The organism is Stenotrophomonas sp. 2619 (assembly GCF_040548725.1).
Classification (GTDB): Bacteria; Pseudomonadota; Gammaproteobacteria; order Xanthomonadales; family Xanthomonadaceae; genus Stenotrophomonas; species Stenotrophomonas maltophilia_AP.
The window spans coordinates 453,398-568,740 of record NZ_JBEPSF010000001.1 but is presented as its reverse complement, the minus strand read 5'-3'; the positions used below and the strand labels follow the sequence as shown (position 1 = coordinate 568,740).

General features: G+C 66.2%; 99 protein-coding genes and 1 tRNA gene (2 of these 100 running past the window's edge). 29 read left to right on the top strand and 71 right to left on the bottom strand.

What is annotated here, in order from left to right:
* From ABIA71_RS02635 to ABIA71_RS02620, 4 genes are all read right to left on the bottom strand, one after another.
* Window positions 1-37: the 5' portion of a carbohydrate kinase family protein gene (locus tag ABIA71_RS02635; protein ID WP_354282868.1), read on the bottom strand. The gene continues 959 nt to the left of window position 1, outside the view; only the first 37 of its 996 coding nucleotides appear in the window; the start codon lies at window positions 35-37; its stop codon lies beyond the left edge, outside the window.
* Between the two features lie 7 nt (window positions 38-44).
* Window positions 45-1,355: an L-fucose:H+ symporter permease gene (gene fucP / locus ABIA71_RS02630; protein ID WP_502960716.1), complete on the bottom strand. Its 1,311-nt coding sequence runs from the start codon at window positions 1,353-1,355 to the stop codon at window positions 45-47.
* A 44-nt stretch (window positions 1,356-1,399) separates the two neighbouring features.
* Window positions 1,400-2,446 (bottom strand): LacI family DNA-binding transcriptional regulator, encoded by a 1,047-nt coding sequence (locus ABIA71_RS02625; RefSeq protein ID WP_038692249.1) that lies wholly within the window; start codon window positions 2,444-2,446, stop codon window positions 1,400-1,402.
* 105 nt (window positions 2,447-2,551) lie between these two features.
* A complete protein-coding gene (locus ABIA71_RS02620) occupies window positions 2,552-5,017 on the bottom strand; it encodes a GH92 family glycosyl hydrolase (protein ID WP_354282866.1) in 2,466 nt (821 codons plus the stop codon).
* Between the two features lie 671 nt (window positions 5,018-5,688).
* Between ABIA71_RS02620 and ABIA71_RS02615 the strand changes: the two genes are divergently transcribed.
* On the top strand, window positions 5,689-8,778 hold the full coding sequence (locus ABIA71_RS02615) for a TonB-dependent receptor (RefSeq protein ID WP_354282864.1): 3,090 nt from the start codon (window positions 5,689-5,691) through the stop codon (window positions 8,776-8,778).
* A 272-nt stretch (window positions 8,779-9,050) separates the two neighbouring features.
* Here ABIA71_RS02615 and ABIA71_RS02610 read toward each other — a convergent pair whose 3' ends face one another.
* The 15 genes from ABIA71_RS02610 to hisS form a co-directional block, all read right to left on the bottom strand.
* A complete protein-coding gene (locus ABIA71_RS02610; protein WP_354282862.1) occupies window positions 9,051-9,782 on the bottom strand; it encodes a copper homeostasis protein CutC in 732 nt (243 codons plus the stop codon).
* A gap of 2 nt (window positions 9,783-9,784) precedes the next feature.
* On the bottom strand, window positions 9,785-10,783 hold the full coding sequence (locus tag ABIA71_RS02605) for a glycosylasparaginase (RefSeq protein WP_354282860.1): 999 nt from the start codon (window positions 10,781-10,783) through the stop codon (window positions 9,785-9,787).
* Window positions 10,784-10,839: 56 nt separating this feature from the next.
* On the bottom strand, window positions 10,840-11,844 hold the full coding sequence (locus tag ABIA71_RS02600) for a glucokinase (protein ID WP_354282858.1): 1,005 nt from the start codon (window positions 11,842-11,844) through the stop codon (window positions 10,840-10,842).
* A gap of 172 nt (window positions 11,845-12,016) precedes the next feature.
* Window positions 12,017-13,615: a calcineurin-like phosphoesterase C-terminal domain-containing protein gene (locus ABIA71_RS02595; RefSeq protein WP_354282856.1), complete on the bottom strand. Its 1,599-nt coding sequence runs from the start codon at window positions 13,613-13,615 to the stop codon at window positions 12,017-12,019.
* Window positions 13,616-13,703: 88 nt separating this feature from the next.
* Window positions 13,704-14,327: a bifunctional phosphoribosyl-AMP cyclohydrolase/phosphoribosyl-ATP diphosphatase HisIE gene (gene hisIE, locus ABIA71_RS02590; protein ID WP_354282854.1), complete on the bottom strand. Its 624-nt coding sequence runs from the start codon at window positions 14,325-14,327 to the stop codon at window positions 13,704-13,706.
* Window positions 14,317-15,093 (bottom strand): imidazole glycerol phosphate synthase subunit HisF, encoded by a 777-nt coding sequence (gene hisF, locus ABIA71_RS02585; protein ID WP_354282852.1) that lies wholly within the window; start codon window positions 15,091-15,093, stop codon window positions 14,317-14,319. Before hisF ends, hisIE begins: the two co-directional genes overlap by 11 nt.
* Window positions 15,087-15,821: a 1-(5-phosphoribosyl)-5-[(5-phosphoribosylamino)methylideneamino]imidazole-4-carboxamide isomerase gene (gene hisA, locus ABIA71_RS02580; protein WP_354282851.1), complete on the bottom strand. Its 735-nt coding sequence runs from the start codon at window positions 15,819-15,821 to the stop codon at window positions 15,087-15,089. Before hisA ends, hisF begins: the two co-directional genes overlap by 7 nt.
* A complete protein-coding gene (hisH, locus tag ABIA71_RS02575; protein WP_354282850.1) occupies window positions 15,818-16,420 on the bottom strand; it encodes an imidazole glycerol phosphate synthase subunit HisH in 603 nt (200 codons plus the stop codon). The genes hisA and hisH overlap by 4 nt, the downstream gene beginning before the upstream one ends.
* A complete protein-coding gene (gene hisB, locus ABIA71_RS02570; protein ID WP_137189355.1) occupies window positions 16,417-17,490 on the bottom strand; it encodes a bifunctional histidinol-phosphatase/imidazoleglycerol-phosphate dehydratase HisB in 1,074 nt (357 codons plus the stop codon). Before hisB ends, hisH begins: the two co-directional genes overlap by 4 nt.
* The gene (hisC, locus tag ABIA71_RS02565) at window positions 17,487-18,578 is read right to left on the bottom strand and encodes a histidinol-phosphate transaminase (protein WP_354282848.1); all 1,092 of its coding nucleotides are present in this window, start codon (window positions 18,576-18,578) and stop codon (window positions 17,487-17,489) included. The genes hisB and hisC overlap by 4 nt, the downstream gene beginning before the upstream one ends.
* The gene (gene hisD, locus ABIA71_RS02560; protein ID WP_354282923.1) at window positions 18,575-19,870 is read right to left on the bottom strand and encodes a histidinol dehydrogenase; all 1,296 of its coding nucleotides are present in this window, start codon (window positions 19,868-19,870) and stop codon (window positions 18,575-18,577) included. The genes hisC and hisD overlap by 4 nt, the downstream gene beginning before the upstream one ends.
* 11 nt (window positions 19,871-19,881) lie before the next feature.
* The gene (gene hisG, locus ABIA71_RS02555) at window positions 19,882-20,793 is read right to left on the bottom strand and encodes an ATP phosphoribosyltransferase (RefSeq protein ID WP_354282846.1); all 912 of its coding nucleotides are present in this window, start codon (window positions 20,791-20,793) and stop codon (window positions 19,882-19,884) included.
* A 13-nt stretch (window positions 20,794-20,806) separates the two neighbouring features.
* The gene (locus ABIA71_RS02550; protein ID WP_354282844.1) at window positions 20,807-21,133 is read right to left on the bottom strand and encodes a YerC/YecD family TrpR-related protein; all 327 of its coding nucleotides are present in this window, start codon (window positions 21,131-21,133) and stop codon (window positions 20,807-20,809) included.
* A gap of 172 nt (window positions 21,134-21,305) precedes the next feature.
* Window positions 21,306-21,599, bottom strand: coding sequence for a hypothetical protein (locus ABIA71_RS02545; RefSeq protein WP_354282842.1), 294 nt, complete (start codon window positions 21,597-21,599; stop codon window positions 21,306-21,308).
* Entirely contained in the window at window positions 21,596-22,993 is a 1,398-nt protein-coding gene (hisS, locus tag ABIA71_RS02540; RefSeq protein ID WP_128097285.1) for a histidine--tRNA ligase, read from the bottom strand. Before hisS ends, ABIA71_RS02545 begins: the two co-directional genes overlap by 4 nt.
* Window positions 22,994-23,132: 139 nt before the next feature.
* Between hisS and ABIA71_RS02535 the strand changes: the two genes are divergently transcribed.
* The gene (locus ABIA71_RS02535; protein ID WP_354282840.1) at window positions 23,133-23,885 is read left to right on the top strand and encodes a Crp/Fnr family transcriptional regulator; all 753 of its coding nucleotides are present in this window, start codon (window positions 23,133-23,135) and stop codon (window positions 23,883-23,885) included.
* Window positions 23,886-24,688: 803 nt separating this feature from the next.
* On the opposite strand, the gene thrC is transcribed toward ABIA71_RS02535, so the two are convergent.
* From thrC to ABIA71_RS02510, 5 genes are all read right to left on the bottom strand, one after another.
* Entirely contained in the window at window positions 24,689-25,978 is a 1,290-nt protein-coding gene (gene thrC, locus ABIA71_RS02530; RefSeq protein ID WP_354282838.1) for a threonine synthase, read from the bottom strand.
* Between the two features lie 34 nt (window positions 25,979-26,012).
* On the bottom strand, window positions 26,013-26,945 hold the full coding sequence (locus tag ABIA71_RS02525) for a homoserine kinase (protein ID WP_354282836.1): 933 nt from the start codon (window positions 26,943-26,945) through the stop codon (window positions 26,013-26,015).
* Entirely contained in the window at window positions 26,942-29,458 is a 2,517-nt protein-coding gene (thrA, locus tag ABIA71_RS02520) for a bifunctional aspartate kinase/homoserine dehydrogenase I (protein WP_354282834.1), read from the bottom strand. Before thrA ends, ABIA71_RS02525 begins: the two co-directional genes overlap by 4 nt.
* Before the next feature lie 353 nt (window positions 29,459-29,811).
* Entirely contained in the window at window positions 29,812-30,759 is a 948-nt protein-coding gene (locus tag ABIA71_RS02515; protein ID WP_354282832.1) for a DMT family transporter, read from the bottom strand.
* A gap of 72 nt (window positions 30,760-30,831) precedes the next feature.
* Window positions 30,832-31,554: a helix-turn-helix transcriptional regulator gene (locus tag ABIA71_RS02510; RefSeq protein WP_354282830.1), complete on the bottom strand. Its 723-nt coding sequence runs from the start codon at window positions 31,552-31,554 to the stop codon at window positions 30,832-30,834.
* Between the two features lie 203 nt (window positions 31,555-31,757).
* On the opposite strand from ABIA71_RS02510, the gene ABIA71_RS02505 reads away from it, so the two are divergent.
* Window positions 31,758-32,498, top strand: a complete 741-nt coding sequence (locus tag ABIA71_RS02505) for a hypothetical protein (protein ID WP_354282828.1) — start codon at window positions 31,758-31,760, stop codon at window positions 32,496-32,498.
* Window positions 32,495-32,977 carry a GNAT family N-acetyltransferase gene (locus tag ABIA71_RS02500; RefSeq protein WP_354282826.1) on the top strand — a complete coding sequence of 161 codons (483 nt, stop codon included), beginning with the start codon at window positions 32,495-32,497 and terminating at the stop codon, window positions 32,975-32,977. The genes ABIA71_RS02505 and ABIA71_RS02500 overlap by 4 nt, the downstream gene beginning before the upstream one ends.
* Here ABIA71_RS02500 and ABIA71_RS02495 read toward each other — a convergent pair whose 3' ends face one another.
* From ABIA71_RS02495 to ABIA71_RS02460, 8 genes are all read right to left on the bottom strand, one after another.
* Entirely contained in the window at window positions 32,978-33,265 is a 288-nt protein-coding gene (locus ABIA71_RS02495; RefSeq protein WP_038688668.1) for a hypothetical protein, read from the bottom strand.
* A 166-nt stretch (window positions 33,266-33,431) separates the two neighbouring features.
* Window positions 33,432-33,881, bottom strand: coding sequence for a PA2169 family four-helix-bundle protein (locus ABIA71_RS02490; RefSeq protein ID WP_128097293.1), 450 nt, complete (start codon window positions 33,879-33,881; stop codon window positions 33,432-33,434).
* A gap of 176 nt (window positions 33,882-34,057) precedes the next feature.
* Window positions 34,058-34,327: a PQ-loop domain-containing transporter gene (locus tag ABIA71_RS02485; protein WP_354282921.1), complete on the bottom strand. Its 270-nt coding sequence runs from the start codon at window positions 34,325-34,327 to the stop codon at window positions 34,058-34,060.
* The gene (locus tag ABIA71_RS02480) at window positions 34,327-35,049 is read right to left on the bottom strand and encodes a glycosyltransferase family 2 protein (RefSeq protein WP_354282823.1); all 723 of its coding nucleotides are present in this window, start codon (window positions 35,047-35,049) and stop codon (window positions 34,327-34,329) included. The genes ABIA71_RS02485 and ABIA71_RS02480 overlap by 1 nt, the downstream gene beginning before the upstream one ends.
* On the bottom strand, window positions 35,046-35,633 hold the full coding sequence (locus tag ABIA71_RS02475; RefSeq protein WP_354282821.1) for a methyltransferase domain-containing protein: 588 nt from the start codon (window positions 35,631-35,633) through the stop codon (window positions 35,046-35,048). The genes ABIA71_RS02480 and ABIA71_RS02475 overlap by 4 nt, the downstream gene beginning before the upstream one ends.
* Complete coding sequence (locus ABIA71_RS02470; protein WP_354282819.1) at window positions 35,630-36,388, bottom strand: PIG-L deacetylase family protein; 759 nt, start codon at window positions 36,386-36,388, stop codon at window positions 35,630-35,632. Before ABIA71_RS02470 ends, ABIA71_RS02475 begins: the two co-directional genes overlap by 4 nt.
* Window positions 36,376-37,341, bottom strand: coding sequence for an acyl-CoA dehydrogenase family protein (locus ABIA71_RS02465; protein ID WP_354282817.1), 966 nt, complete (start codon window positions 37,339-37,341; stop codon window positions 36,376-36,378). The genes ABIA71_RS02470 and ABIA71_RS02465 overlap by 13 nt, the downstream gene beginning before the upstream one ends.
* A 13-nt stretch (window positions 37,342-37,354) precedes the next feature.
* Complete coding sequence (locus tag ABIA71_RS02460) at window positions 37,355-38,518, bottom strand: zinc-dependent alcohol dehydrogenase (RefSeq protein WP_354282815.1); 1,164 nt, start codon at window positions 38,516-38,518, stop codon at window positions 37,355-37,357.
* Window positions 38,519-38,666: 148 nt separating this feature from the next.
* Here ABIA71_RS02460 and ABIA71_RS02455 point away from each other — a divergent pair, with 148 nt between their 5' ends.
* Window positions 38,667-38,837 carry a hypothetical protein gene (locus ABIA71_RS02455; protein WP_354282813.1) on the top strand — a complete coding sequence of 57 codons (171 nt, stop codon included), beginning with the start codon at window positions 38,667-38,669 and terminating at the stop codon, window positions 38,835-38,837.
* Between the two features lie 18 nt (window positions 38,838-38,855).
* On the opposite strand, the gene ABIA71_RS02450 is transcribed toward ABIA71_RS02455, so the two are convergent.
* Window positions 38,856-39,110, bottom strand: coding sequence for a hypothetical protein (locus tag ABIA71_RS02450; protein WP_354282811.1), 255 nt, complete (start codon window positions 39,108-39,110; stop codon window positions 38,856-38,858).
* Window positions 39,111-39,280: 170 nt separating this feature from the next.
* Between ABIA71_RS02450 and ABIA71_RS02445 the strand changes: the two genes are divergently transcribed.
* On the top strand, window positions 39,281-40,384 hold the full coding sequence (locus tag ABIA71_RS02445) for an alpha/beta hydrolase fold domain-containing protein (RefSeq protein ID WP_354282919.1): 1,104 nt from the start codon (window positions 39,281-39,283) through the stop codon (window positions 40,382-40,384).
* Window positions 40,385-41,265: 881 nt separating this feature from the next.
* Here ABIA71_RS02445 and ABIA71_RS02440 read toward each other — a convergent pair.
* Together ABIA71_RS02440 and ABIA71_RS02435 are read right to left on the bottom strand one after the other, a co-directional pair.
* Window positions 41,266-41,748, bottom strand: coding sequence for a hypothetical protein (locus tag ABIA71_RS02440; protein ID WP_354282809.1), 483 nt, complete (start codon window positions 41,746-41,748; stop codon window positions 41,266-41,268).
* Window positions 41,749-42,089: 341 nt separating this feature from the next.
* Window positions 42,090-42,166 (bottom strand) — tRNA-Arg (locus tag ABIA71_RS02435).
* Between the two features lie 6 nt (window positions 42,167-42,172).
* On the opposite strand from ABIA71_RS02435, the gene ABIA71_RS02430 reads away from it, so the two are divergent.
* The 6 genes from ABIA71_RS02430 (at window position 42,173) to ABIA71_RS02405 (ending at window position 48,133) form a co-directional block, all read left to right on the top strand.
* Window positions 42,173-42,853 carry a phosphatase PAP2 family protein gene (locus ABIA71_RS02430; RefSeq protein WP_354282807.1) on the top strand — a complete coding sequence of 227 codons (681 nt, stop codon included), beginning with the start codon at window positions 42,173-42,175 and terminating at the stop codon, window positions 42,851-42,853.
* Window positions 42,854-42,954: 101 nt separating this feature from the next.
* Window positions 42,955-43,299, top strand: a complete 345-nt coding sequence (locus tag ABIA71_RS02425; RefSeq protein ID WP_354282805.1) for a hypothetical protein — start codon at window positions 42,955-42,957, stop codon at window positions 43,297-43,299.
* 82 nt (window positions 43,300-43,381) lie between these two features.
* Window positions 43,382-44,491 (top strand): polysaccharide biosynthesis/export family protein, encoded by a 1,110-nt coding sequence (locus ABIA71_RS02420; protein ID WP_354282803.1) that lies wholly within the window; start codon window positions 43,382-43,384, stop codon window positions 44,489-44,491.
* 1 nt (window position 44,492) lies between these two features.
* Window positions 44,493-45,170 (top strand): YjbF family lipoprotein, encoded by a 678-nt coding sequence (locus ABIA71_RS02415; protein ID WP_354282801.1) that lies wholly within the window; start codon window positions 44,493-44,495, stop codon window positions 45,168-45,170.
* A gap of 3 nt (window positions 45,171-45,173) precedes the next feature.
* Window positions 45,174-45,941 (top strand): capsule biosynthesis GfcC family protein, encoded by a 768-nt coding sequence (locus ABIA71_RS02410; RefSeq protein WP_354282798.1) that lies wholly within the window; start codon window positions 45,174-45,176, stop codon window positions 45,939-45,941.
* Window positions 45,938-48,133 (top strand): YjbH domain-containing protein, encoded by a 2,196-nt coding sequence (locus ABIA71_RS02405; RefSeq protein WP_354282796.1) that lies wholly within the window; start codon window positions 45,938-45,940, stop codon window positions 48,131-48,133. Before ABIA71_RS02410 ends, ABIA71_RS02405 begins: the two co-directional genes overlap by 4 nt.
* 519 nt (window positions 48,134-48,652) lie before the next feature.
* On the opposite strand, the gene ABIA71_RS02400 is transcribed toward ABIA71_RS02405, so the two are convergent.
* The 10 genes from ABIA71_RS02400 to ABIA71_RS02355 form a co-directional block, all read right to left on the bottom strand.
* The gene (locus tag ABIA71_RS02400) at window positions 48,653-49,900 is read right to left on the bottom strand and encodes an O-antigen ligase family protein (protein WP_354282794.1); all 1,248 of its coding nucleotides are present in this window, start codon (window positions 49,898-49,900) and stop codon (window positions 48,653-48,655) included.
* The gene (locus ABIA71_RS02395; protein WP_354282792.1) at window positions 49,897-50,910 is read right to left on the bottom strand and encodes a glycosyltransferase family 2 protein; all 1,014 of its coding nucleotides are present in this window, start codon (window positions 50,908-50,910) and stop codon (window positions 49,897-49,899) included. Before ABIA71_RS02395 ends, ABIA71_RS02400 begins: the two co-directional genes overlap by 4 nt.
* Complete coding sequence (locus tag ABIA71_RS02390) at window positions 50,907-51,680, bottom strand: WecB/TagA/CpsF family glycosyltransferase (protein WP_354282789.1); 774 nt, start codon at window positions 51,678-51,680, stop codon at window positions 50,907-50,909. The genes ABIA71_RS02395 and ABIA71_RS02390 overlap by 4 nt, the downstream gene beginning before the upstream one ends.
* On the bottom strand, window positions 51,680-52,324 hold the full coding sequence (locus ABIA71_RS02385; protein ID WP_354282787.1) for a glycosyltransferase family 32 protein: 645 nt from the start codon (window positions 52,322-52,324) through the stop codon (window positions 51,680-51,682). Before ABIA71_RS02385 ends, ABIA71_RS02390 begins: the two co-directional genes overlap by 1 nt.
* Window positions 52,321-53,436 carry a polysaccharide pyruvyl transferase family protein gene (locus ABIA71_RS02380; RefSeq protein ID WP_354282785.1) on the bottom strand — a complete coding sequence of 372 codons (1,116 nt, stop codon included), beginning with the start codon at window positions 53,434-53,436 and terminating at the stop codon, window positions 52,321-52,323. Before ABIA71_RS02380 ends, ABIA71_RS02385 begins: the two co-directional genes overlap by 4 nt.
* Window positions 53,433-54,821, bottom strand: coding sequence for a Coenzyme F420 hydrogenase/dehydrogenase, beta subunit C-terminal domain (locus ABIA71_RS02375; protein WP_354282783.1), 1,389 nt, complete (start codon window positions 54,819-54,821; stop codon window positions 53,433-53,435). The genes ABIA71_RS02380 and ABIA71_RS02375 overlap by 4 nt, the downstream gene beginning before the upstream one ends.
* On the bottom strand, window positions 54,818-56,098 hold the full coding sequence (locus ABIA71_RS02370; RefSeq protein WP_354282781.1) for an oligosaccharide flippase family protein: 1,281 nt from the start codon (window positions 56,096-56,098) through the stop codon (window positions 54,818-54,820). Before ABIA71_RS02370 ends, ABIA71_RS02375 begins: the two co-directional genes overlap by 4 nt.
* Window positions 56,099-56,290: 192 nt before the next feature.
* Window positions 56,291-58,504, bottom strand: coding sequence for a polysaccharide biosynthesis tyrosine autokinase (locus tag ABIA71_RS02365; RefSeq protein WP_354282779.1), 2,214 nt, complete (start codon window positions 58,502-58,504; stop codon window positions 56,291-56,293).
* A 59-nt stretch (window positions 58,505-58,563) separates the two neighbouring features.
* Window positions 58,564-59,040, bottom strand: a complete 477-nt coding sequence (locus ABIA71_RS02360) for a low molecular weight protein-tyrosine-phosphatase (protein WP_354282777.1) — start codon at window positions 59,038-59,040, stop codon at window positions 58,564-58,566.
* A gap of 99 nt (window positions 59,041-59,139) precedes the next feature.
* The gene (locus tag ABIA71_RS02355) at window positions 59,140-60,624 is read right to left on the bottom strand and encodes an undecaprenyl-phosphate glucose phosphotransferase (protein ID WP_354282775.1); all 1,485 of its coding nucleotides are present in this window, start codon (window positions 60,622-60,624) and stop codon (window positions 59,140-59,142) included.
* Window positions 60,625-60,943: 319 nt separating this feature from the next.
* Here ABIA71_RS02355 and galE point away from each other — a divergent pair, with 319 nt between their 5' ends.
* Window positions 60,944-61,975 (top strand): UDP-glucose 4-epimerase GalE, encoded by a 1,032-nt coding sequence (gene galE, locus ABIA71_RS02350; protein WP_354282773.1) that lies wholly within the window; start codon window positions 60,944-60,946, stop codon window positions 61,973-61,975.
* A 28-nt stretch (window positions 61,976-62,003) separates the two neighbouring features.
* On the opposite strand, the gene kdsA is transcribed toward galE, so the two are convergent.
* Window positions 62,004-62,849, bottom strand: a complete 846-nt coding sequence (gene kdsA, locus ABIA71_RS02345; protein WP_354282771.1) for a 3-deoxy-8-phosphooctulonate synthase — start codon at window positions 62,847-62,849, stop codon at window positions 62,004-62,006.
* A gap of 185 nt (window positions 62,850-63,034) precedes the next feature.
* Here kdsA and amaB point away from each other — a divergent pair, with 185 nt between their 5' ends.
* The 7 genes from amaB to ABIA71_RS02310 all read left to right on the top strand — a co-directional run bounded on the left by amaB (window position 63,035) and on the right by ABIA71_RS02310 (window position 69,521).
* The gene (gene amaB, locus ABIA71_RS02340) at window positions 63,035-64,567 is read left to right on the top strand and encodes an L-piperidine-6-carboxylate dehydrogenase (RefSeq protein ID WP_354282769.1); all 1,533 of its coding nucleotides are present in this window, start codon (window positions 63,035-63,037) and stop codon (window positions 64,565-64,567) included.
* A complete protein-coding gene (locus ABIA71_RS02335; RefSeq protein WP_354282767.1) occupies window positions 64,567-65,340 on the top strand; it encodes an SDR family NAD(P)-dependent oxidoreductase in 774 nt (257 codons plus the stop codon). Before amaB ends, ABIA71_RS02335 begins: the two co-directional genes overlap by 1 nt.
* Window positions 65,341-65,427: 87 nt before the next feature.
* Window positions 65,428-65,712 (top strand): DUF4190 domain-containing protein, encoded by a 285-nt coding sequence (locus ABIA71_RS02330; RefSeq protein WP_354282765.1) that lies wholly within the window; start codon window positions 65,428-65,430, stop codon window positions 65,710-65,712.
* A 7-nt stretch (window positions 65,713-65,719) separates the two neighbouring features.
* On the top strand, window positions 65,720-66,490 hold the full coding sequence (locus ABIA71_RS02325; protein WP_354282763.1) for a class I SAM-dependent methyltransferase: 771 nt from the start codon (window positions 65,720-65,722) through the stop codon (window positions 66,488-66,490).
* Window positions 66,491-66,499: 9 nt separating this feature from the next.
* Window positions 66,500-67,555 carry a quinone-dependent dihydroorotate dehydrogenase gene (locus ABIA71_RS02320; RefSeq protein WP_354282761.1) on the top strand — a complete coding sequence of 352 codons (1,056 nt, stop codon included), beginning with the start codon at window positions 66,500-66,502 and terminating at the stop codon, window positions 67,553-67,555.
* Window positions 67,552-68,601: a UDP-N-acetylmuramate dehydrogenase gene (gene murB, locus ABIA71_RS02315; protein WP_354282759.1), complete on the top strand. Its 1,050-nt coding sequence runs from the start codon at window positions 67,552-67,554 to the stop codon at window positions 68,599-68,601. Before ABIA71_RS02320 ends, murB begins: the two co-directional genes overlap by 4 nt.
* 32 nt (window positions 68,602-68,633) lie before the next feature.
* The gene (locus ABIA71_RS02310; protein ID WP_354282917.1) at window positions 68,634-69,521 is read left to right on the top strand and encodes a DMT family transporter; all 888 of its coding nucleotides are present in this window, start codon (window positions 68,634-68,636) and stop codon (window positions 69,519-69,521) included.
* Between the two features lie 246 nt (window positions 69,522-69,767).
* Here ABIA71_RS02310 and ABIA71_RS02305 read toward each other — a convergent pair whose 3' ends face one another.
* Together ABIA71_RS02305 and ABIA71_RS02300 are read right to left on the bottom strand one after the other, a co-directional pair.
* Window positions 69,768-70,787, bottom strand: a complete 1,020-nt coding sequence (locus ABIA71_RS02305) for a phosphotransferase enzyme family protein (RefSeq protein WP_354282757.1) — start codon at window positions 70,785-70,787, stop codon at window positions 69,768-69,770.
* 137 nt (window positions 70,788-70,924) lie between these two features.
* Window positions 70,925-77,884, bottom strand: a complete 6,960-nt coding sequence (locus tag ABIA71_RS02300) for a putative Ig domain-containing protein (RefSeq protein ID WP_354282755.1) — start codon at window positions 77,882-77,884, stop codon at window positions 70,925-70,927.
* Window positions 77,885-78,049: 165 nt separating this feature from the next.
* Between ABIA71_RS02300 and ABIA71_RS02295 the strand changes: the two genes are divergently transcribed.
* The 4 genes from ABIA71_RS02295 to ABIA71_RS02280 are packed head-to-tail and all read left to right on the top strand — an operon-like array spanning window position 78,050 to window position 80,236.
* Entirely contained in the window at window positions 78,050-78,553 is a 504-nt protein-coding gene (locus ABIA71_RS02295; RefSeq protein WP_354282753.1) for a phage tail protein, read from the top strand.
* Window positions 78,554-78,566: 13 nt separating this feature from the next.
* Window positions 78,567-79,100 (top strand): phage tail protein, encoded by a 534-nt coding sequence (locus ABIA71_RS02290; protein ID WP_354282751.1) that lies wholly within the window; start codon window positions 78,567-78,569, stop codon window positions 79,098-79,100.
* A 51-nt stretch (window positions 79,101-79,151) separates the two neighbouring features.
* The gene (locus tag ABIA71_RS02285) at window positions 79,152-79,685 is read left to right on the top strand and encodes a phage tail protein (RefSeq protein ID WP_354282749.1); all 534 of its coding nucleotides are present in this window, start codon (window positions 79,152-79,154) and stop codon (window positions 79,683-79,685) included.
* Window positions 79,682-80,236, top strand: a complete 555-nt coding sequence (locus tag ABIA71_RS02280) for a GNAT family N-acetyltransferase (RefSeq protein ID WP_502960685.1) — start codon at window positions 79,682-79,684, stop codon at window positions 80,234-80,236. Before ABIA71_RS02285 ends, ABIA71_RS02280 begins: the two co-directional genes overlap by 4 nt.
* On the opposite strand, the gene ABIA71_RS02275 is transcribed toward ABIA71_RS02280, so the two are convergent.
* From ABIA71_RS02275 to ABIA71_RS02250, 6 genes are all read right to left on the bottom strand, one after another.
* Entirely contained in the window at window positions 80,229-80,528 is a 300-nt protein-coding gene (locus tag ABIA71_RS02275) for a DUF6916 family protein (protein WP_354282745.1), read from the bottom strand. The genes ABIA71_RS02280 and ABIA71_RS02275 overlap by 8 nt on opposite strands.
* 115 nt (window positions 80,529-80,643) lie before the next feature.
* Entirely contained in the window at window positions 80,644-82,851 is a 2,208-nt protein-coding gene (locus ABIA71_RS02270) for a hypothetical protein (RefSeq protein ID WP_354282743.1), read from the bottom strand.
* A complete protein-coding gene (locus ABIA71_RS02265) occupies window positions 82,848-84,059 on the bottom strand; it encodes a hypothetical protein (protein WP_354282741.1) in 1,212 nt (403 codons plus the stop codon). The genes ABIA71_RS02270 and ABIA71_RS02265 overlap by 4 nt, the downstream gene beginning before the upstream one ends.
* Before the next feature lie 55 nt (window positions 84,060-84,114).
* The gene (locus tag ABIA71_RS02260; RefSeq protein WP_354282739.1) at window positions 84,115-84,666 is read right to left on the bottom strand and encodes a DUF3592 domain-containing protein; all 552 of its coding nucleotides are present in this window, start codon (window positions 84,664-84,666) and stop codon (window positions 84,115-84,117) included.
* 139 nt (window positions 84,667-84,805) lie between these two features.
* On the bottom strand, window positions 84,806-85,618 hold the full coding sequence (locus ABIA71_RS02255) for an APH(3')-II family aminoglycoside O-phosphotransferase (RefSeq protein ID WP_354282737.1): 813 nt from the start codon (window positions 85,616-85,618) through the stop codon (window positions 84,806-84,808).
* A gap of 58 nt (window positions 85,619-85,676) precedes the next feature.
* Entirely contained in the window at window positions 85,677-86,456 is a 780-nt protein-coding gene (locus ABIA71_RS02250; protein ID WP_354282735.1) for an NAD(P)H-dependent oxidoreductase, read from the bottom strand.
* Between the two features lie 83 nt (window positions 86,457-86,539).
* Between ABIA71_RS02250 and ABIA71_RS02245 the strand changes: the two genes are divergently transcribed.
* Complete coding sequence (locus tag ABIA71_RS02245) at window positions 86,540-87,439, top strand: LysR family transcriptional regulator (protein WP_128096341.1); 900 nt, start codon at window positions 86,540-86,542, stop codon at window positions 87,437-87,439.
* 115 nt (window positions 87,440-87,554) lie between these two features.
* On the top strand, window positions 87,555-90,671 hold the full coding sequence (locus tag ABIA71_RS02240; protein ID WP_354282733.1) for a discoidin domain-containing protein: 3,117 nt from the start codon (window positions 87,555-87,557) through the stop codon (window positions 90,669-90,671).
* A gap of 107 nt (window positions 90,672-90,778) precedes the next feature.
* Here the strand turns inward: ABIA71_RS02240 and ABIA71_RS02235 are convergent, their stop codons facing one another.
* The 10 genes from ABIA71_RS02235 to ABIA71_RS02190 all read right to left on the bottom strand — a co-directional run bounded on the left by ABIA71_RS02235 (window position 90,779) and on the right by ABIA71_RS02190 (window position 102,413).
* Window positions 90,779-91,753 carry an ABC transporter substrate-binding protein gene (locus tag ABIA71_RS02235; RefSeq protein WP_354282731.1) on the bottom strand — a complete coding sequence of 325 codons (975 nt, stop codon included), beginning with the start codon at window positions 91,751-91,753 and terminating at the stop codon, window positions 90,779-90,781.
* 31 nt (window positions 91,754-91,784) lie between these two features.
* Entirely contained in the window at window positions 91,785-93,524 is a 1,740-nt protein-coding gene (locus tag ABIA71_RS02230; protein WP_354282729.1) for an amino acid ABC transporter permease/ATP-binding protein, read from the bottom strand.
* Entirely contained in the window at window positions 93,521-94,066 is a 546-nt protein-coding gene (locus tag ABIA71_RS02225; protein ID WP_354282727.1) for a GNAT family N-acetyltransferase, read from the bottom strand. The genes ABIA71_RS02230 and ABIA71_RS02225 overlap by 4 nt, the downstream gene beginning before the upstream one ends.
* Complete coding sequence (locus ABIA71_RS02220; RefSeq protein ID WP_354282725.1) at window positions 94,063-95,274, bottom strand: M20 aminoacylase family protein; 1,212 nt, start codon at window positions 95,272-95,274, stop codon at window positions 94,063-94,065. Before ABIA71_RS02220 ends, ABIA71_RS02225 begins: the two co-directional genes overlap by 4 nt.
* A 12-nt stretch (window positions 95,275-95,286) precedes the next feature.
* On the bottom strand, window positions 95,287-96,630 hold the full coding sequence (locus ABIA71_RS02215; protein ID WP_354282723.1) for an LLM class flavin-dependent oxidoreductase: 1,344 nt from the start codon (window positions 96,628-96,630) through the stop codon (window positions 95,287-95,289).
* A 16-nt stretch (window positions 96,631-96,646) separates the two neighbouring features.
* On the bottom strand, window positions 96,647-97,642 hold the full coding sequence (locus tag ABIA71_RS02210) for an MsnO8 family LLM class oxidoreductase (protein ID WP_354282721.1): 996 nt from the start codon (window positions 97,640-97,642) through the stop codon (window positions 96,647-96,649).
* Window positions 97,643-97,656: 14 nt separating this feature from the next.
* Window positions 97,657-98,019 (bottom strand): DUF3088 family protein, encoded by a 363-nt coding sequence (locus ABIA71_RS02205; RefSeq protein WP_354282719.1) that lies wholly within the window; start codon window positions 98,017-98,019, stop codon window positions 97,657-97,659.
* A 149-nt stretch (window positions 98,020-98,168) separates the two neighbouring features.
* Entirely contained in the window at window positions 98,169-99,206 is a 1,038-nt protein-coding gene (locus ABIA71_RS02200) for an LLM class flavin-dependent oxidoreductase (protein ID WP_354282717.1), read from the bottom strand.
* A 10-nt stretch (window positions 99,207-99,216) separates the two neighbouring features.
* Window positions 99,217-99,792 (bottom strand): FMN reductase, encoded by a 576-nt coding sequence (msuE, locus tag ABIA71_RS02195; protein WP_354282715.1) that lies wholly within the window; start codon window positions 99,790-99,792, stop codon window positions 99,217-99,219.
* A gap of 44 nt (window positions 99,793-99,836) precedes the next feature.
* Entirely contained in the window at window positions 99,837-102,413 is a 2,577-nt protein-coding gene (locus ABIA71_RS02190; protein ID WP_354282915.1) for a TonB-dependent receptor plug domain-containing protein, read from the bottom strand.
* Window positions 102,414-102,809: 396 nt separating this feature from the next.
* Here ABIA71_RS02190 and ftrA point away from each other — a divergent pair, with 396 nt between their 5' ends.
* Window positions 102,810-103,808: a transcriptional regulator FtrA gene (gene ftrA / locus ABIA71_RS02185; protein ID WP_128095290.1), complete on the top strand. Its 999-nt coding sequence runs from the start codon at window positions 102,810-102,812 to the stop codon at window positions 103,806-103,808.
* 12 nt (window positions 103,809-103,820) lie between these two features.
* Here ftrA and ABIA71_RS02180 read toward each other — a convergent pair whose 3' ends face one another.
* The 5 genes from ABIA71_RS02180 to ABIA71_RS02160 form a co-directional block, all read right to left on the bottom strand.
* Window positions 103,821-104,336 carry a hypothetical protein gene (locus ABIA71_RS02180; protein ID WP_354282913.1) on the bottom strand — a complete coding sequence of 172 codons (516 nt, stop codon included), beginning with the start codon at window positions 104,334-104,336 and terminating at the stop codon, window positions 103,821-103,823.
* Window positions 104,337-104,472: 136 nt separating this feature from the next.
* The gene (locus ABIA71_RS02175) at window positions 104,473-105,060 is read right to left on the bottom strand and encodes a TetR/AcrR family transcriptional regulator (RefSeq protein ID WP_354282713.1); all 588 of its coding nucleotides are present in this window, start codon (window positions 105,058-105,060) and stop codon (window positions 104,473-104,475) included.
* 244 nt (window positions 105,061-105,304) lie between these two features.
* Window positions 105,305-106,012 (bottom strand): hypothetical protein, encoded by a 708-nt coding sequence (locus tag ABIA71_RS02170; RefSeq protein WP_354282711.1) that lies wholly within the window; start codon window positions 106,010-106,012, stop codon window positions 105,305-105,307.
* Between the two features lie 120 nt (window positions 106,013-106,132).
* Window positions 106,133-106,771 carry a hypothetical protein gene (locus tag ABIA71_RS02165; protein WP_354282709.1) on the bottom strand — a complete coding sequence of 213 codons (639 nt, stop codon included), beginning with the start codon at window positions 106,769-106,771 and terminating at the stop codon, window positions 106,133-106,135.
* Window positions 106,772-106,965: 194 nt separating this feature from the next.
* Entirely contained in the window at window positions 106,966-107,748 is a 783-nt protein-coding gene (locus tag ABIA71_RS02160; protein WP_354282707.1) for a 3-hydroxybutyrate dehydrogenase, read from the bottom strand.
* A 410-nt stretch (window positions 107,749-108,158) separates the two neighbouring features.
* Here ABIA71_RS02160 and ABIA71_RS02155 point away from each other — a divergent pair, with 410 nt between their 5' ends.
* Together ABIA71_RS02155 and ABIA71_RS02150 are read left to right on the top strand one after the other, a co-directional pair.
* Window positions 108,159-108,860: an oxidoreductase dimerization domain-containing protein gene (locus ABIA71_RS02155; protein WP_354282705.1), complete on the top strand. Its 702-nt coding sequence runs from the start codon at window positions 108,159-108,161 to the stop codon at window positions 108,858-108,860.
* Window positions 108,861-109,484: 624 nt separating this feature from the next.
* Entirely contained in the window at window positions 109,485-109,673 is a 189-nt protein-coding gene (locus ABIA71_RS02150; protein ID WP_354282703.1) for a hypothetical protein, read from the top strand.
* 508 nt (window positions 109,674-110,181) lie between these two features.
* Here ABIA71_RS02150 and ABIA71_RS02145 read toward each other — a convergent pair.
* Window positions 110,182-113,424, bottom strand: coding sequence for a hypothetical protein (locus ABIA71_RS02145; protein WP_354282701.1), 3,243 nt, complete (start codon window positions 113,422-113,424; stop codon window positions 110,182-110,184).
* On the bottom strand, window positions 113,405-115,343 hold the 3' portion of the coding sequence (locus ABIA71_RS02140) for an N-6 DNA methylase (RefSeq protein ID WP_354282699.1). It continues 146 nt past the right edge of the window; only the last 1,939 of its 2,085 coding nucleotides appear in the window; its start codon lies beyond the right edge, outside the window; its stop codon occupies window positions 113,405-113,407. The genes ABIA71_RS02145 and ABIA71_RS02140 overlap by 20 nt, the downstream gene beginning before the upstream one ends.

Sequence of the window (115,343 nt, the reverse complement as noted above, 5' to 3'; positions counted from 1 at the left end):
CGATCAAAATCTCGCCGAAACAGACAATCTTGCTCATTCGGGCCTCAGGCTCCCTGGCGGAATGCGGCGCTCGGGCGCGAACCCGACAAGCCATAGAAAATGATGTAGCCGTAGCAGACCAGCGGCAGGATGAAGGACGGCTGCAGCCCGATATGGTCGGCCAGCACGCCCTGCAGGTACGGCACCACCGCGCCGCCCACGATGGCCATGATCAACAGGCTGGAGGCCTTGTTGGTCAGCGGACCCAGGCGCTCGATGCTGAGCGCGAAGATGGTCGGGAACATGATCGAGTTGAACAGGCCCACCGCCACCACCGAATACAGCGACACGTGGCCCGCGCCGAGCATGGTCAGCGCCAGCAGCACCACGTTGACCACCGCGAACAGGGTCAGCAGCAGGCGCGGCGAGAACCGGGTCATGATCGCCGAGCCGGCAAAACGTCCGATCATCGCCAGCGTCCAGTACGCCGACACGTAATGGGTGGCCTGCTGCTCGGTGAAGCCCCCGATGGACGGCATCGACAGGTAGTTCACCAGGAAACTGCCGATCGACACTTCGGCGCCCACGTAGAAGAAGATCGCCAGCACGCCGAACAACACGTGCTTGTGGCGCAGCGCATCCATCAGGGTATGCGTGCCGCTGTCGGCCTGTTCGGTGGTTTCGGTCAGCGCCGGCAGGCGGAACAGGTAAACGAAGATGGCCAGCAGCGCCAGCGCGATCGCCAAGCCCACGTACGGGCCCTGCACCGACTGCGCTTCCTGCACGCGGTAAGCGATCTGCTCGGCCGAGGGCAGCGCGGCGATCTCATCGGCGCTCTTGACCGTGTTGCCGAGGATCAGCAGCCCGCCGAAGATCGGCGCGATCGCCGTGCCCAGCGAATTCAACGCCTGGGCCAGGGTCAACCGGCTCGAAGCGGTCTGTTCCGGCCCCAGTAGCGCCACGTACGGGTTGGCGGCCACCTGCAGCACGGTGATGCCGGTGGCCAGCACGAACAGTGCGCCGAGGAAGGCTTCATACACCCGCAGTTCGGCGGCCGGCCAGAAACCGAGTGCGCCGACGGCCGCGATGGCCAGGCCGGCCACGATGCCCTTCTTGTAGCCCAGGTGCGCCACCAGCCGCCCGGCCGGCAGCGACATCAGGAAGTAGGTGCCGAAGAAGGTGAACTGCACCAGCATCGCCTTGGCGTAGTTCAGTTCGAACACCGCCTTCAGGTGCGGGATCAGGATGTCGTTGAGGCAGGTCAGAAAGCCCCACATGAAAAAGATGGTGGTGGCCACGGCCAAAGCCATGCGCGTGTTGACCACGGGCGCGGACGATGACGAGGCAGGCAGTCGGGGCGTTGGAGAAATGGGCATTCAGGTACGCGCCTCGTTGCGCGGGCAGGTAAAGGGAAACGCCATCACGCGGCCACCGGGCCGCTGCTGGCGCGGATGCGCAGTTGCACGGGCGCCACGGTGCGTTGTGGCGCGGCGTCGGGATGGTCCAGGCGCTGCAGCAGCAGTTCGGCCGCCTGGCGGCCGCGCTCGCGCGGGTTCACTGTGAGCGTGGTCAGCGGCGGCAAGGCGACCGCTGCTTCGGAGATATCGTCGAAACCGGTGACGGCGAAGTCCACGCCGGGGCGCACCCCGCGCGAGGCCAGGCCCAGCATCAGCCCCAGTGCAACGCTGTCGTTGTAGCAGACCGCTGCCGTCGGTGCCGGCACGCGCGCGAACAGTTCTTCGCTGCGCGCCGCGGCTTCCAGGCGGCTGGGGGCCGACTCGATCAGCCAGTCCGGGTGCAGCTCCCTGCCCGCTTCGGCCAATGCCTGCGCGTAGCCCAACCGGCGCTGGTGGCAGGAGCTGGAATCGGCATGGCCACCGAAGAAGGCGATGCGCTCGTGCCCGCGTTCGATCAGGTGGCGGGTGGCCAGGTAGGCCCCCTGCTGGTTGTCCAGGGTGAGGAAATCCCAATCGGCACCCGGCGGCTCGCGGTTGAACAGCAACACGTTGGCGTTGAAGCCCAGCACCTGGCGCAGTTCGGCCGCATCGCTGCCTTCGGCCGGCGACAGGATCAACCCGGCCGGGGTGTGTTCCATCAACGTGGTCAGCACCGCCTGCTGCCGCTGTGGCGATTCGCCGGTGCTGCCCAGCAGGGTCACGAAACCCTTCGCACCCAGCGCTTCGTCCACCCCGGAGGCGAATTCGGCGAAGAACGGGTTGGACAGGTCGTTGATCACCAGGGCCACGCTGGACGAGGTGCGGCGGCGCAGGTTGGCCGCGCCGCGGTTGTAGACATAGCGCTGGCGGCGAAGCTCGGCCTCGACCTTGGCGCGGGTGTCGACATTGACCAACGGGCTGCCACGCAGCACCAGCGACACGGTCGCCCGCGACACGCCGATGGCTTCGGCGATATCGGTCACGGTGACGGCGCGCGTGCCCTTGCCCGCTGGTTTGACCTTGTCGTTCATGGTGTCTGCCCGGTCCTTGTCATCCGGCAAGCGTAAACGATCGCATCGGCCAGCGGACCCCGCCCCTGCAGGCAGCCGGATCGCGGCCGCAGCCGATGCAACGCCTCATTCCAGCACCGCCCCCGGGGTGGCGCAGAACGAGCGCGGCAGCGCCTCGACCTGGGTGCCCCAGCCGCGAGTGGGGGCCTGCGCAGCCAATGCGAAGTCGATGCGACCGCCCTGCTGCAGCCGGGCCCAGTCCAGCCACACCGGGGCATGGTCCTTGCCGTCCACGCGCACGCCCTGCACATACTGCAGCGTGCGCCCATCGGCACCGTCGGCGGCCAGGGTCAGCGTGCGGCCGGTGCCCAGGTCCACCTCCACCTGGGTGAAGCGCGGGGTGTGCAGCAGGAACTGGCCACTGCCCGGCACCGCCGGGTACAGACCGATCGCGCTGAACAGGTACCACGCCGACATCGTGCCCAGGTCATCGTTGCCGGTGACGCCGTTGGGGGCGTTGGTGAACAGCTGCTGCGCGGCGCGCACCACGGTGGCGGTCTTCCACGGCTGGCCGATCAGCGTGTACATCCACGGCGCGTGCAGGTCCGGCTCGTTGTTGGGGTTGTAGCGGTACTGGTTGTAGTAGCTGTACGGGCCCACCACCCATTCCTTGCGCGCGGCGGTCAGCGGCGACTGCACCAGCGCGTCGTAGGCGAAGAACGCATCCAGTCGCTTGCCGGCCTGTTCGCGGCCGTGCATGGCCTGCACCAGCCCCGGCACGTCCTGCTGCGCCAGCCACTGGTACTGCCACGCGGTGCCTTCATGGAAGCCATGGTGCGAGCGCGGGCTGTAGTGGCCATCGGACGGCACGTACCACTTGCCGTCGTCCATGCGCGGACGCGGGAAGCCGCTCATGCCGGTCTCCGCATCGCGTACCTGCGGGTCCCACACTTTGTGCCAGTTGCCGCCGCGCGCGCGCAGCGTGCTGGCATCGTCGGCATGGCCCAGGCCATCGGCCATCTGCGCCAGCGCGCAGTCGGCCAGGGCGTATTCCAGCGTGGCCGAGCCGCCGTGGTGCGGGTCCACGTCCATGCCCTTGGAGGGGAACGCGCGGTCGTAGGCAACGTAGCCGTTGTCCACGTACCCGGGGTTGCCCGACCGGCCGGCATGACGCGAGTTCAGCGGCGGCTGCTCGAAGGCGTTGCGACGCAGCGCGGTGTAGGCCTCGCCCTCGCGCCCGGCCAGCGCACCGAAGCGCCACAGGTCGACCAGGAACGGGGTGACCGGGTCGCCGGTCATGATGTTGGTTTCAAAATTGGCGTAACCCCAGCGCGGCAGCCAGCCCCCTTGTTCGTTGATGGCCAGCAGGCTGCGGCCGATGTCGCGCGCCACCTGCGGGCGGGTCAGGGCCAGCCACTGGTTCTGTGCGCGATAGGTATCCCACAGCGAGAAGTACTCGTAGTAGGTCCAGCCGTCGGCGCGATGGATCGCATCGTCGTAGCCACGGTAGCGGCCGTCGGCGTCGCTGCCGGTCAGCGGCTGCAGCAGCGCGTGGTACAGCGCCGAGTAGAACACGGTGCGGTCGTCACGGGCGCCGCCCTGCACGCGCGTCGTGGCCAGCTCGCGGCGCCACTGCTGCTGCGACTGGCTGCGCATCTGCTCGAAGCCGAGCAGCTTGCCGCCCTGCATGCCCTCGCTGCGCAGGTTGTTGCGCGCGCCTTCTGCGTCCACGTGCGAGATGGCGCTGATCGCGGTGACCGCGCGGTTCTTGCCGGTATCGAAACTCAACCAGGCGCCGCTGGGCTTCTGTTCGCCCTCCATGCGGTGGCGCGCGCCGGCCAGGCCGCCTTCTTCGCCCCAGGTGCCGAACGCCTTGAACGGGCGGTCGAACTCGAGGCGGAACCAGGTGGTGTACTGGTGGCCGCCGCAGAAGCTCTTGGTAACCAGCTTGCCTTCCACCACGCGATCGCCCACCACGTCGATCACGCTGCCGATCACCGAATGGCGCTCGTTGGCCTGGCCCACGTTGACCAGCACATGACCGGTGCCGGCGTCGACCGGGAAGGTGTAGCGCTCGGCGGCGGCACGGGTGCGCGCGGTGGCCTCGGCATCGATGCCGCCGTAGCCGGTCAGGCGCACCTTGTAGTAGCCGGCCTGGCCGATCTCGCCGTCGTGGGTGTACGGGGACGCGTAGCGCTTGTGGTCGAAGCTCTTGGCATCGTCGGTGTTGAAGTCGCCGCCCTTGCCGATGCTGCCGGTGACCGGCAGCACCGACACCTGGCCGCCCTGCTCCCAGCACCCGGCCCCGGACAGGAACGAATGGCCGAACCCGCGGATCTTGGGGTCGTCGTAGCGCCAGCCGGCGTAGTGCTCGCCGATCGGGCTGACCTGGATCAGGCCGAACGGGGCCGACGCCCCCGGGAAGGTATTGCCGTCATCCTTGCTGCCGATGAAGGTGTTGACCTCGCGCTCCAGCGCGACCGGGGCGGCGGCCTGCAGGACCGGCGCGAAAGCCAGCGCGAGCAGGCAGGCCAGGCGCGGCAGCGGGCGGCGCAACGGGGTAACGGCGATGACGGACGGCAGTCGGCGCATGCGTGGATCCTGTGGGTCGATGTCGGTACGGCAGACGAAAAAAGGCACGGCGGATGTCCGCCATGGCGTGCCAGCCATTCCCCCGCTGGCACCGGTCCAGATCCACGTTGCCGTGAATTTAGATCGATTCAAGTAAAGCACGGAGATTTCGGCGGATGCATTCTGCGGCGCAACATGGCGGGGCTTTTTTCGTCCGGACAGGCAGTGAGAGCCACGGTGGCCGCGCCTGCAGCCTCGATCCGCGCGTTGTTGGATGCCCTCTTCCCTCCAGGCAAGGTTCGGACCCATCAGGACAGGTGTCGTGATCCACGCCGCGGGTCGGCGCGCCGGGCTATCGGGACCGCCGGTTGCGCAGGCCCGCACCCGGCGCGCTCCCGTCCGCGCAAGAAAACGTTTTCATCGAAGTGACGCTACCGGCGCGGTTCCCGGCCCTTCCTGACCATATTGCGAAGCAGCATGCGTCCCCGCTCCGCCCGTGCTAAAAATTCCCCGCCAATCGTTTAGATCGATCCAACTTCAAACGGTCACGATTGCCGGAGCGGTGGGTGGGGGCCCACCAGGCTGCATGCGGGACGCACGGGAGTTCAGCGCTGGCAACAGCCCTCCCAAAACATTAGATCGATTCAACAACGTATCGCCACCGTTTCAATCCAGGAGAGGGAGAGAGTGGAATGAACAAGATGTCCCGCATGCGCAACCGCGACACGCTGTCGGCCGCCATCACCGCCGCGCTGTTCGCCGCCGCGATGGTGCCCGCCAGTGTGTTCGCACAGCAGGCCAGCCCCGCTTCGTCGCCGGAGGCCACCACGCTCGATAGCGTGAACGTCACCGGCTATCGCTACGCCATCGAAAAAAGCCTGCAGCAGAAGCGCGACGCCAACGCCGTGGTCGAAGTGATCACCGCCGAAGACGTCGGCAAGTTCCCCGACAAGAACGTGGCCGACGCGCTGCAGCGCGTGCCGGGCGTGATCATCGAGCGCAGCGGTGGCGAAGGCAAGAGCGTGAGCGTGCGCGGCCTGGATCCGGACCTGACGCTGACCCAGTTGAACGGCAACTACGTGGCCACGTCGGAGACCAACGACGAAGCCAGCCGTTCGTTCAACTACACCCTGCTGCCGGCGAACATGCTGTCCAGCGCCGAGCTGTTCAAATCGCCCGAGGCGCGCCTGGACGAAGGCGGCATCGGCGGCACGGTGATCCTGCACACGCGGCGGCCGCTGGACATGGAAGCCAACTCGGGCTACGTGAACCTGGAAGGCACGTCCTCGGACACCAGCCACGACGTGGATCCCCAGGCCTCGGCGCTGTACTCCTGGCACAGCCAGGACGAGCGTTTCGGCGTGCTGGTCGGCGCGACCAAGCAGAAGCGCACCAGCCGCACCATGCAGGCCAGTACCGAAGACTACCAGTGGTACGGCAACGGCACCGATGCGGTGAATGCGTATGGCACCCCGCAGCTGCAGGACGGCATCCACTACTGGTGGGGCCAGTCGGGCTTCAATGACCAGAGCGGGCGCAACTACAGTGAATTCTTCATGCCCACCTCGGTGAACTTCGCGGTGAAGGAGGAAGACCGCCAGCGTACCGGCGGGCAGTTCACCTTCCAGTTCAAGCCGGTCGACAACCTCACCCTGACCGCGAACTACTTCCGCTTCGAGCTGGAGGGCAACTACACCCAGAACATGCTCAAGGTGCCGGAGTGGAACCTGGCGCGCTACAACCAGGATGGCAACTGGGACGGTGGCCGGTTGCTCAACGGTCTGACCTTCGACCCCAGCGGCAGCATCGTCACCGGTGCACAGTACGAAAAGCTGGCCGGCAAGACCTACTACTGCAGCGAAGCCGAGGCCGCTGCGGCCGGCATGAAGCCCGGCGGCTGGGGCCCGGATGACTGCACCATCCCCACCCCGCAGCTGACCGGTACCTACAGCAAGGAAAAAGCGCTCTCCCAGACCGCCGACCTCAGCGTCGAGTGGGACATCAGCCCGCTGTGGAAGGCTTCCTTCACCGGCGGTCGCACCTGGTCCGAAGGCGGCCCGTCGATGAACTTCGGCATGTCGGCCAAGCCGCGCCGCCAGGTGGATGGCGTGTGGCAGTCCGGCAACCAGTACACCGCGTGGGATGTCAACGGCACCCCGTCGGTGACCTTCTCGCCGGACCTGCAGCAGCAGCTGATGGCCGGCGTGGCCGAGATCGATACCGGGTCCACCGGTTCGTCGTGGATGCAGACCGAGGTCAAGCAGAACTACTTCCAGGCCGATGTGACCAAGATGTTTGAAAGCGGCTGGCTGGACTCCATCCAGTTCGGCGCCAAGTACCGCGATGGCGACGTGCACCGCAACACCGGCAACACCTACTGGGTGTGCCAAGGCAAGGACCCGGCCGACTACGACAACAACCGGTACCAGGCCGGCTGCGATGCCACCGCCGGTGTCGCCCAGCCGGGCTTCTTCCTGTCCAACCCGATCAGCAACATTACCGGCGGCTTCAATGCCAACGTGTTCCCGGGCATCAACTACCCGGCGTACATCGATTACCTCAACGACAAGTACGGCGGCTCATACAGCCGCAAGGAAGACGACTTCGTCTACAACGTCAACGAGAAGGTCTTTGCCGGTTACTTCCAGGCCAACTTCCGCACCGAGCGCGTGCGCGGCAATGTCGGCGTGCGCGTGGTCCGGACCAAGCAGTTCGCGGAATCCAGCGATTCGGTGGAAAAGTTCAACGACTACTTCCAGGACAACGCAGCCGGCGCGCCGATGGACTGCAATGACCCGGCGGCCGCTGCGCTGATCGGCTCCAATACCGGGTATGTGTGCCAGAGCGGTTTCGTGCGCCTGCCCGATGGCCTGGCGCGCGAGAAGACCTACGCGTTCACCTCGCTGGAGAAGACCTACACCGACATCCTGCCGAGCTTCAACATCGCCTGGGACATCACCGACAACCTGGTGCTGCGTGGCGCGGCCTCCAAGGTGATCGCCCGCCCCAGCTACACCAGCATCGCGGCACCGGGTGCGCTGAACTACATCAGCGAGGAGTACAGCAATGACCGCCGCGTGGCCGGCGGCACCGACACCCCCGGCTGGTACGGCCATGGCAGCAACAAGAACCTGGAACCGTTCGAGGCCACCCAGGTCGACATCGGCCTGGAGTGGTACTTCAAGCCCGGCGCGGTGGCTGGCATCGGTCTGTTCCGCAAGAACGTCGACAACTTCACCGTGCCGGTGATCCGCGACCAGCAGATGACCGTGGGCGGCGAAACGGTCACCGTGCAGAAGTACGAAACGCAGGCCAATGGCCGCGACGGCGTCTCGCAGGGCGTGGAACTGTATGGCCAGTACACCTTCGACATGGGCTTCGGCATCCAGGCCAACTACACCTACAACGACACCAACCTCGCCGCGATCGTGCTGGACGGCGAGAATATCGGCGAGTCGCCGCTGGTGGGCAGCGCCAAGAACCAGGCCAATATCACCGTGTTCTACGAGAACGAGACGTTCCTGGCACGCGCCTCCTACAACCGGCGTGGCGAAGTGGTGGGCGGTCCAGTCAACGGCATGAGTCAGTACTCCGAACCCTACGACCAGCTTGATCTCAACGTGGCCTACAACTTCACCGAGGCGCTGACCTTCACCGCTTCGGTGCTCAATGCCACCAAGTCCGAGCAACGCATCAACCTGGGCAACGACACCAACGCGCGCCTGATCTCCAACACCTACACCGGCCGCCAGCTGTACTTCGGCGTGAACTACAAGTTCTAAGCGTCACCCGCCCCCGCCTACCGGCGGGGCAACGGTCCTCCACGGCAGCCGCGCTGGTACAGGTGGCTGCCGTTTTTTGTGGTGGCGCGTAATGCCGTCGCGGTCATGCCTGACGCGCTCACGAAGCAGCCACCCATGGGGTGGCTCTACCGGCGTGCAGCGCGCACGAAAGGGGCCCGCGCGGTCAAATCGGGTAGAGCCACCCCATGGGTGGCTGGACGCATCCGAACCCCGGTAGAGCCACCCCATGGGTGGCTGCATCCGCCACCTCGTCAGATCCCATCCATCGCGGCGCGCAACGCGGCGACTTCGCCGGCATCGGTAACGGTCCAATCCGGCGACAGACCCACCAGGGCCGGGTTGTGGTGGCGCATCGCTGAACGTTGCACGGCCTTGGCCGATGCGTGCAGTTCGACGCAACCCGTGCGTGCGGCCACGGCGGCGATGTTGCGTGCATTGAGCCCTGCGCCGGCCATCACGCGGATGCGCGCGTTCGACTGCGCCACCAGCGCGGCCAGCGTGTCCGCGCCCGCTTCCGCGCTGGCCTGGCCACCCGAGGTCAGCACCCGCTGGCAGCCCAGCGCGATCACCTGTTCCAACGCGGCGGGCAGGTCGCGCGCGGCATCGAAGGCGCGATGGAACGTCACCTGCATCGGCCCGGCGGCCGACACCAGCATGCGGCACAACGCCGTGTCGACGTTGCCCTCAGCATCCAGCGCGCCTATCACCACGCCATCGCAACCCAGCTGCCGACAGTGGGCGATATCGCGCAGCATGATTTCCGCCTCGAGCGCGCCGTAGTGGAAGTCACCGGGCCGCGCGCGGATCAACACGAACAACGGAATGCGCAGGCGCTCGCGGGCCACGGCGATGCTGCCGTACGACGGCGTGGTGCCGCCCTCGGCGAGGTTGTCGAACAACTCGATGCGATCGGCCCCACCGGCCTGCGCGGCCAACGCGGAGGCAACCGAATTGGAGGCGACTTCCAGCAGCCGGCGCACCATGCTCAGGTCTGCTCGCTGGTGTAGACCGAGGCGGAATCACGCAGGTCGTCCTGGCGATCGGTGTCGCAGACCGCATAGACGAAGCCACGGTGCAGCGCATACGCGCCGACCTGGCCCTGCTTGTCCAGCGCCAGGAAGCACACCTGCAGGGTCTTGCTGGCCTCGGGGCGTTTGCGTACCAGCCGGGCAATCGCTTCGCGGCAGGCCTCGGCCGGCGAGCGTCCTTGGCGCATCAGCTCCACGACCAGGAACGAGGCAGCGTTGCGCATCATCTCTTCGCCTACCCCCGACGCCGTCGCCCCGCCCACCTCGTTGTCCACGTACAGGCCGGCGCCGATGATCGGGCTGTCGCCCACCCGGCCGTGCAGCTTCCAGGCCATGCCACTGGTGGTGCAGGCACCGGCCAGACGGCCGTTGGCGTCGATGGCCAGCATGCCCAGGGTGTCGTGGTTGCTGCTGTCGCCCGGACGCCCGCGGCGCTCGACGTTGATCTCCGGCGTGTACTGCGCGGTCTTCAACCATTCGCGCCATGCCTTCTCGGCGGCGGGCGTGAGCAGCTTCTGGCGCTCGAAACCCTGCGCCACCGCAAACTGCTGCGCGCCCTCCCCGACCAGCATCACGTGCGGGGTGTTTTCCATCACTTTGCGTGCCACAGAAACGGGGTGCAGGATGTCGGTCAGCGCCGCCACCGATCCACAGCGGCCATCGCCGTCCATGATGCTGGCATCGAGGCTGAGCACGCCGTCACGATCAGGATTGCCGCAGCGGCCCACGGTGGGGTTGCACAACTCGCTCTCGGCCCAGCGCGCGCCAGCTTCCACCGCGTCCAGTGCGCTGCCGCCGCCCGCCAACACTTTCCACGCCGCCTGGTTGGCGCCCACGCCAAAGTCCCAGGTGGACACCACCCGTGCGCCACTGGCTGCCCGCGCACCGGCGCGCGGCAAGGCCAGCGCGCCTGCGGCCAGCACACCGGCCTGGAGGAACTGCCTGCGATCGGTCATCCCACCCACTCCCTGCAAGATCGGTCATCGAGCCGCCCGCCAACCGGGCGGAAGCGTCATGCCACGGCGCGTTCGTGGCGCGCGGCGTGCCATACCGCCGCACCCAGCATGCCCAGTTCGCCGTGTTCCACCCGCCACACCGGCACCTGGGCCAGCACCCGGCCCATCACGCCCTTGGCCAGGAACCGCGCCTGGAAGCCGCCCGCGTGCAGGAAGTGCGCGATGCGCGGCGGAATGCCGCCCACCAGGTACACCGAACGCGCACCGAAGGTAATGGCCAGGTCCCCGGCGAGGCTGCCCAGCCACGCGCTGAACACCTCCAGCGTTTCCACCGCCACCGGGTCGTCGCCAACATGCGCGGCGGCGATCAGCTGCTCGGGGGTGTCCCACTGCGGTGCCACGCTACGGAGGCCGCACAGGCACGGATACAGATTCATCAGGCCGCTGCCGGACAGGATGCGCTCCTGGTCCACGTGCGCCCAACGCTGCTGCATCTGCCGCAGGATCTCCAGTTCCAGTTCCGTGCCGGCGGTAAGCGCGGCATGGCCGGCTTCGCTGGCCAGCACCGGTTGGTGCCCGCCCTGGAAACGCAGTGCCGCGCCCAGCCCGGTACCCGGGCCGAGCACCAGCGCCGGCCAACGCGAACCGCCCTCGGGCTCGCCGTTGAGCGGCACCAGGGTATCGGCCTGCACATGCGGGATCGCGTAGGCGACCGCTTCGAAATCATTGATCAGGGCCAGCGAACGCAGGCCGGCCTGGGTGCGCGTGTCGGCCACCGACACCGGCCACGGCAGGTTGGTATTGACCAGGTGGTCGCCTTCCAGCAGCCCAGCGATCGCTACGACGGCGCTGTCCAGCGGCTGCGCGGCGCTGGCGATGAAATCGGCCAGGATCGCGGCCAAGCTGGCAAACGCGGCGCAGCTGTAACGGCGCAGACCAACCAGCTGTGGCGGCTGACCGGCACGCAGTTCGGCCACGGCCAGGCGCGCGAACGTACCGCCAACGTCGGCGACAAGCAGCGTTTCAACAGACGATGCCCGACCGGGTGTCAGCAGGGACACATCGGACGGGGCCGGAGGATGCTCCGGAAACGGTACCGCAACGCTCACTCGCAGGCCTTGGCTGGGGTCGAATAACCCGGTGCGATTTTCGGCGATCGCCCGGGGTTTGCAAAGCACGTAGCGCCGTACAGCAGCGTATGTAGCGGCTGCGCGTTGCGCGGCAGGCGCCTCATCAAGGCTTGCCGACCTGCAGGCGGTAGCTGGTGCTGGCCGAGGCGGTGGGGCCATCGGCGTGCACCGCGCGCACTTCCACCTTGTGCTCGCCGGCCGTCAGGTTGGTGGGCAGCGCGCCGCGCCACAGGTGCGGCGACGGCGTCGCCTCGGGAGAGCGATCGAAACCGCGCAGGCGCTCGGCCTGGTCGTCGGCCACGTTCTCCACCAGCAGGCGCGGATCGGGCTGCTCCACCCGCTTCATGCTCTGCCAGGCACCACTGTCCACGCGGTACTCCACCAGCGTATCGGCCTGGCCCATGAACACATTGGCGTACACACCCCACGCCGGGTAGGCATCCTTGCGCAGCACCTTGGGCGCGTGCAGGGCGATCTGGTAGTCGTCCGGCGCGCGTGCCACGTAATAGCGCAGGCCGTAGTCGCCGCCGGGCTTGACCGACAACACCGCATAGCCGTTCGGCGTGCCGTCGCTCATGGTGGCATCGGGAATGCCGTTGCTGTCCTTCACGCCCGACCAGAACGCGCCGCAGGCGGCGCCCACGTTGTACTCATGCAGCGGCTTGCTGCCCTGCCAGCCCTCGGCGGCGCCATGGTAGTAGTGCTGCTGGGTGTGGCTGTGGCCGCTGAGCACCAGCACGTTGGGGAAATCCTTGAGCAGCGCGAACAGGCGCGCGCGGTCGGCGTGGCGGAAGGTCTCGCGGCCGGGCGCGGCGTCGAACAGCGGGATGTGCATGCCCAGCACCACCAGCCGGTCGCGCGGCAGGCCCTTCAGGTAATTGCCCAGGAAGGTGAACTGGTCCGGACGCAGCCCGCCCACGTAGGTCGGCTTGGCCGCCGGGTCGTAGACCACGTCGTCGAGGAACACGAAGCTGGCGCCGCCCTCTTCCACCGCGTAGGTATCGGGCCCGTACACCGCGCGCCAGCTGTCCAGCGAGTGGCGGTCATCGCCGGCGTCGACGTCCAGATCATGGTTGCCCGGCACGTGGAACCACGGCACCTGCAGCAGCGCGGTGGCCTTGTTGATGGTCGGGTACAGGTCCAGGTCGTCGTTGACGATATCGCCCAGGGTGGTGCCCAGCCGTGCCGGATGCTTGCCGATGATGGGTTCGACGATGGCGCGCTGGTAGTAGTCGATGTCCTGCCGGCTGGCCGTCTGCGAATCGGTGAACACCAGCATCTCGAACCCGGCGCGGGCGGCATCGCTGCCCTTGGCCGGTTCCAGCGCGAAGTCCCAGTTGCGCACGTTGCTGCCGGTGGCGCGGATGCCGTCGTACTTCAGCCGTGGCGAGCCCTGCGGCGCGTAGTGGCGCCAGTACGAGGGCAGCCCGTTGCTGGCGGCCGGGAAGCGGTATTCGTCCGGCTTGATCACGAACACGGTCTGCCCATCGCGCACCGGCAGGCTGTAACTGCCGTCGGCGGCGGTACGCACGATCACCTCGCCGTTGGACACCTGCACCCCGGCCATGCCCGGGTCGGTCGGTCCGCGCCCGGGCTTTCCGTCGCGTTCCTGGTAGACCTTGCCGGTCACGGTGACCTCGGCGGCCAGGGCGGGTGCGGTAGTCAACAGCAGGCAAGCCAGCCAGGCAGCAGTGCGGGTCATCGGGACGGTCCGTTCGGGGTGGGTGATTGTAAAGCGGCACATCATCGCTTGTGCCGCGTTTCACCGACGTTAAACGCGATTCATGCGCTCACCCTGCGTGGCGCGCCGCCAGCACCGCCACCGCATCGGCCAGCGACAAGCCGCGCGCCCGCAGCAGCACGATCAGATGGAACAGCAGGTCGGCCGACTCGCCCAGCAGCGCCGCATCGTCCTGGACCACCCCGGCCAGCGCGGTTTCAACGCCCTCCTCGCCCACCTTCTGCGCGATCCGGCGGATCTCGCCGTCAAACAGCGCGGTGGTGTAACTGCCTGCCGGGCGCTGCTGCTCGCGCTGGCGCACGAACGCATCCAGCCGGCCCAGGAAGTTGCCGGGCGCCCGCTCGAAGCAGCTTTCGCTGCCGGTGTGGCAGGTCGGACCGGCCGGGCGCGCACTCACCAGCAGGGTGTCGTTGTCGCAGTCCACGCGCACCGCTACCACCGCCAGCACGTTGCCCGACGACTCGCCCTTGGTCCACAGGCGCTGCTTGCTGCGGCTGTAGAAGGTCATATGGCCGGTGGCCAGGGTCAGCTCCAGCGATTCGGCGTTGGCGTAGCCGAGCATCAGCACGGCCAGACTGTCGGCATCCTGCACCACCACCGGCAGCAGGCCATCGCCCTTGCTCCACTCCAGTCCGTCCAGCGCCTCGCGCGACGGCAGTACCTCAATAGACATCTCGAACCTCGATCTGCTGCTCGCGCAGGAACTGCTTGAGCGCGGGAATGGCAATGGCGCCACTGTGGAAAACGCTGGCGGCCAACGCACCGTCGACATCGGCCTGGTCGAACACGTCGGCGAAGTGCTGCATCTCACCGGCACCGCCGGAGGCGATCAGTGGCACGTGGCACAGCGCGCGCGCCTGGCGCAGCTGGGTCACGTCGTAGCCCCGGCGCACACCGTCGCTGTCCATGCAGTTCAGCACGATCTCGCCGGCACCGCGGCGCTGCGCTTCGACCAGCCAGTCCAGCGTGCGCACCGGCACGGCCTGGGTCTTGTCCGGGTCGCCACTGAAGCGTCGCACCCGCCATTCGCCGTCGGCCTCGCGTACCGAATCGACGCCGACCACCACGCACTGCACGCCGAACGCGTCGGCCAGTTCCTCGATCAGCGCCGGGCGCCCCAGCGCCGGAGAGTTGATCGAAATCTTGTCGGCACCCGCGTACAGCACGCGGCGCGCGGTCTCCACGTCGGAAATACCGCCGGCCACGCAGAACGGAATGTCGATCAGGCGTGCGATGCGCTCGATCCAGCCCACGTCCACCGCACGGCCTTCGGGGCTGGCGCCGATGTCGTAGAACACCAGCTCGTCGGCCCCCTGGTCGCGGTACCGCAGCGCCAGCTCGACGATGTCGCCCATGTCGACGTGGTCGCGGAAGCGCACGCCCTTGACCACGCGGCCATCGCGCACGTCCAGGCAGGGAATCAGCCGGCGGCTCAGCATGCCAGCGCCTCCGCCAGGGTCATGCGGCCTTCCAGCAGCGCCTTGCCCAGGATCGCGCCGCCACAGCCCACCGCCTTGGCCTCGGCCACGTCGGCAGCGCTGCGCACGCCACCGGACGCCTGTACCGCCACGCCCGGCAGCAGCGTGGCCAGGTGCTGGTACAGGCCGATGTTGGGGCCGGACAACATGCCGTCGCGGGCGATGTCGGTACACAGCAGGTGGGTCATGCCGGCCTGCGCATAGCGCGTTGCCAGCACGTCCAGAGTGTCTTCGGCGGTTTCTGTCCAGCCGTGCACGGGCAGCAGCCAACGGCCGTCATCGGCCTGGCGGGCATCCAGCGCGATGGTCAGCCGCTCCGGGCCGAACTCGGCAAGCCAGCCGATCACCGTCTCCGGCGCGCGTACCGACACCGAGCCCACCACCACACGGGTGGCGCCGGCATCGAGAATGCGCGCCACGTCGTCGCGCGAGCGTACGCCGCCGCCGGTCTGCACCTTCAAGCCGGTCTGATCGGCGATCGCCGACAGCAGCGGGGCCAGCGTGTAACCGCCGGCGCGTGCGGCATCCAGGTCGACCAGGTGCATCCAGCTGGCGCCGGCATCGGCGAAGGCCTGTGCGCGCGGCAACGGGTCGTCGCCATAGGTGGTCTGCTGCGCGTAATCGCCCTGCAGCAGGCGCACCACGCGGCCTTCGCGGATGTCCAGGGCGGGATAGACGGTGAAACTCATGACGGTTCGTTCTCGATGAAGTTGCGCAGGATCCGGGCACCTGTGGCGGCCGAACGCTCCGGGTGGAACTGGGCGCCGCTGTGCAGGCCGCGCTGTACCACCGCGGCGAACAGGCCGCCGTGGTCGCAGGCCGCCACGGTGTGCTCGCCCAGCGGTGCCGCATAGCTGTGCACGAAATAGGCGCTGGCGCGCTCGGGCACGCCGTCCAGCAGCATCGATTCGCGCAGCGGCCGCAGCCGGTTCCAGCCCATGTGCGGCACGCGGATGCCGGTGGCCGGGTGCAGGTGGCGGACCACCCCGGGCATCAGCCCCAGGCATTCCACGTGCCCCTCTTCGGAGCCCTCGAACAACAGCTGCATGCCCAGGCAGATGCCCAGCAGCGGTACCTGCAGCTCGCGCAGCGGTTGCACCAGGTCCTGCGCGTGCAGGCGCGCCATGCCGTGCGGGGCTGCGCCCACGCCGGGCAGGATCACCCGCGACACGCCCTGCAGGCCCTTCGCGTCGCGTACCAGCCGCACCTGCACGCCCAGGCGTTCCAGTGCATAGCGCACCGAGCCCAGGTTGGCGCCGCCGGCATCGATCAGGGCAACCTCGGTCACAGCGCCCCCTTGGTGCTGGGCAGTGCGGTGCCCTGGCGCGGCAGCGCCTGGCGCAGGGCGCGGGCCAGTGCCTTGAAGCACGCTTCGACCTTGTGGTGGTCGTTGTCGCCGCGCACGCTCAGGTGCAGATTCAGCCCGGCGGCGTCGCACAGCGACCGGAAGAAGTGCGGCACCAGCTCGGTGGGCATGTCGCCCACGCGCTCGCGCTTGAACTCACCTTCGAACACGAAGTACGGCCGGCCGCTGAAATCCAGCGCCGCGCTGGCCAGGGTTTCATCCATCGGCAGGGTGAAGCCGTAGCGGCCGATGCCGCGCTTGTCGCCCAGCGCTTCACGCAGCGCCTGGCCCAACGCCAGGCCGGTGTCTTCGATGGTGTGGTGTTCGTCGATGTGCAGGTCGCCCTCGGCCTGCACGCTCAGCGCGAAGCCGCCGTGCTTGCCGATCTGCTCCAGCATGTGGTCGAAGAACGGCAACCCGGTGTGGGTCTGTGGTTCGGCGGTGCGGTCCAGGTCGACCTCGACGCGGATCCGGGTTTCCTTGGTATTGCGCTGCACGGTGGCGCGGCGCGGCGCATCGGCCAGTTCATGGGCGATGCCGTTCCAGTCCCACTGCCCGCCGAACTGTTCGGTGCGCAGCTGGAAGCCGCGGATCTTCATGTTCTCGGCGAACTGGATGTCGGTGGGCCGGTCGCCGACCATGCCCGAGCGGGCCCAGTCGATACTGCGGTCCTGCAGGTAGGGCAGCATCATGCCGATGCCCGGCTTGCGGGTGGGAGCGTTGTCGTGCGGCCAGGTACCGTCGATCAGCACGTCACGGAACACGATGCCCTGGCTGGCGAAGATCTGCAGCATCAGGTCATTGGGGCCGTCGAAACTGGCCTGGGGGTAGCCTTCGCTGCCCAGGCCGTCCTGGTTGCTGACGATCACGAACTGGTACCCGGCATCGCGCAGCTTGAGCATCGCCGGGATCACATCGCGCACGAAGCGGATCTTTTCGTAGGCGTCGATCTGGAAATCGGCCGGCTCTTCGATCAGCGTGCCGTCGCGGTCCACGAACAGGATGGGGGTCATGCCGCTACCCTCCGCGCGGCCAGCGCACTGAGCACACGGTCGTTCTCCAGGGTGCTGCCGATGGTGATGCGCAGCGCGTCGTGCAGCTGTGGCGCGGCGCGCTGGTCGCGTACCACCACGCCGGCCGCCAACAACGCATCGAAGGCCTGCTGCGCATCACTGAAGCGCACCAGCAGGTAATTGCCCTGCGAGGGGTACACGCGCAGCACGCCGGGCAACACCGCCAAGGCCTGTTGCAGGCGGTCGCGCTCGGCCTTGATGCGCTCCACGCGCGAGGCGGTGAGCTGCAGGTTGCTGTCGCTCAAGCCGGCCAGGGCCAGCTCGGCGCAGGGGCCGGGAATCGGGTACGGCGCCTGGCAGCGGCGCAGCAGCGCGATCAGCGCCGGCGCGGCAATCAGGCTGCCGATGCGTGCGGCGGCCAGCGCGTGCGCCTTGGACAACGTACGCAGCACGGCCACGTTGTCGTAACGCGGCAGCAGCGTGACCGCCGACGGCAGCGCGGCGTACTCGGCATAGGCCTCGTCCACCACCACCAGCGCCCTGCCCTGCAGCGCCGTCGCCACCCGTTCCACCTGCTCCAGCGCGATCGCGCTACCGGCCGGGTTCGAGGGCGAACACAGGAACACCAGCTTGGCGTTGCCGGCCAGCGCGGTGGCGATCACCGCGTCGATATCGGCGTTGAGCGCATCGCCGTCGTCGCGCAGCGGCACCTCCAGCAGCGGTGCGTTCTGCAGCCGCGCGCACACCGCATACATCCCGAACACCGGCGGGGTCACCAGCACCGCGTCGCGGCCGGGCTCGCACAGCGCGCGCACCAGCAGATCGATCGCCTCGTCGCTGCCGCGACCGATCAGCAGCTGTTCCGGCGCGCAGTCATAGAGCTGCGCCAACCGCTCCCGCAGTGCGGCCGGCTGCGGATCCGGGTAGCGGCGCGCCCGGCCTTCGCCGTCGGCCGGATTGGCCCAGGCCGACTCGTTGGCGTTCAGCCATACATCGCCGACCAGCGCGCTGCTGCGCGCCGACGAATAGCCGGCAAAGGCCTGCAGGTCCGCACGGACCAGCGACATCACCGAAGCGGGCGCGCTCATGCGGCCTCCTCCATGCGCAACGCCACCGCATTCTCGTGCGCGTCCAGGCCCTCGGCGCGGGCCAGCGTGCGTGCGCAGCCGCCGATCGCGGCTATGCCCTGCGCGGTGGCCGCCTGCACGCTGATCATGTTCTGGAAGCTGGCCACGCTGACGCCGCTGTAGGCACGTGCGGCACCGGCAGTGGGCAGCACATGGTTGGTGCCGCTGCAGTAATCGCCCAGCGCCTCCGGCGTGTAGTCGCCGAGGAACACCGAGCCTGCCGCCTCGACCTGTTCCAGCCACGCGCGGGGGTCGCGCAGGGCCAGGATCAGGTGTTCGGGTGCGTAGCGGTTGCTGATCTGGAAGGCCTGCGCCAGCGAATCGACCCGGATCAACTTGGAGGCCTGCAGCGCCTGGGTGGCGATGTCCCTGCGCGACAGACGCGCCAGCTGTGCCTGCACTTCGGCGTCGACCCGCGCCAGCAGGGCGTCGTCGTCGGTGAGCAGCAACACCTGCGAATCGGGGCCGTGCTCGGCCTGGGACAACAGGTCGGCGGCGACGAACGCGGGATTGGCGCCGGCATCGGCGATTACCAGGACTTCAGACGGACCGGCGGGCATGTCGATCGCCGCTGCACCGTCCTGGGCCACCTGCTGCTTGGCTTCGGTGACGAAGCTGTTGCCGGGGCCGAACAGCTTGTCGCAGGCCGGTACGCTGTCGGTGCCATAGGCCATCGCCGCGATCGCCTGCGCGCCGCCCAGCTTGAATACCCGGTGCACGCCGGTCAGGCGCGCGGCCACCAGCACTGCGGGGTCGGCGCTGCCGTCCTTGCGCGGCGGCGTGCACAGCACCACTTCGCGGCACCCGGCCAGTTGCGCGGGCACGCCCAGCATCAACGCGGTGGACGGCAGCGGTGCGCTGCCGGCCGGCACGTACAGGCCCACCCGGCCAATCGGCCGCACCATGCGCTCGCAGCGCACGCCCGGGGCGGTGTCCACTGCATAGCCCTGGCTCATGCCGGCCTTGTGGAACACGCCGATGCGCGCGGCCGCCTCGACCATCGCCTGGCGCAGGTCGGCCGGGACGGCCTGTTCGGCCGCGGCGAACTCGGCCTCGGTGACTTCAAACGATTCGGGGGCCACGCCATCGAAGCGCAGGCTGATCTCGCGCAGCGCGGTGTCGCCGTCGGCGCGCACGGCGGCGATCAACCCGGCCACCGCATCACGGGTCTGCGCGGCCACGGCCTGCACCGGGCGCTGCAACGCCTGCGCCTGGCCGCTGGCGTCCAGGGTGGACCACTGCACTACATTCATCGAAAGACGGTTCATGCCAGCGAACGCTCCACGCTCAATACCATCAGGCCCTGGGCGCCTGCGCGCTCCAGGTCTTCCAGCCGCTGCCAGGTCAACGCGCCGTGGCACATGGTCTGCAGGCGCAGGTGGCCGCCGTCGTCGGGCAGCTGCACCAGCGGGTCGGCATCGGGCAGCAGCCGGGTCAGTTCGGACACGCGGTCCTGCGCGGCGCGGAACATCAGCAGCTTGCTGTCCTGCACCTTGACCACGCCATCCAGCCGCCGCAGCAGCATCGCCATCAGGCCGGCGCGGGCGTCGTCGGGGGTCTTCACCGGGCCGGCGAGCACCGCTTCGCTTTCCAGCAGCGTTTCCACCGGCTTGAGCTGGTTGGCGGCCAGGGTGGCGCCGCTGGAGACCAGATCGCAGATCAGGTCGGCGGTGCCCAGGCGCGGCGCAATTTCCACCGACCCGGACAGTTCCACCACCTGCGCGTCCACGCCGCGCGCGGCCAGCCAGTCGGCCAGGATCGCCGGGTAGCTGGTGGCGATGCGCTTGCCGGCCAGCTGCTCAACGCCGGTCCACTCCCATTCGTCGGGCACGGCCAGCATCAACCGGCACTGCCCGAAGTTCAGGCCGCGCAGCGCCTGGTAGGCGTCCGGCAGGCCGATCCGGCGGCGCGCGGCGCCCTGTTCGTCCAGCTCGTTGCGGCCGACGATGCCGAAATCGCAGACCCCGTCGGCAATCAGGCCGGGGATGTCGTCGTCACGGACCAGCAGCAGGTCCACCGGCAGCGATTCGCCGTAGCAGAACAGCTTGTCGCGGCTCTGCCGCCAGCTCAGCCCGCAGGCGGTGAGCAGGCTGCGCGCCGGCTCGGCCAGCCGCCCGTTCTTCTGGATGGCGATCCGCAGCCGGTCACGGGCCGGGGCGTTCTGGGTTGCACTCATGGGGGAGGCTCTCTTACTCGGATTCGGGGGGCGTAGGCGTGGCGGTCACGGCGATGGCGGCGGCATAACCGCCGTGGCCATGCTCCAGCGAACGCGCCACGCGCCCGGTGGTGGTCACGCTGACACCGGTCAGTTCGTGGATTTCGCGATACGGCACGCCCTGCTGCAGCAGCGGCACCACCTTCCAGCGGTCCGACATCGCCTCCAGCTCGGCCGGGGTGCACAGGTCGCGCAGGAACGCGGTGACCTGCTCAGGGCTGGACAGTGCGGCGAACGCCGCAGCCAGGCAGGCCAGATCGGCCTGGGCGTCTTTTTCTCGGGGGGCGGGACGTAGTTTCATCGTATCAATGTAATAGCGTGCTATTACATTAGCGCAAACGAGGCGGCAGGGTCAAACCGTGTCGCTGCACGGACCGGGTTGGTTCAGGGGGCGGAAACGAAAAACGCCCGCTGGGCGGGCGTTTTTCGTAGATCTCGGGGCCATTGGCGGCGTGCCGACCAACGGCTGGTACCTACCGGCAGTGCACCTCGGCGCGGAGGGCGCCATGACGCAGGCACTCGCCGAACAGGCTGCCCTGGCGGCTCGGGATGGACCGGATGGCCTCCAGCGCCCCAGCCCCGCCCGGACAGGTCTGCCCGGCCAACCCGCGCAGGTCACGCTCCAGCTGCTCCCGATCGATCACGTGGCAGCGGTCGACCGTCAGCCGGTACTGGCCCGGACCGATCCGCTGGCTGTGCAGCGCAGGATCGGTCCGGCACGCGGTCAGCAGGAGCAGCAGCGTTGCCGCCGCCCCCAGCCGGCTCACGGCATGACCTTGGCCTGCTCCAGCTCCACCTGCAGGGTGCTGGCAAGCTCCTCGCGCGACACCTCGAACTGCTGTTCGCGCAGCAGGTCCTTCACCGCCACCACGCCGCGGGCCAGCTCATCGTCACCGGCCAGCACCACGAAGCGGATCCCGGCCTTGGCCGCGTACTGGAACTGCTTGCCGATCTTCTTCGGCTCCATCTGCACTTCGGCGTTGATGCCACCGGCGCGCAGGCGTCGGGCGATGTCCAGCGACTGCGGCAGGCTGGCGTCGTCCATCAGCGCCACCAGCGCGTGCACGCTGCTGTCTTCGATCCCGGCGATCAGGCCGGCTTCGCGCAGCTGCCAGAACAGGCGGGTCAGGCCGATGGAAATGCCCACGCCCGGCAGCTTGGACTTGCTGTAGTGGCTGGCCAGGTCTTCGTAACGGCCACCGGAGCAGATCGAGCCGATCTGCGGGTGGTCGGTCAGCGTGGTCTCGTACACGGTGCCGGTGTAGTAATCCAGGCCGCGCGCGATGGAGAAGTTCAGGCAGTACGCGGTTTCCGGCACGCCCAGCGCCTTGACCAGCTCCAGCACTTCGCGCAGTTCGGCCACGCCCACCTTCAGCGTTTCGCTGGCGGCCGGATCGGCCAGCAGCGCGTCCAGCTGCGCCAACGCGTCGGCGTGGCTGCTGGAACGTACCGCCACGAAGGCCAGGATCCGCTCGACCTGCTCGGCCGGAATCGCAAAGCCCTCGCCGACCAGCGTCTCGCGCACGTAGTCGGGACCGCGCTTGTCCAGCTTGTCCACTTCGCGCAGCACCGCCAGCTGGCGCTCGCCATCGGCGACGCCCAGGCTTTCAAAGAAGCCGCGCAGCAGCTTGCGGTTGTTCAGCTGAATGCTGAAGGCGCCGATGCTGAGTTCGGCAAACACCGCATGGATCACCGCCAGGACTTCGGCGTCATAGCGGGTGCTCAGGGTGTCCTTGCCGATCACGTCGATGTCGCACTGGTAGAACTCGCGGAAGCGGCCGCGCTGGGCACGTTCACCGCGGTACACGCGCTGCATCTGGTAACGACGGAACGGGAAGGTCAGGTCGTGTTCGTGTTCGGCCACGTAGCGGGCCAGCGGCACGGTGAGGTCGAAGCGCAGGGCCAGCTCGGGCAGCGCCTTGTCGCCGGCTTCGGCGGCGTTGGCCAATGCGCCGGTGGACTGCACGAAATACACCTGGCGCTCGGTTTCACCGCCGGACTTGGTCAGCAGCACATCGGACAGCTCGAACACCGGGGTTTCCACCGGCAGGAACCCGAACCGCTCGTAGTTGCGGCGGATGACGTCCAGCATGCGCTGGAACGCGATCTGCTCGCGCGGCAGCAATTCCATGATGCCGGGCGGCGTACGGGGCTTGATCACTTGCGGGACTCCTGCGAATCGGGGGATGAGCGTGGTGCATATTCTAGCCGCAGCCGACGCGCCGGGCTGCGCTGATCGCGCCGGTCCGGGCCAATGGCCGCATGAAGTATCATAAGCAGGCCCCGCTCCCTGGTTCGACATGACCCGGCCCCACTCCGGTACCGCCCTCTCCGCCGTTGAAGATCCCGCCAGCCCGGGCTGCTCGCCGCTGCGCGACTGCCTGCACTGCTCGGTGCGTCATCTGGCCGTGTGCTCGGCGTTGTCGCCTGACGAAGTGCTGGCGCTGGAACGGGTGACCGTGTCGCAGCCGCTGGCGCTGGGCGCCACCCTGGCCCGCAGCGGTGAACCGCGCCTGCATGTCTATACCTTGACCGCCGGCGCACTGCGCCTGGTGCGGACACTGCCCGACGGCCGCCGCCAGATCAGCGGTTTCGTGCTGCCTGGCGATTACCTGGGGCTGAGCGGCAACGACCACCACCGCTACGACATCGAAGCCATCGCCGACAGCCGCGTCTGCCGGGTGGCGCTGCCGCAGATGAAGGAGCTGCGCGCCCGGTTCCCGCACCTGGAGCGCAAGCTGCTGCAGCGCGCCTGCCAGGAACTGGACGCTGCGCAGGACGCAGCCATGTCGCTGGCCCGCCTGCAGCCGGCGGAAAAGCTGGCCGATTTCCTGCTGCGCCTGGCCGCCCGCGAAGCCCGCCTGGGCGGCAACGGCCTGCGCGTGACCTTGCCCATGGGCCGCGGCGACATCGCCGACCACCTTGGCCTGACCATGGAAACGGTGAGCCGCACGTTCACCAAGCTGCGCCAGCAGGGCCTGATCGCCCTGCCCCACCTGAACACCGTCGAGATCCTCGACGAAGCCGCGCTGCACACGCTCTCCGGCGAGTAAAACGAACAGCAGCCGGGCAGAGCCCGGCGCTACGAGCAGGTTTCCGGCGAACGACCGGTAGCGCCGGGCTCTGCCCGGCTTGCATCAGCCACCATGACGGCGGAACGAACGGCCCCCCGTAGCGCCGGGCTCTGCCCGGCTCGAATCAGGCACCACGACGCCGGAACGAACGAAACGCCGTAGCGCCGGGCTCTGCCCGGCTCGAATCAGGCACCACGACGCCGGAACGAACGGAACCCCGTAGCGCCGGGCTCTGCCCGGCTAGCATCAGGCACCGTGACGCCGGAACGAATGGAACGCCGTAGCGCCGGGCTCTGCCCGGCTCGCATCAGGCACCATGACGCCGGAACGAACGGAACCCCGTAGCGCCGGGCTCTGCCCGGCTCGCATCAGGCACCACGCCGCCGGAACGAACGGAACCTCGTAGCGCCGGGCTCTGCCCGGCTTTCATCAGGCACCGTGACGTCGGAACGAACGGAACCCCGTAGCGCCGGGCTCTGCCCGGCTTGCATCAGGCACCATGACGTCGGAACGAATGGAACCCCGTAGCGCCGGGCTCTGCCCGGCTTTCATCAAGCACCGTGACGCCGGAACGAACGGAACGCCGTAGCGCCGGGCTCTGCCCGGCTTTCATCAGGCACCGTGACGCCGGAACGAACGAAACGCCGTAGCGCCGGGCTCTGCCCGGCTCGCATCAGGCACCACGACGCCGGAACGAACGGAACCCCGTAGCGCCGGGCTCTGCCCGGCTTGCACCAGGCACCATGACGCCGGAACGAACAGCAGCCGGGCAGAGCCCGGCGCTACGCGAGCAGCCGTTCGCGTAGCGCTGCGTATTCCGGCGCGCATGGCTGCGCATGCGCAGGCCGGTCCAGCAGCGCCGACAGCGACGGCGGCACGCCCAGCGTCTGGCCGATCAGCGGTTCCACCACCGACTCGAACTTGGCCGGGTGCGCCGTCGCCGCGACCGCCCAGTCGCCCTGCATGCCCTTGGCACGCAGCGCCTCCAGCACCGCTACGGCGGTGGCGGTATGCGGGCAGAACACTTCGCCGGCCTGTGCCCAGCGCCGCGCGATCACCTCACGGATAGCCGCATCGTCCACCGCCTCCACGTGCAGGTCCGCGCGCAACGCCGCATCGTCGTCGGCATACAGCCAGCGCAACCGTTCGAAGTTGCTCGGTGCGCCCACGTCCATCGCATTGGCCAGGGTGGCCACGCTGGTCGCCGGCTGGTACGCGCCGCCGTGGAAGAAGCGCGGCAGCACGTCGTTCGCATTGGTGGCCAGTGCGACCTGCCCCAGTGGCAGGCCCATCGCACGGGCCAGCAGCGCGGCCATGGCGTTGCCCAGGTTGCCGGTGGGAACCACCAGGTTCAGTACGTTGCCGGTGCGGGCGTGGTGTTCCAGCGCGGCGTGCGCGTAGTAACTCATCTGCGGCAACCAGCGCCCCAGGCTGATGCTGTTGGCCGAACTCAGCGGCACCCGGGCCTGCAACGCCCGGTCGCCCAGGGCCTGCTTCACCATCGCCTGGCAGTCATCAAACGAACCAGCCACGCGCAGCGTGTGGATGTTGTCGCCAAAGCACCCCAGCTGGTGCGCCTGGCGGGGCGACACACGCCCATCCGGGTACAGCACCACCACGCGGATGCCCGGTTGCCGGTGGAAGGCCGCCGCCACGGCCGCACCGGTATCCCCGGAGGTGGCCACCACGATCGTCAGCGGGTACTCGCGACCCTGCTGCAGCCGGGCCAGACTGGCGGCCAGGAAGCGCGCGCCGAAATCCTTGAACGCCGCGGTGGGGCCATGAAACAGCTCCAGCACATGGTCGCCGGGGGTGCTCAATGCCCGCAGCGGCGCGGGGAAATCAAAGGCATCCGCGCATAGCTGCGGCAGGTGCGGTGCCAGCGCATCGCCCTCGAAGTACGGGGCCAGCACCGCGGCGGCATCGCGCGCCAGCGAGCCCTGCGGCTGCCATGCCGACGCCTGCGGGCGCTGCGCGGGCACGTACAGGCCGCCGTCGGGGGCCAGCCCGGCGGCAATGGCCTGGCTGAGCGTGGCGGGCGGTGCGGTGTGACGGGTGGAAACAAAATTCATCGGTCATCCTGGAAGAAAGTAAGAAACACCGCACTCACAGCAACTGCGCGCCCGGCGCGTTCACCGGCGAGACCCAGCCCTGGCTGTCGAACCCGGCGGCGGCGAACGCCTGCTGCACCGCCTCCTGCGCAGCCAGCGCGGCGTCGCGCCGCTCGAACCAGGCGAATACGCTAGGCCCGGCACCGGAAATGCTGGCGCCCATCGCACCGGCCGCCAGCGCCGCTTCCCGCGCGGCATGAAAGCCGCCGATCAACCCCGCGCGGCGCGGCTCCACCAGCACGTCGCGCAGGCCGGCGCGCACCAGCGACGCATCGGCAGTGAAGCACCCGCTCAGCACCAGCGCCAGGTTGGCGCTCTGTTCGACGAATTCCCCCAGCGCGTAGCTGCCCTGCAGCGCCGCGCGCGCACGGCGGGTTTCCAGCACGGCCTCCGGATGCACCAGCAGGCTGTGCCAGTCGTCCGGCACGGGAATCGGCACCAGCCGCTCGGCCGTGCTCAAGACCAGCCCGCCCAGCAGCATCGGGCCCAGGTTGTCGCCGTGCCGTCCACCGCTGGCCACCGCCTCGCCTTCCAGCGCGAAGGGATAGAGCACCGCGCGCGGCAAGGGAGCGTCCAGTAGCGCATTGGCGGCCACCAGCGCGGCCACGCAGGACGCCGCCGACCCGCCCATGCCCGAGCCCAGCGCGATGCCCTTGTCGATCTCCACCTCGAACCCGAACGGCAAGGCCAGTGCATCGCGCAGCGCGATCAACGCCGCACCCGCAGTGTTGTCCGGCGCGTGCAGCGGCAGCGCGAACGGCGTCCCCCGTATGGCCGCGATGCGCACCTCCGGTGCCTCGATGCGGCGCACGGTGACCGTATCGCCGACGCCGGCGATGGCATGGCCGAGGATGTCGAAGCCCACCGCGACGTTGCCCACCGAGGCCGGCGAAAACGCACGCGCCGCGTTGCTGTCGCCACCGCTCACAGGCGCGCTCCTTCGCCCACCGCCACCCGCAGCACATCGGCGAACACGCCGGCGGCGGTCACTTCCGGACCCGCACCCGGGCCTTGCACCACCAACGGGTTGTCGCAGTAGCGGCGCGTGGTGAACTGCACCACGTTGTCGGTCAGGCGCAGGTTCGCGAACGCGTGCCCTGCCGGGAGCTCCACCAGCCCCACCTGCGCACCGTCCGGCGACAGCCGCGCCACGTAACGCAACACCGCGCCACGTGCCCGTGCCGCTGCCAGGCGCTCGGCGAAGGCGGCATCCACCGCATCCAGCCCGGCCATGAACTCTTCCACGCCGGCTTGGCGCAGTGCCTCGGGCACCAGGCTCTCCACCTGCACCTGCTCCAGGCTCAGTTCGCGCCCGGCCTCGCGCGCCAGGATCACCAGTTTGCGCGCCACATCCACGCCCGACAGGTCATCGCGCGGGTCCGGCTCGGTGTAGCCCATGCCACGGGCCTGCGCCACCAGCTGCGAGAATGGCACCTGGCCGTCGTACTTGTTGAACAGCCATGCCAGCGTGCCGGAGAAGATGCCGTCGATGGCCAGCACCTCATCACCGGTGTCGACCAGGTCGCGCAGCGTGGTGATCACCGGCAGGCCCGCCCCTACCGTGGCTTCGTAGCGGAAACGTGCGCCACTGGCGGCGGCCGCGTCGCGGATCGCCTGGTAGCGCGGCAGTGGGCCGGCGCCGGCCTGTTTGTTCGGGGTCACCACGTGGATGCCCGCCGCGAGCCACCCGGCGTAGCGGTCGGCCACATCGGCGCTGCCGCTGCAGTCGATGACCAGCGCATGTGGCAGGTGGGCCGACAGCAGGTGCTCGGTGAAAGCGTCCAGATCGGTGGGCTCGGACGACGCTGCCAGTGCGCCGCGCCAGTCGCCGTGCAGGCCGCGCTGATCACGCACCATGCGGCTGCGCGAGGCCACCGCACGCAGCCGCAGGTCGACGTTGGCCCGTCCCAGCAGCTGCGACTGCGCCGCCTGCAACTGGTCCAGCAGCGCCGCGCCGACGTTGCCCGGCCCGATCACGCCCACCGAGAAGGTCTGCGGTGACAGCCAGAACCCGGCATGGGCGGCGCGCAGCGCCTTGGTGGCATGCCGGCTGTCGACGGCGACCGAGATGTTGCGCTCGGACGAACCCTGCGCGATCGCCAGGATGTTGACCTGCGCCCGCCCCAGCGATTCGAACAGGCGCGCGGCCACGCCCGGCTGCCCGGCCATGCCATCCCCCACTGCTGCCAGCACGCTGACGTTGTCGGTGAGCTGCACGCGCTGCACCTGGCCCAGGCTGAGTTCATGGGCGAAGGCCTGCAGCAGTGCGTCGCGCGCACGCACCGCCTCGGCCTGTTTGACCACGCAGCAGATCGAATGCTCCGACGACCCCTGCGAGATCATCACCACCGACACGTGCGCGTTGCGCAGCGACGCGAACACCCGCTCGGCCGTACCCGGTACGCCGATCAGACCGGTGCCCTCCAGGTTCAGCACCGCCAGGTCCGGGCTCAGGGTCAGGCCCTTGATCGGCCCGGCAACGGTCCGTTCGGCGGTGATGCGCGTGCCCGGGTGCAGGGGGTTGAAGGTGTTGCGGATGATGATCGGCAGCCCGCGCTCGATCGCCGGCGACATCGTCTGCGGATGTACGACCTTCGCCCCGAAGTACGCCAGCTCGCAGGCCTCGTCGTAGCTGAGGGCATCCAGCTGCACGGCTTCCGGGACCACGCGCGGGTCTGCCGAGAGCACGCCATCGACGTCGGTCCAGATATGCAGTTCGTCGGCGTTGAACAGCGCCGCGAAGATCGCACCGGAATAGTCGCTGCCATTGCGGCCCAAGGTGGTGATGCGGTCGCGGCGGTCGCGGGCCACGAAGCCGGTGGCGACCACGCGCGACGACGGGTTCGCCTCACGCCAGCGTGCCAGACGCTGTGCGCTCTGCACCCAGTCCACGTCCACGCCCAGCTCGCCGCGATCCACCACCAGCACATCCCGTGCGTCCAGCACGGCGCATGCCTCACCCAGGCTCTGCAGGTACTGGCCCAGCAGCTGCGCCGAGTACACCTCGCCCAGCCCCTGCACCCGCTCCAGCACTTCCACGGGCAACTCGCCGATCACCGCCAGCGCGCCGAGCACTTCGGCAAGGTGGTCGAACCGGGCATCGAGCCACTCCACCGTCTGGCCGGCGTGTTCGCCCAGCAACGCCACTGCGGCACCGCGATGACGCGCACGCAGCGCGTGCCACGCGTCGCGCCAGTGGGGCGCATTGTCGGCGGCCAGACCGGCCACATCGATCAGCGCATCGGTGACGCCCTTCATGGCCGACACCACGGTCACCTGCACGGCTTCCCCGCGCGCCAGCAGCAGTTGGGCCACATGGCGGTAGCGCTCGGCATCGGCCACCGAGGTGCCGCCGAATTTATGCACGATGGTGGAGGTGGCGGCCCGCAGTTCGGGGGCAGCGGATTCAGCGGCAGCAGGCAGGACGGCGACGGATGACATGAAGACCTCGATTCGAGGCCCCGCATCGGGTCAGGTTGAAGGCGCTCCCCCGCAACCTGTTCCGGGTGCGGGGCCGTTGTTTTCGGAAATTACGCGAAGACGACGGGCCGCACCAGGCGAGTGGTGACGGTGGTAATGGTGGTGGTACCGGTGGTCTGCGCAGGCACGGCCCGACCGGCCGCGAGGGCGGCGGTGCAACGCTGGACGGTGGCGGCGGTAGAGACCATGGACCAAGAAAACTACGCCGGCGGGGGGCTTGTCAAGTGTTGCAGTGCAAAATGAAGCGGGCCGCGATCGGCCGGCATCGTCGGCAAAAAGGTTGCGAATGAGACCATGCAGCCCCACCAACGCGATCAGCCCACATGTTCGGCGATGGCACGCGGGGGTCGATGTGCATGGGCGCACATCAGCACCCCGGATACCAGGCATGCGATCGCCACCGTTTCCATCGCGGTCGGCCAGCGTTGCTGCCAGGCGAACCCATACAGCAGCGCGAACAGGGTCTCGAACACGATCATCTGGCCGGTCAGGGTGAGCGGCAGATTGCGGCTGGCCCGGTTCCAGCACGCGTTGCCCAGCACCGAGGCCACCACCGCCACCCCGGCACTGATCAGCCAGAACCAGCCCCAGTCCATCACAGTGTGGGATGCACTCGGCAACAGGAAGGCACTGGGCACCAGCAACAGCGACAGCGCGCCGGTCGCCACACCGGTCAGCAGCGACCAGTCGTGGCCGGACAGGTCCGGCCGGCGCGCCAGCCAGCGGCTGTTGCCGATGGAATACACCGCCCACGAAAACAGCGCGCCCACGGCGCACAGCAGGCCCAGCAGGCGACGCCCGGTGGAACCCTGCGCATGCTCGGCCTGCAACGCCTCGTAGCCCACCAACGCTACCCCGGCCAGACACAGCAGCAGCGCGGGGGCCAGCTTGCGCAAGGGCACGGCCCCCTTTTCGCGCACGCCCGCCAGCGTCACCACCACCGGAATCAGGCCCACGATCAGCGACGCCGCCGCGCCACCGGCCCACTGCACGGCATTGGCCAGCAGCACGAAATACACCAGGTTGCCGGCCAGGCTCAGCCACAGCAGGCCGCGCCATTCGGCCATGCCGATGCGCGTGCGCAGGTCGCGCCAACGCGGAGCCAGCAACACCACGGCGATCAGCCCGTAGACCAGATAACGACCGGCCGACAGCTGCACCGCACCGAACTGGCTCAGCATCGCCGGCGCCAGGAACACCACGCCCCACAGTGCGCCAGCGGCAATGCCGTTGGCGATGCCCACTCCCATCGATCGATTCATCTGCGCGCGTGCACCGCTGCCGGAAAGAGGGCGCCAGTGTAGGCATCGGCACGGCGTGGGTCTTGACCCAGGCTACTGCCGCTGTCGGCGCCGGTACTCGGCGGGGCTCATGCCCCATTCGCGGCGCAGTGCCCGGGTCAACGCACTCTGTTCGGAGTAGCCCGCGTGCTGGGCGATCTGCGCGATGGCCACGTCGGTGCTGGCCAACTGCCCACGTGCCCAGCGCAGACGGCAGCTGCTCAACCAGGCCTGCGGGCTGAGGCCGAACGCATGCCGGAACAACGCGTGCACCCGGCTGCCGCTGACCCCCACCTCCGCCGCGATACGCTCCACCGGCCAAGCCTCACCGGGCTGGCGTTCAATGCGCGCACATACCGCCTGCAGGCGCGTGGCACTGCCCGCCAGCGAAAAGGCCTGCAGCAGCAGCGGCATTTCACGCACAACCACCGCAGCGTCTATATTTTCCGACGTGGCCGCGCAGACCCGGCGCGCCATCGTGCGTACCGGCGTGGGCAGCGCCAGCACCGGATGCCGCGCCAGGCGCTCCAAGGTGTCGTCGTCCAGCAGCGCTGCCGGGCAATCCACGATCAGGAAGCGATCGTCCTGCAGCGCGCATTGCGCGTGCCCTGCCGACGGCGCCACGAAGGCACCCTGCCACACGTCCAGACGGGCACCGCGCCCCTCCAGCTCGAACACCAGCTCGCCCTGCAACGGCACCACCCATTGCGCGAAATCATGCCGGTCCACGCTGGACGTGCGGCCGTAGCGACGCAGGTTGAAGGCAGCGGTGGACATGGCCGAAGACATCGCGGAACCGGGGGAAGAAGCAGTCTGCGCGCCCCATCTGCCCTGTGCAACAAGGGCTGCGCGGGCCGGTGCTATAGTCGGGACCGTCCAGTCAGCAAGGAGTGCATGCCGTGACGTCCCCGTACCTTCCGCCTCTGCGGCCGCGCAGCCGGTTTCCGGCGCTGCTTGCCATCCTGGTTGCGGGTCTTCCCTTGACCACTGCCCACGCCGAATCCCCTGCCCCGTTGTCCGCCGCGCGCACTGCGCCCGGCCCGCACTGCATGGACGCCAAGGGCCTGCTGGAAATGAACCAGAGCAGCCCAGACAGCATCACCTTGCTCGACCGCACCCAGTCACCGTGGCGGCTGCGTTTCAGCGCTGCCTGCCCGGGACTGCTCGCCGCCGAGGACCCGCGTGTGGCCGCCGTCGACAGCTGGGTCTGCGGCACCGGCGATGAGCGGGTCATGACCGACGACAAAACCTGCACCATTTCCGCGGTGGAGCGCATCAGCCGCCGCGAATTCGCACAGCAGGCCAAGCAGAACGACGTAGCGCTTCCGGTCACGCTGGACGCGGTGAATGTGACCGAGCATCGGCGCTCCTTCCGCGGTTCACCGTCGTACTGCTTCAGCACCCGCCATGTGCGCGGCTGGAGCGACAGCGCGCAGGGCGTCACCGTGGAAACCAACCCGCGCTACTCCGGCGGCTACCGCCACTACGTCATCGAAGTGGCGCCGTCCTGCCGCGGGTTGGTGCATTCGCCGCAGCTGCGGTTCCATTCCGGGTTCAAGACCGGCGTGATCTGCGGCCACCCGGGCGACATGCTGGAAATAATTCCGACGGTGGACCCCATCCTGGACGCCATCGCCGAACGCGGCTACCTGCCCGAGCCGCCCATCAACCGTACCCAGGCCCGCTGCGAAATCCTTGCCGTGTACCCGGCTGCGCCGTGACCGGCCTGCTTCGGGTCACGTTGAGCGAACGGCCCTGGCTGCTGCCTCAGGTTGCGGCCTGGTACTTCCAGCAGTGGGGACACCACGTGCCCGGCAGGACGTTGGCAGACGAGTGCGAACGGCTGGAGGTGTTCCTGCAGCCTGACGCCCTGCCCATGCTGCTGGTTGCGATGCAGGATGATCACCCCGTCGCGGCGGCGCAGCTGAAGTTCCATGAACGCGCGGAGCGACCGGAACGTCTTCACTGGCTGGGGGGCGTCTACGTGGATGCGGCGCAACGCGGCAAAGGCATCGCCGAAGCACTGATCAACGACCTGATGGCACGTGCCGCCGCCGAAGGCGTGCGCGAGGTCTACCTGCAGACCGAAGCCGATGATGGCGGCCTGTACCGCCGGCTCGGTTGGGCGCCGCTGGAATCGATCCTGCATGCCGGCGGGTTTCCGGTGCGCATCATGGTCCGGCGGCTTGACCCGCCGTGATCAGCGCACGCGAAGGGGCTGCGGGGCTGGGCGATCGGCCAGCGACCCCAGCGTGAACGTGTAACCCGCCTCCTCCAGCAGCTTGCGCATACGCAGCTCGGCGCGCTTCGGGTATGCCAGCGACAGCGGGGCATGCAGCGCATAGGACGTGGATTTACCCGGCATCGTGTCGCGGGTCACCGACGACTGGTTTGTCTCACAGGCATTGGACCACAGGTCCGACAGCACCTTCGGTCCGATGGATTGATTGTTGCCAAGCCGAAGTGTCAGCCAACGCATGTGTTCCATAACAGATCCAGTCAGCCCTTTCGATCGAGTATGCACCAATTCCCTACCCCCCGTACGGCGGCGTTCGGCCGCCAGACGCAGACAGCCCCGGGCACGCCGGGGCTGTCTGCGCGGTGCACCGCGCGTGTTCATCCGGCACCGATCAAGGCGCCGTCATGCCCAGCGGTCAGTGCTTCATCGCATGCTTGCGGTCGCGCATCACCGCATGGCATTCCTGCACCTGCGGCAGCAGGCGCTGCACTTCCTGGCGCGCTGCCGGCGTGGTGTCGCTGTCGGTGAGGGTGTCCTTGAACGCCTTCAGCAGGCGATCCTCGGATTCTTCCAGTTCAGCCACATAACCGTACTGGGTATCGCCGAGGGTGGCGCGGACCTTGCCGTAGAACTGCTGCATCGACCCCACCACCGTGCCGTGGTCGGCCGGCTTGCCACCGGCGGCCAGAACGGTCGCGCTGAGCGAGCGGACGAGTTCGTCCTTCACCCCGGCGATGCGGGTGAACAGTGCAGACAGTTCGGCATCCTTCACCTTGCCCGCAGCTTCGGTGTAGAAGTCCTTGCCGTCGCGGGCGATTTCGATCAGGTCGTTCAAGGTGTGGGTGGTCTTGGTTTCGGTAGTCACTGGTGGTGCTCCTGTAATGTCGGGATGCCCGTTTTTGCGGGGTGCCCGTGCTTGGGTGGGTCCACTTTTCCGCATCGTAAATGAAGTCGGCGTGACACTGAAAACACGCGGTTCAGCGACGTATGCAACGCGAAATGCAGGTGTTGCCGTGGCGTGTTCAACGCGCGAGTGCGCCGTCACGACGACGCGCGGCGGCGCTTCACCCAGGCCATGCACTGCCCTGCAATCGCGGTGGCAAGCACCAGGCTGTTGGTCACGACGAAAACCCAGGAATGCAGAACGACGCTGTACGCGATGAACAGCACAGACGCGGTCATCTGGCCAATGAACAGCCACGTGGATACCGCCTGGGCATCGTCGGCGCGCCACTGCTTCCATATCTGCCGCCACAAGGTCGCCACCAGCACCGCCGTGGCCGCCCACCCCAGCAGATCAATGGCGGCCATCAGCATGCCCCAGCCGGTTTGATGCCCGTGGCACAGACGGCCAGACCGGACGATGCGGGTGTATCGCCGATGCTGCGCTCAAGGCGCTTGAGGAAATCGCTGAAGCCATGGCTTGCGCGCGCGTGCCGGCGGGCGCTGGTGACTACCTGGGGAGCCGCCAGCCGCGCCACGCGCGCACCGCTGCGCTGGATCGCATCGATGAGCGCGACGTCCTCACCGGTGGCCAGCGGCAGGAAGCCACCGCTGCTGCGGTATGCAGCCGCACTGAATCCCATGTTGGCGCCGTGCACGTGGTGATGGCCATCCTGTGCGCGCTCGCCTAGTAGGAACTGCTGCCGTACCGAGGGCGGGTAGTCCAGCCAATCGTCCACGCTCACTACCCCGCAGAAGGCGCCGGCCTCGCAGGCCACCTGTCGCCACAGCCAGTCGGCCGGCACGCGGCTGTCGGCATCGGTGCAGCCTATCCAGCGCGCGCCCAGCGACAGCGCGTGCTCGCTGGCCACTGCGCGGGCCACGCCGACACACCCCGCCTCCACCCGCACCGCGTGCACGCCGAAGCGCCGGCAGACGGCTGCGGTCGCATCGCTGCAGCGGTCCAGCGCCACCACGATCGCCACCGCCTCGCCCGCCAGCCCGGGATGCCGCGCGGCGGACTGCAGCGCCTGCAGGCACGGGCCGATCAGACGCTCCTCGTTATGCGCCGGGACGATCGCGGCGATCATCGCAGCCCCTCGTGCGCGGCGACCGAGCGGGTGTCGCGCGACCAGCCCTGCAGCAGCATGTCGTCATCGCTCCAGGAGAACGCCCGCGGCAGCAACGTGTCCAGCTGCGCGTGCACGAATTCCGCCGAGCACCGCGCCTGTGCGAAGTCGGGACGCCAATGGCAGGCCACCAGCACGCCCTGCGCGTCCAGCGAGGCGGCCAGCCGTGCCGCCATCGCCTGCATCGTCGGCGGGTCCAGGTAATAGCCCAGCTCGCTGAACACGATCAGGTCGAACGTGCCATCGGGCCACTGCCGCGGGTGCTCGGCGTGCTCGACCCGCACATGCGCATGTGCGGCAAGGGCGAGGCGCGCCGCGCTCACCGCCTGTTCGCTCAGGTCGGTGGCCAGCAACTGCGCGCAGCGCGGCGCGAGCGCGGCGGTAAGCACTCCGTTGGAGCATCCCAGCTCCCAGCCGCGCAGGTAGTGGGCACGTGGCAGGCTGGCCAGGGTCAGGGCACGCTTGCGCGCCTCATACCACCGGGTGCGGTACTCGAATGGATCGTCGTGCTGGTAGAGCGCGTCGAAATAGGCGGTCGTGTTCATCCAATCAACACCTCGTAGTCACGCTCGAAACGCTGCACCACCGAGGGCGGCAGGATGGGGTCGCACTCCAGTCCGTCGACTGCGCCGAGCTGGGTCGAAAACTGCGCGATGGCCGCGCGCTTGCGCTCCATCAGCGGGGCGCTCAGCGGGAACCGCGTCGCTGAGGCCCAGGCGCGCGGCGCATCCTGCGGATCCAGCCAATGCCAGCCCCAGACCGGATATTCGCGCAGCATGCAGCCCCGTGACGCTGCCGCGAGCGCGCAGGCACGGCCGACCGCTTCATGGTCCGGATGTGCATCTAGGCGCCACGGCCCCAGCACCAGGTCATCGGCGCGCAGCACCGTCAACAGATACATTGCCAGCGCTGCTTCGCTACCGGCCACGGCACCATCATCGATGTGCAAGGCGTGGCGCTCGCCGTCGGACACGCCCAGGCAGTCCAATGCCCGCGTGAGTTCCTGCTGGCGCGCGCGACGCAGCCGCTGCGGTGGCCACGCCGACTGACCGGGATAGCAGGCCTCACCATCGGTGACCGACATCACCACCACGGGCAGGCCCAACGCCTGGGTAGCGGCCATCAGCCCGCCGCAGGCAAGCACTTCGTCGTCCGGGTGCGGCGACACCACCACCAGCCGTGAGCGTCCGGCCAGCAGCGTTGCGACCTCGCACACCGGCACCGCATCCAGCCACCCGCACGCCTGCCACTGCGCCTCGCTGACGCCGCTGCCGGCGATGTGGCGCGCTACAACGTCCATGCCCGCCCCTCGCGATGGCAGTCCATGCCCAGTTGCTGCCAGTCGCGGTCGGCGTGACTCTGGCGGATGAACACGGTCAGGTCGCTCCAGCGCCGCGCGTGATCGGGGTCCATGCACATCGGCCCCGGCCCCAGCGCCCGGGCCACCAGGTCCAAGGTCTGCACGCAGCTGCGCTCCACCACGCTGCGCACCCTCACTACCTCGGTCATGTGGGCGTGTGTAGGGGCGGCGTCGATCAAGTCCGCCAACTCACGCAGCAGCGCCGCGCACGCGGCCAGGGTCATGTCGACCTGGCCCAGCAGCCCGGCCGCCACGCCCGGCTCGGCGGCCTTCGCGCTGCGTCGCAGTGGTTCGGCCAGCGCCGTCGCCGCGCCATACCAGCACGCGGCAATGCCCGCGCCACCGTGCCAGAAGCCCGGTCGTTGCAGGTAAGCATCGGCGGTGCCGACTTCCACGGCAGGCACCTGGTCAAAGTGCGCGGTGGCACTGGGAATCCGCCCCATCCCGGTGGCCGGCCAGTCCTGCACGTCGCACTGGATGCGTGCACCCCGTAGATCTGCACGGTACAGGCGGCATTGCCCATCTGTCCGCACCGTCACCAACGCGGTATCCACCCACCCTGCGCCCGAGCACCACGGCTTGGTGCCGGTCAGCGTACTGCGATGTGCGTCGAAGGCCAGCGTCGCCGCCGGGCCCTCGGCCGCCCATACCGCCGCCAGCTGCCCTGCGGCCAACGGTGGCGCCTGCAGCTCCTGCAGAATCGCCCCGGCGTCATGATGCGCTTCAAGCACCTTGGCCAGGCACAGGTCCCGCGCGCCGAGCTGCGCCAGTTGCCGCCAGCGCCCCAGCGTGTCGCCCGCCCCCGGCAGTGGCAGCACGGGATGGCTGGCCAGCCATGCATGTGCCTGCTGCATCAACGCGGGTACTTCCGCAGCGGGTACTGCGTTTTCCATCCTCGCGACCATGTCAGGGCGTCAGGATCACCTTGCGGCAATCCTCCTGCTTGCGGTCGAAGATCTCATAGCCTTTGGCCGCCTCTTCCAGCGGCATCCGATGGGTGACGATCACCCCCGGGTCCAGGTTGCCTTCGGCGATATGGTCGAGCAGCTCCGGCATCAATTTCTGTACGTGGGTCTGGCCCATTTTGAAGGTCAGCCCCTTGTCGAACGCATCGCCCAGCAGGAAGCCGTGTACGAAGCCGGCATAGACGCCGGGGATGCTCACCGTGCCACCGCGGCGCGTGGCCGCAATGCACTGGCGGATCGCCACGCCGCTGCTGCCTTCAACTTTCAGCGTGGTCAGTGCGGCTTCCAGCGCGCTGCCTTCGGCTTCAAAGCCCACCGCCTCAATGGTGGCGTCCACACCGCGCCCATTGGTCTGGGTGACGATGTACTCGGCGGGATCCTCGACCCGCGTGAAGTCGATCGGCGTCACCCCGTAGGTGCGTTGCGCGAAGTCGAGGCGGTACGCCAGATGGTCCACCATGAAGATCGTCTCCGCCCCCAGCAGGCGGCAGCACGCTGCGCTCATCAGGCCCACCGGCCCCGCGCCGAAAATCGCCACGGTGGACCCCGGCTTGACGCCGGCGTTGATCGCCGCCTGGTAGCCGGTGGGCAGGATGTCGGACAGGAACAGCACCTGCTCGTCGGACAGCCCGTCGGGAATCCGCAACGGACCCACATTGGCCTTGGGCACGCGCACGAACTCGGCCTGCCCACCCGACACGCCGCCATACAGGTGGCTGTAGCCGAACAGCGCCGCCGGCGGCCGGATACCCTTCTGGTTGATCGCCGCGCCCTTGCCACTGTTGGTGGTCTCGCACGCGGCGAACTCGGCAAGGCGGCAATGGAAGCACGCGCCGCAGGCAATCACGAACGGGATCACGACGCGGTCGCCCGGCCGAAGGTCGCTCACACCACTGCCGACCTCTTCGACAATGCCCATGAACTCATGGCCCAGCACATCGCCGCTGTGCAGGTCGGGGATCTTGCCGCGGTACAGGTGCAGGTCCGAGCCGCAGATGGCGGTGGCGGTCACCCGCAGGATCAGGTCGTCGGGGGCCGCGAGGACCGGATCAGGGACGGTGTCGACACGGACGTCCTTGCTGCCGTGGAAGGTCAAAGCGCGCATATGCTGCTCCAGTGAGGGATGCACCATTGCTACGCCGGGCTGCGTACCGGGGGGGTGACTCAACCGTGTGCGCCATGTTGAGAGGGAGCGACGGTACGTTCACCCGAGCGGCAGGATGCTCGAACTCCACACGCACAGGAGTCAGCGAATGAACACGCACACCCACCCACGCGGCACGACTGAAGACGATCAGCAGAAGGCGTTCACGCCGGACAAGGTCCGCAACGACGACGCCCGGTGGAAGGACAAGGACATGCCGGAACAGGACGACGGCAAGGTCACCCCGGCCGACTACGAGGCGCCCCCGTCGAAGGACTGAGGCAGGCCACCCGTCGTACTACTGCTGCCCAGGCGGTGAGGCGGGCGGCGCTTCCACCGGCGGCGCTGCAGGGGTCGGATCGCCTTCAGGCGGCGCTTCCAGCGGCGGTGACTGTGCGGGCGGATCGCCCTGGGGTGGCGCTTCGGTCGGCGGCTCCTGCACCGGTGGTTCAGGGCTGACCGGTACTTCCACGGGTGGCGCAACAGGCTGCCCCGGCGTGGGCGTGGGCGTGGCGGGCGCGCCGGATGGCGGCAGCGGCGATGCGTTGTTCATCGGGTGGCTCCAGCGGGTTTGATGCCACAGCCTCGCTGGTGGCGCGTAAACACCCGGCGACGGCACCGTGTACGTATCGGCACGGCCGCGATGGGTGCAGGACCACGCTGGACGCTATCCTGTGCGGCATCTCCGCCGTGTGGACCGTGCGTATGGCTGTTTCGAAGTGGATGTCGGCGTTTCCCCTTTGCCTGCTGCTCGCCGCGGGTGCGCAGGCCGCAGCGCCCGCCGACGGCGTGCGCCAGGTGCCCCGCTTCGCGCTACCGGTCTCGCCGTATCTCAGCCCACAGGCGCAGGACAGCGTGCGCAGCGCGGTGATTCATGGCGATCCCACTGCCAAGCTGGACAATGCCGCCGTGCTCGCGCAGCTGGACAGCATCCGCAAGGGAACGGATCAATGGGCGTATGGCGAGATCGCCGAACTTCGCAAGCGATTCGCGGTGGAGCTGCATCACGAAACCTGGGGCGGTGTTCCCGTGGTGCGCGTGCAACCGCGCAGCGCACCGGCGGATCCTGCCCGACAGCGCCTGCTGATCGAACTGCACGGCGGCGCCTTTGTATTCGGCCGCGCCGACAGCCTGGGCCTGCTCGAGGCGATCCCGGTGGCGGCGATGACGGGCATGACCGTGCTTGCCGTGGAGTATCGCCAGGGCCCCGAGCACCGCTTCCCGGCGGCCAGCGAAGATGTCGCGGCGGTGTATCGGGCGGCATTGGCACGGATGCCCGCCGCGCATATCGGCATCTTCGGCTGCTCGGCCGGTGGCGTGCTCACCGGCGAATCCCTGGCCTGGTTCGCCAAGGAGAAACTGCCGATGCCCGGTGCTGCCGGCCTGTTCTGCGCGGGCGGCGATGCGCGCTACGGCGGCGACTCGCGCTACGTCATGGCCGCGATCAACGACGCGCTGTTGCCCCACGCCGACGGCACCCTGCCGATCATGGAAGACCTGTACTACGGGAACGTCGACTTCCGCGACCCGTTGGTGTCCCCGGTCTTTTCCGAAGCGCTGCTGGCGCAGTTTCCGCCCACGTTGTTCATCACCGGCACCCGCGCGGCGGAGCTGAGCAATGTGTCCTACATGCACAGCCGGCTGGTGGACCTGGAGCGCGTGTCGGACCTGCACGTGTGGGAGGGGCTGGGACATGCGTTCCATCTGGATGCCAAGCTGCCGGAGAGCCAGCAGGCGTATCGGGTGATGGCGAGGTTTTTTGCACGGCACCTGGGGACGGCGTTGCCCGCCGATCAACCCGGTCCCGCAGCGGCAGCCGCTAGATAGTCACCAGAACAATGGGCGACGACTTTTCGCGCGCCACGCAATACCGGCTCAGCGTCTGCCTGTGCGATACCACGTAAAAACCCCTCGCTGGCCGACAGCGGGACAACGTGAGCCGCGTTCCGCCCTCCACCCGACATTAACCAGAGCTACACCGGCGCCGTACATCTGCACTGGTGTACTTGCTCCCACTCCTTCCGCAAGACGACGGATCAATCAACGATGTCCTCCACAGGTGTCTTCCATCTGATTGAAGTGGCTGGCGATCGGGAGCTGTACAGCGATCGCGCAGCGCGTGTCACTTCCGTAACCGCGTCCTGCCTCAAGTGCAACCACCGGTTCATTGCGGCTGACGAATCAACACTTCTCGCGGTGCCGGGCGGCATCGCGATGTGTTGCCCAGGCTGCAAGGCGAGACAGGCAATCAGCTGCGTGGTGTTTGACGACTTTTTGCGCAGGCGCGAATAGGCTTTTCCAGCGCTTTCAGGGCGAATTCGGCGACGGGGACGCCTCTGCTGCTGTGCCTCAAGGCGCAGACCGTCCTGATGCCGAATCACCCAAAGCTCCAGATCGATCACGCCCTGCTCATAGCGGGTGCGTGCCCCGCCCTTCAGCCTGTCGGATGGAAGATACCCGGCCCCATACCCACCACGCGTGATCGTCAACGCGCAGGCAAAGCCGTAGCACATCAACCGTTGCAACACAGCAGCGCATGCGCCAGCGCGTCGGGCCCGCTGGCCAGTGATCGCCATCGAACGTCAGGAGGGAGCATGCGCACAGGATACGGGCGGGCTTTCGGATTCCGCGACTGGCCGTAACCGGTCCGCCCTACAGGCGGTTGGGGTGGGGGACGCCGCCACACTCGGCGGCGTCCCCGGAACGACTTACTGGCAGACGTACTCGCGTGCCAACTCGATAAAGTCCACATCGAGCTCTTCGTACTGGATCTTGACGGTTTCCATACTGGTCGATGTGACCACAGCCCGCGCGCCGACGTTGCACGCGGCCGGCAGTCCGCCGGCGTAGGCTTGCCCGTTGATCGCATAGGCCAGGCCGTAGCAGGCCGAGCCAACCTGGTTCGGATTGACCCCGCAGGAGTTGACCTGCTCGTTGGACAGTCCGCTGGAGGCACTGTGGTTGGCCGTCCAGCCGCTCGCCGCATCGTTGGCACAGCTACCCGGGTAATCCTGGATCGGCGTAGCGCCGGCGTTGCAGGTGTGCTCGGCGAAGCTGCCGAAGAAACTAAACTTGAGGTACGCAGTGCGGCCGCTATCGACCCATTGCGCGGCGGCAGCGTTTTGGGCGAAGGCGGACAGGCCGAGCAGGCACAGCGCAGCTGACGCGAGAGGTTTAAATCCTTTCAACATGACTATCGTCCTCGGAATTGGCGTAGTGCACGCATCGTGCGTGCCGGCGGAGTTTATCCACACTTTCCGCACGCTAATATGACGAGCCTGGCAGTCTGAGCGTAGAAACTGCGAGCAGCGAAAGTTTCTCCAGCCCCTACGCGCGACCCACGCCCTTGGCCACGCCCTGACTCCAACAGCCTTTGTGGAGGCCGAACACCAGGGGTAAAGAAGTTCGCGGCTTCGGCAGGTGCTGACGCGGCTCCTGCCAGTCCGGTATGCCAGGTGTGCCCAAAGCATTCCAAAACGCGGCGCAATATACCAAGCGTGTGTCGTTGGAATTCGGCCAAGTACTTGATTGATGGTGACCCCGGCCCGATTCGAACGGGCGACCTTCCCCTTAGGAGGGGGACGCTCTATCCAGCTGAGCTACGGGGCCTGGAAGATGTGTGAAGGATACAGCGTGATCGCCTATGCGGCCATCCCGCTTGACCACCGTACACGTCGCGGGGCCGCTTCTCCCCTATCCTTCCGTGCCCATACTCGCCCGCATCATTGTCCATCCATGGATCCTTCCTTCTGGAGAGCCCTCTCCCTGCTCGGCGACAGCCGATTCCTCCTTCCGGCAGCTGTCACGTTGATGCTGCTCGGCTACCTGGATGGCAGGAGACCCTATCGACGATGGTCATGGGGGGTTGGCGCTGTCGGTGTCGCTGTATTGGCGAGCAAGTTGGCCTATCTGGGCTTGGGAATCGGCTTGACTTCACCGCAGTTCACCGGCTTCAGCGGCCATGCAGCATTTTCCGCGGCCATTTGGCCCGTTCTGCTGGCAAGTGCTACCCGCACGCGACAACGTGGTGCGGCGGTGTCAGGCCTAATACTTGCGGCGCTCGTCTCAGCATCAAGGCCGCCGCTATACACCCACTCTTGGACGGAGGTCATTGCTGGCTGGCTATTGGGCTCGCTGGCAGCGGTCTGGGCACTACGTGGTGCTGTTCCCGCCGATGTTCGGCGACTGTCTTGGACTATCGCCGCATTGGCAGTCGGCAGCGTCACCCTGGCTACGCTTTGGAATGTGCGCCCACACACATTGTTGCTGCTGGTCACTGGCCACCCGCCTCACTGAGGCTCCTGCTACCGTTATCACACCCACGACTTGACATCAAAAGCGTACAAACGTGATCATAGGGATGAATTACCCCCTAACGGAGTAGGAGAACCCGTTCTATGAAGAAGATGCTTGCCGTAATCGCCCTGGTAGGCCTGTCCTCCCCGGCTTTCGCCCAGGACGCTCAGGTTGAGCAGACGGGTGCTGCTACCGAAACCACGACCTCTGCTGAAGTCGCTGGCGCTGAGGCAGCGGGTTACTCGACTGCTGCCATCGCGGGCACCACCGTGGGCGTGATCGCTGCGGGCGCCGTGCTGTACAGCGTCGCCGGTGACAGCTCCAGTGGCTCGAACGACGATGGTGGCAACAATGGTGGCACCGATCCGGGCGGCCCGGGTACGGGTGGCACCGGCGGCACGGGTGGCACTGGCGGTACGGGTGGCACCGGCGGCACCGGCGGCTGATCTAGCCAAAGCCTGAACCCATGCCCTCGCCGGGCCATGCTTGGCGAGGGTTTTTTATGTCCGCCGAAAAATCAGACTCTACATGACCATGAAGTTCACCTGCCTTGCGGTCGCCCTGTTGGCGACTGTCTCCCTGTCCGGCTGCATGCTTGCGCCAGGACAGCACCTGCGTCACAGCGATGTATCGGCGAATCGACAGAGCGATGATCGCAAGCTGGAGCTGATTACCATAACTCCAAAGCTCATCGCGATGGACCGCGCGACTCAGCAAGAGCAAGTGCTTCCCCCAGAGCTGTTCGACTACCAGCCGACCGATTACACCCTCGGCGTTGGCGACATCCTCTACATAACCGTGTGGGACCATCCGGAGCTGACCGTCCCGGCGGGCTCCCAGCAACAGGGCAATCTCGCCGGCCGGCTAGTGCAGAGCGACGGCGCGCTTTTCTACCCCTATATCGGCAAGGTGCAGGCACGTGGCAAGACGCCCATGGCGCTTCGCGAAGAAATCAGCCGCCGCTTGGCGCAGTACATTGAATCACCGCAGGTGGACGTCTCAATCCTGACCTACGGTAGCCAGCGCGTATGGGTTACCGGCGCTGCCGAGCGGTCTGCGCCCATCGCACTTGGGACATCGCCGCTGACCCTTGCCGATGCGATCAGCCAGGCCGGCCTGAGCGTTAACCAAGCGGATCTCTCAGGCGTAAAGCTGAGCCGCGGAGGGAAAACCTATACCGTCAACCTGGAAACCTTGGCGACACAATACGGCGGCCGCCAACTCTACTTGAGGGACGGAGATTCCATCTTCATCCCGTACTTGGACCGCAAGGAGATCTTCGTCGTTGGCGAGGTCAATCTGCCGGGCGCCTATAGCTTCCGTACCGGCGACGTGTCGCTCAATCAGGCGCTGGGCCGTGCACGCGGCCTCACCCAGGAAACCTCAAGCGGAAACGCCGTCTATGTGATCCGAGGCAGCAAAGACCTGGAAACTGCGCCGTCAAGTGTGTTCCAGCTTGAAGCACGCTCCCCGACTGCATTTGCAGTGGGCAGTCAGTTCATGCTTCAGCCTGGCGATGTCGTGTTCGTCGGCGCAGCAGGTGTGACGCGCTGGAACCGCTTCGTAAACCAACTCCTGCCCTTCAGCAACATCCTGTATACCGCCGCTCGTACGGAGAATGAAGTCGGGGGCAACTGACATGACTGGCTCGCCAGTGCTTCCAAGCGCACGCAACCTGCGCCGCGCTTGCTTGCTTCTAGCCGCGAGCACCCTTGTCGTGCTCGGCGGCTGCACTACGGGTAGTCGCGCAACAAGCGATTCTTTACGACTGCTTTTCAAACGGCAGATCGAAGCGACTCCCGACCAGGTTGCCGCAAATCAGTATCCACAGGCTCAGGTAAGGACACCGGATCTCTCCGCAATCATGGTGCTCGGCTTCATCGACGACGGCCAACAGATCTGGTATGCCGGAAATCAAGCGGTTTTTCGGCTGGATGAACACGGAATTGTGGCCGGCATGTCCGGGAACGGGCGCCAGTTGCGGTCCAGAATCATCGGCGAGTCGCCATTTGCGAAGCTGGCGACAATCAGCGGCAAGGCAACGATCAAACGCGAGTACGACTGGATACCTGGCTACAAGATGGGCATCACCGCGCAAGGCACGCTGAACCGCGGTCCAATCGAATCTGTCGACATACTCGGAACAAAGCGCAACCTGATTCGTTTCGATGAACGACTGGAGGGCGGCCTGAAAGCCCACAATGTTTACTGGGCGGACGCTACCACTGGTTTCATCTGGAAAAGCCGTCAACAACTGAGCCCGGACTACGCCATTGAGCTCGTTCAGCTCAAACCGTACCGGTTATCAAAGGACTGATCCATGCAGTTGCGTTCTCTCGCCCTGGCAGCCGGGCTCGCTGTCGCGTTCTCCGCATCCGGCGATACCGGATTGCCACCAATGATGATCCGTGTAGAAGGCCAGGCGCATGCGCCCGGTCAGTATACGGTCGTGGCCGGCGGGCGGCTCTCCCAGGCACTGGCAGCTGCGCGTCCAAAGCTCGAAGCATATGAACCAGGCATCGCCCTCCTGAGGGAATCAGAGCGCGTGAAGCAAATCCGGTTACGCGCCGGCTTGGAGCACGATCTGATCACCCTGCAGAAGAGGAAGGATTCAAGCATCGCGAACGCCGCTACGGGCCTCTTGCGTTGGCTGGACGGCCACGATGCGACCGGACGGATCCCGCTCTCCGTGAATGACATGCGCTTGATGCAGGTTCAGCCAAAATCAGATCCTCCTCTGGAGTCTGGCGATGTCCTGATCATTCCGTCGCGCTCAAAGACGATCAAAGTTATGGGCGCTGTTGCAGCGCCCTGTGAGCTTGACCATGAGCCTCTTCGCGATGCACGCGACTACCTGAGCGCTTGCCCAGCAAATGCGGGTGCAGATCCGAACGATCTGTACGTGATTCAGCCTGACGCGCGCACCGTGCGCGTTGGCATCGCCATGTGGAATCGTGCCGATCCCCAATCCGTAGCACCCGGCGGGGTAATTTACGTTCCAATCCGCCAACGCGCCGTTGACACCGTCGACGGCACTTTCAATGCCGAGTTCGCGGCGTTCGTTGCAACCCAGGTTCTAGACCCGTGACACGCCGTATGCCGAGGCATCTCCTTCCCGTTCGACCCGCCGCCCTGACCCTGTCGATACTGTCGCTATCACTTTCAGCCAGCATCCATGCCCAGCAGGCCCCGCCCGCAACCGCCAGCGAATGGGGCGGAGTCGGTCTGCTACAGACGCCAACTGCGCGCATGGCAGATGACGGTGAGATTGCGTTCACCGCGTCTCATACCTCGCCATACAGCCGCTACAACGTGACCATGCAGCCCTTCCCCTGGCTGGAAAGCTCGTTCCGGTACATCAACGTGTCGAACATTCCGTACGGCGCAGTCGATTTCAGCGGCGACCAGAATTACAAAGATAAATCAATCGATTTCAAAGTCCGGCTGTGGCAGGAAACGCGCTGGACGCCCGACCTTGCCTTTGGTGTCCGCGATTTGGGCGGTACGGGCTTCTTCTCTAGCGAATACGTCGTCGCAAGTAAGACGTTCGGTCCGATCGACGCGTCCGTTGGCTTGGCCACGGGCTACCTCGGCAACCGCGGCGACTTCTCCAACCCATTGGGCGTCATCGACGATCGCTTCAAGGACCGGCGCCCGATTGCCGGTAGCGACATCGCACAGGCCGGCAAGTTCGGCGTGAGCAACATGTTTAAAGGCCCCGTTGGCGTATTTGGTGGCATCAGCTACCAGACGCCGTGGGACGGACTGGTGGTCAAGGTTGAGTACGACGGCAACGATTACAAGCGCGAGCCCCGCTGGAACAACTTAAGCCAGCGCACTCCAGTGAATGTGGGCCTTGTGTACCTGCCCAATCGCAACGTTGAGCTCACCGCAGCATGGGAGCGCGGTGAGGCCGCGATGTTCTCACTCACATTTAGGGGAAACCCGGGGCACGCCCCCTCTTCCCACAAGCCTTTTGACCCTGCTCCGGTGAAACTGCAGCGAAAAGCGGCGGCAGACGACGTTCGCACCACTGCCGCCAACACGGGCACGCTGGAGATCGATGTTGATCAAGCGGTCGATTGGGAGCTGATCGCGCGACAGCTACGTAACAACGCGGGCATTCGTGTGGACCAGATCTCTCGGCGCGGAAGTGAGCTCTTCATCGACGGCTACCAAGCGAGTTACTTCAAGCAGGCCAAGGGAATGGGGCGCGCTGCGCGCATCCTTGGTAGCAACGGGGTGGAAGGTTACGACTGGTACACCCTTCGCACTACGCGATTGGGCATGCCCATCGTTGATACGTCCATGAAGATAGAAGCCGTCGAAGCGTATCTTGACGGCCGCGGCAGCGAGGATGACCTTCGCCGGGGCACGGAGATCACAACTCCCTCCGATGTCAATCGCGAAATATTGTACCGGCACCAGAACAAGCCCTGGGGAAGCGGGTTCAGTTTCGGCTACCGTCAGAACCTCGGGGGGCCGGACGGCTTCATTCTCTATCAGGTCGCAGCCAACTACAGTGGAAGCGTCTTCTTCCGCCGTAACGCTTGGCTCACCGGCACCGCCAGCGCCAATGTAATCAACAACTACGACAAGTTCCGCTACGATGCGCCCAGTCAGCTTCCACGCGTTCGTACTGACCTGCGCCAGTACACCACCACGTCTGAGGTAACGCTACCCAACCTCCAGTTCAACTTGGCAGGCCGCCTCGGGCGCGACCTGTACGGGATTGCCTACGCTGGCTACCTGGAATGGATGTATGCAGGCGTCGGGGGCGAACTTCTATACCGACCAATGGGCGAGTCATGGGCGGTAGGGGGGAACCTCAACTATGTCCGTCAACGCGACTATGACCAGCACTTTGGACTGCGGGACTACCGCATCACGACTGGTCACGCGACCCTCTACTACAGCTTCGATGCCAAGGAGCGCGTTGTCGGATCGCTCTCAGTCGGCCGCTACCTGGCAGGTGACTACGGCGCGACACTTAACGTGGCCAGAGTCTTCGACAATGGCATGACGATGGGTGCGTATGCCACCAAGACAAATGTCTCCGCTGCGGAGTTTGGCGAGGGCAGCTTCGACAAAGGGATCTACTTCAGCATTCCACTGGACACCGTACTCCCCCGTTCCACGCGCGCAAGCGCCACTATCAACTGGGCACCACTCATCCGTGATGGCGGCGCAATGTTGAGTAGAAAGTACCCGCTCTACAATTTGACCGGCGAACGGAACGAGCGCTTCTTCTACGACAACATCGATGCAGTTGGCGACTGAAGATTGATTCAGTCGACGCATGGAACAGCAGGCCCCTCGCAGTCCGGCAGTACACTCCGGACTGCGAATCACCCTTACTTGGCATGACGAGGAGCCCCTGCCAGGTAGTCCTCTCGCAGAGGGCTGAACCGATCTGGCGCCCTGGATCCACAGTCTCTCCGAAGAGCTCAGTGGCTAATGAAGGACGCGTCGGATTCCGCGCGCTCAGGGCGCCAGACTCAGCTCAGGCCTGAATCAAGTCCCATGCTCCCATGCAAAACCTTTGGCCGCGATCACAACCGCGGCGCTTGATCCATGGGCGTTATCCTGCCCCAGCCGCAGTAGGATGGATCGCCTAACACACCGCCGCCGGTGGTAACCAGAAGTGGAAAAAGACATGGCAGTGCTCTCGCGATACTGGTTAAACGCAGGTCGCCAGCCGCGCATACGAACACGTCCCTGTGGCCCTTTGAACACTGACAGGTGTGCGCACAAGGGACTCATCACGTCTGAACGCGTAACGCACCGGCGCGCTCGTGATTAACATCTGCCCCCGCGAGCCCCCGCGGCACGTTCTCGACTTTCTCGATAACCATAGGAATAGATGAACATGACCAAGAACATGAAGGAGGTAATATTGGACGTCTTGACGAAGTAGGACTCTGTCAAGTTGGAGCCCAGATACAGCACAAGGAACGAGAGAATGGCGATCTTCGCTCCACCCGCGGGAAAGCGCGATGCATTGAAGTAGAGCTTCATGCCAATCGCCAAGAAGATAAACGCGCCAACAATACCGAAGTTCAGAATGAGGTCAATGTAACCGTTGTGGGAGTCGGCAGGCACGAAGACACCCAATCCGATGTTCGATACATAGGATTTGAAGTTCGAACCATAGAAGCCCTCAAGCCCGAATCCAAACAGCCAGCGCCCCTCCTTGTTCAACCCCTCCAGCGCCCCTTGCCAGATGGTTGCGCGACCGGTAAGTGGTATCTCCATACCTAGCACGCTGATGTAATCGTGGTTACTGCCCACCTCGCCAAATGCGACCTGGCCTGTCGCGAATCCGATCATCGTGAGAATCGCGACCATCAACAGGATCGGAACAAGCGACAAGCGCACGTATCGCCACTTGAACGCGAAGGGCACCACCGCGAGGATGAGCCCCATCACTTGGGATGTTCGAGAGTTCGACAAGAACAGACTGATGGCGCAAACACCAATCCAGATCCCCTCCCGCATTCGCATGCGCCCGCCCCGCATTACCAACTGCAAACTGATGAAGAAGAGCAGAAAGTAGAGAAGGCGCCCGAAGGTGTTCTTCTGCGCGTAAAGCCCATTCAGCGAGTTCTGGCCATCAATTACGTGAAATGCGATGACCGGGGCGATTGCTGCGAGAATCAGACATATGATCAGGATTGCCTTGAGTGCCTTCGTCATCTGATCAACGAAGACATCGAATTGCATGGCTTTTACGACATGATTGGCAACAATGATCACACCAATATAGGACGCGTATTTCAGCCAAAAATCCAAAGCACCACCATTGAAGGCAATGCCGAGCAGAAGAATGTACGCAAGCAGGAATAGAAGATACCTGTTTATGCGCATTATGGTGCCCCGCATGCAGGACAGGACGAATGCAAATGCGTAGACGAGCAGTACGGCGGCGTGATGCAGCTGGAGGCCGGCGAGGTCCCCCAGCCCCCAAACCATCGGCCCCACCGAAAGCGGAATCCATGTGTAAAGCAGAATTCGGTCAGCCAAGCTGATTTTGGTGGCACTGTTCACGTTGAAGCCCTCTTTGAGCGCAATTCCACCAGTACACGACGCAATTGGAAGACAGCATATGGAAGGAACCAGAAGCCGCGCTCCACGAGGGACATGTAACCCCGTGAAAGAGCCGAGAAGCCCTGCACCCGTCGGTCTCGAAAGCTCGATGGCAGTTCGCGGACCAGGCTCATCAATTTGGCATGGTAAAGCCGGTACTCACTCAGCGGCACGCTACCCTTAGAGATACCATCGCACCAGCGCGGCAGCGTGTAGAAAAAGACTTCCTTGCTTATAGAGCGCCCTACCCGCGCGGGATCCGAACTACCATGCTCGGCAAGATGATTGAGCGCCACCAGCAGATCCCCGCCACGGGTAAAGTTGCCGTTGATACTTGAGCTGACGCGGACGCCGTAGCGGTAGCGTATGCACGGGTCGAAGTGGACTGATGACGCCCGACTGATCCAAAGCGGAACAACCGCCATGTCTTCGTGGATCACCCCCTCGAGAAAACTCATGCCGGGCGCGTGAAACAGATCGCTCGATATGATCTTGTTCCAAGCGCTATGTCCAGCTGACTCGAGTCGGTCAAGTTGCGCGCGACCATCGGTCCCGGCGAACAAACTCGGCGTGTAACGGTCCAATTCTTTGAGCGTTTCCACGTCAATGCGCCGGTAGCCGGTAAGCACGACCTCATGGTTGCCGCGGCGAAGCACCTCAAGCAACGGCTCTGCGTCCTGCTCCTCGAACACATCATCGACGTCGACAAACCACAGATAGTCACCCGTCGCAGTGAGCGCGCCGGTGTTTTTTGCACGCCCTTGGCCTCCATTGGCCAGATGCAGCACCCGGACGGCTCTGTGGGTTGCCGCAGCAGCATCCAGCAAGGTTCCAGTTATGTCGGTGGAACCATCGTTGATGAGGATGAGTTCTACATCACCGGTAGCCAGGTAAGGTTCCACTGAGGCCATGAATGCCTGCAGGTGCTGGGCACCGTTGAAGATTGGAACCACAATGGAGAGTATCGTCATGGCAGACGCCTTCTGGGGAAGCCACCACCAATGCGCAGCCGCACATCCGCAACCATGAAGGGCAGATACTCGATCAGATAGCGACGCCAGAGCCGCCTTGGCTCGCGGAGCAGCCTGTAAGGCGCGCGTAGGTTGAACCGATTTACCCACTCCGGATAGTACTTGACCCCGGTCAGCGCTTGATCCAGATATCCTCCGCAGGTAAAGCCCAAGCCGTTCCAACCAGAGGTCTTCAGCCCGAGGAGGAATCGATCCTGGTACGGTGCCCCCATCCCACAGATGACCACATCAACACTCCGCGCCTTGATTTCTGAGTGACACTGATGAACTTCCGGCTCTCCATTGAAGTAGCCCGATCTGGCGTATGCGATGTCAACGGCGAACTCCTTTGCGAACACCGCGCCTGCCGCGGCGGCGACGCCGTCAACCCCACCGATCAATGCAATCTTGAGCGAATTGAGGCGGCAGAACTCAAATACCTCCAATGCAATGGAGTTCCCATCAAATGAACGTCGAGCGACCACCCGCCGCAGCTGACGGCTTGCGCTTGAGGCCAATAGATTTCCATCCGGGAAGGTAACGTCGAAGGCTGCCAGATCAGCAGCGTATCCGGGTTGGTTCATCATCATCCGCACGGAAAGTGGATTGACAAACGTGACAAGCAAAGCGCGCTCACCCTGCCCTTGGAAGGCCCGCCAATCGGGTTGAGAACGGCCAAGTAGTTCGACGAGCTCGCTGAGGGCTGCTTTTGAATCGGGCACGCCAGCCATCAGAACCCCAGCTTCTTCAATGCACGGGAGACGAAACTCTGCCTCCAGGATTTGCCCCAGTGGTGAATGGCGTACGTGTTCTCGGTGATGCTCGAGAACATCAGCTCCCTTACCGGGCGACTGTCATCGTAGGGGTTGTAGGGATAGAAGTGCTCTTCCGACAAGATCGCCACGGTCGAAGGATCGCCGGCTGCAACCGACGCCATCGCCACTTCAGGGGCGATCAGGTACGGCTTTCGGGCGGCGAAACGCTCATCGATCACGCGCATGCATTCACGAGGCAACCAGTGCCCGGGCACCGATCCGATGACGCCGGTGGTGGGCCGCCCTGGCGCCTCCAGGCCCAGGAAGCAGTCGTGAGCCAGAAGCGGATCGAACGATTTTACAACTTCGATATCTGCATCGAGGTAGATGCCGCCCTCGTCGGCGATGGCGCGCAGCCGGATATAGTCCGACAAAAAGGCCCACTGCTTCTTCTTCAGGCAGTACTGCAGGAAAGGCGTGTCGAACCGCGCGGAGGACTCATCCCAACGCACGATGCGATAGTCCGGCAGCTTCTCCGCCCACGTATCAATGCAGCGGCTGTACAACGCCGGCAGTGCATTTCCCCCAAACCAGCAATAGTGGATTGTCTTGGGAATCACGATACCGCCTCCCCTGCGAGTGCCCCAAGCAGAAACTCCCTCGAATGCTCCCGAAGCTCGGCGACACGACGATTCACACGTCGATAATCGATCGGCTCCAGCTCGGTCGCCTCGAAGCCCGGGTTGGCCGACGCGTCACACAATCTTTCTTCCAGGCCAAGTAGTGCCAGAAGTGATTTGAAGCGCGTAAGCCCACGCCCGGCATTGCCGATGGCGACGAACTGCTTTTCGAAGATGATCGAGAAGATCATTCCATGGTAGGAATCGGTCACGACGAAATCAGCGTCACGGAAGCGGCGTGCCCACTGCCCGATATTCACGTAGCCGGTCAGATCCGTCTCCGGCTCCGCGAGCGTCATTGTGGCCAAGTGTTGGGTTCGCTGGACCGTGTCGATGATGCCCTGCTTCGTCGCGGATCGGTCAAGCACATAGGCATAAAGACCACCAGCGCTTTTCCCGGGCGCCAGGCGCTCGATCACACTGTCGTGGAACGACCGTTCCACCAGCAGCGTCGGGTCCAGCACATGAACGGCGTCGTTTCTTCCAAAGCGCTGCTCGCAAAGCGAGACACCCGAGTCCTCACGGACCGATACCGCATCAAACTGCCCAAGCAAGTTGCCAACCTGCGCCACCTTGCCGTCGTCGGTCCATTGGTCGGTGCCAAACGAAGCGGCATAGGAAATCCGTCGCACAGGCGTGTTCTGCAGGAACGACAGAAAGTACGCGTCGTACGCGCCGTCGTCGATGTAATCCAGGCGCCACACCTGGTCGCTTCCCACGATGACGGCGTCCAGGCCAAGCCGCTCACTCTCTGCGGCCAACTGTGCTGGGGTGCGACTGACCCCGGATTGGGTCGGCAAGAACGCCTGCATGAAGGCGGCGTGCTTGCGCAGCTTGAGGAACTGGCTGCGATAGTTGGCTATGTTCTGGCCAGGAATGCGCTTCAACGCCGCAATGACGGCCAGCTTCCACCCGGCCTTGCGATGTTCCTTGCGCAGCAGGATGGGCTGGTATCCCTGCTCGTCGAGAAACGCATACAGCGCCGCAACCTGGACGATACCGCCATAGTTGGAATGCAGCGGCAGGGTGAGCAGGCCGATTCGACGGGTCATGATTTCTTCCTCAAGGGTCGGAGGACCAGTGACTGCAGCATGGCCCGCAACGTGCGGTACGTCCTGCGCAGAAGCTGACCATTCTGATAGTTGTAAAGCACGTCGTAGGGCAGCAGGCGCAGAAAGAACCACCCAAGCCCACCACCTTGCTTGGCCTCCTTCAGGGCCCGATGGGAGACCTGGGAAAGGCGCATGCGAGTGACGTAAAGACGCCGCCTCATCGGCTCCAATCCGCCGTCGCCGGCCTGGACGCGCTTACGGGGCCGCCAGGTGCCACGCGAATCCATATGGGCCAGGCGAACCTGGAGCCCTTCATTGCGATGGCGGAAGGTTGCCGCCTGGGACTGATGGATCTTGGCCGGATCGATCGGATCGAGCGCAATTTCACCCCGCGCGCTCGCGCCCGCGAGCAGCGCTGCGATGACAGGATGGCGCACGATCACTACGTTAGTCCCGAGACTGTCCTTCACATACTCCGGCAGCCATGCATCGCCCATGACAACATCGGCGGTCTCGCAGGCAACGTCATCACAGAAATCGCAGGCCAGCGGCTTGAACAGGCCCAGCCCCCAATCCGAGCCGTACAGGCGGAAGTTCTCCGTACGCGCCACCTTCGTCCTGGACTTTACTTCGATCGAATAATCATTGGCCGGGCGCGACGCGTCCTTGACGCGGAAGTCCACATCGCTTACTTGGTCGGGATGGATACCCAACTGCCACCCGAACGATTCGACAAAGCCGCGCGACTTGAGATGACCGCAGAAAATACCCACGAAGTATTTGATCTTGCCCTGCAGTTGCGGGTCGCTCTCGGCAGCCAAGCGCAGCGCCTTGATATGGCACGGAACGCCGGTAATGGCGAACGTGCGCGTGGTATCGGCGCGCACCTGCTCCAGCACCTCATGGAAGCCCGTGGGGTAGTAGATCGACTTTACCCGCGTCCGCAGTTCATCCACTGAACTGGAAATCAGGTACTCGAAGATGCCGTCGCCGGCGCCACGGCCCACGTGGATGACCGCATCGACCTCACCACGGGTGAGCAGTTCTTCGAGCACCCAGGAGGTGAGTCCGCCGGAACTTCCGGAAAGACGGTGCGGACCCGCGACTGCATGCCCCGCATGCAACTCCGAGTAGAAGCCTGTCGAGGGGTGATGCGAGATCCCTGGCAGTCCCCCGAACAGCTCGTCCGCCAGGATCGTCTCGTTCCTGTCGGTGCCGAACGGGCACGTCGCTGCAGGCAGTGATTCCAGCGCGGGGTGGGACGGCTGTGGCATGCCCAGGTCGTTGATGGACATCTGCACACCAGTGGCCGCCACTGCGCAGCCGCCACAACCAACGCAGTAGCCGCCCTTGACGATCTGCCCAAGTGAAACTGCCTGGTTCATGCGGGGTCGCTCTTGGTGAATGAACGGTGGGCGGTATAGCAGTACAGGCCCACCAACAGCGCTTCGGTGGCAATGGCGGCCTGGATGGCGCCCTGCATGCCAAAGCGGCTGATCAGAAGATGGTTCAGTACGAGATTGCAGATCGCCACCAACCCCATGATCCGGATCTTCACCCGCATCAGGTTGCCGGTGCTGAGAATCGCACCCGCACTGGTGGCAACGAAGCGCATCGGAATGCACGGCGCAAGCCACATGAGCACCCAGGCGGCCTTCGCATATTCCTTGCCGAACAACAGCGGCACCAGGTACTGAGCGAGCAGCGCAGTACAGACGGCGGCGGCCAGTCCAAGAAGGAGCATGTACTTGTTGCCGGCAACATAAGCCGCCCGGAACGCGGCCCGATCCTGAAATGCCCACCGATGCAGGCGCGGCATCATCAGCTTCTGGTAGATCGTGGTGGGCAGCAGGTACAGCGCGGCCAGGATGGTGACCGCCACGCCAAATGTGGCAGTAGCCTCGGGCCCTAGGTGGTGGCTGATGAAAAGGATGCTGCTCTGGAAGTAGACCAGGAAGAACAGATTGCCCAGGCCGAATGCCCAGGTCTCCGAGGCCACGGACACAATGCCCGGCCGCTCCAGAACCACCGGGCCGGTGGGTCGCTCATGCCCCACCACGCCCATGCGCCCGGTCGCCAGCGCCACCATGTTCGGGATGCCGGCGAGCACCAGCAGGCCGCCCACCAGTGCGTACAGCCACGCAAGGGTAACCGCATCCAGACCTTGGCCGGCCAGCAGGACGCCGGCCACCACGAGGAACCGGGCCACCTGCGGCAACGTTTGCCAGACCATCAGTGGAACCGGCTTTTCCTCCAGCAGGAAGCGGGTGGTGACCACCTCGATGCTGGCCACGGAGAGCAGGCTCGTGGACAGGATGAGCAGGCACCAGGCCGTCGGGTCTTCAACGCCCAGGCCGAATATGGCCCAGGCCGCCACGCCGGCAATCGTGATCACCGTACTCAACGCGCAGAACATGAACGTCGGACGGATCCAGCGCATGGCATGCCAGCCCTCGCGCCCGAACACCTTCAGCCAGAACGCCTGAAGCCCGAAGGCGGTCAGCGGTGAGACGATGTTGATGGTGGTGAAAGCCGCCATGAAGATGCCGTACTCCCGGGGCCCCAGTACGCGCGCGGCGAGTATCTGGGTGAGGAACGTCAGCCCGGCGCCCACGATGGTGAACAGACCTATGACGGAAACGTGCTGGATGGAACGTTTCATTGTGTATGACTTCAAACCGCGTATGCGTGCGGGGCAAGGCCCTGCCAGGGAGGATGCCGCGACTGCCGCGCCGACATGCAGTTGTGTGGATCCAGCTCGGGTTGCCGCCGATGGAATGCCATCGCGCGGCGACGGGGCCGGACACCGCGCGGGTCAGGCCGGGCGCGCACCCCGGCCTGCCGCGCCTCCGCCTCAGGAAGAGGTGGACTTATATTCGTAGTACCCGTAGCTGTAGTACCCGGTTGCGCGGCGCTGCACTGCGTTGAAGATCGCGCCCTTGATGCGGACGTTGTTCTGTTCGAAGCGGCGCTTGGCCAGCGCAAGTTCCTTGGCCTGGTTCAGCCCGAAACGCGCCACCATCAGGCAGGTGCCCGCATGGTGGGCAATGATGGCCGCATCGGTCACCGCCAGGATAGGCGGCGTATCGATAATGACGATGTCGTACTGCGGGGCCAGCTCTTCCAGCAGACGCGTGAAGTTGGCATGCATCAGCAGCTCGGACGGATTCGGCGGCACGTCGCCACGGGCGATGTAGCTCAGGTTGTCCAGACCGGGCAGCGTGCGGATCACCTCGGATCGCTCGGCCTTTCCTACCAGCAGATCCGACAGGCCGGGCGTCTGCGTGGTACCGAGCGCCTTGTGAAGGGTGCCCTTGCGCATATCGGCGTCGATTACCAGGACCCGCTGCCCCGCTTGCGCGATGACGGCGGCAAGGTTCGAGGAAACGAACGTCTTGCCTGCATTCGGGCTGGCGCCGGAAATCAGCACGATGTTGTTCTTGGCCTCCAACCGTGCGAAATGCAGGCTGGTGCGCAGGCTGCGCACGGCTTCAATGGCCAGGTCGGCCGGGTCCTTCACCGCGAGCAGATGCAGCTTCCCATCCGCGCGGAACTTGCCCCGCACCGAGTCACCCTGCTGCTGCACGCTGACCGGGATGGAGGCATACACCGGCAGCCCAAGCTCCTCGATCTGCGCCGGGTCTTCCACGCCGCGATTCAGCAATTGCTTGAGCAGCACAAGTGCGACGGACAGGAAGGCACCAAGCACGGTGCCGATCAGAACCACGATCGCCTTGCGCGGCTTCACCGGCAAGGTAGCATCCACTTCGGCTGCATCAATGATGCGCACATTCCCAACCGTACCTGCGCGGGCAACATCAAGCTGCTGAGCCTGATTGAGCATGCCGGTGTACATCTCATTGCTGACCTGGAGGTCACGGGTGAGTCGCAGAAGTTGCTGCTGGGCTTCGGGCAACTGCTTCACTTGGCCCTGGAAATTGCTCTTGCGCCCTTCCAGCTCGCCCACCTGGCGCATCAGCGCCTGGTAGGCCGGGTGGTCCCGGGTGAACTTGCGGTCCATCTCCGCCTGCTGCAGACGCAATTGTTGAATGCTGGTCTCGACCGCAACCTCCTGGTCGAGCAGCCCCTTGGTCTGCAACGTAAGGTCGACAGAATTCGCCTTTGTCTGATAGGCACTCAGTGCCTTCTGCGCCTGATCGACCTGATTTCGAACGTTGGGAAGCTGTTCCTTCACGAACGTCAGCTGGGCTGATGCTTCGGCAGAGTTACGCTCAACATTCTGGCGGACGTACGCCTGCGCCACCTGCTGCAACAGATTCTGAGCTACGTCTGGATCTGCGCTTTCGTAGGTCAGCGTCAGAATACCGGAATCTTTCCCAGACTCGGTCACGCCAATGTCTTTCTGCAGGTCATTGACGACGGTCAGGTGACGCTGGCGTTTCACCTCGAATCGCATGCCCGGATGGGCCCGCAGCGCAGCTACCTGCATAGTGACCCCACTACCCTTCGCGACCTGTCCAACGCGCCCGCTGAGCAGCAAGGTGTCATCCTCGTCAAACAACTCATAAGCGCCCTTCTCGCCCGCGACGAAGGTCAACTCACGGGCAAGCAGTGCACGCGGCACCTCCAGCTGGAAGACATCAAGCCTCTCACCGCCCCAGCCGAAACGACTCATTCCAAAGCGCGCATCTGCCAACTGATCTGGATCGACATCTTCGGCCTTCCTGGCAAGATAGTTGCCGATCAACGGAAAGCGGTTGGGCTCAACGCTCACGTCCAGCTTAAGTGCATCAACCGCACTGCCGACAACAGCCCGGGAGGTAATCAGTGCGATCTCGGTTGTGGCTTCAGCAGACCCCCCTCCCATGCCAAGGGACTGGCTGATGTCGGCCAAGCCCGGCAGAGAGGGAACCTTCGACTCGACTTGAACGATCGCATCTGCTCGATAGATTGGTGTCGCCAGCAGTGCGTACGCCGCCGACACAAGGAAGAACACAGCGGTGATCGAGATGATCCACCACTTGTAGTCCACCAAGGTGCCCAGCAGCTGCCGCAGATCAATCTCGTCGTTGTCGTCTTGTGCGGAATTGCGCGAATCAGTTGTCATGGGGAATAGGCATCAAGGCAAAAAGGTTTAAAGACAGAAGAAGGTGCAAGCGGCGCGCATCAAAGATGCCGCGACCAACTTTCCACGCCCTCGGCCATGAGCTTGTAAACGTGCTCGAACGCGGGACGCTGCTGGCGGTAGGGATCGGGTATTTCCCGTTCCTGCTGCCACTTGCCCAGCAGGAAGGTCTTGCCCGATGCCTCCGGGGCGATTTCCGCGATGCGCCGGACGTGCTTGCGTTCCATGGTCAACACCAGATCGGCAGAAGCCAGGATCGCACCGTTGATCTGGCGGGCGCGATGCGCCACGCCATCCAACCCCCGTTCGAGCAACAATTCCTGCGCGGTGGCATCGATGCCGTGGTCGACCAACGCACCCAGTCCCGCCGACGACACCTGGATGTCTTTACCGGCGATGGCCTGGCGCAGCATCACTTCGGCCGATGGGCTGCGGCAGATGTTGCCGACACACACAAAAAGAATGTTTTTGAACACTACCTGGATTCCATAACAGTTCGCGCAGGCCACCTCGTGCATACAACACGCAGCCAGTCGCACAGGTTACCGCACGACACAGGCATTGGCACAGTTTTTTTCATCAAATCATTGACTTAGGTCGCTAAATCACCCTTCGCCTCAGTACGCTGACTTCTGCCCAAAGACCTTGAAGACCGTCATTACGATGATCCGCGCATCCAGCGTGGGGCTCCAACGGCGGATGTAGTCGATGTCGTACTGAACACGCTTTTTCATCGACCGCAGCTCCGGGGTTTCGCCGCGAAGGCCGTGCACCTGTGCCCATCCGGTGATGCCGGGCTTGACGTAGTGACGGTGCATGTAGCGCTCGATCAGCCGCTCATAGTGATTGTTGTGCTGAATGGCATGGGGCCTGGGACCCACCACCGACATGCTGCCCCCGAGCACATTGAAGAACTGGGGCAGCTCATCGAGGCTGGAGCGCCGCAGGAACGCACCGAACCGCGTCACCCGCGGATCATTGCGGGTCGCCTGGGTGATCTTTTCGGCGTGCTCGACATGCACGCGCATGGAACGGAACTTCAGCATCCAGAACTCTTTCCCGCCCAACCCGTGGCGCTTCTGCCGGAACAGTATCGGCCCGGGCGAGCTCAGCTTGACCCCGATGGCCAGCAACGCCAGCAGCGGCGAAAGCAGTACTACGGCAATGCCGGCAACGAACAGATCCTCGATCCGCTTGCCCAGCTTGAACCTCTGGTCCACCAGGCCCTGGCGAACGCCGATCATCGGCACGCCACCCACCTCGTGCACGCCCGGATTCAACGCGCCCAGGCCGGTGGTATCGGGAATCAACCGGACGGGAACCGGGAAGCGCTCGATATCCTTCAACATCGCCTTGATCTGGACGGCGCTGCCCATCGGCATGGATACCCACAGCTGATCAAACTCTCCCGCGTGGGCTGCCATGTACTCCGGCAGATCCTCCACCGCGCCCAGGCGATGCGGCCAGCCACTGCGCCGCCCACCGGCGATGTCGTAGGCGCCGGCAAAGTAACCGACCACCTCTTTGCCCAGCTCCGGCTTGCCGTGAAGCAGCCGATGCAACTTCAACGCGGGCGCGCGCAACCCCACCAACAGCACGCGCTCCCGGTCCAGCCCCCGCGCACGCAGCCGGTGCAACTGCACCCTGAGCACCACCCGGACACCGGTCATGGCCAACAGGCCGGCAACGAACCAAGCCACCAGCCAAAGCGCCGGCACGGCGTCTGCAACGTCGATCAGCATGGCGTACATGGAGAACAGCGCGAACACGGAGGTCCACGCCATCAGCAGGATCCAGAGATCGGCCAGCAACCCCCGGGCCCGCCAGTTTCGATACATCGGAGCAACGGAGAAGCACACGATGGCGCTCAGCAACACCGCGCCAAAGATGACCTTCTGCTCATGAGTGGGGGCTGCCCATCCATAACGCAGGAAATGGGTGGCAATAGCGGCTACCGGCACCACCAGGAAGTCGCCCAGACGCAGACCCAGCTCAAGCGCGGCTCTCGCCTCACCGCGGCGCTCTCGAACCCGACTACCCGTGTCGGCCAGCCCTTCTACAGATCCTTGTAGCATGTACCGCTCCTTTTTCTCCGCACTCATTCCGCATCCTGATACGAGCAGACGCCAAAGCTCCGTATCGGCCGTCTTGCGCGTACACAATCGAGTATTGTAACCAGATTGTGACGGGATCCGAACGGAATTTATTGCTGTTTCCGAAGCCAACAGGCTGAATAGGCACAGTACATGCAAGGACGGGCTCAAGCCCGTCCGCCTGCCGCTCCAAGGGGTGCGTCACGACTCGCGCCTCCTCGAGCCTACAACCGAAGGCCGCGCAAGCTGGTCTGGTAACATCCACCCTACGAACCGACCGCGCCCGGGCAGCTGCCCGGCGCCATCCAGCACTCAAGGAAGAGCTCTTTTGCAGGACGTACTCATCTGCGGCGGCGCCGGCTACATCGGCAGCCACATGGCCCAATGGTTGGCCGAGCACGGCCACACGGTCACGGTCCTCGACAACCTCTCGACCGGGCACCGCGCAGCCGTCCGCTGGGGCGAACTGATTACGGCCGACCTGATGGATCCGGCCTCGCTGGAGCGGGCGTTCCACGGCCGACGCTTCGACGCGGTCATGCACTTCTGTGCGCGGTCACTGGTAGGGGAATCGGTTGCCGACCCTTACAGCTACTACAGCAACAACGTCACCGGCACCCTGAATCTCCTTGAGGCGATGCGTCAGCACGAGGTGGAGAAGCTGGTGTTCTCATCGACCGCAGCGGTGTTCGGCCACCCCACCACTGCCCTCATCGACGAAGAACACCCCACGGCGCCGATCAACCCCTACGGGGCCAGCAAGCTGATGGCCGAGCGCTTTCTGGCCGACGCCGCGACAGCCTACGGCCTTCGCTCGGTGACCTTGCGCTACTTCAACGCCGCCGGCGCCCTGCCCGAGCACGGGATCGGCGAAGCGCATGCGTGCGAAACACACCTGATACCCAACGTCCTGCGCGCCGCTCTCGGCAAGGGACCGCCGCTGAACGTGTTCGGCAGCGACTACGACACCGGTGACGGCACCTGCGTTCGCGACTACGTGCATGTGCAGGACCTTGCCCAGGCCCACGCATTGGCATTGGCCTTCATGGAACACCAGGGAGGCGCCCATGCCTTCAACCTTGGCAATGGCCGAGGCTTCTCAGTGAAACAGGTCATCGCCGCAGCCGCCGCAGTGGCGGGCGCCCCCATCCCGTACACCATGTCCCCGCGTCGTGCAGGCGACCCGGCCTCACTGGTGGCATCCAGTGCCAAGGCGCGCGAACTGCTGGGCTGGCGACCACGCTGGACGGAGCTGACCCCGATCATCGAAAGCGCGTGGCGCTGGCACCGCGACCCACCCGACTGGTCTCCGGGGCACTCGCCGCAGGAGCAGGCAGCCACTGCAGAAGGGCAGCCCTGATCCCAGGGCCGCCCTTGCCGGGTCCGGATCAGCCGATATCCAGCGCCGGGAAGCCCTTGACCAGATCGTCCACGGCCTTGATCTGCCCCAGGAACGCTTCCAGCGCAGCCAACGGCAACGCACTCGGGCCGTCGCAGCGGGCGTGGTCCGGATCGGGATGCGCCTCGAGGAACAGGCCCGCAATCCCGAGGGCCATGCCGGAACGCGCCAGCTCCGCAACCTGACGGCGACGACCACCGGACGCCTCGCTGCCGGCATCGCGCCGCTGCAGGCTGTGGGTGACGTCAAAAATCGCCGGCAGCCCGCCGGTCGATTCGATCATCTCGCGGAAACCGAGCATGTCCACGACCAGGTTGTCGTAGCCGAACTGTGCCCCGCGCTCGCAGAGAATGATGTTCTCGTTGCCCGCCTCACGGATCTTGGACACGATGTGCTTCATCTGCGTGGGACTGAGGAACTGGGGCTTCTTGATGTTGACTGCGCGACCGGTCTCGGCGATCGCGACCACCAGGTCGGTCTGGCGCGCGAGAAACGCGGGGATCTGCAGCACGTCCACGACGTCGGCAACGGGCGCCGCCTGGGCGACCTCGTGCACGTCGGTGATCACCGGCACGCCGAAGCGGCGCTTGACCTCCTCGAAGATGCGAAGACCCTCCTCCAGGCCAACGCCCCGGAAGGAGGTGATCGAGGAGCGGTTGGCCTTGTCGAACGAGGCTTTGAAGACATACGGGATGCCGAGCTTGGCGGTCACCGTGGTGAAGTGTTCGGCCGCACGCAGGGTCGAATCGAGGTCTTCCAGCACGTTGAGGCCGCCAAACAGCACGAACGGCAGACGATTGCCGACCACCACACCTTCCGCAACGGTAACGTTCATTCAGACTCCTGGGGCAAGACGACCGACCACGACCGAAGCCGCTTGGGGTCAATGCGCCATTCTACCGGCTGCGTGACAGGCAGGGGTACGGGCACATGGCGGCGGTCTGCTAAAATCCGCCTTCTGCATGCCGCACCCCACCCTGCCAGCGGCTGCGCCCTTTTTGATACGCAACAGGAGTTTGCATGTCCTCTGATCTGCTCAAGGCCCTCGGCCTGGACGCGACCAACGCTGGCACCTACCTCGGCAATGGCGAGTGGTCCACCGCCACCAGCGCCGGTCTGATCACCCCGGTCAACCCGACCACCGGCGAAGCGATCGCCCAGGTCCACGCCACCACCGACGCCGACTACGAAACCATCGTGGCCCGCGCCCAGGAAGCCTTCAAGGTCTGGCGCACCACCCCGGCCCCGCGCCGTGGCGAAGCGGTGCGCCTGTGCGGCGAAGCACTGCGCGCCCACAAGGACGCGCTGGGCTCGCTGGTCGCGCTGGAAATGGGCAAGAGCAAGCCCGAAGGCGACGGCGAAGTGCAGGAGATGATCGACATCGCCGACTTCGCCGTGGGCCAGAGCCGCATGCTCTATGGCTACACCATGCATTCCGAGCGCCCCGGCCACCGCATGTACGAGCAGTACCAGCCGCTCGGCCTGGTCGGCATCATCAGCGCGTTCAACTTCCCGGTCGCGGTGTGGGCCTGGAACTCGTTCCTGGCCGCGATCTGCGGCGATGTGTGCATCTGGAAGCCGTCCAACAAGACCCCGCTGACCGCCATCGCCTCCATGCGCATCTGCAACGAAGCACTGCGCGGTGCCGGCTTCCCGGACATCTTCTTCCTCATCAACGACGCCGGCACCGAGCTGTCGCAGAAGATGGTGGCCGACAAGCGCGTGCCGCTGATCAGCTTCACCGGCTCCACCCAGGTGGGCCGCCAGGTCGCCGAAAAGGTGGCCCACCGCCTGGGCCGCTGCCTGCTTGAGCTGGGCGGCAACAACGCCATCATCCTGGACGAAACCGCCGACCTGAAGCTGGCCATCCCGGGCATCGTGTTCGGCGCGGTCGGCACGGCCGGCCAGCGCTGCACCACCACCCGCCGTCTGATCGTGCACGAATCCATCCATGACGACGTGCTGGCCACGCTGGTCAAGGCGTACAAGCAGGTGGAAGGCAAGATCGGCGATCCGACCGACCCGGCCAACCTGATGGGCCCGCTCAACAGCGACGGCGCCGTACAGCAGTTCCTGGCCTCGATCGAGAAGGCCAAGGCCAGCGGCGGCACCGTGGAAACCGGCGGCACCCGCATTGATCGTGCCGGCAACTTCGTCCTGCCGGCCATCGTCACCGGCCTGAAGAACAGCGATGAAGTGGTGCAGCACGAAACCTTCGCCCCGATCCTGTACGTGATGAAGTACAGCACCCTGGACGAAGCCATCGAGATGCAGAACGGCGTGCCGCAGGGCCTGTCCTCGTCGATCTTCACCACCAACCTGAAGGTTGCCGAGCGCTTCCTCTCGGCGGCCGGCTCCGACTGCGGCATTGCCAACGTCAACATCGGCACGTCCGGTGCGGAGATCGGCGGCGCGTTCGGCGGCGAGAAGGACACCGGCGGTGGTCGCGAGTCCGGCTCGGATGCGTGGAAGGTCTACATGCGTCGCCAGACCAACACCATCAACTACTCCGATTCGCTGCCGCTGGCCCAGGGCATCAAGTTCGACCTGTGATGCCCGCGCCCGCTGCCCCATCGCTGGATTTCACCGGGCGCCGGGTACTGGTGGCCGGCGGCAGCAAGGGCATCGGGCGTGCAATGGCGCTGGCGTTCGCTTCGGCGGGCGCCCGCGTGTCGGTGTGCGCCCGCGGTGAGCCCGGGCTCACTGCGCTGCGGACGGATGCCCAGGCCCTGGGCCTGGACATCCACACCGCATCGGCCGACCTGGGGGTACTGGGCGACATCGGCCGTTGGCTGGCCGATGCCGCCCACGCACTGGGCGGTATCGATGTGCTGGTCAACAACGCCACCGGCTATGGCATGGCCGACGACGAAGCCGGCTGGGAAGCCAGCCTGGGCATCGATCTGATGGCGGCGGTACGCGCTTCGCGACTGGCCCTGCCCTGGCTGCAGCAGTCCAGCGACGCCTGCATCCTCAATCTGGCCTCGATCGCCGCGCTGCAACCGCGACCGGGCGCCGCTCCGTATGCCGCGGCCAAGGCCGCACTGATGCACTACACCACCTCCCAGGCACTGGCGCTGGCGCCGCAGCGGATCCGCGTCAATGCCATCGCCCCGGGCTCGATCGAGTTCGAGGACGGTCTGTGGGACCGCCGCCGCGAGCAGGACCCGGTGCTGTACCACGCCACGCTGGCCAAAATTCCGTTCGGCCGCTTCGGCCAACCGAAGGAAATCGCCGATGCCGCCCTGTTCCTGTGCTCGCCGCTGGCGCGCTGGATTACCGGCCACACCTTGAACGTCGATGGTGGCCAGGCCCTGATGGGCTGAGGCCCTTCTGGGTAGCACGCCGCCCCGCGCCGATGGGCTAATCCTGGCGCAGGCACTATCATGGGCGCTCTGCCATGGAGGAAACGGATGAACCAGCCCTATCGACAGACCAGCTCGCTGGCCGTAGTCAGCTTGATCATGGGCATCGTGGGCTGGACGGTGTTTCCCTTCCTTGGCAGTCTCGTCGCCATCGTCACCGGCCACATGGCGCGCGCGGAAATCCGCCGCCAGCCGCAGGCCCTGGAAGGCGACGGCCTGGCGGTCGCTGGGCTGGTGCTGGGCTGGCTGGCGGTGATCGGCAGCATCCTGGTGGTGGTGGGTTTCCTGCTCTTCTTCGGTGGATTGGCCCTGTTTGCCGCATCCCAATCGTGAGGTCCCCATGAGTGCATCGGATTCGACCGAACGCTTCAGCAACCGCGTCGCCGACTACGTCCGCTACCGCCCCGATTACCCACCCGCCCTGCTGGACTGGCTGCATCACGATATCGGCGTGCCCACCGAGACCCTGGTCGCCGATATCGGCGCCGGGACCGGCATTTCCACCCGTCTGTTCCTGGCCAGCGGCCACCCGGTCATCGCGGTGGAGCCCAATGCGGCCATGCGCGCCGCCGCCGAGCAGTGGCTGACCCCCGACTACCTGCGCCTGAAACTGGTCGACGGCACTGCCGAGGCCACCACCCTGGCCGACGACAGCGTTGGTCTGGTCGCCGCCGCCCAGGCCTTTCACTGGTTCGATACCGCCGCGGTGCGCCGCGAGTGGTCACGCATCCTGCATCCCGGTGGGCTGGCGCTGGTGTTCTGGAACTCCCGCCTGTTGGACGCCTCGCCGTTCCTGATCGGCTACGAGCAGCTGCTGCTGGAGTTCGGCACCGACTACACCCAGGTGGCCGAGCGCTACCAGGATGACGACGCCATGCGCGCCTGGTTCGGTGCGGGCCTGCGCGGCCTGGCCAGCTTCCCCAACGTGCAGCGCATGGACCTGGATGGCCTGCGCGGCCGCCTGCTGTCCTCGTCCTACGCGCCCCAGGCCGGCCACCCGCGCCATGCGCCGATGCTGGAGGCGCTGCAGCAGTTGTTCGATGCCCACGCCGTGGACGGCCAGGTTGCCTTTGAATACCACACCCGTGCCTTTGTCGGCACGCTGGACTGATAGAACGCCATGTACTCGCTTGCCCGCCCCTTCCTGTTCGCCTTCGATGCAGAGCGCGCCCACGGCCTTGGCCTGAACGGCCTGGAGCTGGCCTATCGCACCGGCACCACGCCCCTGCTGGCCGGCCGTATCGCACCGCTGCCCACCAAGGCCTTCGGCCTGGAGTTCCCCAATCCGGTTGGCCTGGCCGCCGGGCTGGACAAGAATGGCGAGCACATCGATGCCCTGCTGGCGCTGGGGTTCGGTTTCGTCGAAATCGGCACCATCACCCCGCGCCCGCAGGAAGGCAATCCGAAACCGCGGCTGTTCCGGCTGCCGGCACACCAGGCCATCATCAACCGCATGGGGTTCAACAACCTCGGCGTAGATGCACTGGTGCGCAATGTTGAACGGGCCAAGCGCCGCCACGGGCTGCTCGGCATCAACATCGGCAAGAACAAGGACACGCCCAACGAGCAGGCGTTCGACGACTACCAGCACTGCCTGCAGAAGGTGTATCCGCTGGCCGACTACATCACCGTCAACATCTCCTCGCCCAACACGGCCGGGCTGCGCGAGCTGCAGGAAGAAACGGCGCTGCGCCAGTTGATTTCCCAGCTGCGCGACAGTCAGGAACACCTCGCCGCCAAGCATGGTCGTCGCGTACCGATGCTGGTCAAGGTGGCGCCGGACCTGAGCGACCGCGACATCGATGCCGCCGCCCGCGTACTCAGTGAGTTGAAGGTGGACGGCGTGATCGCCACCAACACCACGATCGACCGCAGTGCCGTGGCCGGGGACCCGCGCGCGCAGGAAGCCGGCGGCCTGTCCGGCGCGCCGCTGCTGGGCCAGTCCACCCTGGTGCTGCGCCGGTTGCGTGCGCGCCTGCCCGAGTCGATGCCGCTGATCGGCGTTGGCGGCATCCAGTCCGGTGCCGATGCGGTGGCCAAGATGTCCGCCGGCGCTTCCCTGGTGCAGTGCTACAGCGGCCTGATCTTCCGCGGCCCGGCCCTGGTGCAGGACTGCGTGGAAGCCATCCGCCGACGCCGCGAGGCCCCCAGCCGCGGTGCGGTTGCCCCCCTATGAGTAATGCAATGCCTGCCTGGACCCTGACTGAGAACGCGTCGCTGAAGGCGCTCAACACCTTCCACGTGGAGGCAAGCGCGGCCCAGTTGCTGGAGCTGCACGACCCGTCGCTGCTGCCGGACGTATTGGCGCTGCCGCAGGTGGCCGATGCGCCGCTGCTGGTGCTGGGCAGTGGCAGCAACGTGCTGCTGGCCGGCAACGTGGACGGCACGGTCCTCGTGTTTGCCAACCGCAGCATCGAGATCCTCGAACACCGCGCCGACCACACCGTGGTCCGTGCCGGCGCCGGGGTCAGCTGGCATGGGCTGGTGATGTGGTCGCTGCAGAACGGCCTGTCCGGGCTGGAGAACCTGGCGTTGATTCCCGGTACGGCCGGCGCCTCCCCCATCCAGAACATCGGCGCGTACGGCGTGCAGGTGGACGAGTTCATCCAGGCCGTCGAAGCCTGGGACCGCGAGGCCGCTGCGTGGGTCCGGCTGGATCCCGAGGCCTGCCAGTTCGGCTACCGCGACAGCGTGTTCAAGCAGATGCCGGAGCGCTACCTGATCACCGCGATAGAACTGCGCCTGCCGCTGCTGCACGCCCTGCGCCTGGGCTATGCCGGCATCAACGAAGAGATGCAGGCGATGGGCGTGGAACTGCCGGTGGCCGCCGATGTGGCCAACGCGGTGATCAACATCCGCCGGCGCAAGCTGCCCGACCCGGACGTGCTGGGCAACGCCGGCAGCTTCTTCAAGAATCCGGTGCTGCCGCTGGAGCAGGTGGACGTGCTGCTGCAGCATTTCCCCGACCTGCCGGTGTACCCGGCCGACCAGGACACCCGGCGCAAGCTGTCGGCGGCCTGGATGATCGAAGCGTGTGGCTGGAAGGGCTACCGTGACGGCGACGCCGGCGTGTCGCCGCACCACGCGCTGGTGCTGGTCAACCATGGCACGGCCACCGGCGAGCAGCTGCTGGCGCTGGCACGGCAGATCTCGGCCTCGGTGCTGGAAAAGTTCGGCGTCCCGATCGAACCGGAGCCGCGCCTGATCGGCGCGCAGTGGTGACACCGCCACTCGCCCTGCCTGCCCCCACACCCCTGCGTGCGGCACTGTTGATGCTGGGCAGCACGCTGGCGTTCGGGCTGATGGCGGTGGCCATCCGCTACGCCACCCGCTCGGTGCCCACCCAGGAAGTGGCGTTCTTCCGCAACGCCTTCGGCCTGATGGCGTTGCTGCCCATGCTGCTGCGCCCGGGGCGCGCGTCACTGAAGACCCAGCAGCTGCCGCGCTACCTGCTGCGCAGTACGATCGGCCTGGCGTCGATGCTGTGCGCGTTCTGGGCGATCGGCCACCTGCCGATGTCGCAGGCCATCTCGCTGTCGTACTCCACGCCGCTGTTCGTCACCATCGCCGCGGTGCTGTGGCTCGGCGAAACCGTGCGCGCGCGACGCTGGGCGGCGGTGATCATCGGCTTCATCGGCGTGCTGATCATCGTGCGGCCGGGCTCGACCAGCTTCACCCCCGGCACACTGGTGGCCGTGCTCGCCGCGGTACTCAGTTCGCTGGTGGCGATCCAGATCAAGCAGCTCACCCGCGTGGACAGCGCGGACGCCGTGGTGCTCTACACCTACGTGTTCTGGGTGCCGCTGTCGCTGATTCCCGCCCTGTTCGTCTGGGTGTGGCCAACCGGCATGGCCTGGCTGTGGCTGGCTGCCACGGGCCTGTTCGGCACGGTGGGCCAGCTGCTATGGACGCGGGCCCTGCGCCTGGGCGAGGTTTCGGCACTGACCCCGATCAGCTTCATGCAGCTGCCCCTGGTCGCCGTGCTCGGCTGGCTGCTGTTTGGCGAAACCCTGGACCGCTGGACCGTCATCGGTGCCGGCATCATCCTGGGCGCCAACGCCTACATCGCCCATCGCGAAGCGGTCCTGGTGCGGCGCGCCGCCTCGCAGGCCGCATCGGCCGGCGCCAAACCAGGCGAGTAGAGCCACCCCATGGGTGGCTGGACACGCCAACGCCCCAACCAATCGGTAGAGCCACCCCATGGGTGGCTGACAGACAACCCCGGTAGAGCCACCCCATGGGTGGCTGGACACGCCAACGCCCCAACCAATCGGTAGAGCCACCCCATGGGTGGCTGGCGCGGCAATGATCCCGATCGCACGGCAGCCACCCATGGGGTGGCTCTACCCCCCGATGCCGGTCGCACCGAAGCCACCCAAGGGGTGGCGTTACCCCGGCAGCCCGGTGGCCGCCACCCAGCTGCGCGTCGCGCTGTCCACCACGTTGCCCGGCGCGAACTGCTCCTCCATGTGGCGCAGGGCCTGGCGCCGTTGCGCTGGCGGGCGCGATGCCGCGCCCGGTTCCAGCAGCAGATCGTGAAACTCCTGCACGTCATGCAGGATGCGCCAATGCCGGTAATAGGCCAGGCGGTCGCGGTCGATGCTCACGGCACCGTAGCCCTCACCGAACCCTGGCGGGTCATCGCGCCCCCAGCGCCCGCCCACACCCGCGCCGACGAACATCAGGTCGCGTTCGCGCGGGGCCAGCAGCATGTCGTCCCAGTCGATCAGGCACAGCCCGTGGTCGGCCCGCAACAGCAGGTTGCCGGCGTGCAGGTCGCCGTGACACAGCACCCGCGCCCATGCCCGGCCCTGCAGCCGCTCACGCAGCTGCGTGCAACGCTGCCACACCTCGGCAATACGTGGACGATGCTGCTGCCAGGCGCGCAGGAACTGGGCGGCAAGGTCATCGCGCACCGGCCAGCGCGCGTCGGTGCGATGCAGCCACGCACCCACCCGCTCCACCGCGGTGTCGTCATCGAAATCCGGCTGCGCCAGCCCGGCGCGAAGCGCATCCGGCAACGGCGTGTCGTGCACCTGCCGCAGCACCGCTCCCAACCGCCGCCACTGCGCCTGCGACAGTGCCGACTCGAATCCGGATTGACCCTCGACGTAGGCAAACAGCGTCCATTGCAGGCCGTCCAGGCGCAACGCCGGCGCGCCCTCGCGCGTGGGCTGTGGCGCGGCGATCTCGGCCAGGCCGCGTTGGCTGCGCAGGTACTGCAGGACTTTCCACACCGTGTCATCGACGGCGTAGCGCCGGCACTTCAACCACCAGCGCGCGCCATCGCCTGCGATCACCTGGTACACCGTGGCGCCAGCGTCGGCACCGGTGGACCGTTGCACCACCCCGTTGGCGTGCACGCCCCATGCCTGCGACAACGCCAGGCCAATCTGGGAAGAAGACAATTCCTGAGGATGCAGCATCGCTCCGCCGTGTCGCACGCACACGCCATCACTATGTCAGAAACATAGGCAGCGCACAGCGCAACCGATCACGAACCACGCCGCTGCGCGCTGCCGTCAGGACGGCAGCGCGCGTTGGGTTACGGCATGAATTTCTTCTCTGCGCCGATCAGGATCGACTGCACGTCGCCCGCCTGGCTGTCGAACAGGAACTGGTACTCGAACCGGAACAACCAGCCGGACGTGGACTGGAACGGCGCCCCGATGCCGAGCAGCGTACGACTGCGCGACTGGTCGCGCAGCGACGCCGAGTAGGCCGGGCCGGACAACAGGTCGCTGTAGCGCAGGGTGGCGGCATTGCTGCCCTGGAAATCACGCTGGAACTCGATGCGTGCGCCGGGCAGCCAGCTGCCGTGGTCGGTCTTGATCAGGTACTCGCTGCGCAGGCCGAGGTTGCCGGTGCTGGTGCGCAGCTTCTGCTCGTCATAGGTGAGCGTGTCACCTACCCGACCCTGCTCGGTGTAGCCGTCCAGCGTGGCGTCGGCTACGTCCAGCCGGGCATAGGGCGACAGCAGCAGGGTCTCACTGCGATGCTCGTACCCCAGCGCCAGCGAGGCAAACAGCTGGCGTCCATCGCGGCTGCCCTGCACGGTGTTGCCATTGCCAGTGACAAAGCGCCGCGCATCCAGCGACAACCACTGGTACCCCACCAGGCCATCGAGGTAGGTGTTGCGGCTCGGCCGCCAGCTGGCATAGGTGGCCACGCTGTAGCTGTCCACGCTGCTGTGGCTGCCCTTGTTGCCGACATCCGAACTGTCGTGGCCATAGCCCACGCCCGCGCCAAGCGCCAACCCGTCACTGATGCGCCTGTCTGCACCCATGCTCAGGCCCGACGTGGTGAAGTCCGCCGAGCTGCGGCCGTTGCGGTTGTTGCCATTGCCGAAGCTGAGCGCGCCCCCGGTCCATACCGCAATGCCGCCGGGCAGGCCGCCATTGCCGCCGGTTGCATCGCCTGCCGTGGCATCGGCAGGATCTGCCGCAGGCTCGATCAGGTTCATGCGCAGGGAATCGGCCAGGCTCTGGTCCACTGCCGAGAGGTTACCGCGCTGCCCTGCGCGTCCCGACGAAGCCGACGACAGGCTGATGCCGTTGCTGAAGCCGTCGCCACCGCCGCGATGCAGGCTTTCCAGACGACGCTGGAAGTTGTTGATCTGGCCGGTGGCCATACGTCGGGTGGCGTCGGCCTGCGCATCCAGGATGCCCATCACTTCAACGTCCTTGGTCGGGTCGGGGCGGGCGGTGATGGTCACCGCCAGCGTGGCCGGTGCGGAGGTCGCATAGGCGTTGCTCAGCGTGTACACCAGCTGCGCCACGCCGGCATACCCGCCGGCCGCGGCAAACTCCAGCCGGTAGCCGACATCGCTTGCCTTCACCGTGGCCGTGCCCGCGTTGGCCGGCATCACCGACACCACGTTGGCCGCGGTGAACGGACCGCCGCGCGCGCCATCGGTGAGCTCCACGCTGATGGTGGTGCCCGCCAGGCCACTGGCCGTGAGTGCAGCGGCGATCGGCTGCGGATTGATGGTGACCGTCACCTGCGCCGGGGCCGACACGCCGCTGCTGTTGGCCAGCGTGTAGGTGAAGCCAACCGTGCCACTGGCCTCCAGCGGCGCCGTGTAGCTGATCTGCAGGCCGGCGACGCTGGCACTGCCGGTGGGCGGTGCTGCCGCAATCGCGGCGGTGTCGAACGGCCCACCGCTGGCACCGGTGGTGGCATCGAAGGTGACGGTCTGGCCGGCCAGCACGGTCACCGTCTGCGCCGCCGCCACGGCCTGCGCCTGGCTGACGGTCACGGTGATGCTGCGGGTGCCGGGATAGTTCTGCCCATCACTGGCACTGAGCACGAAGGTGCTGGTGCCGATGCTGGTGGGGGTACCGCTGAGCACGCCGTCGGCCGACAACGCCAACCCGGCCGGCAGACTGCCGCTGGCCACGCTCCAGATGTAGCTGCCGTTGCCACGGGTAGCGCTGAACGCATGCCGGTAGGCCTGGCCCACCTGCGGCGCGGCCAGCACCGCCGGATCGATCACGATCTGCGCCGGGTCCACGGTCAGCGTGTACGCCTTGTCCACCAATTGCCCGTTGGCATCGGTGACGCGCACCGCCAGCGTGTTGCTGCCGGCGCTGACCGGCGTACCGGATATCACGCCACTGGCTGCATCCAGCTGTATCCCGGCAGGCAAGCTGCCGCCCTGCAGCGTGTAGGTGTACGGCGCCACCGCACCGCTGGCGGTCAGCGCCTGCGTATAGGCCGCCCCCACCACCGCGTTGGGCAGGCTGCCCGGGGTCACCACCATCGTGGGCGCGGCCACCTCCAGCGTGTAGTTCTGCACCCGCTGGAACGGTGCGCCGGCACCGGTGGAGGCGTCGGTCACGGTCACTGCAATCGGGAAGTTGCCGCTCTGCGTGGCCGTGCCGGACAACACGCCGGTGGCTGCATTGAGGCTGAAACCGGCAGGCAACGCACCGGTGGCAGTGTAGGTGTACGGCGCGGTGCCGCCACTGCCGGCGAAGGTGGTCGAGTAGGCCACCGCGTAGTCGGCCTGCAGGGTGCCCGCGGCCGGGGTCAGTGCCAGCGTTGGCGCGCCGGTCACGAGCACCAGGCCCTGCTGGTTGGTGACGCCATTGCTGTCGGTGACGCGCACGGTGATGGCGAAGCTGCCGGCATGGGTCGGCGTACCGCTGAAGGCGCCGCCGCTGCTCAACACGATGCCAGCGGGCAGCGTACCGGAGGCCAGGGCGAAGCTGTACGGTGCGGTGCCGCCTGTGGCGGAGAGCGCGGTGCTGTATGCGCTGCCCACGGTGGCGGCCGGCACGCTGGTCTGGTCAATGGACGGACCGGCCGACGTGCTCAGCGTGTAGCTCTGCGCGCCGGTATGCGGCCCTGCCCCACCCGAGCTGTCGGTGGCCAGCACGGTGAACGTGCTGGTGCCCGATGCGGTCGGCGTCCCGGACAGCACGCCGCCGGTGGTCAGCGACAGACCCGGCGGCAACGCACCGGTGACCGAGAAGCTGTACGGCGCCACGCCGCCACTTGCACTGAAGGTGGCGCTGTAGGCCAAGCCCTGTGCTGGCGAAGGCAGCGTTGCCGGGGCCACGACGATGGTAGGCGCAGCGACCTGCACGGCATACGCCCGTGCGCCGGTCTGGCCGTTGGCATCGGTGGCGGTAACGGTGGCGTTGAACGTGCCGCTGGCCGTCGGCGTGCCCGACAGCACACCCGCGCCAGACAGACTCACGCCGGCCGGCAGTGCGCCGGCGCTGATCGCGAACGTATACGGGGCGATGCCGCCAGTGGCGGACAAGGCCTGCGAGTACGGAATGGCCACGGTACCGCCGGGCACCGTCGTCGGCGCAACGGCGATGGTGGGCGACGCGACGACCACGCTGTAGTTCTGGCTGATGCTGAAGGGTGCACCCGTGCCATTACTGCTATCGGTCGCGGTCACCGTGACCGCGAACGAACCGGTCTGGGTGGGCGTGCCCGACAACGCACCGGTGGCCGCCGCCAGCGACATCCCGGTGGGCAACGTACCGGCCGTTACGGCATACGTGTAAGGCGCGACGCCACCGCCTGCGTTGAACGTCTGGCTGTAGGCCGCTGCGTAGGTGGCGTTGAGCGTACCGGCCGCCGGCGACAGGGTCAGGGTCGGCGCGCCGATGCTGATGGTGTAACTGCGTTGCCCGTTCTGCGCTGCCGCATCGGTGACCTGCACCACGGCGGTGAACGAGCCGGCCGTGTTGGGCGTACCGGAAATCACGCCGCCGCTGCTCAGGGTGAGGCCCGTGGGCAGCGCGCCCGATACCAGGGTGAAGGTGTACGGTGCACCCGCGCCCTGGGTTACCGACAAGGCCGCCGTGTACGCCACACCGATCGCCCCGTTGGGCAGGGTCGCCGGGTTGAGCACCGGAATGCCGGGCTGCACGGTGCCGCTGTAGGACCGGGTGCCGTTGAAGGGGCCGACGCCGGTGCTGCTGTCACTGGCCTGCACAGTGAACGCATACGGGCCTGCGTTGGTCGGCGTGCCGGACAACGTGCCGCCACTGTTGAGGGTCATGCCGGCGGGCAAGGCACCTCCGACGATGCTGAAGGTGTACGGCGCCGTGCCGCCACTGGCACTCAGCGCCGCGCTGTAGGCCGCGCCCTGGGTGGGATCGGGGAGCGCTGTTGGCGCGATGTCGATGGTGGGCGCACTGATCGTCATGGTGTAGGCACGCGCGCCCGTCATGCTGCCGGCATCGGTGGCCCTGACGGTCCAGTTGAACGAGCCGCCCGCCGTGGGCGTGCCGCTGAGAACGCCCGCGGACGACAACGTCACACCGGCCGGCAGTGCACCGGCGACGATCGCGAAGGTGTAGGGCGCTATACCGCCGCTGGCGGTCACTGTCTGCGAGTACGCACTGCCCACGCTCCCCACCGGCAGGCTCGCCGGCGCAATGAGGATGGCAGGCGGCGCAACGTTGAGCGTGTAGCTGGACAGGATACTGAACGGCGCACCCGTGCCGGTGCTGCTGTCGGTGGCAGTGACAGTCAGCGGGAAAATGCCGACCTGCAACGGCGTACCGGACAACGTGCCGGTACTGCTGTTGAAGCTGAGACCCGCAGGTACTGGGCCGCCCAAGGAATAGGTATAGGGCCCTGTGCCACCCAGGGCAGTGAAGCTCTGGCTATACGCCATTCCGTATCCAGCCGGCAGGGTGCCGCTTGCCGGCGACAGCGCAAGCGTGGGCGCAGCGATGCTGAAGGAGTAGGCACGCAGGCCGATCTGCAGGTTGGCATCGCTGGCCTGCACGCTCACGTTGAACGTGCCCGCCGCCGTTGGCGTGCCGGACAGCACACCGGACGCCGACAGGGACACGCCGGCCGGAAGACTGCCCGCAATGACCTGGAAGGTGTACGGCGCCACGCCACCGCTGGCGGTCAGGGTCTGCGAATACGGCGCGCCCGCCGAACCGGTCGGCAGCGTCGATGGTGCAATCACGATGGTGGGCGCGGATACCGTAAGGGTGTAGTTGCGGTTGGCCGTGTACGGCGCTCCTGCGCCCGTGGTCGCATCTGTCACGCTGACCGTGATGGGGAACGTACCCGTCTGGGTTGGCGTGCCCGACAGCACGCCGGTAGCGGCGGTGAAGGTAAGGCCACTGGGCAACGCACCACTCAGCGAATAGGCGTAGGGCCCTGTGCCGCCACTGGCGCCGAAGCTCTGGCTGAAGACGGACCCGTAAGGGCTGTTCAGCGTCGCGCCCGACGGTGTGATGGCAAGCACGGGCGGGGCGATGGTGATCGTGTACGGCCGCTGGCCGCTGAAGGCACCGGCATCGGTGACCTGGACAGTCACCGGGAACGATCCTACGACGGTGGGCGTGCCGGAAATCTGCCCGGTGGCGGTGTTCAAGGCCAGGCCGCTCGGCAGAGAACCCGCGACAATCGCAAACGTGTACGGCGCTCCTGCCCCGCCTGTGACCGTGAGCGATTGCGCGTAGGCCACCCCGGCAGTGCCGACGGGCAACGTGGCCGGCGCGATCACCGGCACGTCCTGCTGCACCGTGCCGACGTAGGCACGCGAGCCGGTGTAAGGGCCGCTGCCGGTACTGTTGTCGGTGGCCGTGAGGGTGAACGCGTAGGATCCCGTGGTGGTGGGCGTGCCGGACAGCACTCCGGCCGCGGACAACGTGATGCCCGCCGGCGTCGCGCCAGCAGTAACAGCGTAGGTGTACGGGCCCGTGCCACCCGATGCGGTAATGGTCTGGCTGTAGGCCGCGTTGCGGGTGAGCGCGGGCAAGATGGTGGGCGAAATCGTAATTGTCGGTGCGGCCACGACCAGCGTGTACGCGCGCGACCCCACGTTGCTGGCACTGTCGGTGGCGCGCGCGGTGAAGTTGAAGGTACCGCCCGCGGTGGGCGTGCCGCTCAGGATGCCGTTCGCGGCCAGCGTGAGCCCTGCGGGCAGTGCGCCGGCGATCACGCTGAAGCTGTAAGGGCCGTTGTTGCCGCCGGTGGCGGCGAGCGTGGCGCTGTAGGCAGCAGCCACGGCGGCGTTTGGCAACGTAGTGGGGGTGATGTCAATCGGGGGGGCCGCCGAGACTACCATTGTGAAGGCCGTGGCATTGCGGTACGGGCCGGTGCCGGTACTGCTGTCATAGGCGCTGACGGAGAACGGGTAGCTGCCCACTGCCGTGGGGGTGCCCGACAGCACGCCGGTTGAACTCAAGGTAATGCCCGCCGGCAGGCTGCCGGTGTCGAGGGCGAATGTTCTGTACGGCGCGGTACCGCCCTGCCCGACGAGTTGATGGCTGTAAGGCACGTTCACGGACATCGTCGGCGGGGGCAGCAAGGTGATGGTCGGCGTGTCCACCACGAACGTATAGGCCTTGCTGGTGGTCAGGCTGGCGGCATCGGTGACATTCACCGTGGCCGGATAGGTGCCGCCACCACTGGCGACACCCGAGAAGGTGCCGTTGCTGAAGGTGATGCCCGGCGGCAGCGTCGCCGCACCCAGGGTGTAGGTGTAGGGAGACGTACCGCCGCTGCTGCTCATGGACAGCGTGTAGCTGGCACCGATGACCGGCTTGGGGGCGTTGGCCGGCGTGACCGTGATCGGCGACGATGCGGCACCGATGTTCACGGTGACATTGATGATGTCGCCGTTGTCATCCTTGAAGGTGAAATTGTCCACCGGCACGCCGCTGCCGTTGTTGGTGTAGGTGACCCGGTTGGTCAGCGGGTTCACGCTCACCTGGCCGTGGGTGGTGGCGTAGTTGTTGGGATTGCCACCCGGGCCGCTGCCACCGATGCCGCCGAAGGAGTCGCAGTGGCTGGCATCGATGACGATGGTGCCGCCGGAGGCCATGGGCGTGGTGGACGGCGTGGTGCGCGAATCGGGGACCACCATATCCGGGCAATTGGCCGCCTGCACGCTGGCCGACCACAGCAACGCGATCCATAGCGGCGTCAATATAATGACGCGACGCGATTTGAATGCCGACAGCTGATTCACCACGGCCAGCGCTGCGCGCTGGACCCACGTTCCCTGTGCCATGAGTTTATCCCCTGAAACCAGGGCCGCACTTCCCCACGAAAACGCCCCCCGGCGGGCGTAGTAGGTAACCAGCGACAGCACTTGTCAAGTATGTCCTGTTTGATGAACAGTACAGCCACGCTCGGGGTCAGGAGCGGGAGCAGTACAGGAAAGGGGATATTCACGGTGTCCGATTCATTTCTTGGCCAGATAGTCATTTACTCGTTCGGGTTTGCGCCCAGAGAAACTGCGCAATGCAATGGCACGATGCTGCCGATCAACCAGAACCAGGCATTGTTCAGCCTGTTGGGCACCCGGTTCGGCGGCAACGGCCAGACCACCTTCGCACTCCCTGACATGCGCGGCCGGGTGCCGGTCGGGCAAGGTCCACAGAATGTCAGTGGAACCGCCGGCGGGGTGGAAGCGGTAACGCTCAATCAGACCCAGATTCCCATGCACGTCCATGTTGCCGCCGCCACCGGCGCTGATGGCACCGCGCGCAACCCAGTCGACAACCTGTACGCGAAGGCCGGCAGTCCACTTTATGGCCCGGCAAACGGGCACCTGGTGACGTTGAATTCCGCCACGGTTTCCAGCAGTGGCGGCAGCCAGGCGCACGACAATATGCAGCCCTACAGCGTGCTGAATTTCTGCATGTTGCTGTCGGGCATTTATCCTTCGCGCGGCTGACCGGAGACCTGCAATGAGCAATCCCTACGTCGGCGAAATCCGGCTGCTTCCCTTCAACTTCGCACCGCTCGGCTGGCAGGACTGCAATGGCGCACTGTTGTCGATCGCCGAGTACGACGTCCTGTTCAACCTCATCGGCACCACCTACGGCGGGGACGGCATCAACACGTTCGCCGTACCCGACCTGCGAGGCCGTGTGCCACTGCACGTGGGCACGATGCCCGGTGGTGGCACGCCGCGTTCACTGGGTGGCGTGGCAGGCAGCGAAACGGTGACCCTGCAACTGACGCAGTTGCCAGCCCATGGCCACCCCATGGTGGCCACCGACGCCGCCGCCTCCGCGCAGGCGCCATCGACCAGCACCGTGCTGGGTGGCATCAGCGGAGACACCATGTACACCAGCGACATCAACGGCGTGGCCAGTCGCGGACTGGCAGCAAGCATGCTGTCCTTCAGCGGCGGCAACCAACCCCACGACAACCTCATGCCGACACTGACCCTGCGGTACTGCATCAGCCTGTTCGGCATTTACCCGTCACCGAGTTGAGCCCGCGCATGACCACCATGGACTGCCGCAAATCCACAGGGAATTCTACTTATGTCTGACCAGTTTCTCGGCGAAATCCAGATGTTCGGCTTCGACTTCGCGCCGGCTCAATGGGCGCTGTGCGCCGGCCAATTGCTGCCCATCTCCCAGAATACAGCGCTCTTTTCGCTGCTTGGCACCACCTACGGCGGCGATGGGCGAAGCAACTTCGCACTGCCCAACCTGCAGGGGTTCACCGCCTGCGGACAGGGCCAGGGTCCCGCGCTCTCGGATCGGACGCTTGGCGAGGTGTTTGGCACTACCAGCGTTACCCTGCTCGAAAGCGAGATGCCGCGGCACAGCCATGCGGTAAACGTGTACGCACAGCGTGACGCAACCAAGCTGCATGGAACGCCGCTCCAAGGCGACGCCGTGACCATTCCCACCGCCACGGCGCCCTTCGCCGATGCCACGCCAGCCAATGCGGGTTTCGCGCCGTCGATGGTGGGCGTGGCCGGCGGCAGCCAGCCGCACGAAAACCGGCAGCCCTACCTGACGGTGAACTTCTGCATCGCCCTGAGGGGCATCTTCCCTCCGCGTCCGTGACATCCGGCCACCCATCACTGCCGGGCTTCCCGACGTCGCTGCCACATCCCGTGGCGGCGACGTCGCCGTTGCACGCCCATGGCATCACACTGCGCCCTGCCCTTGAACGGGACATGGCCTTCCTGCGTGACCTGTACCACCAGTCGCGCGCGGCCGAGCTTGCGGCGGTGCCGTGGCCGGACGCTACGCGGCGTGCCTTCCTGGACAGTCAGTTCGAGCTGCAGCACCGCCATTACATCGGGCAGTACACCGACGCGGCGTTCCTGATCGTGGAGCACACCGGCAGACCGCTGGGCCGCCTCTACCTGCACGACGACGGCGATGCGCTGCACATCATCGACATCCTGCTGCTGTCCGCCGAACGTGGACAGGGCATCGGCACGGCACTGCTTGCACACGTGCAGCAACTTGCACGGCAGCACGCGTGCGACGCCGTGCAGCTGAGCGTGCTGCGCGACAATGCGGCCGCACTTCGGCTGTATCAGCGGCTCGGTTTTGCCAGCGTTGGCGGCGACACGCTGCGCCTGGTGATGCGCCAGGAATTCAGTTGAACAGCGCCTGGTAGATGAACCCGGTGCGGTCGCGCGCGATCGGCACCAGGAAGATGCCAAATTCGCCCAAGGCCTCATGCTGCATGGGGTAGGTCTTCTGCGGGAACACGATCGCCGCCTCATGCCGGAACAACAGCGAGAACGGTGCGCGCACCTGCCCCGGCAGTGACTCACCCGGCTGCAACGGGCGCGCCTCGACCAGCACGAACGAGGTGTTTCCCACATCGCCCAGCGCAACCTGGAACGTCTGGTTCACCAGTCCTGCGAAATTGTCCAGGGCAAAAACCTGCATGCGCTTCCCGTCCTTGCAACGCTGTGGTCAGGGAGCGAGTCTTGCACAAAGCCGGCACGGGCGGAACACCGTCCGCGCACGCGCGGCGGCACGCGTGCAACCGCACGGCGCGCAGTCAACCGGAGGGTTCTGCCAACGCCAGCGCCTGCAGTTCGCGCTGCTGGAGCGCCCGTGCCTCCTCCAGCTGGAACTGCGTGGCAAACAGCGGCACCGCGAACACGAAACGCGCACCACTGTCGTCGCGCCGAATGACGTACGCCAGCTGCAACCGCGCCAGCGCGCGCCGCAGCGTTTCGGCCTCCACGGCCACGCCGGCCGCATCGAAATCGGCCAGTACGTCCTCCAGGGCAACCCCGCGCTCGGCACCCGGCCCCAGCTGCGCGCACGCCAGGCGATACACCACGATGCGGTCGATCCGGTTTGCCAGCGGATCGGGGGTCAACCGCGCCCAGCCGGCCAGCGCGTCGAACACCGGATCCGATCCCAGCGCCGCATGCAGCTGGCGGGCATCGATCACCCGCTCGCCCCGCCCCAGCTGCGACAGCAGCTGCTGGCAGACGATCGCCACCAGGTTGGCACGTCGTCCACAGGCGGCCACCAGCGTACGCGGCAGGTCCAACGCGGCGAAGTGCACGCCCAGCCGCGCCATCGGCTCGGTGGCCAGCGCATGGCAGGCCTCGTCTTCCAGCCCGCCCACGTGGATGACCTCGCCAAAGTTGCGCAGCGGTGAGGCGAAATCCAGTGTCACCGCCTCGTAAAGATCCCAGAAACCGGCCAGCATGAAGTGGCAGCGGCCCTCTTCACTGATGGCACGCAACGCGGACAACTGCGGGTAGCCGTGCTGGGCCTCATCGCGCAGGAACAGGTCGGTTTCATCGATCAACAGCAGCACCCGCCGCCCCTCGGCGCTGGCTGACATCGCCGCGACCAGCGCGTCGATGCCGGTGTCTTCGGGCAGGCCAAGCTCCGCGGCCAACCGCACGGCCAGGCGATGGTCACGCAGGGACAGATACCGGCAATGCACGTGCGGGTGCCCAACGAAACGGCGCTCGATCGCCTTCATCAGGCTGGTCTTGCCCAGCTGCCGCCCACCCACCAGCAGGTAGTTGCCGGGCTCCCGGTTGAGCACGCGCGCCAGCAGCGATGCACGCCCGAAGAACGCCGCCGGGCGGGTGATGCCGCCATGGGTCTGGTAGGGCGATATGCGGGTCACCTTCAGCTGGCGCGCCAGCAACGCGACCAGCACCGCCACGGCGCCCGGTTGCAGCAGCCAGCGGGTCTGCGCCGCCTGGTCCAGGCAGGCGCAGAGGTTGGCCGGGTCGTCGGCATAGGCCATCAGTGCGGACTCGACCTGCAGCGACGGGCTGACCAGCAGCACCACGTCCTGGCCGTTGGGCATGCCGCGCAGCTGCTGCACGATGGCCTCGCCGGTCATCTCCGGGTCGGGCAGATACACCCAGAGGCGCTCCAGCGCCAACGGCAGCGTGTCGGGCAGGCGCCACTCACGGACGCAGCCGGGCAGCGTCCAGCCATGGGCCGGTGCATCCGCCGCGCCGATGCGTGCGGCCAGCAGAGCAGCCTGGGCGTCGGCGGGCGCCTGTACGTGGCGCAAGGTTTCACGCCAGCGCACACCGGCCACGCCCACGTCGGCCAGTACGCGCGCGCGCAGCCGCAGCCAGCCCAGTTGGCGGTCGAGTGCGGGCAAGCCCTGCAGCGGCTGTTGCAGCAGTTCTCGCGGCGCGTGCAGGATGCTGGCCACAGCGGGCCGCGCGCGGAACCAGATCAGGCCCAGCACGATCAGCAACAGCGTGGTGATGCCCAGCAGCAGGCCCAGCCATTCGATGATGGTCCAGGGCGCGCTGGACTGGCAGTCCGGCGCCAGCCAGCGCGAGGGCGGCGCCGGGGTGCCCGGCTGGCAACGCCAGTGTCCATTGGCGGGATCCAGGGTGTGGTCCAGCGCAGTGCCGGCCACGCCCGCACTGGCCGGGAATTTACCGGTAAAGCGCAGCCGCAGCACGAACGGTGCAGGCACCTCGGCCACTACCACCGCTTCGGCCGGATCATGCACACCCGGCACGGCGACGGCGGTGGGCCATGCGCCGTCGCGCTCCCAATGGCCCTGTGCTTCTTCGCGCAGGAACATCGTATCGATGCGGGCACGCTGCATCAGCATCATGCTTTCGCCATCGTGCGTGATCTTCCACGCCACCAAGGGATTGAGCATCGGCGCCACGAACAGGCTCACGATAAACCACGTCGCGGCCGCGATCAGCAGCAGCCGCCAGGTGCGCCAGCGCAGCAGCATGCCGCCCGCCGCACTCATGCGGGCAACTCGGCAAGGCTGTCGATGACGTGGCGTGCGCAGCGCCGCACGGCGTCGCACCGCCACTCCAGCCACGCGCCGTCGGCATGCACGCGCACCGCCAGCAGGTTGTCCCAATACAGCTGGCGCAGCAGCGGGTCGATCAAGTACGGCCGCGCCGGCGCCAGCCGCGCGCGATCCAGCCAGCTACCGATCGCGTCGCGTGCGTGGGCGTCACGCAACACCGGCAGCAGCGCCTCCCACAACCGCGGATGGGTGGACAAGGTCGTGGTCACCGCCTCGTCGTCCAGCACCGCCTCTGGCGAGGGCGTGGTCAACAAGGTGAGCGCGGCCTGGGCCAGCAATGGATGGCCGCCGGACAGGTGCAGCGCGCGCGCCAGCAGGTAGTCGGGCACGTCGGGCGCAGTGCGCTGCAGGTCATCCACGACCAGCTCCGGCCACTGCTCGCTGGCGGCGATGTTGAGCAGCGACAGGTCACCGCCCTGGTACTTCAGGTCCGCCAGCGCCGCACCACCGCAGATCAACAGGTGCAGCTTGCCGCTGTACATCTCGCTCAGGCTGCGCAGGATGCCGGCCAGCACATCACGCGGCCCGGCTGCGCCCTGCTCGAAGCGGCTCACCAGGCAGAACAGGCTACCGGGTTGCTGCAGGCGGCGCGCCAGCGCCGCTTCAAAGCCGGCGTCGGATGACACGCCTTCCAGCCCGCATTGTTCGGCCAGCCGCGCGAAATAATCCTCGTCGCCCTCGCCTGCCCGGAACGGCGGCTGCAGGTGCAGCACCCGGTCGTGGCCATAGCGCGCGACAGCTTCGGCCAGGATCGCCTCGCGTTCGGGCGGCTGCCCCCAATGGGCCTGGGTCAGCAGCAGGCAGACCGGGTACGGCCGCAACTGCTGCAGGCGGTCCAGCAGGTGCAGCACCGTGGGCGGCGTCGCGCTGCGCACGGGCAGTGCGACGGCCGGCTCCACCGGGAACTCGGGCTCGAAACCGGCCGAACACAACAGCGCGTTGCTTTCCGCTTCGGTCAGGCGCAGGTAGTTGCAGCAGCCCAATACCCGGTCGCGGTGGCGGCGGCTGGGCAACGACGCGCCCGAGCGCCAGTTGTTGACCGCTTCGCGGCTGATGCCGATCTCGGCGGCCACGCCCCCCGCACTGGCGCGGATGCGACGCATGTGGCGCGACAGCAGCTCGGCGAATGCGGGAACAGCCATCGGTAGCGACCAGAACGGAGGGGAAGCGGCCACCCTACCGTGGCCGCCTGCACTGTCAACCACCTGCGCAACGGCCGGCATCAGGCGTGGCTGCGGCGGCAGGTGCGCGCGGCACGAACAGCTTGCGGGTCAGCAGCAGGTACACCACGAACACCAGCACACCCAGCAGCAGCACCCCGACCGACAACCGCCCCAGCACATCACCGAGGCGTTGCTGGCTCTGCAGCCGCTCGAGCCGGTCGAAGCGCGCCGGCTGCGCCCGCGAATACGCCACGTGCACCTGCGCGCCCTCTTCCAGGTACGGCGCGGCATTGTCCTCGCTGGTGGTGAATGTGCCGGTATGCGCGACGCCATCGACGTTGAACTGGTACTGGAACTGGTACTCGTGGCTGACCCGGCCCTTGCGCCGGTGCTCGTCGATGCGATCCAGCTGCACCGGCGCCTGTACGGTCACCGCGTCCTTGAGGATGGCCTCGGCGTTGCGGTGGCCGCTCAGCGCGGTCCACGCGAAGCCGAGGGCCAGCACGGCATAGCCGATGGCGCACAACCAGCGCGAGAAACGGCGGATGCGTGCGTGCGACGTGTCCGACACAGGAATACTGATCATCAAAGGCCCCGGTTATGTCATCGCCAGCAGCGGAACTGCGCTGGCACCGGGAAAGTCTGGGCAACAGCGGGCAGCGATTGAACCCGCAGTGCGTCACGTTGCCGGGCCGTGCACTTGACGATGCGTCAAGTGGGCAGGCTCAGAAGAACTCGTCGAGCAGACAATAGAACGCCAGCAGTGCCGCATCCGGGACGGTGCCGTAGCGCGCAAAGAACGGTGCAACCCACTGCACGCCCAGATTGCTGGCGATGCTGCGCGCAGCAAGCGCAAGGTCCTGGTGGCGATCGGCCACGCCCAATCGCCCGCAGTCGATGAACCCGGTGAAGCGCCCCTGCGCCGCCATCAAGTTGGGCAGGCAGGCGTCGCCGTGGGTGACGACCAGGTCCGCCTGCGCCGGCACGCTGGCCAGCAGTGCGGCGAAGACCTGCTGCACCGTCTGCCCCGCGCGCGCGTCGTCGAAGTCCTCGGCATCCACCACGCCGGCCTCCATCCGCGCCCACGCCGCCGCCAGGCGATGCGGCAGCCGGTGATCGAACGGGCAGCGATCCGTCGGCAGCGTGTGCAGCGCCCGCAAGGCGTCCGCCATCAGGTGTACCACCTGCAGCGGGGCAAGGTCCGGTGACGAGGCCAGGTCACGGCCCGGCACCGCGCGCATCAGCAACCAGCGCCCATTGGCATCGTCGTGCGTATCCAGTACCTGCGCGGCTTCCATGCCCTGCGTCTGCAGCCACTGCAGGCGCGCGACTTCATCGTGCAGCTCACCAAAGGGATCGTCGGCCGGCTCGCGTTTGATGAAGACATCGCGTCCGCCCCCGCCCTGCACCCGGAACACATCCGCGCGTGAGGCGCCGATTGCCTGGGCTTCGATAACGCAGCCGGCGAGGCGCTCGCGCCACAGGTTCGGAAAAGGCACGTTGCCCGTGTCGTGCGGAAGGGTCGTGGATGGCGGCATACGTCCATCGTGCGGCCGGCCACACGAAATGCAAGGGGACGTGCCGCCGGCCGGACGCTCAGGGAGCGATATGCACGGCAAGACCGGTCTGGCCCACGGCCAGCTCATCGCGCAGGCTCAGCTCGGGAATTCGGTAGTCACCACCGTTCTGGCGCCGGTAGGCAATGACCGGATCGCTGGCCAGGCCATCCAGGCGCGCGCCCAGCTTTTCCAGCTCATGCGGGTACGAGTCGGCATCGACCCGGCTGCTGCGGTAGATCACATGCGCCGGGAGCACGTCGAATCCGGGATAGAACAGGATGCCGTGCTGGATAGGGAACAGCACGTCGTCGATCGGGCCGTTGATGCCGCGCGGACCATAGTGCGACGCCCAGCCTCCGGTGGTGACCACCAGCATGGCGCGCTTGCCGGTCATGGCGCCCTCGCCGTAGCGGTCGCCCCAATGGCTGTCGGAATGCTCGCCCACGCCATAGGCGAAACCGTAGGCGTACACGCGGTCTACCCACCCTTTCAGGATCGCCGGCATCGAGAACCACCACAGCGGAAACTGCAGGATCACCGCGTCCGCCCAGCGCAGTTTGTCCTGTTCGGCCGCGATATCCGCGCTCTGCCTGCCGGTGGCGAATGCCTGGCGCGAATCCAGCGAGGCGTGGAAGGGAAGCGCAGGATCGCGGCCGACATGGTCCCCCGCATCCACCTGGGATTTCCACTGCATGGCGTAGAGATCGGAGACCTGGACGGTATGGCCGGCCCGCTGCAGGCGGTCGACAGTGAAGGACTTCAAGGCGCCGTTGAGCGACGTGGATTCGGGATGGGCGTAGACAATCAGGACGTTCATGGGCACTCCAGTGGGGGAATGCGGTGATGGTGTGCGCCGTTCCGATATAGTGGAAATGAATTCCTGCAATCCTAGGCATTGCCATGGACAATATCCTGCGACGTGTCGACCTCAACCTGCTGGTGACGCTTCAGGCGCTGCTCGATGAACAGAACGTCACCCGCGCCGCCGAGCGCCTGCACCTGGCCCAGCCGACGGTGAGCGTGCAGCTGGCCAAGCTGCGGGCGCTGTTCGGCGACCCGCTGCTGTTGCCGGGCCCGCGCGGGATGCGCAGCACCGCACGTGCGGACGCCCTGCGTGGCCCTCTGGCAGAAGCGTTGGCGGCCCTGCAGCGCGCGTTGGCGCCGGTGCAGTCCTTCGACCCGGGCCAGGCACGGCTCACGTGGCGGATCATGGCCTCGGACTTCGGTGAAACCACCGTGGTGCTGCCCGCGCTTCCGGCGCTGCGCCAAGCCGCGCCGGGAGCGCGCCTGGCCGTGGTGGGCCTGGCGCCGGTACAGATGGTGCCGCAGTGCGAGCGCGGTGACATCGACCTGGCCATCCACATCACTTCCGAAGCACCGCCCGGCCTGCACCATCGGCCGCTGTTCCAGGAGCGCTACGTGCTGGCGGGCCGCCGCGACCACCCCCGGCTCAAGCGGCGCCCCACGCTCAAGCAGTTCTGCGCGCTCGACCACGTCATCGTCTCGCCCGACGGCGGCGGTTTCCACGGCAACACCGATACCGCGCTGGCGCACGCAGGTGCGCGCCGCAACGTCGTGCTGTCGGTGCCGCACTTCCTGTTTCTGCGCGGCGTGCTGCTGCGCACCGATCTGGTCGCGATGATGCCGTCGCGGCTGGTGGCGCAGGATCCCGCGCTGAAGGCCGTGGAGGCGCCCATCGATGTACCCGGTTTCGAGATGGTGATGCTGTGGCACGAGCGCGTGCACCGGGACCCGGCCCACCGCTGGTTGCGCGAGCAGATCGTGGCCGCGATGGGGTGATGCGGCCGCCCGGGACCGCCGAACCCTGATATTGCGACGCGTCATGTAAACGATTACAGCCCCTGCTAGCGTGTCCCTGCCCCGCCGTTGGGGCCTGATGACCGGGAGCGCCTCGATGCGGCTGCATGTTCAACGCTGGACTGTTCTGCCCGCGCCCCGCCATCTGGCACGCGCCCTGCTCTTCCCCGCCCTGGCGCTGGCCGCCAGCGGCCTCGCCCAGAACCTGCCGCCGCGCAGCCAGTGGCAGGCCAGCAGTTCTTCGCAGCAGGTGTCGGCGATGGCAGTCAGCCACCTGATCGACGGCGACCCGAAGACGGTCACCGGCGGCGCCTTCAGCCCGGGCCACTGGTTCCAGGTGGATCTGGGCGCCCCCGCCCAGCTGGGCGGCGCGCGGATCACCTGGGATGTCTCCAACCCGGAGGGCTACACGCTGCAGACCTCAATGGACGGCACGCAGTGGCAGCCCGCCTACACCATGCGCGATTCACTGGGCGGGATCGAAACGCTGTTCTTCGCGCCCCGCCAGGCCCGTTACCTGCGCCTGGCCAGCCCGGACAAGACCTCCGACTGGGGCGTCTCGATCTTCGAGCTGGAGCCGCTGGATACCACGGCGGCGGCACGCGTGGTCGGGCTCGATCCGAGCCAGGCGGCGTCGCTCTGGCAGGGCGGCGCCAGCGTTGCCCTGCCCGCACACGCCGGCGGCGAATCGCAGCTGGAAATCACCCTGCCGCGCCCCCAGCCCACCACCGGCCTGGCCATCGAATGGGCCGGCGGCCACGGCGCCGCCCGCCTGCAGGCCCAGGACGCCAACGGCCGCTGGCTCGACCTGGCCGTTGACCCGCAGGCCGGCAGCCGTACCCAGAGCTGGTTGGCCGGCAACGCACCGGTGACCGCGAAGGCACTTCGCCTGACCGTGGCCGGCAATGCTCCGCGGATCGCGCGGCTGCGCCTGCTCGGCCCGGCCGCGGTGATGACCCCGATGAAGCGCTACCAGGTCGCCGCCAGCGGCGCGCAACGCGCCTTGTTCCCGGCCTCGCTGCACCTGCAGCAGACCTACTGGACCGCCGTGGGCGTGCACGCCGGCCGGCAGAAATCGATCTTCGACGAGTACGGCAACCTTGAAGCGTTCAAGGGTGCGCCGCTGGTGCAGCCGATCTGGCGCAACGCCGATGGCACCACAGCCGGCGCTGCCGCAGCGCCGGTAAAACACGCACTGCGCGATGGCTGGAAACCGATGCCGTCGGCCACCTGGTCGCCGCAACCCGGGCTGGAACTGCAGAGTGAAACCTTCGCCATCACGCGTGGCGGCCAACCGGTCACGTTCGTGCGCCATCGCCTGCGCAATACCGGCACCACGCCGGTGGCGGGCACGCTGACGTTGGCGGTACGCCCGATGCAGATGAATCCGCCGTGGCAGAACGGCGGCCTGTCGCCGATCCGCAAGGTGGCCATCGAGGGCCAGGCGGTGCGCATCAACGGGCGCCCGCTGCTGCAGTCGCTGACCCCGATCGATGCCGCCGGTGCGGCACCGTTCGGCACCGAAGGCAGCAGCGAGATCACCACGGCCATCGCCACCGGCACGCTTCCGGCCGCCCAACACGCCGACGATGCCGATGGCCTGGCGGCCGCCGCGCTCGCCTACCGCGTGCAGCTTGCGCCTGGCGCGAGCCGCTCCGTGGTGCTGGCGTTCCCGCTGGGCACTGCGGCCACCGCCGCCGACGGCAGCCTGCCCGATGCACCGGCGCTGGACCTGGCCACCCTGCCCGCCGACCCCGACGCGGCCTACGACGCGCTGGCCACCGAGGTGTCGGCGGACTGGCAGGCACGGCTCGGCCAGGTCGGCCTGCGCCTGCCCGATCCGTCACTGGTGGACATGCTGCGTGCGCAGGCCGCGTACATGCTGATCAACCAGACCGGCCCGGCCATGCAGCCGGGGCCGCGCAACTACAACCGGTCCTTCATCCGCGATGGCATGGCGACCTCGGCGGTGCTGCTGCGCATGGGCGAGGCCAAGGTCGCACGCGATTACCTGGCCTGGTACAGCGCGCACGGCGTGCACGCCAACGGCCTGGTCTCGCCGATCCTCAACGACGACGGCAGCGTCAACACCGGCTTCGGCTCGGACATCGAATATGACAGCCAAGGCCAGTACGTCTCGCTGGTGGCCGATGTGGCGCGGCTGGACGGTGGCCCCGAATCGGTGCGTGCCTACCTGCCCAAGGTGAAGGCCGCGCTGCGCTTCCTGCAGGAACTGCGCGAGCGCACGCTGGTGCCGGGCTACATGGCCAGCCAACCGTCGCCGGAACGCTTCGCCGGCATCCTGGCCCCGTCGATCAGCCACGAAGGCTACCCCTCGCCCACCCACAGCTACTGGGATGACTATTGGGGCCTGAAGGGCTGGCACGACGGCGCGTGGCTGGCCGAATCGCTGGGCGACCCTGATACCGCCCGCTGGGCGCGCGAACAGTACACCGCGCTGCACGATGCGCTGGCCGCTTCGATCCGCGCCACCATGGCGTGGAAGGGCATCGACTTCATCCCCTCCTCGGCCGACCTGGGCGACGGCGACCCGACCGGTGTGTCGATCGCGCTGGACCCCACCGGCGCGCAGGACGTGCTGCCCGCCGAGGCGCTGCGCACCACCTTCGCGCGCTACTTGGACGACGTGCGCAAGCGCAACCAGCCTGGTGCGTTGTATGCCTACACGCCGTATGAGATCCGCAACGTGCTCAGCTACGTGCATCTCAACCAGCCTGACGCCGCCGACGAGCTGCTGCAGGGCCTGTTGCGCGACCGACGCCCGCTGGAATGGCAGGTGCTCGCCGAAGTCGTGCACTCGCGGCTGCGCTTCCCGCGCTACCTGGGCGACATGCCGCACACCTGGATCGGCGCGGAGTACGGGCGCACGCTGTTCGGCATGCTGATGCGCGAGGACGACGATGCATTGTCGCTGTTGCCGGGCGCTCCGCCGTCGTGGGTGGCCGGGGAAGGACTGGCCGTCGATCGCCTGCCCACTGCGTATGGCACCTTGCAGATGGAGGCGCGGCAGCAGAACGGCGTATTGCAGGTCAGCCTGGGTCGCGGACTGCACAAGGGTTCGGCGGTGAGGGTGTGGTGGCCCAGCCGCACGCGGCCGACCAGCGTGCGGGTAGATGGTCGCAGCGTGGGTGACTATGACGCGCAGGGCATCCTGTTGAAGGCGCCTTTCAGCCGGCTTGAAGCACGGTGGTGAGGTAGCCGGGCAGAGCCCGGCTCTACGGGATGCCGAGGCAGCCGGGCAGAGCCCGGCTCTGCGGGATGCCGAGGCAGCCGGGCAGAGCCCGGCTCTGCGGGGCTGCCTTACAGGTTTGGCAGCCCCGGTGGGTTGGTCTGCGACTGCGCTACCGCCTCTTCGCTCACGTTCCAGCGCTTGAGCGCCTGGGCGTAAGTGCCCGAGGCAATCTGCGTATTCAGTGCCTGGGTGATGGGTTCGGCCAAGCCGCTGCCCTTGCGCGTGGTCACCGAAATCGCCGCCGCATCGGGCCAGCCGCCCGGAAACAGGCCCACCCGACGCACCTTGCCGTCGCGCGCGGAATACGCCCCGGTGGCGTTGGGCTCGAAGGACACATCCGCGCGTCCGGTGATCACCGCCAGCCGACCCACCACCGCGTCGTCGAAGTACTGGTACTCCACCGGCTTCAGGCCCGCCGCGATGTTCTGCTGGTCCCACGCGCGCAGGATCTGGTCCTGGTTGGTACTGGCCCCCACCACCACTTTCAGCCCGGCAACATCGGCCGGCGTGGTGATCTTCTGGATCGGGCCATCGGTGCGGGTATAGATGCCCAGCAGGTCGTAGCGGTAGCTGGAGAAGTCGAACTTCTGCTTGCGCGCTTCGGTCACGGTGATGTTGGAGATCACCGCATCGTACTTGCCCGACTGCAGCCCCAGCGGCCAGTCCGGCCAGGCCACCGGTACCAGCACCAGCTTCAGGCCCAGGCCGTCGGCGATCAGCCGGGCGATGTCCGGCTCGACCCCCACGATCTGTTTGTTGTCGGCGCCGTAATCGGCCAGCGGCAGTTGCCCCGGATGCGTGGCCACGGTCAACGTGCCCGGGGTGACGAAAGTGAAGCCCGCCGGGATCAAGGCGCTCGCCTTCGGATCCGGCGTGCCTTGCAAGGCAGGCGCGGCGTCACCGGCCAGCGTGGCGCGGGCCGCAGGTGGCCCGTCGTTGCCCTGCTGGACGCGCGAGTAGACGATGCCGGCAACACCGATCACCAGCACTGCGGCAACCAGTGCGCCGCCGGTGGAGACACGTCGCTTGTGGGGGGTGTTCATGCGGATTCCCTGCAAAAAGTGAAAGGTACGGTTACAGCGTCTTGGCAAGGAACTCGGCCGTGCGCGGTTGGCGCGGCCGGTCGAACACCACCGCCGGCGGGCCCTGCTCCACCACCCGGCCCTGGTCCATCATCACCACGTGGTCGGCCACGCGGCGGGCAAAGCCCAGCTCGTGGGTAACGATCACCAAGGTGGTGCCCGAGCGCGCCAGCTCTTCGATCACGCTCAGCACTTCGGCCACCAGCTCCGGGTCCAGCGCCGAGGTCGGCTCGTCGAACAGCAGCACCTTGGGCTGCAGCGCCAACGCACGCGCAATGGCAATGCGCTGCTGCTGGCCGCCGGAGAGTTCGCGCGGATAGGCATGTGCCTTGTCGGCCAGGCCGATCCGCTCCAGCAGGTCGTACGCCTGCTTCTCGGCCTGCGCGCGGGCAATGCCGCGTACCGCGATCGGCGCCTCGACAATGTTCTCCAGCGCGGTCAGGTGCGGGAACAGGTTGAAGCTCTGGAACACCATGCCCACGTCGGCACGACGGCGGCGGATTTCGCCTTCCGGCAACTCGTACAGGGTGTCGCCCTCACGGCGGTAGCCCACCAGCTGCCCGCCCACGGTCACGAACCCTTGGTCGGCACGTTCCAGGTGGTTGATCAGGCGCAGCAGGGTGGATTTGCCGGCGCCGGACGGGCCGATCAGCACCGTGACGCTGCCTGCCTTCAGCTCCAGGTGCACGTCATCGAGCACGGTCTGGTCGCCGAACACCTTGCCCACGCCCTGCAGCGACACCGTGGCGCCGTTGCCCTGCAGGACCGGGGCGATCGACGGACGTGACCCGGTGCGGGCAGCGGTGGCCGCTGCAGGTGCACGTGGCGGCACCTTGGACACCGTGCGTTCGCGCTGCAGCTGGCCGCGCGCGAAGCGCCGCTCGATGCGGTGCTGGGCCAGCGACAGCACGGTGAGGATGACCAGGTACCAGACCGTGGCCACCATCAGCAGCGGCACCACTTCCAGGTTGCGCCGGTAGATCACCTGCACGGTGTAGAAGAGTTCCGGCAACGCCAGCACGTAGACCACCGAGGTGCTCTTGGCCAGCCCGATCACGTCGTTGAACGCGGCCGGCAGGATCGAGCGCATGGCCTGCGGCAGGATGATGCGGCGGATCTGCCGCCCGCGCGGCAGCCCGAGCGCGGCCGAGGCTTCGTACTGTCCGTGGTCCACCGAGAGAATGCCGCCGCGGATCACCTCGGCCGAGAACGCCGCCTGGTTGAGGGTCAGCCCCAGCACCGCGGCGGTGAACACGCCGATCAGCTGCGTGGTCGGGTACGAGAACAGGGTGATGCTGGTGAACGGCACGCTCAGCGCGATGGTGCTGTACAGGTAGCCCAGGTTGTTGAGCAGCAGCAACAGCACCAGCAATGGGATCGAGCGGAACAGCCACACGTAGCCCCACGACACTGCCGCCAGCAGCGGCGAGCCGGACACTCGCGCCAGCGCCAGCACGGTGCCCAGGCCGAAGCCCAGCGCCGTGCCCAGGGCCGTCAGCCACAACGTGCGGGCGAGCCCTTCCAGCACCGGGCGGGCGAAGAACCATTCGGCGAAGGTGCCCCAGCCCCAGCGCGGGTTGCCCAGCACCGACTGCAGGCCGAACAGGATCAAGGCCAACGCCAGCACGGTACCGGCCAGCTGCAGCGGATGCCGCGCTGGGACGATGCGCAGCGCAGGCGATGGCGTGGTGGGTGTAGCGATGCCCGGCAGCGTGCTGGATGGGGTGCTCATGCATGGACTCCCTGTCGCTGCGGCGGCGCGGCGCTGGCGGCCGTGTGAAGCAGCGGCAGGTGCTTTTCGAACGGCAGGTGGGCCACGGTTTCCGGGTCGGCGTGCAGGTCGAACAGCGCGCGGTAGCCATGGCCCAGATACAGCCCCACCGCTTCGGGCTGGCGGAATCCGGTGGTCAGGTACACGCGCCGGTAGCCCTGCCGCGCGGCCTGGTCCTCCAGCTCCTGCAGCACGCGTCGCGCGATGCCCTGGCGGCGCAGCCCCGGCAACGTCCAGATCCGCTTGAACTCGGCGGTGTCGGCATCGCGGTGCGGCATGAACGCCCCGCCGGAGATGGCCGCACCGTCGCGCAGGAGCAGCACGAACGCCCCCACCGGCGCGGCGAATGCCTCGGCCGGGTAGCGCTCCAGTTCTTCGCGGGCGCTGCCGCCGATACGGCCACGCACATCCGCGTAACGGCTGTCGTACTCCTGCTCCAGCCCATCGAACAGCGGCTTGGCCAGCGGGTCGTGCACCGAGGTGTACAGGAACAGGTCGCTCATGCCGCATCCTCCACCAGGTAACGCTCGGCCAGCCGCGCCCACAGGCTGGCCGCCGGCGCGATGGCTGCATCGTTGAACACGTAGCGCGGGCTGTGCAGCGGCGCACTGTCGCCATTGCCTACGAACACGAAACTGCCCGGCCGGGCCTGCAGCAGGAAGGCGAAATCCTCGCTGGCCGTGCGCGGCGCGAACCCGTGCACCACCTGCTGCGCACCGAACGCGTCCAGCGCCACCTGGCGCACGAACGCGGTCTGCTCGGGATGGTTGATCACGCTGGGAAAACCACGCGGGAACTCGACCTCGGCACGCGCACCGAAGGCGGCCGCGGTGTGTTCGGCAATCTCGGTGACGCGGCGGCGCAGCGTGTCGCGCACCTCGGGAAGGTAGGCGCGCACGGTGAGGGTCAGCTCGACCGCATCGGGAATCACGTTGGCTGCCTTGCCACCGTGGATGGAGCCCACCGTGACCACGCCCATCTGGCGCGGGTCGACATTGCGCGACACCACGCTCTGCAGCGCGGTCACGATATGGGCCGCGGCCAGGATCGGGTCGACACTGCCCTGCGGCTCGGCACCATGGCCACCCTTGCCTACCACCCGCACTTTCGCCCAATCCACCGATGCCATCGCCGGGCCATCGACGAACCCGAAGTGCCCCACCGGCACGCCGGGCCAGTTGTGCAGGCCGTAAATCGCATCCACCGGGAAGCGCTCGAACAGGCCGTCGGCGATCATCTTCGATGCGCCCGAGCCGGTTTCTTCCGCCGGCTGGAACACCAGCTGCAGGGTGCCGTCGAAGCGCCCGTGGTGGGCCAGGTAGTGCGCGGCCGCGAGCAGGATGGCGGTGTGGCCATCGTGCCCGCAGGCATGCATCAGCCCGTCGCGCTGGCTGGCATAGTCGAGCCCGGATGCCTCGTGGATCGGCAGTGCGTCGATGTCGGCGCGAAGGCCCAGGCGACGGTGGCCCTGCCCGCGCTGCAGCGTGCCCACCACGCCGGTACCGCCAACGCCAGTGGTGACCGCGTAGCCCCACTGCTGCAGCAGCTCGGCCACGCGGGCGCTGGTGCGGTGCTCCTCGAAGGCCAGCTCGGGGTGCTGGTGCAGGTCGTGGCGGATCGCAATGGCGTCTTCATTGCGCGCTGCGATGGCGGGTAGCACGCCGCCGTGCAGGGGAACGATATCAACCGGGGGCCGGTGCAGAATGGTCATCGTGATGCTCCTTCAGCCCGCCTTGCGCACGGGTGCGGTGTCGCCGGCGTGGCGGCTGGCCTTGCGCGGCAGCCCCAGGTGGTCACGCAACGTGCCGCCCTCCAACGTGCCGCGGTGGTAGCCCCGCGCCTGCAGGATCGGCAATACCTGGCCGACGAAATCGTCCAGGCCCTCACGCTGCACCGAGAAGCCCAGGATGAAGCCATCGCTGGCACCGGCCTCGAACCAGCGGATCAGCTCATCGGCCACGTGCTCGGCGGTGCCGATGAAGTTCGGTCGCGGGCTGACCGCCTGCAACGCCACCTGGCGCAGAGTCAGGCCCTGCGCGCGGGCGTCCTGCTTGATCTTGTCGGTAGTTGACCGGAAGGAGTTGGCACCGATGTCGCCCAGCGCCGGGAACGGAGCGTCCGGGTCGTACTGGGTGAAGTCGTGGTGGTCGAAGAAGCGCCCCAGGTAGGCCAGCGCATCGTCCAGCCCGGCCAGCGCGGCGATGGCCTGGTACTTGGCTTCGGCCTCTTCGGCGGTAGCGCCGACGATCGGCCCGATGCCCGGGAAAATCTTTACATCGGCGGCGCTGCGACCGTGTGCGATCGCTGCGTTCTTCACTTTCTGGGTAAACGCGCGGGTTTCTTCCAGCGACGGCGCATGGGTGAACACCGCATCGGCGTATTTGCCGGCCAGCGCAATGCCGTCGTCGGACGCGCCGGCCTGGAAGATCACCGGTTGCCCCTGCGGCGAGCGCTGGATGTTGAGTGGGCCTTCCACCTGGAAGAACCGGCCCTTGTGGTCGAGCCGGCGGAACTTCTCAGGCGCGAAGAAGGTGCCGCTGTCGCGGTCGCGCACGAAGGCATCGTCGTCCCAGGAATCCCAGAGGCCCTGCACCACCTCCAGGTACTCGTCGGCGATCTGGTAGCGCAGCGCATGTTCGGGGTGCGGGCGGCCGTAGTTGCGGCCCGAGCCTTCCAGCGGCGAGGTCACCACGTTCCAGCCCGCGCGCCCGCCGCTGATCAGGTCCAGCGAGGCGAACTGGCGTGCCACCGTATAAGGGTCGCTGTACGAGGTGGACAAGGTCCCGGCCAGGCCGATCCTGGTGGTGGCCGTGGCCAGCGCCGAGAGCAGCGTGATCGGCTCGAAGCGGTTGAGGAAATGCGGAATCGATTTTTCGTTGATGTACAGGCCATCGGCAACGAAGCCGAACGCGATGCCGTGGTCTTCGGCGGTGCGGGCCACGTCGATGTAGTACTGCAGGTTGACGCTGGCATCGGCCACGTTGGAGGGATGCTTCCAGGCGTGCATGTGACTGCCGGGGCCCTGCAGCATGATGCCGAACGGAATGGGACGCGGGGTCTTGCTCATGGCGTTCTCCTGGGGATCAGGCCACCGCCGCGCGGGGCGCGGGCGACAGCAGTTCGAGTGAGGTGAGGCGTGCGTCGAGGTCGGCCACCGGCGCATCCAGGATGAATTCGCCTACACCGAAGCGCTGGTGCAGGTCGTCCAGCGCGCGCCGCACCTGCTGTGCATCGCCGGACAGCACGCTGGGATGGGTCTCTTCGATGCGGTAGTCGGCCACGCCCACCTGCCGTGCATACTCGGCGGCCGCTTCCGGGTTGGGCAGGTTGACGGTTTGCCCCGGCCCCAGGTGCAGCTTGTAGATGCGCAAGGCGCCCAGATGGCGCGCGGCCGCCTCGGCCGTGGGTGCAGCGAAGGCCACCGTGGCCAGCAACGGGGCCTGCGAGGACACCGCGCGATAGGCGCTGAAGGCCGCCTCGATGCTGCGCGGGTCGCCATCGAAATGCGCCGCATAGACGAAGCGCCAGCCGAGCTCGGCCGCCAGGCGTGCGCTCTGTGGGCTGGCGCCGAGCAGGAAGCGCTCCGGCGGCGTGCGCGGCAGCGGTCGGGCCTGCGCGGCGGCATGCGGGTGGTCGGCGGGCAGGCTGCTGGACAGGAAGCCTTCCAGATCGTGGAGCTGCTGCTCGAACGCGCCGGCCGGCGCACGTCCGGCCGCCAGCGCCGCCGTGGAGGCCGGCAGTCCGCCAGGTGCCTTGCCGATGCCCAGGTCCACCCGGCCCGGGGCCAGGCTGGCCAGCAGGTTGAAGGTTTCGGCCACCTTGTACGGCGCGTAGTGGCGCAGCATCACCCCGCCGGTACCAACGCGGATGCGCGCGGTCTGTGCCAGCACCCAGGCCGCCAGCACTTCCGGCGCCGGGCTGGCCAGTTGCGGGGTCGCGTGGTGTTCGGCGAACCAGTACCGGTGGTAGCCCAGGTGCTCGGCATGCTGGGCCAGGCGCAGGCTGTCGCGCAGCGCCTGCTCGGGCGTACCGCCGTCGCGGATCGGGCTTTTGTCCAGCACGCTGGTCAGGTAGCTCATCATGTATTCCTTGCTCAGGGATGGGCCACGGGAATGCCCAGCAGCCCGTTCAACGCAGCCAGGATGGGTTCGGCACCGGAGATGTACTGGCGGTCGTCGTGCGCGCCAGTGGCATGCGCCGACTGCACGCCTTGCGGCAGCACCAGCTTGGGCAGCGACTGGTCCTGTTCGCCGATCTCGGCAATCACTTCGCGGCGCGGCCGGGCAAATCCGATCCGGCGCACATCCAGCTGCGCATCCAGTCCCTCGATGCTGGACAGCGCGCCTTCCAGCAGCAGGCTGTGCCGGCAGAAGAAACGCTGGCCCGGCAGTTGGCCGTCTTCGAATTCACGGTCGAGCAGGAACAGGATGGGTTTGTTCGGGGGATAAGCAGACACGGATACGTTCCTCGTCATGGCCGGCAACAGCGCGCCGTTGGAACCTTGATGCTAGAGATGCGGCCGCGTGGGCCTGCGTCGTAACTCGACAATCAGCGGTCGGATCCGGCCACGCAAATGCGCGTTGGCCATATGCAAAACGCCTGGGGTTATGGGGCCGCGCGCAACCGGGGTGCAGCGGCAGCGCCCGCCCACCCCAGCGCCGGCGCAATCTGTTCGGCCACGATCTGCAGAATCCGCCGGTAGTCGCCGGCGGGAAGTTCATAGGGCAGCTCCACGCGCAGCTCGTCCACCTGCTGCAGCACCGGATCGGCCTGCAGCAGGTCCACGATCTGCGCAGCGCTGCCCACCACGTCCGCGGCAAACACCGTACGCCGCGGCCCTTGCGGTTCCAGCGTGCGCGCGTGGCGCTGCGCGGCGAATGCGAGCAGGCGCTGGCGGGTGGCAGCGTCGGCGCCGTCCAGTGGCACCAGTACCCGACCTGCGGCAACGCGTGGCGCGGTCCCCTCAGCCAGGCCGCTGCGATACACCGCCAGGTGCTCGCATTGGGTGGACACGAAGTCCGCATGGGTTTCAGCGCGCGCCACGTTGCCCAGCAGCAGGTGCAGCCCCTGCCCCGCCGCCCAGCGCGCCGACGGCAGCGAACCGGCGCCATACCAGAGCCGACGTGCAAGCCCGGGCGCATGCGGTTGCAGGCGCGGACGGTACTGCGACACCGCATTGCCCACCTGGGTATCCGCGTTACCCAATGGATGGCCGTGCAGCGCCTCGATCAAGCGCCCCACCCGCGCGTGCGAAAAGTCGATGCGCGCCGGATCGCCATCGAACAGCAGGTGGCCCACCAGGTCTGCAAACGGCGGCGGTCCGGCGCTCACACCCACCTGCAGGCGGCCGCCGGCCAACACGTCCAGCAGTGACAGATCCTCAGCCAGGCGGAACGGCGTTTCGTAGCCCATCTGGATCACCGCCGTGCCCAGTTCGATGCGCCGGGTGTGCTGGCTGGCCGCCGCCAGGAACACCGCCGCCGAGCTGATGCCCGGCTCCAGGTGGCGATGCCGCACCCACGCGCCGTCGTACCCCAGCGTTTCGGCAAAGGCGATCAGCGCCAACGCATCGTCCAGGCCGCTACGCGGATCGTCGGGCCGGTAGCTGCCGGGGGTGAGGAAGGCCAGGTGCCGCAGCTGCATGCGCCGACGCCTAGGCGATGCGGCGCAAGGGCACCGGCACCGCGGCGGGCGACAGGTGGGCCGCGGCACGCTCGGCAGCCAGCACGATCCGTGCCTGCAACGCGGCACTGCTGACCTGGTCGCCACTGAAATCGGCCGGCGTGGCGTACACACCGATCGGCAGCGTGTGCGCCTGCAGGAAGCTGAACAACGGGCGCAGCTGATGGTCGATCACCAGCGCGTGCCGCTCACTGCCGCCGGTGGCCGCCAGCAGCACCGGCACATCCACCAGCGCCTCCAGTCCGATGAAGTCCACCAGGTGCTTGAACAGGCCGGGGTAGGAGCCGCGGTACACCGGTGCAGCGGCAATCAGCAGGTCGGCCGCCTCGATCCGTTGCAGCGCCTGCTCGATGCGCGGCTCCACTTCCTCGCGGGTGAGCGCCTGCCCCAGCGAGCGCGCGATGGGCGCCAGTTCCACCAGCTGCACATCGATATGCAACCGATGACGCAGCTGGTCCAGCAGCTGCCGTACCAGCAACAGCGTGCGTGAGTTGGCCGAGCTGGTCGGCGAACCGATCAGCGCGACCACGTTCAATGCAGATGACATCGCCATGCTCCCTGTAGAGCCGACCGTTGGTCGGCTGCGTTTGCTCAGAACCGGTAGTTGATGCGCCCGTACCAGAACGCGCCGATGGTGCTAAGCACATCGCCGGTGTCCCACGTGGTTTCGATGCTGGCCACGTCGGTGGCGCTGCGGGCGTACTCGGGCACCTTGCGGGTGCGCTTGTCGAACACGTTGTTGATGCCCAGCGCCGCGCTCCAGCCACCGCCCAGCTCGGCGCTGCCGGACAGGTTGGTGACCAGCACCGGCGGCTGCTTGTACTCCACCCCGTTGTTGAGGCGCTTGATCGGCCCGTAGTAGGTGAAATCCACGTTCGAGCGCCAGCGCCCGTGTTGCCAGCCCAGCCCGGCCACCTGCGTGTAGGACGGCGTGCGGAAACGCAGCGCGTACTCGCTCGACTTCGTCAGCAGGTTGATGTTGGGCAGCCCCTGCAGCACCGCGGGGATGTCGCGCACTTTCTGGATGGTGGTGCGGCCCACGTTGGCGGCGTAGCTCCAGCGCAGCTTGCCCCAGGCGGTTTCCTGGTTGGCTTCCAGCGTCAGCTCCAGGCCCCGCGTGCGGGTGTCGCCCACGTTGGTGAAGTAGCTGGCGTAGAAGGCATCGCCCGGCAGGATGCTGATGCCCGCCGTGCCCAGCAACGCATCGATCGTGCTCTTCTGCGCCGCGCTCAGCACCGTGCCGCTGTTGTCGGTGATGCGCGCCGGGTCCTGCGCGTTGTAGCCGATCTGGCTGGACTGGCCGAGCTGGCCGCGGATGTCGATCTGGTAGGCATCCAGCGCCAGGTGGAACGCCGCGCTCGGGTCCCAGGTCACGCCCAGGCTGTAGTTGTCGGCTTTCTCCGGTTGCAGCGGTGTTGCCCCCAGCGCCAGCGCGGCCGGCGAGGACACCTGCGCCACCAGCGTGGTGCCGCACGGGCAGCTGCCGGTGGCCTGGTAGTACTGCGCGCCCAGGCTGGGGGCGTGGAAGCCGTTGCTCACCGTGGCGCGTACGCCGAACGCATCGGTCACATCAAAGCGCGTGGTCAGCCGCCCGGTCGATACGCTGCCAAAATCGGAGTGGTCCTCCCACCGCGCCGCGGCATCCAGGTACCAGCGCGAAGTCACGTTCGTCGCCGCACCCACGTACACCGCCTTGCTGTTGCGCGTGGCCTCCACCGCATCGGCGGTGGAGTAGCCGACGAAGGCGGCGGCACCGAAGCCGGTGTACGACTCCCACTGCCCGGCCCCGCGCTCGTAGCGCTCGTGCTGGTATTCGGCACCCGCACTCACCTCCAGCGGCGAGGCGAACGCGCCCACCTCGAAGCCGCGGCGCAGGTCCAGGTTGGCGATGCCCTGCTGGTAGTCCAGCTTGCCGTCATAGAAATCGGTGGGCGCACCGGGATAGGTCAGCGAGAAGTTGGCCGAGTGGCGCGTATAGGTGCGCACGGTGTTGCGGTTGCCGGTAAGGCTGCCGTCGATGTCCCAGCCACCCCAATGCCCCTTGACCCCGGCGGTGCCGGTGTACTGCTTCTCCTTGGTTTCCAGTACCGGCAGGAAACCGTCGGGCCACACGTTCAGCACGCTCGGTGCCTTGTAGGTGCCGAAGATCGTCGCCGGCAGGCGGAAGTTCTGGATGGCCTGCGCGGTGCGGTCGCTGGCCGTCGCGGTGGCGTAGAACTGCGCGTTCTCGCCCAGACCATGGCCCGCATTCACCACCAGCGCGGTGAGCGCATAGGACGGCGAACTGAGGATCGTGTTGGCTTCCGGATCACGCGATGCCTCGGCCGGGTTCGGCGTCGTGCCCGCAGGCAAGCGGTTGTTGGGGCGAAGCGCCACCAGGTTGCCGCTGGCGTCCACCGCCGGGTAGCTCAGGTAGGCATCGATGTAGCGTCGCGTGCGGATCGCATGGTGCTGGCGGGTGTTCTCGCCGGACAGGCTGACAAACCCGTCTTGCCCCCACGGCAGCCCGATGTTGGCGCGCACGCTGGTGCGGGTGCCATCGCCATCGATGCTCTGCCCGCTTTCCACCGACACATCGCCGCCGTGTGCGTTCGACTTCAGGATCACGTTGATCACCCCGGTGATCGCGTCGGAGCCATACAGCGCCGATGCGCCATCGCGCAGCACTTCGATATGGTCGATGGCCGCGACCGGAATCAACGCGAGGTCGGTCCAGGCGTGGCCCGGGTAGCCGCCGCCGTTGGCGCCGCTGACATAGGCACTGGCATTGCGGCGTTTGCCGTTGACCAGCACCAGCGTGTACCCCGGCGACAGGTTGCGCAGCTGGTAGCCCCTGATCAGGCTTTCCTGGTCGCTCTGGTAGCCACCGATCTGGCTCAGCGACGGCAGGCTGCGCTGCAATGCCTCCAGCAGGTTGGCCTGCCCGGTGGACGCCAGGTCTTCGGCCGAAATCACATCGATGGGCGTGGAGCTGTTCTTGACCGTGCGGTTGCTGGTGCGCGAGCCGGTGACCACCACGGCATCCAGCGTGGAGGCGGCGGCGGTACCGGAGGCCACCACCGTCTCGGGCGGCGCATCCGGCCCCGCCGCGTGGGCGGCGCCTGCACCCAGTGCAAGCGCGATCAGGACAGACAGGGAAGACAGGGGCGGCACGCGTGCCGCAGGCAGGGAGCGGGAGGCAGGAGGCATGGGGACTCTTGAAGGAAGGAGGACGGTCAGGTCCGCGACGTTGCGTCGCAGGGCATCAGCTGGCGTTGGGCGCAGCGCACCGGCAACATCGCGACAGAGAGGGCAAGGACATCTCGGGGCCTGATCGAGAACAGGCCTCCATTCAAGGGCCTGCACGCCGCGCGCAACAGTCGTTCACGCGCCACCCACCCGCAACATCGCGCCACGCACATGCCCGTTCGGCATGACCTTAGACGCCGACCCCGCGCACACGCCGCGCGTGGATGCCCCATCGCCGGGCATCGATGCGCGACCCCGGTGGCCATATATCCCGATGGCATGTCCTCATTCGCGCCCCGCCCTGCGTGGCAGCGCCTACCCCGCTAGCATCAAACGATGCTCTCCCCTCATGACCCGCACACACCGCCCACCGTCGCCATTGCGGCCTGCCACGGCCAGGGTCTGTTCGAATTCGGCTGTGCCGTCGGCCTGTTCGCGCCCATCCGCCCCGAGCTGGACGTGGCCTGGTACACCACCCAGGTGTGCGCCGCCGAACCCGGACCCCTGCGCATGCTCGGCGGCACCCACGTGCAGCTGCCTTACGGCCTGGAGGCGCTGGACCACGCCGACACCATCGTGGTGCCCGGCTGGCGTGACCCGGCCGAGCGCCCACCGCAGCCATTGCTGGATGCGCTCATCCGCGCCCACCAACGCGGTGCACGCATCACCTCGATCTGTTCGGGTGCCTTCGTGTTGGCGTGGGCCGGCCTGCTCGACGGCCGCAGCGCCACCACCCACTGGCGGCTCACCGACACCCTCGCCCGCGAGTTCCCCAACGTGCGGGTGCGCGAGAACGCGCTGTACGTCGACGAGGGCAGCATCATCACTTCGGCCGGTTCGGCCACCGGCATGGACATGATGCTGCACCTGGTGCGCAAGGATTACGGCGCGCGCGTGGCCAACCTGGTGGCCGAGCGGCTGGTGCTGGCACCGTGGCGGGACGCCGAGCGCAGCCAGCGTGTGGTGCGCTCGATACCGGTGGGTGAACCCACCCGGCTTGCCCGGCTGATGGAATGGCTGCGCCGCAACCTGCGCGAGGAACACTCGCTCAAGAGCCTGTCCGAGCAGGCCGCACTCAGCCAGCGCACGCTGCAGCGGCAGTTCCTCGACGCGACCGGGTTGTCACCGATCGACTGGCTGATCCGCGAACGCGTGGCTTACGCGCGCGAACTGCTGGAAACCACCGACCGCCCGCTGCACTGGGTAGCCGAACAGGCCGGGTTTGGATCGCAGGAATCGTTCCGGCGCCATTTCCGCGGGCAGACCGCGCTCAGCCCGGCGACCTATCGCGACCGGCACCGGGAAGCCGCCACGGCACGCGGGCCTGGCTGCTGACCGGCGACTGCCTCATCCGGCACGCTGCAACTGGCCTGTACCGCGTGACTTTGCCCGGATATGCCAGCACTGCAGCGCAAACCCGATCACGAACAGCACCAGCCACACCAGCAGCGTGCCCTGCACCACCGGCGCCAATGGCGCCTGCGCCAGCGGGTGTGCGGGAGGCAGGCGGGTCAGCGTTTCATTGGTGCCCGGCACCAGCGACAGCAGGAACGTGAAAGACAGCGCAAAGGTGGCCAGGTAGGGCCTGAGCCGGCCCAGGAAGCCCAGCCGGGGCACCAGCACCCCAACGAAGGCGATCAGCAGGATGACGACGCCGAAGGCGTGCCCTGGATTGAGGCCGCCCGTGCTGGAGACGGTGAACGAGCTGACTACCGACAGCACCAGTCCCAGCAGATACACCTTGCCCGAGCGCGTGGCCGGGTCGATGGCGCGATGCCGGATGAAGCCGTAGATGCCAGCGACCAGGGGAACCAGGCTGAGCGCGGTATGGATGACGCCGAGGTGCGAAAGTGGATGACTCATGGAAAGCCTCAGGAGGTAGGTGGCTAAGTGCTGCCGGGTGATCGGGAACATCGCAGGAACGCGGACCTACTAGTTGGTAGGTACACGAGGCAAATAAAAGGGAACGACACGAAATGCGTCGTTCCCCGCTAAAAAATCAGGCTGTCTTGACCAGCCGGGCTATCGAAAGCTGGCCCAGAGTATGGAAGGTATGCGGATCGCCGAAGCCACGCGCGGCCAGCATCGCCCCATGCACCGAGGCCATGAAGGCCCGGGCCTCGTCGGCAGCCTGTCCCTGCAGGCGAAGCTGCCCAGTGGCGGCCCCCTTCTGCAGCACGGCGGTCAGCCAGGAGGTGAGGTCATCGAAGTGCCCCCGCACCTCCTCCACGATCTGCGCCGGCAGCAGCGGCAGCTCGGCGGCAAGCATGGCGCAGATGCAGAACGAGGAGGTGCCGCCGCGGATGCAGGTGGACCAATAATCCACATACGCGTTGAGCTCTTTCAGCGGGTCGTCCAGCTGGCGGTCCAGCACGGCCAGCCCCTCGCGCGCCTCGGCGCGATACAGCGCCACCACCACCTGCACCAGCTCGGCCTTGCTGGGAAAATGATGGTGGATGCTGGCCTTGCTGATGTTGACCCGCACGGCGATGTCGGCGTAGCTGAAACCGTTGTAGCCGCCCGTCTCCAGCAGGGTGCGGGCGTGGCTGACGATTTCGGCAGCTTTGGGGGAGAGTGCCTCTTTCATGGACACACCCTACTAGTAGGTAGGCTCAACGTCAACTGGCACCCGAGCGTAGAACCAGGCACCCGCCGACCACACGGTTACGGCGCCAACAATGCCCGATGTGCCGCGCTGCGCGGGAGGTGCCCCATTGGCATGGCCGCCCACGCGGCAACGCGGTCGCATGCGATAAGAGCACCTCTCGACGCCCTTGTACGTTCACCGAATTACCCGATCACCCGCCAACATCGAGAAAAAGCGTCTGTCGCTAACGACGCCGCTCATACTCGCGCTCAGGCATGGGCGTGACGATAAAGGAGCGCATCACGCTTGCGGCCAGTTCGCGCAGCTGCGCATCTGCGACGCGATCCGAGCTGACCCACCGCATGCCGATGTATCCATCGGCGCGCTGTTCCGCACGCGGGTACGGATCGCCCCAGATGCAACTCTCAAAGCGATCTTCGTTGAACTCAAACTGCCTGCAGCCGATCAATACCGAATCACGGCTCTTTTCGGGGCCGCTCTGAAGCATCCGATCCGTCAAGTTGCGAGTTTTCGGGGCTGAGAGCTTTTCCAGCCAGCCAAGCTGACTGGCACTGTCTGTCTCCATCTTCCTGGCCTGGAACGAATCGATGTTGCCATCGGTGCAGACCACCCACCCTTCATAGCTGGATGCCTGCGGAGCCACCATCCGCCATTGGTTGGGACCGGTAGGCTCGAGTGTCCATCCCTTCGGGATGTCAAGTTGGAAATTGGGGCACACCACACGCCCCTCGGGTACCAGCCGCGTAGCTGTCGCCGGTACATCCACCTGGGCGGCACAGCCCGCCGACGCCAGTCCCAGTACGGCAACCACAAGTGTGCGCAGGAGCCTAGCCATTGAAAACCGGCGACCAACGTGAGTGCCTGCGCCTTCCGCGCGGGCATGTCCGACGACATGGGTGGTCTTGGGGTGCTGCAGTACAACGATACTCATGTCCGCCTCCGTGCCATATCGATGCGGCCGTTTGATACAGCCTGTCCTCGAGCCCAGTTTACGTGCACGTCGCGCGGATGCCGGCGATGCGGGGTTGTGCATCTCGCACTCCCGCGCTCCCTAGGTCATTGCGCCCTTTGTGGGGCGGAACCCATCGCTGTTGAGCTCCCCGAGCCGGAACAGGTCGCCCGAATCGAAGCCCACGACCACGCCCACCGGCTCCACCGCACCCAGCAGCTGATGGATGCTTCCATCCAGCGAAGCGCGGAGCAGCAACGTTGCGAACGACAACGCAAACACTATGTGGCCGGGCGTGCCCAGTCCGGTAACCTCGTCCTCGTTGCAGATCACGCCGGCCGCTTTCAAGGTCGCCGAGCCGAGGTAGGCCTTGTCGGGATAGTGGCTGGGGTTGCGCCACAACCATTCGCAGGCCTTGTCCTCCGGTTCGTAGTGACTCAACAGACCGAAATACAGGTCCGCGAATTCCACCCCGTCGCGGGTGGCACGTTCGCCAAGCCCGAAGTAGATCGCGCGCACCGGGAAGGGGCACGGTGCCCGCCGCAGCACGCGGGTGAGCCACTTGCCCATGCCGGCACTCTCAATCGAACAATCAAGTTTCGCCAGCGCCGCCCAGCACGGGTGCGGGATGCGCTGGTCGCCCCAGGCCAACAGCGTCTGCATGGACTGGCCGACGTCCGTCGAGGCGCGCACTTCAGCAGCCAACAGGCGGTAGAAGGCGCGGTAATCCAGCTCTGACATCGTGCTTCCTTGCGGGTACGGGTGGAACTGCGAACTGTAGCGCCTGACGGCGGAATTCGATAAGGCGGCATCGTCACCCAAGCCGGTTCGGCCACCGGAATGGGCATGAAGCTGCGCCTGATGCGTGGATTCCGACGCGCGGGTAGCAAACCCGATGGTGCTGCCGATGCTGTAGCCGCGGCACAACCGGCCAGTCAGCGGGCTGTCCAGCCACCATCCATCGGAAGTGCCGTGCCGGTAATCTGAGCAGCGGCGTCCGAGGCCAGGAAGACCACCATTTCCCCGAGCTGCTCGGGCGTCACAAACTGCAGCGAGGGCTGTTTTTCGGCCAGCAGTGCGCGCGCGGCGGACTCCTTGTCCGTTCCCTCCCGTTCCGCCAACGCGGTGATCTGCTGCTCGACCAGCGACGTTCGCACCCAACCGGGGCAGATGGCATTGGCCGTGATACCCGTGCCCGCGTTCTCCAGTGCCGTCACTTTGGTGAATCCCACCACGCCATGTTTCGCGGCCACATAAGCAGACTTGTTCACCGACGCAACCAGTCCATGCACCGACGCGATGTTGACCACGCGGCCGGATCCTTGCTGCTTCATGTAGGGCAAGGCAGCCGCCGTTGCATGGAACACCGCCGATAGATTCAGCGCGAGGATCGCATCCCACTTCTCGACAGGAAATTCCTCGATCGACGCGGTGTGCTGGATGCCCGCATTGTTCACCAGAATGTCGATGCGCCCCATCTTCTCGACGGCATGGACGATCATTTCCCGCACCGCCTCACCACGGGAAAGGTCGGCGCCATCATGCGCCACCCGTACGCCAAACTCGGTCGCCAGGCGGGAACGGATGCGTTCGATCTCCGCCGCATCGCCAAAACCATTCAGCACGATGTCAGCGCCTTGCCGCGCGAGCGCAGTAGCAATGCCAAGACCGATACCGCTGGTGGAGCCAGTAACCACCGCGACTTTTCCAGTGAACATGGGCGAGATTCCATCGGGCGTAGGTGCTCAGTGTAGCGGCCGGGAAGCCCATCAGCGTATGTCGCCAGCGTGGCCTGAATGGCTCCACGCCATGCGTGAATGCCCTTAGCTAACCCGACGTCAGTCCCCTTCTACGGAGATTTCCTGGGATTTTAGCTCGCTGAGACATCACCGTGTGGCACCGACCAGTTCGATTGGGCATTGCTTCGCAGAAAGGGCGCCGAACCCGCCACTGTACGTGGACCGAGCTACTGACGACACCGATGGTGGCGGCCACATCGGTCTAGAGCTAGGCACTGTGTACCGCAACCTCAGATGTGAGGTCACATTCTAAGTCCAGGAACGCATCCTGCCGGCCTACGACGCCGAGCTGACCAAGCCGGTCGCCACGCACCTGGAAGAAGTCCGGCGTGAAGCTGCTGACCGGCCACAGCGTGCTCGGCCTGGCCGACAACGGCCAGCTGCGCGTGCGTGACAAGGACGGTAACGAAATCGCGCTGGACGCCGACCAGATCCTGGTCGCGGTGGGTCGCCGCCCGAAGACCGACGGCTTCAATCTCGAATCGCTGCAGCTGGATCTGACCGGCAAGGCGATCAAGATCGACGACCAGTGCAAGACCCCGATGCGCAACGTGTGGGCCATCGGCGATGTCGCCGGTGAGCCGATGCTCGCGCACCGGGCGATGGCGCAGGGCGAACTGGTGGCCGAGATCGTCAGCGGCAAGAAGCGCCATTTCGTGCCGGCCGCGATTCCGGCGGTGTGCTTCACCGACCCGGAAATCGTGGTGGTCGGGCTGTCACCGGACGAAGCCAAGGCACAGGGCATCGAGACCAAGGTCGCACTGGTCCGGTTCGCGGCCAATGGCCGTGCGATGTCGCTGGAATCCACCGATGGCTTCGTCCGCGTCGTAGCACGCAGCAGCGACCACCGCATCCTCGGCTGGCAGGCCGTGGGCGTGCAGGTGTCGGAACTGTCGATCGCCTTCGTGCAGTCGATTGAGATGGGCACCATGCTGGAAGACATCGCCGGGACCATCCATCCCCACCCGACGCTGGGTGAGGCGGTGCAGGAAGCGGCGCTGCGTACGCTGGGGCATGCGTTGCATATCTGATTTGGTGCGTCTCTGATGGACAACGAACGGCCCGCACTGCGGGCCGTTTGTTTTTTGGAGGAATGCGGGGTGCGGATTCGCCTGCACATGCCACCGTGATCGGCCGGCTTGGCGGATTGTAGGGCTTCGAAAGTACGGTTATACCGCGTTACAGACTAAGAGCTGTTGCGACGTATGATGAGCGCTATTCGCTAGTGGTGCGCGCCATCGCTTCTTATTTAATCGCAAAAAAGCAGCGGCACTGTGTGGGAACGGCTCGACACGCCGCGCGTTGCTTGAGTGGCGCATATAACAATAGCTTCCCGCTCTCGGATCCCGCGATTGCTTCGCGCAATTCAATTCGCATTCAGAGCGACGGCGTAAACACCATGGCGCGCCACTGACAACGAGTGGCTCCGGGTCTTCAAACCCGTTGGATGCATGCACAAGTTGTTTACGCTTGCCTGTCGGCACTGTTCTCCTTAACCAGTGCCAGCGGGGAAATCCGTCGGCCTCCGTGGCGGGCGGTGCGTGGGAGTCTTCAGACTCACCGGCCAATTGCGCTGCATTAACCGGTTTGCAGCCACGCATCGTCCACCACCCGCCTACGCGGTGGCGCTGTTAAGCACAACCACGGAAGCCGACATGGCCAAGCCGCATATTCTCTCTGCCCTAGCCGCTGATTCAACCAACAGCGATGGCATCCCTCGCCCCGATCTCAGCCTGTTCGCGGAAGCGCTTGAACGCCTGCGCCTTGACGAGAACACCGATGGCCAGCCCTGGCCAGGCGCATGGCGCTGGCACGAGTCGACCGTGCCGCCGTCGGCTTGCTGACCGTGGTGCAGATGATGCATGCCTCAGAACGCTGCCGGGCAGCTGGGCAACCAAAGCAGCATTTGAATGAAAGCATGGTTGAAGGACTGTTTTTTGTCTGCCGGGAATTGGCCGAGGTGGTTTGTCGGGAGGTTCGACCAGAGTACGGTCCGCCAACCTACCGCCCCCTCGCAACATCCCCCACCACCCGCCTCCAATTTCAGCATCATCCCGTAACGCGCAAAGTTCGCGCATCCGAGGGGATGAGCAACGGAATGCTCGCATTATATTGCTGATCGAGAACTATTTTCAGATGATATACTGGCCCGCGCAGCGCGTCGCTACACGGGCGAAGTTGGTGTGCAACTGTTGAACCGAGGCGCTGATCTAGCGGTATTTTCCTATTTCACCATGACTCCAGCACCTAACTTCGCCGGAATGCAAGTGGCCAAGGATGTGGTTGAATGACCCGGCGCAAGGCCGCCGCCGGCCCAATCCTTGTATACCGATTTATCAACTCTAATTGGACTCAAACACCGTATAGGTGGGCACATGCTGCTTGGTAGACGTCCCAGCTAGGCAGTTGCTCAAGCGCCGCTCGGATCTTTTTCCGCCGCGTGATCATATGCTTCTGAGGCGAGAGCATTGGTTGGATGTCAGGTTGCGTGCGCCGGGTAGCCCATTCGGACAGCAACGCCTTTGCTGCATCAACGATCGAACGGTGGTCCGGGTTTACCGCGTCAAACGTCGGGGTTCGATCGAATGCTAGCTTGTGGATATGGCGTTCGCCAAAGGCTCCGCGCGGCTGGTGAGCCTTAATCACCTCGATGACGGCTTGGCTGTTTATCAACGCAGTGATGTATATAGCCTCATCCTCAGTCGCGACGCGCCCCCAATAAAGCGTCTGGTCGATGACCGTTCTGCCGCAAACGATCTGGTCGCCGCGAACATACGCGGCGCACGGCAGCTTGCCACCTGCAGAGGCGAACACCAGCCAGTCCTGGCCGGTCCATCCTTGATTAGACAGTTTCTTTCGATCAGTGTCCACCGTATCGAAGAACTCCTCGACGCTTTCATTGATGGCCGTCAAGGCCGCTTTAATCGCGCCACCTGTCGCTCCGCCAAGCGCAGCTATCCCCGGCCCCGTGCGAGGCTCCCATCCGTCCGTCCCGTACTGAAACGGCAACAGCCCTTTGGCGCCGGCGGCAAGTTCATACGGAGCTAAGTGCTTTGAGATAAGCACGTCGAACATCACCTGTTCACTAACACCATTTGCAGTCAGCGCGAAATCTTTAAGCCGATGGCCATCCGATCTGAGGAAATAGAAAGGCGAGGCGGCGTTGATTGGCCCCAAATTCCAGCCCACGCCATTCTTTGTCGCTGCATGAAAAACAATGCCGCGCGGCATCACGTCGGCGCCCTGTCGAAACAGCGGCCCGATGGATTCCTTGGTCGCAACTTTCACGGCCGGCGCCGTAGTTGGCGCGGTCGTCCATGCGGTGCGGCCGTTGGACTTTACGATGTGGTAAGTCGTGGCATTTTCTGATGTTCTGCTCACGTCCCGTCCCACGAAAGTCGTGGCGCCACCTGGATGCGACTTGGAACCAAAAAGAACAATCGCTTCGTTCTTGAACGTCTGGTTAGCAATCTTCCATATCTCGACAGGCGCGAACTGCACAGGCTTGCTCGCGGTGAGGTAGCCTGCCGAGCGGAATGGCTCGTGGTGCCGCCCATTCAGCACCGTGTCCGGCAGGATGCATCCGATCACCGCGCCCGGAATCAAATAGCGCTCAATGGCGTGCAAGAGGAAGATGGTTGCGATTTCCACATGCAAATGCGAAGCGCCTGGCGCTTTGATGCCATGGAGCTCCGACTTGGCTTTCAATGCGTCCTGATAGGGGTTGCTCGCGATCTTGCTGAGAGCCAACCATGGCGGATTCGTCACCACTCCGTTGAAGCGTCCCGCGACGAGAGCTGGCCGGAAGCTATTTCGCAGGACGAATGCCCAGATGCCATTGCGTCCAGCGCGCTGCAGATTCTCCAGCGCTTTCAGCAAATTCTTGCAGAACTCGATTGATGCGGCCCTTTCGTCGATGGCTAGCACGACCCCGGTGTCGCTCAAAACCGCATTCACCATCGTCTCAATATCTTTGTCCGTGAGCGTCGTGCTCGCTGCCGCCGCGCTGCTCATCGCCATGTCATAGCCACGCGAGAGGAGGGCGTCGAACAAAGTCTGGTTCGATGCCGTAATCAAAAACTGAGGGAGTTGGACTTCTTCCGTGTCGAGTTTTAGCTTGCGATGCTCTTCTCCAGTCGCGCCAAACACCTTTGTCACCGGAGTGTTCGCAAACAGCGAGTCCGCGTGATAGACGGGAATCTGCGCCTCATGCCCGGCAGCGAGCCAGTCCTTGCTGGCCAGCACCCAGCCTACCTTGGCAAGCATCACAGCCAATGGGTCGATATCGAATGCGGTGATCGCAGTCGCGAGCTCGCTAAGCGCAGCGGGGTCGCCTGGAATTCGGCCAGCAGCGCGAAGGCGCTGTTGAGCGCGCTTCACCGTCTCCACGACCATCGCTCCCGATCCGCAGCACATATCGACGAAACGCGGCTGTTGTCCCTCCGGAAGCGCCAACATAACATTCTCGACAAGCTTGCCGGCGAGCCATGAAGGAGTCCATTCCTGCCCAAGCAGAAGTCGTTGCGAGCGGGCCGCCAACTGCGCCATAAGAGTGCCGAAAAGATCCTCGGTGGGGGACGATTCGAAATCGTAGGCGCGAAGGTCGTATTGAACATCGCGCGCAACGGCAACCAAGTCGCTCACGTAGGGACTAGTATTGAGCCAGCCGAAATAGTCGTATTCAACGAGGTTTGGCAGCCCACGAGCTTTGAAGAACGAGCCGTCCAAGATCGCTTGCAACTCTGCTTCGTCGCTGATCAAAGCTCTCCCGTTCAGGATGTTGGCGCAAATGAGCTTGGCGAGGGTGAGGATGTAGAGTTCCGCGACATACGACCCTTTGTCGAACTTGCCGGCAGCGACGTCCCCACCCAGGTACGAAACGAAGTCTGTCCAAAGCTTTGAGATCAAGCTGGCATACGTAGGGTCATGGGCGAATGCGTGATCCACAAGTGCGTCAATCGGCTGGACATGGGCCTGACAGAATGGGCTATTGAACCCCAAGTCTTTCGCCAGCGTGAGCGCAGCCAGCAAGCGGCCACCTTCGCGCCCAAGATGACGAACCAAAAAAGCCCCGAGTTTCTTCGCTTCGACATCGCCTGCCGCTGACAGGTCGCATGATTCGATCTCGGTGAGCTCGATGTGCTCTGGGCCGTAGCTGGCGGTGCCAGCGACGGCCGAAACATCCTTAACCTCCGAAACACCGAAAGCATGCCAACGGACGGTGTCGGAGAGCACGCCAACGAGCAGGTCACGAGGCGTCCCCGCGTTCAGCTGGCCGGCACAGTACTGCTTCACCTGGTGGAGGCCGTGCGCGAAGGTGCCCAGCGCCCGCAAGTCCCTCTCGTATTCGATCACTGTGGCGCCCACTAGCACATCGACGAAGCCATGCTTCTTGTCCCCGAGCTCGTGGAACTTTGCCAATGACTCTGTTCCGGTGACGTGAGCCTTGGTCCACCAAGGCTGTTCGGGGAACATCAACGGAAGCTTGGCAGAGAGCGCGTGCCGCAGCACATCCTCCGCCTTGCCTTCACGGATGAGGTCGCTGACTTCTTTCAGGAAAGCCTTGCCCTGCGCTTCAATGTACTTCACAACCATTGCGCCCCCCTTTCTTTGTGTTGTGTTTCGCGCGTCTTTCCTGACCCCCGCGCACGATTCTTCGCAATTCCCTGATTCCTTCGCCATCGCACCCGAGAACTTCGGCCATGATGGCGTTGATTCTGTCCAGCGTCGCTTCCGCTTCTGCGTGTTCCGCCTTGGCAGCGAGCTCGTCGCCAAGCCGTGAGAGCTTGCAAAGCTGCTCTTCATTGAACTCCGGAACTGGGAAGCGCCGCAGGTGCGCGGCTTCCACTTTCAGGGCTCCGCCGCCCATGACTGCTCCCGACGTTTCGATGACCGCCTGCGCCCACGCGCTGTTCATGAAAGCGAGCAAAGCTGCTGCGTTCCACTTGCTGAGCGGCAACGTCCACATCGTCGAAAAATTCGCGTCGATGAGACATTGCCGGGCCTTGTTCAAATAGGCCCTCGGTGTGGATGAATTTACTCGCGCCAACAGAACGTCCGGCAAATGCCTCGTCGCAAAGTCCGGCAACATATACCAATGGCGCGGAGGCATGCCCCGAGCAGCAGGCCTGATGTTCGAAGAGACGGCGGTTAGGTTCCAAACCTTTTGCGGCTTTGCGTCAGTGCCGAAGTTGGTCTGGCCTGCCGCCTGAACTACCGCCGCAATTGACTCAGGCATGCGTTCATAGACCGATAGGAACATGTCGGCTTCGCCCAAGTCCTCCGGGAGCGCGTGCCTTCTGAGGTCCAGCGCCCAGCCAGTGGCGAGTTCAGGGGTGATGGCAAAGCCCGCCGGAAGCTCAGATTGCCGGCGAATGACGGGCCGAGCGACGCTATCTGGTGCCCGCGCGACCAATCCCGCAAGCGGGCCAGAAAACGACAGCTCTATTTGCCCTGACGATCGCACGCCGTCGGCATAGAAGAAGCCATTGGCTCCGGTGCGCAGGCCCTGACCAACAGCCACGCCGTGCGACTTGAACGTGGCGAAAGAAGGGGCGATGCCTTGGCGGGTAAGCCAATCATCAATCTCGCGAGAGACATAGGTGTCTTCCCACGCTTGGCTACCTGTCTCGCCGATAGCTGCAAACCATTTTTGCCTGGAGGCGGCGGCAAGCATGTTTCTGCGCGCTAGCTTCATCGACGCGGGGCGCGCGCGGGCGAGGCCCGTGGGATGGCTAGCGCCATTTCGAAGCCACGAACGCGCTTGCTTAGCGAACTCTTTTTCTGGGCTCGATCCTCCTGCGAGTGCAATCCTCCCGATGGGACTTTCCGGGCTGGCCGCAGCGGCGGAGATCAAGATATGGCAGTAGGTCAATCCATCTCCTCGCACTAGGGCCGATGCGCGCCGCTTCACCCGCTTGGCCACGATGAGCGTCGTCTTGACCTGAGCGTCGTCGAACCAAGAGGCGTGCTCGTCTTCCACGACGAACTCAATGTCGAACCAGCGGAACAGCAAGTATTGCACGATGGTCGCGTAGTCCCGCGTCAGCCAAGACTCAGGCACTACCAACGCCAAGCGGCCGCCAAGCTTTACAAAGCCGGCACAAAGAATCCAAGAGGGCACGGCCAAGTCGGACAGGCCCGAGTAGCCTCCAATGAGGTGTCCGAAGAGGCGTTTGTCCTCTTCATCAAGAGCAGAGAGCTTTGGCAGGATCTGCAGTAGCGCGGTCCGAATTTGCATCGCGCTCTGAAGAACGTGGTCAATCTCCGACTTGTCTGAGAACGACTGATATCGGACGTAGGGTGGATTAGCAATCACCAAGTCCCACTCCGTCTTTGGCAGGCGCGAGATGGTGTCTGAGTCGAAAGCGCTGCCAAGAATGCAGTCGGCCTGCGGCAATCGGTTTGAGCACATGTCTCTGGCAGTGCGGTCTATTTCGATGCCCACGATTGATGCCGGAGCTGCACCGATTTCCAAGCATGAAGCCAACAGATCGCCTGACCCAGCCATTGGA

What these genes read in the sequence shown, in the direction of transcription:
- ABIA71_RS02375 (WP_354282783.1), bottom strand. Translation starts at nt 54,821, where the DNA reads ATGAACCAGGCAGTTTCACTTGGGCAGATCGTCAAGGGCGGCTACTGC.
- ABIA71_RS02465 (WP_354282817.1), bottom strand. Translation starts at nt 37,341, where the DNA reads ATGGAAAACGCAGTACCCGCTGCGGAAGTACCCGCGTTGATGCAGCAG.
- ABIA71_RS02145 (WP_354282701.1), bottom strand. Translation starts at nt 113,424, where the DNA reads ATGGTTGTGAAGTACATTGAAGCGCAGGGCAAGGCTTTCCTGAAAGAA.
- ABIA71_RS02425 (WP_354282805.1), top strand. Translation starts at nt 42,955, where the DNA reads ATGAAGAAGATGCTTGCCGTAATCGCCCTGGTAGGCCTGTCCTCCCCG.
- ABIA71_RS02220 (WP_354282725.1), bottom strand. Translation starts at nt 95,274, where the DNA reads ATGACCATTCTGCACCGGCCCCCGGTTGATATCGTTCCCCTGCACGGC.
- ABIA71_RS02370 (WP_354282781.1), bottom strand. Translation starts at nt 56,098, where the DNA reads ATGAAACGTTCCATCCAGCACGTTTCCGTCATAGGTCTGTTCACCATC.
- fucP (WP_502960716.1), bottom strand. Translation starts at nt 1,355, where the DNA reads ATGCCCATTTCTCCAACGCCCCGACTGCCTGCCTCGTCATCGTCCGCG.
- thrA (WP_354282834.1), bottom strand. Translation starts at nt 29,458, where the DNA reads ATGTCATCCGTCGCCGTCCTGCCTGCTGCCGCTGAATCCGCTGCCCCC.
- ftrA (WP_128095290.1), top strand. Translation starts at nt 102,810, where the DNA reads ATGCTCTCCCCTCATGACCCGCACACACCGCCCACCGTCGCCATTGCG.
- ABIA71_RS02420 (WP_354282803.1), top strand. Translation starts at nt 43,382, where the DNA reads ATGACCATGAAGTTCACCTGCCTTGCGGTCGCCCTGTTGGCGACTGTC.
- ABIA71_RS02610 (WP_354282862.1), bottom strand. Translation starts at nt 9,782, where the DNA reads ATGGTGCGCCGGCTGCTGGAAGTCGCCTCCAATTCGGTTGCCTCCGCG.
- ABIA71_RS02150 (WP_354282703.1), top strand. Translation starts at nt 109,485, where the DNA reads ATGGCCAAGCCGCATATTCTCTCTGCCCTAGCCGCTGATTCAACCAAC.
- ABIA71_RS02180 (WP_354282913.1), bottom strand. Translation starts at nt 104,336, where the DNA reads ATGAGTCATCCACTTTCGCACCTCGGCGTCATCCATACCGCGCTCAGC.
- ABIA71_RS02300 (WP_354282755.1), bottom strand. Translation starts at nt 77,884, where the DNA reads ATGGCACAGGGAACGTGGGTCCAGCGCGCAGCGCTGGCCGTGGTGAAT.
- hisC (WP_354282848.1), bottom strand. Translation starts at nt 18,578, where the DNA reads ATGAGCGCGCCCGCTTCGGTGATGTCGCTGGTCCGTGCGGACCTGCAG.
- ABIA71_RS02365 (WP_354282779.1), bottom strand. Translation starts at nt 58,504, where the DNA reads ATGACAACTGATTCGCGCAATTCCGCACAAGACGACAACGACGAGATT.
- hisD (WP_354282923.1), bottom strand. Translation starts at nt 19,870, where the DNA reads ATGAATGTAGTGCAGTGGTCCACCCTGGACGCCAGCGGCCAGGCGCAG.
- ABIA71_RS02250 (WP_354282735.1), bottom strand. Translation starts at nt 86,456, where the DNA reads ATGAACGTCCTGATTGTCTACGCCCATCCCGAATCCACGTCGCTCAAC.
- ABIA71_RS02535 (WP_354282840.1), top strand. Translation starts at nt 23,133, where the DNA reads ATGACCCGGCCCCACTCCGGTACCGCCCTCTCCGCCGTTGAAGATCCC.
- ABIA71_RS02515 (WP_354282832.1), bottom strand. Translation starts at nt 30,759, where the DNA reads ATGAATCGATCGATGGGAGTGGGCATCGCCAACGGCATTGCCGCTGGC.
- ABIA71_RS02285 (WP_354282749.1), top strand. Translation starts at nt 79,152, where the DNA reads ATGTCTGACCAGTTTCTCGGCGAAATCCAGATGTTCGGCTTCGACTTC.
- hisA (WP_354282851.1), bottom strand. Translation starts at nt 15,821, where the DNA reads ATGAGTTTCACCGTCTATCCCGCCCTGGACATCCGCGAAGGCCGCGTG.
- ABIA71_RS02380 (WP_354282785.1), bottom strand. Translation starts at nt 53,436, where the DNA reads ATGACCCGTCGAATCGGCCTGCTCACCCTGCCGCTGCATTCCAACTAT.
- ABIA71_RS02320 (WP_354282761.1), top strand. Translation starts at nt 66,500, where the DNA reads ATGTACTCGCTTGCCCGCCCCTTCCTGTTCGCCTTCGATGCAGAGCGC.
- ABIA71_RS02275 (WP_354282745.1), bottom strand. Translation starts at nt 80,528, where the DNA reads ATGCAGGTTTTTGCCCTGGACAATTTCGCAGGACTGGTGAACCAGACG.
- ABIA71_RS02475 (WP_354282821.1), bottom strand. Translation starts at nt 35,633, where the DNA reads ATGAACACGACCGCCTATTTCGACGCGCTCTACCAGCACGACGATCCA.
- ABIA71_RS02240 (WP_354282733.1), top strand. Translation starts at nt 87,555, where the DNA reads ATGCGGCTGCATGTTCAACGCTGGACTGTTCTGCCCGCGCCCCGCCAT.
- hisIE (WP_354282854.1), bottom strand. Translation starts at nt 14,327, where the DNA reads ATGTCTATTGAGGTACTGCCGTCGCGCGAGGCGCTGGACGGACTGGAG.
- ABIA71_RS02165 (WP_354282709.1), bottom strand. Translation starts at nt 106,771, where the DNA reads ATGTCAGAGCTGGATTACCGCGCCTTCTACCGCCTGTTGGCTGCTGAA.
- ABIA71_RS02595 (WP_354282856.1), bottom strand. Translation starts at nt 13,615, where the DNA reads ATGACCCGCACTGCTGCCTGGCTGGCTTGCCTGCTGTTGACTACCGCA.
- ABIA71_RS02510 (WP_354282830.1), bottom strand. Translation starts at nt 31,554, where the DNA reads ATGTCCACCGCTGCCTTCAACCTGCGTCGCTACGGCCGCACGTCCAGC.
- ABIA71_RS02395 (WP_354282792.1), bottom strand. Translation starts at nt 50,910, where the DNA reads ATGACGATACTCTCCATTGTGGTTCCAATCTTCAACGGTGCCCAGCAC.
- ABIA71_RS02260 (WP_354282739.1), bottom strand. Translation starts at nt 84,666, where the DNA reads ATGATCAGTATTCCTGTGTCGGACACGTCGCACGCACGCATCCGCCGT.
- ABIA71_RS02485 (WP_354282921.1), bottom strand. Translation starts at nt 34,327, where the DNA reads ATGGCCGCCATTGATCTGCTGGGGTGGGCGGCCACGGCGGTGCTGGTG.
- ABIA71_RS02480 (WP_354282823.1), bottom strand. Translation starts at nt 35,049, where the DNA reads ATGATCGCCGCGATCGTCCCGGCGCATAACGAGGAGCGTCTGATCGGC.
- ABIA71_RS02550 (WP_354282844.1), bottom strand. Translation starts at nt 21,133, where the DNA reads ATGAAACTACGTCCCGCCCCCCGAGAAAAAGACGCCCAGGCCGATCTG.
- ABIA71_RS02415 (WP_354282801.1), top strand. Translation starts at nt 44,493, where the DNA reads ATGACTGGCTCGCCAGTGCTTCCAAGCGCACGCAACCTGCGCCGCGCT.
- kdsA (WP_354282771.1), bottom strand. Translation starts at nt 62,849, where the DNA reads ATGAACGTTACCGTTGCGGAAGGTGTGGTGGTCGGCAATCGTCTGCCG.
- ABIA71_RS02210 (WP_354282721.1), bottom strand. Translation starts at nt 97,642, where the DNA reads ATGAGCTACCTGACCAGCGTGCTGGACAAAAGCCCGATCCGCGACGGC.
- hisB (WP_137189355.1), bottom strand. Translation starts at nt 17,490, where the DNA reads ATGACCCCCATCCTGTTCGTGGACCGCGACGGCACGCTGATCGAAGAG.
- ABIA71_RS02455 (WP_354282813.1), top strand. Translation starts at nt 38,667, where the DNA reads ATGAACACGCACACCCACCCACGCGGCACGACTGAAGACGATCAGCAG.
- ABIA71_RS02245 (WP_128096341.1), top strand. Translation starts at nt 86,540, where the DNA reads ATGGACAATATCCTGCGACGTGTCGACCTCAACCTGCTGGTGACGCTT.
- ABIA71_RS02160 (WP_354282707.1), bottom strand. Translation starts at nt 107,748, where the DNA reads ATGTTCACTGGAAAAGTCGCGGTGGTTACTGGCTCCACCAGCGGTATC.
- ABIA71_RS02430 (WP_354282807.1), top strand. Translation starts at nt 42,173, where the DNA reads ATGTGTGAAGGATACAGCGTGATCGCCTATGCGGCCATCCCGCTTGAC.
- ABIA71_RS02255 (WP_354282737.1), bottom strand. Translation starts at nt 85,618, where the DNA reads ATGCCGCCATCCACGACCCTTCCGCACGACACGGGCAACGTGCCTTTT.
- ABIA71_RS02470 (WP_354282819.1), bottom strand. Translation starts at nt 36,388, where the DNA reads ATGGACGTTGTAGCGCGCCACATCGCCGGCAGCGGCGTCAGCGAGGCG.
- ABIA71_RS02460 (WP_354282815.1), bottom strand. Translation starts at nt 38,518, where the DNA reads ATGCGCGCTTTGACCTTCCACGGCAGCAAGGACGTCCGTGTCGACACC.
- ABIA71_RS02615 (WP_354282864.1), top strand. Translation starts at nt 5,689, where the DNA reads ATGAACAAGATGTCCCGCATGCGCAACCGCGACACGCTGTCGGCCGCC.
- hisF (WP_354282852.1), bottom strand. Translation starts at nt 15,093, where the DNA reads ATGCTGAGCCGCCGGCTGATTCCCTGCCTGGACGTGCGCGATGGCCGC.
- ABIA71_RS02390 (WP_354282789.1), bottom strand. Translation starts at nt 51,680, where the DNA reads ATGGCTGGCGTGCCCGATTCAAAAGCAGCCCTCAGCGAGCTCGTCGAA.
- ABIA71_RS02290 (WP_354282751.1), top strand. Translation starts at nt 78,567, where the DNA reads ATGAGCAATCCCTACGTCGGCGAAATCCGGCTGCTTCCCTTCAACTTC.
- murB (WP_354282759.1), top strand. Translation starts at nt 67,552, where the DNA reads ATGAGTAATGCAATGCCTGCCTGGACCCTGACTGAGAACGCGTCGCTG.
- ABIA71_RS02175 (WP_354282713.1), bottom strand. Translation starts at nt 105,060, where the DNA reads ATGAAAGAGGCACTCTCCCCCAAAGCTGCCGAAATCGTCAGCCACGCC.
- ABIA71_RS02225 (WP_354282727.1), bottom strand. Translation starts at nt 94,066, where the DNA reads ATGAGCGACCTGTTCCTGTACACCTCGGTGCACGACCCGCTGGCCAAG.
- hisG (WP_354282846.1), bottom strand. Translation starts at nt 20,793, where the DNA reads ATGAGTGCAACCCAGAACGCCCCGGCCCGTGACCGGCTGCGGATCGCC.
- ABIA71_RS02360 (WP_354282777.1), bottom strand. Translation starts at nt 59,040, where the DNA reads ATGCACGAGGTGGCCTGCGCGAACTGTTATGGAATCCAGGTAGTGTTC.
- ABIA71_RS02235 (WP_354282731.1), bottom strand. Translation starts at nt 91,753, where the DNA reads ATGAACACCCCCCACAAGCGACGTGTCTCCACCGGCGGCGCACTGGTT.
- ABIA71_RS02335 (WP_354282767.1), top strand. Translation starts at nt 64,567, where the DNA reads ATGCCCGCGCCCGCTGCCCCATCGCTGGATTTCACCGGGCGCCGGGTA.
- ABIA71_RS02440 (WP_354282809.1), bottom strand. Translation starts at nt 41,748, where the DNA reads ATGTTGAAAGGATTTAAACCTCTCGCGTCAGCTGCGCTGTGCCTGCTC.
- ABIA71_RS02410 (WP_354282798.1), top strand. Translation starts at nt 45,174, where the DNA reads ATGCAGTTGCGTTCTCTCGCCCTGGCAGCCGGGCTCGCTGTCGCGTTC.
- ABIA71_RS02170 (WP_354282711.1), bottom strand. Translation starts at nt 106,012, where the DNA reads ATGAGTATCGTTGTACTGCAGCACCCCAAGACCACCCATGTCGTCGGA.
- msuE (WP_354282715.1), bottom strand. Translation starts at nt 99,792, where the DNA reads ATGTCATCTGCATTGAACGTGGTCGCGCTGATCGGTTCGCCGACCAGC.
- ABIA71_RS02200 (WP_354282717.1), bottom strand. Translation starts at nt 99,206, where the DNA reads ATGCAGCTGCGGCACCTGGCCTTCCTCACCCCCGGCAGCTACCGGCCC.
- ABIA71_RS02325 (WP_354282763.1), top strand. Translation starts at nt 65,720, where the DNA reads ATGAGTGCATCGGATTCGACCGAACGCTTCAGCAACCGCGTCGCCGAC.
- thrC (WP_354282838.1), bottom strand. Translation starts at nt 25,978, where the DNA reads ATGAATTTTGTTTCCACCCGTCACACCGCACCGCCCGCCACGCTCAGC.
- ABIA71_RS02495 (WP_038688668.1), bottom strand. Translation starts at nt 33,265, where the DNA reads ATGGAACACATGCGTTGGCTGACACTTCGGCTTGGCAACAATCAATCC.
- ABIA71_RS02270 (WP_354282743.1), bottom strand. Translation starts at nt 82,851, where the DNA reads ATGAGTGCGGCGGGCGGCATGCTGCTGCGCTGGCGCACCTGGCGGCTG.
- ABIA71_RS02265 (WP_354282741.1), bottom strand. Translation starts at nt 84,059, where the DNA reads ATGGCTGTTCCCGCATTCGCCGAGCTGCTGTCGCGCCACATGCGTCGC.
- ABIA71_RS02215 (WP_354282723.1), bottom strand. Translation starts at nt 96,630, where the DNA reads ATGAGCAAGACCCCGCGTCCCATTCCGTTCGGCATCATGCTGCAGGGC.
- ABIA71_RS02450 (WP_354282811.1), bottom strand. Translation starts at nt 39,110, where the DNA reads ATGAACAACGCATCGCCGCTGCCGCCATCCGGCGCGCCCGCCACGCCC.
- ABIA71_RS02445 (WP_354282919.1), top strand. Translation starts at nt 39,281, where the DNA reads ATGTCGGCGTTTCCCCTTTGCCTGCTGCTCGCCGCGGGTGCGCAGGCC.
- ABIA71_RS02620 (WP_354282866.1), bottom strand. Translation starts at nt 5,017, where the DNA reads ATGCGCCGACTGCCGTCCGTCATCGCCGTTACCCCGTTGCGCCGCCCG.
- ABIA71_RS02355 (WP_354282775.1), bottom strand. Translation starts at nt 60,624, where the DNA reads ATGAGTGCGGAGAAAAAGGAGCGGTACATGCTACAAGGATCTGTAGAA.
- amaB (WP_354282769.1), top strand. Translation starts at nt 63,035, where the DNA reads ATGTCCTCTGATCTGCTCAAGGCCCTCGGCCTGGACGCGACCAACGCT.
- ABIA71_RS02230 (WP_354282729.1), bottom strand. Translation starts at nt 93,524, where the DNA reads ATGAGCACCCCATCCAGCACGCTGCCGGGCATCGCTACACCCACCACG.
- ABIA71_RS02605 (WP_354282860.1), bottom strand. Translation starts at nt 10,783, where the DNA reads ATGACCGATCGCAGGCAGTTCCTCCAGGCCGGTGTGCTGGCCGCAGGC.
- ABIA71_RS02625 (WP_038692249.1), bottom strand. Translation starts at nt 2,446, where the DNA reads ATGAACGACAAGGTCAAACCAGCGGGCAAGGGCACGCGCGCCGTCACC.
- ABIA71_RS02330 (WP_354282765.1), top strand. Translation starts at nt 65,428, where the DNA reads ATGAACCAGCCCTATCGACAGACCAGCTCGCTGGCCGTAGTCAGCTTG.